The following is a 114,972-nucleotide window of genomic DNA, read 5'->3' on the forward strand; positions in this document are numbered from 1 at the left end:
GCCCGGGGGGGGGGGGGGGGCCCCGCCGGGCGGGGGGGGGGGGGGGGCGGCCCCGGGGGGGGGGGGGGGGGGGGGGGGGGGGGGGGGGGGGGGGGGGGGGGCCCCCCCCCCCCCCCCACCACTCACGGCCGGTGTCCTTCCTCGGCGCGTTGCCGCCGGAGGTGCTCCCGCTCCGCGTCGCCCTCGGGTTCCTGGTCCAGCCCTTGGTGGATCATGTCCACCTTCTCCTCGGGCAGGTGCGGCGCGAGCAACGGCACGGCCGGGTCCACGATCGCCTCCACGACCACCGGCCGGTCGGCGTGGAACGCCTCGTGCCACGCCTCGTCCACCTGCTCGGGTGCGTCGACCCGGATGCCGCGCAGCCCGAGCAGCTCGGCGTAGGCGGCGTAGGGGAAGTCCGGCACGCGCTGCGAGACGGCGAAGCGCGGGTCACCCTCCATCTCGCGCTGCTCCCAGGTGACCTCGTTGAGGTCGCGGTTGTGCAGTACCAGCACCACGAACCGGGGGTCGGCCCAGGTGCGCCACCGGTCGGCGACGGTGATCAGCTCCAGCAGGCCGTTCATCTGCATCGCGCCGTCACCCACCAGGGCGACGACCGGCCGGTCCGGCGCGTCCAGCTTCGCGGCCAGGCCGTAGGGCAGGGCGCAGCCCATCGACGCCAGGTAGCTGGAGGTGTGCGCGGGCGCGCCGACCGGCAGCGCCAGGTGGCGGGCGAACCAGTAGGTGGCCGAGCCGACGTCGACCGCCACGCGCACGTCGCGTGGCAGGTGCCCGGACAGGGCGTGCACCACCAGTTCCGGGTTGAGCGGGTCGGCGGGGGCCTGGGCGCGTTCCCCGGCGATCCGCCGCCACCGGGCCACGGAGGTGGCCACCCGCTGTTCCCACCGGCGGTCGGGGTTGCGGCGGAGCAGCGGCAGCAGCTCCCGCAGCGTCTCGGTGGCGTCACCCACCAGTGGGACTTCGACGGGGTACTTGCTGCCGACCACGCGCGCCTCGATGTCGATCTGCACGGCGCGCGCCTGGCCCGGCTCCGGGTAGAACTCGGTCCACGGGTCGTTGCTGCCCACGATGAGCAGCGTGTCGCAGCCGGACATCAACTCGGCCGAGGCGGTGGTGCCCAGGTGGCCCATGACCCCGGTGTGCCAGGTCGCGTCCTCGGAGAGCACCGGCTTCCCGACCAGCGACGCCGTCACTCCCGCGCCCAGCGCGTCGACCACCCGGGCGATCTCGTGCTCCACGCCGGCCGCGCCGCGCCCGACCAGCAGCGCGACCTTCCGGCCGGCGTTGAGCACGTCGGCGGCGCGGCGCAGGTCGTCGGTGCGCGGCAGCACCCGGGGCCGGGCCACGACGGCCGAGGAGGGCACCACGCCGTGGGTGTGCGGCAGTTCCTCCACCGCGTCGGCCCGCTGCACGTCGTGCGGCACGATCAGGCACGTCGGCACCCGTTCGGAGATCGCGGTGCGCATCGCGTTGTCCAGCAGGACCGGCAACTGCTCGGGCGAGGACACCGTTTGCAGGTACTGGCCGCAGACGTCCTTGAACAGCGAGTGCAGGTCCACTTCTTGCAGGTAGCCCGTCCCCAGCGCGGTGGACACGATCTGCCCGACGATCGCCACCACCGGCCGGCGGTCGAGCTTGGCGTCGTAGAGCCCGTTGAGCAGGTGGATCGCACCGGGTCCCTGGGTGGCCAGGCACACGCCGACCTGACCGGTGTACTTGGCGTGCCCGGTGGCCATGAACGCGGACATCTCCTCGTGCCGCGACGGCACGAACTCCGGATCGCCGCCGGCCCGGTGCAGGGCGGCCAGGATCGGGTCGATGCCGTCGCCCGCGTAGCCGAAAACCCTGGGCACGCCCCAGGTCCGCAGGCGTCGGACCAGTGCGTCCGCGACGGTGGCGCTCATGCGACGTCCAGGACGGTCTTGAGCCAGCCCTCTTCACGCCGGTCGAAGGTCTCGTAGGCCTCGACCGCGTCGACCGGCTGTTCGTGCCGGGTGATGAACGCGGTGGGGTCCACCACGCCGCCGACCACGAGGTCGAGCAGTTCGGGCAGGTAGCGGCGGTGGTTGCAGTTGCCCATCCGCAGGGTGAGGTTCTTGTTCATCGCCTCCCCGATGGGGAAGCCGCTGAAACCGGGTGGGTAGACGCCGATGATCCCGATGCTGCCCGCCTTGGCCACCGCCTGCACCGCCCACCGCAGGGCCTGGCTGGGCGAGTCGCCGGGTACCCACTGGTCCCCGTCGGGGTCGGCGTCGGGGGCGGCCTGCCGCCGTTCCCGCTCGAACTGGTCCGCCTGCTGTCCGGCCTGCTCGGCGGCGGGACCGGTCCTGGGGCGCTGGGCGTCCACGCCCACCGCTTCGATGACGCGGTCCACGCCGATGCCGCCGGTCAGTTCCTTGACCAGCGCGACGGGGTCCTCGTGGTTGAAGTCGACCGTCTCGGCGTTCTGCTCGCGCGCCTTGTCCAGCCGCGAGGCGATGCCGTCGACCACGAACACCCGCCCGGCACCCTGCCGCTTGGCCGAGGCGATCGCGAACTGCCCCACCGCACCCGCGCCCAGCACCAGGACGCTGTCGCCCTTGCCGACCTCGGCCAGCCGCGCGCCGAACCAGGCGGTGGGGAAGATGTCGGACAGCAGGATCGCCTGGTCGTCGCTGACCGCGTCGGGGATGCGCACCAGAGTCGTCATCGCGAACGGCACCCGCGCGTACTCCGCCTGCAACCCGTCCACCGGCCCGGTCGTCTCCGGCCCGCCGAAGAACGACGTGCCCGCCGACGGTCCGTTCGGGTTCGCCGTGTCGCACTGCGCGTAGTACCCCGCCCGGCAGTAGGAACAGGTGCCGCACCCGATCGTGGAGGTCACCACGACCCGGTCACCCGGGGTGAACCCACGTACGGCGGGCCCGACCTCCTCGACGACGCCGACCGCCTCGTGCCCGAGGACCGTGCCCTCGACCATGCCGGGCATCGTGCCGCGCACCAGGTGCAGGTCGGTACCGCAGATCGCGCTGCGCGTGATCCGCACGATCGCGTCGCTCGGTTCCAGGATCTTCGGGTCGGGCACCTCCTCCAACCGGATGTCCCCGGTCCCGTGCCACACCACAGCTTTCATGTCGTCTCCTCCGTCGCCGTCCCTGGACGGCTTCCCGCGCGATCGGCGGCGAAACGCCACCACCCCGGATGGAGGGCGGGATGGCACCCGCTTCGGGTAAACGCGAACTCCTTGGCCGTGATCACCTCGCCCCCGACTCCTGGAGGCCCTCGGCCGGGCGGCGCGGCGGGGCAGCAGGCCCTCGTCCTTGATGTGGCGGCGGATCTCGCGCACCAGCTCGATCAGCGGGTACGACGTTCGAACTCGCTGTGCCCGTTGGGCACTTCGGGATCTCCTCGCCGTGTGTGACGTGCACCTTCTCCCCCGGCGTGGGCGACCCTCTCGCGAACCTCCGTCAACTGATGGTGGCCAGCAGGTCCCGACACGCCTGTTCGCAGTTGCGGCACGCCTCGGCGCAGATGCGGCAGTGCTCGTGCATGTTCGCGTGGCCCTCGCACTCGGCCGCGCAGGACTTGCACACCGTCGCGCACGCCTCCAGCAGCGACCGGCTGATGTTGGCGTCGTAACCGGTGTGCCGCGACAGCACCCGTGCGGTAGTGGAGCAGATGTCGGCGCAGTCCAGGTCCGTGCGCACGCACTTGGTCAGCTCCGCCACCGAACTCTCGCTCAGGCAGGCGTCCGCGCACGCCGTGCACGCCTGGGCGCAGGCGATCAGCGCGTCGATCGTCGCGGCCAGCTTGCCGCGGTCCAGGTTGATCCCGGCTGGGTAGGCCTCCAGCATCGGCGTCGTCGTGGTGGTCAAGCGGATCACTCCTCGGCTCGTGGTGTCACCGGAGTTGAACGGGTCCGGCGTCGATCGGCACGCGGAACAGGTGGCACGGCTTGTGCCTGCGGTCCTGCCGCCCTGGTACTGGGGCTTGGCGGTGGAGCTGGTCGGCGGTGACGTAGAGGTAGCCGTCGACGACCGACACCGTGTCCGGCCACCCCGTGCGCGGCCGGTTCGTCGAGCACCTGCCGGGCGAGCTCGTCGGCGCTCGGCGGCTCGGGCGAGGACTTGGGGGAACAAGTCGGCGCGAGCGCGGTCAACGTCGTGGGAGCCATGCACAGGGCTTACCCACTCGACCCGACCCCAATCGGCGCACCGGAGTGCGGGGAGGGGTCGCCAGTCCGGCCTCGTGGAAAGCGAGCGCAGCCCGATGCCCGGGTTGTGCACGCCGTAACCGTCGGCGAAGAACAGTCGGTCGCCCAGCGGTACCAGGCTGATCGGGGGCGTTCATGTCGGCCGTGGCCGGTGACGCGATTCGGTGCGGCACGCGAGTGCGGGCAGCGGGCCGGCCGAGAGGTGAGCTGTGTCCTGGGGATCACCAACCGCACACACTCGTCCGGTACTGCCCGGTCAGTGGCCGGCGGTGAGTTCGCCGCTCAGCCTGCCGTGCAGGCGGGCGCTGGGCGGGTTGAGCCCGATGATCTCGACGGTTTTGCCGCGCTGGGCGTACTTGGTCTCGATGGCGTCCAGCGCGGCGACGGAGGAGGCGTCCCAGATGTGGGCCGCGCTCAGGTCGACGACGACGTGGGGTGGGTCGCCGGTGTAGTCGAACTGGCCGACGAGGTCGTTGGAGGAGGCGAAGAACAGCTCGCCGGTGACCCGGTAGACCACGGTGGTGCCGTCGGGGTCGGTGACGGCGGTGACCTCGGCGAGGTGGGCGACGCGCCTGGCGAAGACGACCATGGCGGTGACCGAGCCGACGACCACGCCGATGGCGAGGTTGTGGGTGGTCACCACGCAGACGACCGTGGTGAACATGACGACGATCTCTCCGAGCGGCATGCGGCGCAGTGTCCTGGGGGCGACGGAGTGCCAGTCGAACGTCGCGAACGACACCATGACCATGACGGCGACCAGCGCGGCCATCGGGATGTCGGAGACGATCGGCCCGAACACGATGCACAGCACCATCAGGAACGCGCCGGCCAGGAACGTCGACAGGCGGGTGCGGGCACCGGAGACCTTCACGTTGATCATGGTCTGGCCGATCATGGCGCAGCCGCCCATGCCGCCGAAGAAGCCGGTGACGATGTTGGCGATGCCCTGGCCGATGGACTCGCGGGTCTTGTTGGAGTGGGTGTCGGTGAGGTCGTCGACCAGCTTGGCGGTCATCAGCGACTCCATCAGCCCGACCAGCGCCATGGCGAAGGCGTAGGGGGCGATGACGGCGAGCGTGTCCAGGGTGAGCGGGACGTCCGGCAGGCCCGGCACCGGCAGCGAGGAGGGCAGCGCGCCCTTGTCGCCGACGGTCGGCACGGCGATCCCCGCACCGACCGTGATCAGGGTCAGCACCACGATCGAGACCAGCGGGGCGGGCACCGCGGTGGTGATCTTCGGGAAGAACACCATCAGCGCCAGGCCGCCGAGGATCAGCGGGTAGACCGCCCAGGGGACGTCGCGCAGCTCCGGCACCTGGGCCAGGAAGATCAGGACGGCGAGGGCGTTGACGAAGCCGACCATCACCGAGCGGGGGATGAAGCGCATCAGCCGGGCCACCCCGAGCGCGCCGAGCACGACCTGGAACACCCCGGCCAAGATGACGGCGGCGACGAGGTGACCCAGCCCGTGCTCGTGGTTGAGGGGGGCGATGACCAGGGCGACGGCACCGGTCGCGGCCGAGATCATGGCGCGGCGTCCGCCCACCACGGAGATCACCACGGCCATGGTGAACGAGGCGAACAGCCCCACGACCGGGTCGACGCCGGCGATGATCGAGAACGAGATCGCCTCGGGGATCAACGCCAGCGCGACGACCAGACCGGCCAGGATCTCGGTGCGCCAGACCTTGGGGTCGCGCAGCCAGTCGGGTGCGAGTGCGCGCAGGCGTCCGGACAGGGGCAGCGCGGAACCGGGAGAGGACAAGGAGGCAGGTACCTGTCGAGTGGGAGTCAGGTGGGCGCGGGTGGCGTCCGGGCTTGTGGCCGGAGGCCGGGTGCTTGTGGCCGGAGGCCGGGTGCTTGTGGCCGGAGGCCGGGTCTTACGGCGGACAGCCTGGGGCGTCCGGCGTCACGGGCTCGCGCACGCTCGTCTCCTGGGGGTAGTCGACTCCTGACCGGAGGCGACACCGACCCCGACACGGCGGCGCGGCGGCGGACGGCCACCCTCACCTCGGGCGACTCTACCCTGACGTTAGGGTAGATCTGCACGGCGTGTGTCGGACGTCCCGCCGGCGATGGGAGCAGGGACACCGCAGTGGGCGACGGGCACATGCAGATCGGCGAAGTCGCGGCGCGCACCGGGCTGTCCCTGCGCACCATCCGCCACTACGAGCAAACCGGCCTGGTCACGCCCTCCGCCCGGTCCCGGGGCGGCTTCCGCCTCTACACCGAAGCCGACGTCGCCCGCCTGACGGTCGTGCGCCGGATGAAACCGCTGGGCTTCACCCTGGAGCAGATGCGCGACCTGCTCGACGTCACCGACCGCCTCGACAGCGGCGGCGTGCTCGGAGCCGGGGAACGGGAAGCGCTGTTGGAACGCGTGCGCGGCTACGAGCAGGCCGCCGTCGAGCAGATCGACCGGCTGCGCGACCAACTGGACCGCGCCGAGGACTTCGCCGACACCCTGCGCGACCGCCTGACCCGCAGTGTCCCCACCGGGCAGTCCTGACGGTCGGCGGGTGCGCGGACGAAGATCCCGTTCCCGTCCAGACAGGCGTTAGACGCCGACCGGTCGCACGGTGGCCCGCCACAACAACGCCGACGTCACCACGGCCGGTACCGCCAGCCCGGTCAGCACGGCGAACGCCGGGACGTAGCCGCCCGCCGCGTGGGTCAGCACGACCACCAGGCCCGCCACGCCGAGGGCACCACCGACCCGCTGGACGATGTTGACCAGTGCGGTCGCGTCGCCGATCCGGCCCGGGTCCACCACGGCGTAGGCGGCGGTGGTGGCGGGCATCTGCGCCCACGCCAACCCCACGCCCCTGATCACCAGCACCGCGATGAGCACCGGGTCGGGAAGCCGACCCGGCAGCGTGAACGGCGCGGTCGAGACGACCAGCAGCACGGCTCCGGCCACCGCGACCGGACCCGGCCCCCGGCGGTCGGTCAGCACCCCGCCGACGTACAGCGCCACTGCGGTGCCCAACCCCATCGCCAGCAGCGCCGTCCCCGTCGCGACGCTGTCCCAACCCAACCCCAGGTGCAGGTACAGCGGCAGCACCAGCAGGCCCGCGTACGTGGCCGCACCGGTGAACCCGGTGGTGAGCGTCGCCGCGGCGAAACCGCGCACTCCGAGCAGCCGCAGGTCGATCAGCGGGGACGCGGTGCGCACCGCCCCCACCGCGAACACCGCGATCAGCACCACGCCCACGCCGACCGCGACCACGGCCGCAGCGGTGAACCCGCCGGCACCGAGGTCGGTGGCCGCGTAGAGCGCCAGCGGGAGCCCGACTCCCAGCAGCGCCAACCCCCGCCGGTCCAGCGCGCGATCGGGGTCCTTCTCCCCGCCGGGCACCAGACCACGGGCCAGGACCAGGGTGGCCAGTCCGATCGGGACGGTGAGCCAGAACAGCCAGCGCCACGACGCCACCTGCAACAGCAGTCCCCCGGCCGCCGGCCCCACGGCGGGCCCCAGCGCGAGCACCAGGCCGAGCACGCCGAACAGCCGCCCCAACTGGTCGCGGCCGGCGATGGACCCGATCACCGCCTGCCCGGCCGGCACCATCAGCCCGGCGGCCAGGCCCTGCGCCACCCGTGCGGCCACCAACGACTCCACCCCCGGCGACAGCGCGCACCACACCGACGCCACCGTGAACGCCGCCAAGGACACCGCCCACACCCGGCCGTGGCCGAACCGGGCACCCAGCCAGCCCGACGCCGGGAGCGACACCACCAACGCCACCAGGTACCCGGTGACGATCCACTGCACCACCGGCAGCGACGAACCCAGATCCGCCCGCACCGCCTCCACGGCGAGGTTGACCAGCGTCGAGTCGAGCATCCCCAGCAACGCGCCCACGCCGGTCACCGCCGCGACGGCCCACACCCGGCCCGGGATCGGCGTGGGCGGCGACGCACCCGCACGGCCTGCCACCGACTCGACACCCCCTCGGGATCACCGGACGACACGGGACCACCCGGTTTTCATAGTACCGTTGTACGATAAAACGGAGGAGGGCCGATGCCCAAACGCGTGGACCACGACCGACGCCGCGAGGAACTCGCCGGGGCCCTGGTGCGGTGCGCCCGCGTCCACGGCCTGCACGCGACCGGCTTCCGGGAGGTCGCCGCCGAAGCCGGCGTGTCGGTCAACCTCGTCCAGTACTACTTCCCCACCAAGCAACAACTCCTGCACGGCGGCCTGCTCCACCTGCGCGCCCGGATCAGCCGAAGGTTGAGCCACGCCCTGGCCGCGCTGCCCGAGCCGGCCGACCCCGTCGCGCAGGTCCGGGCAATCCTGGTCCACCTGATGCCCCATGACCAGGACAGCGCCGACCTCTACCGCGTCCACGCCGCCTACGCCGCACTCGCGCTCACCGATCCCGCCCTGGCCGCCCAACCCCACACCGCAGGTCCCGACGAGCTGCACCCGGTGCTCACCGACCTCGTCACCCGGGCAGGTCAGCAAGGCCGGACGGACCCCCGGCGTGACCCCCGGACGACGGCGACCACCCTGCTCGCCCTCGCCACCGGCCTGTCCGCCTACACCACCTCCGGCTACCACACCGCAGCCGACGCGGTGCGCGGTCTGGACGACCAGCTCGACCTCCTCTTCCCACCGGCCGACCCGTCGCCGGTCCGCAGGTCGGCACTCCGGGGGTGAAGGCGGTGCCGCACCGCACTAATCTGGCGGAATGGGGTGGAACCTGGGCGAGCTCGTCACGAAGTACGACGTACCGGGTGCGCAGGTCGCGGTGCTGGCCGACGGAGAGATCCAGGACGAGGCCGCCGGTGTGCTGAGTCTGCGCACGCGGGTCGAGGCCACGACCGACTCGGTGTTCAAGATCGGCTCGATCACCAAGATCTGGACGGCCACGCTGATCCAGCAACTGGTCGACGACGGCGTGCTGGACCTCGACCGCCCCGTCCGGGACCACCTGCCCGGCTTCCGGCTGAGCGACCCGGCCGCCACCGGGTCCCTGACCGCGCGCCACCTGCTCACCCACACCGGCGGTGTCGACGGCAACCACTTCACCGACACCGGCCGCAACGACGACGCGATCGAGAAGTTCGTCTCCACCCTCGCCGACGTGGACCAGCTCCTCCCGCCCGGCACCGTCTTCTCCTACTCCAACAGCGGGTACGTGGTGCTCGGCAGGCTGGTGGAGGTGTTGCGCGGCAAGCCCTTCAACAGCGTGCTCCGCGAACGCCTGGTGGCCCCGCTGGGCCTGCGCACCGCCGCTACCGACGTCTACGAAGCGATCCTGCACCGCGCGGCGGTCGGCCACGTGCAGACCGGCGGGGAGGTCGTCCCGGCGAAGGAGTGGGCGGTGTCCTACTACTCCACGCCGAGCGGCTCGCACCTCGCGATCAGCGCGCGCGAGCTGCTGGAGTTCGTCCGCCTGCACCTCACCGACCCCGCGCTGGTGGCGCTGCGCGAACCCCAGGTCGAACCCGTCCCGGACTTCGGCGGCGGCATCATCGGCTGGGGGCTCGGCTGGATGCTCTACCAGGACGGCGTCATCGGCCACACCGGTGTCGCCAAGGGGCAGAAGGCATTCCTGCGCATCGTCCCGTCGGCGGGGGTGGCGGTGGCCGTGCTGACCAACAGCACGGGCGGCGAGCCGCTGGCCCGCGAGCTCTTCGATTCAGTGCTCGGGGAGCTCGCCGGCGTCGAGACGGCACCCCTGCCCGTGCCGCCGGTGGACCCGACCGGGATCGACGCGGACCGCCTGTGCGGCACCTACCGCTCCACCTTGTACGACATCACCCTCACCAGCGAGCACGACCGGGCGTTCCTCCTCTACCGCGCGCGCAACGAGATCGCCGAGTCCTTCCTCGGCAAGCCCGAGGACCGCGTCGAGGTGGTCCGGCTCGGCGACAGCTCGATCATCACCGCCGAACCGAAGGCCGACGGCCACCAGGTCCTGTCCCTGGTCGGCTCCGACGAGCACGGCCGCGCCCGCTTCCTGCACAACGGTGCCGCCGCCTACCGGATCGCCTGACGGGTCCGCACCGCCGAGGTGCGCGTGGCCCGGGAACCGGCGAGACGACCGCCTCGCGGCGCTGTCGGTCGTTCGACCGACAGCGCGCGGGCGTGCCGGCGGATATCTTGCGGCCGACCCCCCACACCATCCAGAGGAGCACCATGACGACCACCCGACGCGTTCTCGCCGGACTGGCCACCGCAGGTCTGTTCATCTCCGTCCTCGGCACGGGTTCCGCCACCGCCGCGACCAAGGGCAAGATCTACATCTCCAACAACTGCGGCAAGGCGGTCTCCACCACCATCCACATCAACGGCCGGACCATCGCGGGAACCGGGGCCGCCCCGGCGGGCAGCTACTTCGGGTACCCGGTCGCCCCCGGCACCTACCAGGTCTACGTCCCCGCCGGCAACAAGACCGTGCGAATCCAGGACCTCAGCCCCAGGTCCCACTCGGCCATCGTCAAGGCCTGCTGACACCCACCGAGGGCACGATCAGGTGGTCGGTCGCACGGACGAGCCCGCCGCGATCACGACGGGCTGTCCGGGGGCTGGTCCGCCTCGGCCAGGCGGGCGTGGAGGCGTTCGCGGATCTGGTCCGGGGTGTAGGCGCGGCGGCGGCGTTCGGCGCGTGCGACCACCGCCCCGGTCGCGGCTACTCCGACGAACGCGGCCAGGCCGGCGAGCTTCCACCAACGCATGTGCCTAGGCTACTGCCCGTGGCGGGTATCCCCTTGAACGAGGCCCTCGACGCGACGCGGACCGGCGACGTGTGGGTGTTCCGCGGTCGCAGTGCCGCCGACCGGGCGATCCAGGCGTTGACCAACAGCCCGGTCAACCACGTCGGCATGTCGGTGGTGATCGACGACCTGCCGCCGCTGATGTGGCACGCGGAGCTGGGCCGCTCGCTGCCCGACCTGTGGTCCGGGCGGCAGCAGCGCGGCGCGCAGTTGCACGACCTGCGCGAAGCCGTCCTGACGTGGGCGCGGAAGTACGGGCAGCGCGCCTGGCTGCGCCAGCTCGACCACCCGGTCACCCGCGAGGCGGAAGACGCCGTCCTGCGCACGGTCGCGCGGATGAACGGCATGCCGTTCCCCTCCTCGGCCCGGCTCGCGTCGCGCTGGCTGCGTGGCCGCGTCCCCCTGCGCAAGCGGTCGGACGCGGCGCTGGAGACCGCGTACTGCGCCGAGGTCGTGGCGGTGACCTACCAGGCGATGGGGCTGCTGCCACCGGACCGCAGCCCGAACTGGTACGACCCCGGCCGCTTCTGGAGCGGCGACGACCTGGAGCTGCTCTCCGACGCCCGGCTCGGTGACGAGATCGCGGTCGAGATCCCGGCGGACTGAGCGGGATCACTTCTTCGCCGCCGGTTCACCGCCGCCCGCCGGTCGGTTGCTAGCGTGACGCGGTGTCTGAGCGAGAGCACACCGGGCGAATCCTCGACGGCCGGTTCGAGCTGCTGGAGAGGTTGGGCAGCGGCGGGATGGGGACGGTCTGGCGCGCCCTCGACCTGGGGTTGCACCGCGAGGTCGCCATCAAGGAGGTCCGGCCGGCCGACGCCGACCAGATCGAGGGCAACCCCACGATGGCCGCCCAGCTCCGGGAGCGGGTGTTGCGCGAGTCCCGCGCGCTCGCCCGGTTGCAGCACCCGAACGTCGTGTCGATCTACCAGATCATCGAGTCGCCCGATTCGCCGTACCCGTGGATCGTCATGGAGCTGGTTCGCGGCACGTCGTTGGACGCGCGGCTCAACGGCGGCGTGCTCACCCCGGCCGAGGCGGCCCGGGTGGGGCGCGACGTGCTCGCGGCGCTGCGCTCGGCCCACTCCGCCGGGGTGATGCACCGCGACGTCAAGCCGGGCAACGTGCTGCTGCGGACGGACGGCAGCGCCGTGCTGACCGACTTCGGCATCGCCGCCCTCCAGGGCTCGACCCAGCTCACCGCGACCGGCGACGTCATCGGGTCCCCGGAGTACATCGCCCCGGAGCGGCTGCGCGGCGACGAGACGCACACCGCGTCGGACTTCTGGTCGCTCGCGATGCTGCTGTACGTGGCCGTCGAGGGCAACCACCCGATGCGCCGCGCGACCACGATGGCGACCCTCGCCGCGGTGATGACCGAGCCGGTCCCGCCGCCGCGCCGGGCGGGAGCCCTCGCGCCCGCGCTGAACGCGGCCCTGCGCAGCGAACCGGCCGAGCGGCCGAGCGGCGAGGTGCTCGACCAGCTCTTCGCGGCGGCCGAGCGCGACCTGGCCCCGTTCACCGGTCCCCCCACCCCTGCCGGGTTCGCCGTGCCGGGTCCGGCGAGCGGTCCCCTGCCGCCGCTGCGGCACCCCCAGTGGCAGTCCGGACCGACACCGGCCCCGTTCGGCGAGCCACACTTCCACAGCCACCCGCAGTCCTACCCGATCCCGGCGACGCGCAGGCGCACGGGTGCCGTGGTGCTATCGCTGGCCGGGGTGGTGCTGGTCGCCGCGACCACGACGATAGTGCTCCGCATGTCCGGCGGGGACGACCAGGCGGGCTCCGGCACGGGTTCGACGACCACGACGGTGGCCACCCGGCCGAAGGTCGTCCTGCCCACCGGCCCGACCACCGGCACCGCGACCACCGGCACGGCGACCGGCAGCGCGACCGAAGTGGCACAGGACAACCTGCTCACGTCCGCCGGCGCGCGCAGGGCCGCCGGTGCGCTCGGCGAGGTGATGGGCGGCTCGAAGGTGTCGGACCTGACGCTGTGGCCGGAGCGCGCGACCGCGACCGCGCCGACCTCGGCGGTCGCGCACGGCTTCGACAACTTCGAGTACAAGGCGGGCAGGGCGAGCAGGCAGGGCCCGGACGGGGTGGACGCCGACCGCGCCGTGCTCGACCTGAACGAGGTCGACTGGGACGCCCTGCCCGCGCTGTTCGAGCGGGCGGACAAGGAGCTGGGCGTCCCGCAGCCGACCCTGCGCTACCTGATCGTGGACACCAGCATCATCGACGGGACCCCGTCGATGAAGGTGTTCCTGGGCGACGACTACGGCAGCGCGTTCCTCCAGGCGAACCTGAAGGGTGAGGTGCAGAAGACCTACCCGCGCGCGAAGTGATCCCCGGTCACGACCGGGCGGGCGGGCGGCGCACCGGTTCCGCGATGCCGAGCAGGTTGCCCTCGCTGTCGCGGAACCAGGCAGCGCGTTCGCCGCACCCCCTGCTCGGGTAGTTGCCTTCGACGTCCACGATCCCGTCCACCGCGCCGTCGTACTCCTCGAACACCACCCCGGGAGCGCGCAGGTCGGCGACCGCCGCTTCGACGTCGTCGACGGAGAAGCTCATCTGAGTGAACGACCCGTCGGCGGCCCCGGCCGAGGCGAACAGGCAGAAGCCCCCTTCCGCGCCCTCGTAGCGCAGGCCGCCGTCGCGCTCCTCGACCGGTGCGAGGCCGAGCTTCTCGGCGTACCAGCGGCGGGCCCGGGTCAGGTCACGGGTGGGAATCCGGGCTTCGATCCGCGCGTAGACCACCATCCTCGGATGCTAGCCGGGTCGGTGCGCCCGCGACCGGGTGCGCGCGTCCGGGACGGTGCGGGCGATCGGCGGGCGGAACAATGGCGGCGGGGGCTCGGCGTCGAGGGGGGTTCACGGCGTTGTCGGCGCGTGCGCTGCCGACCGCTGTCATGCGGGTGCGGGACGAGCACGGGCTGGTGGTGGGTGCCGGTTTCCTCATCGCCCCTGACCTGGTGTGCACGTGCGCGCACTTGCCGGCTGACGGGGTCGGGCGGACCGGCGGGCCGCAGCGACGGCGGATGGTGGCCGTCCTGCGGGACGCGAGCGACCCCGCGCCGGGTCTGACACTGGTCGACACCCACGACCTGGCCGCGCCGGCCGCACTTGGTCGCGGTCGTGGACGACCGCACCGCCATCACCTTGTACGCGGTGCTGCTCACCCGGTGGCACCTCGGCAGCGGGGCCCGGGTCACCGAGCCGCTCCCGGTGGGCGGCACCTCGCCGTGTCAGCGGAGCGCGACGATTTCGCGTCTCGGATGGGCCGAATGGGTTGTCCACTGGGCTGTTCGTACCCCTTGCCGTAGCGAACTGCGCGGATCGGCAGAAAGGGGGAGAGCCACGCCCGTTCGTCAGGTCGAGCTCGGCCGGGGTGATGGCTGGGCGCGCTGCCCGCGCGGCATCGCCGCCCTCCGGCTCGGCCGGGCCGGACGCGCGCTGGCCGAGCCGGCGCGCTGGGGCGCGGCGACCTCGGCGGCCGAGGTGCCCGGGTTCGCGCACCGCTCCCCCGGGCAGCGCCTGGATCTCCGGGCCGACCTGGCGGAACTGGTCGGCGCGGTACCGGACCGCGCGGAGCCCTCGCGCTCCACACCGGCGGCAGTCTGGGCACCACCGGCCGGGCGAAGCGAGAAACAATCGGAAATTCCACCGGAAGAGTTAACCCATTCGGGTTTGTCCCGCAATTCGGCGGATGATCGCCGACGTGCGCCGCGATGGTGATCCAACTTTCGCCTGATCACGCATTTCCTGCGTTGCGCGGCGCGCGAACAGCGCAGTACGCTCGGCGTTCGCACCCGGAGGTCCCTCGACGCCGAGGAGTTGCCCTGTCGTGTTCACATCCCCCGCCGGAGGTCCGGGCTTCGCCTTCGACCTGCCCGGAATAGAGTCCGCCATCGCCGAGTGGACCGATCTCGCCGAAAGCCTGGCAATGGAGAATTACCACTTCACGTCCCTGCGCGGGGTGACCGGACCGGGCGATGAATTCTCCAGTGCGGACCTGGCGGCGAAGGCGACCGACGCGCTGGGCTCGTTCCGGCGGCACCTCGCGGCGATGACGGACTTCACCCGGGGCTACGTCGCCGCGCTGACCGCCAGTCGCGACGAGTACGTGGCGAGGGACGACGACGCCCGCGCGACGTTCGGGCGACAGGACGTCCCGTGAGGCGCGCGATCGCCGCGCTGGTCGCCGTGGTGCTGGTCCTCCCTCTGGCGTCCTGCGCAGGGCCGGTCGAAGGCACCCCCAGAGCCCGTTCGGGGGGCACGACGCCCGCCAGCACCGAGCGGTCCGGGGCTCCGGTGGGCACCCGCGCGCCCAGGGTCGCCGAACCGCTGACGCCCGACCCCTACGTCGCCGACGCCTGCCGGGCCATCCCCGCGGAGCGGGCCGGTCCGCTGGACCTGGCGACACCCGGCCGGAAGGCCACCAACGCCGCGAGCTCCGGCTGCCTCTGGTTCACGACCGACCGGCAGTTCAGCGTCGCCGTCGGCTACATGACCGCGTTGGAAGCCGGGCTCTCCGAGATCTACGCGCAGCACGCGCGGAACCCGACGGTGTTCAAGTACTTCGAACCGACGGACGTCACCGGGTACCCGGCATTGTTCGCGGACAAGATAGACGAGCGCGAAAGAGGCGAATGCCTGCTCAACATCGGCGTGACGGACGATTTGTACATGTTCGTCGCGGCCAACCACCTGCCGCGCGGTAAGAACGTCTGCGAACTGGCCGCCCAGGTGGGGGCGGCGGTCGTCGCGACGATGAAAAAGGGGGCGTAGTGGTAGTACCGTTATTGGTGGCGCTGGCCGGCGGCGCGGTGGTGTCGGCGATGGCCCAGGTGCGCGCGGGGGATTTCGCGGCGGACGTCGGCGGCCGGTCGCTGACCGCCGAGCAGATTTACACGCGCATCACCGGCGGGCACGGCGTCGGTGACCTGGTCGCGGCGCAGGAGCTGACGGCCGCGCTGGAGACGAGCTACTCCGACCGGAGTGGTCGGCTCGGCGCGCTGGTCGCCAAGCTCGACGCGGCCTGGCGGGGCGGTGCGGCCGACGCGGCCACCTCCCACACCGCGCCGCTCGACCGGGCGTTCCAGGAGTCCCTGTCGTCGCTGCGGACCATCCGCGACTCGCTCCACGGCCAGATCGACTCGTTCTCCCGCATCCGCAACGCCGTCGAGGCGGTACCCGCCGAGCCGCCGCGCAGCGGGTTGGTGAACGACGTGAACCCGTTCACCACGGACACCGACCGGGCGATCGCCCAGTACAACGAGAAGGCCGCCGCCAACGTCGCCCACTACCAGGTCTACCACGAGGACAGCGTCGCCAACGGCAACCGGATGCCGACCCGGTACCCGCCGCTGCCGGTGGGCGTGCCGCCGATCCCGGTCGGCGATCCGGGCGGTACCGGGCACGTCGGCACGTCCTCCCCGGCCGACGTGACGACCAGGTCCGCCGCCACCCCGGGCGACCCGGGCGTCCCTCAGCACAGCACCCCGGGCACCGGCCAGGTCGCGCCACCGCCGGAGCCCCGGGGCGACGGGCACGTCGGCACGCCGGCCGCACCCGGCAGGGGGACGACGAACCCGAGCCTGGCCACTCCCGCGCGGCCTCCCGGATCGGGCGAGGCGAACCCCGCCACCCGGCACCCGGGCGCTCCCACCCCGGTCGCCGGCGTGGTTCCGCCCGGCACCGGCGGCCTCTCGGCGGCCCGGCCCGGGAGCACCACGGGACGCGGTGCCGGAAGTGGTGGCGGGAGCAGCGGTCGCGGTGCCGCCGGTGGCGCGGGCCGATCCGGCGGCGGTGTGGGTGGCGGTGTCGGTGGCGGCGTGGGCCGGGTCGGCGGCGGGTCGGGGCCGACCGGCGGGCGGCCGGATGCGGCCGACCAGCTCGGGCGCGGACCGTCGTCGGCTGCCGACCCGGCCCAGCCGGGCCGCCGGGGCGCGCTGCCGGTCGCGGGCGGGACCGGCGGGCTCGGGGGTGCGCCGTACGGGGTGCCGCCGACCGGGTCGCGCACCGACGACGACGTCGAGCACCGGAGCGTGCTGATCCGGCCCGATCCCGACGACCTGTTCGGGCTCCCGGACCCGGTGCCACCGGCTGTGATCGGCGAGGACGAGGAAGCCTGACGTGGCGACCGATCCCCTTGCCCTGCCCCTGTGGACCCTGCTCGCGCTGGTGCGCCGCCGGGGTGCCGAACCGCACCCCGTGTTCGCCGCCACCGTGTCGTGGTGCTCCGAGGAAGCGTTGCGGCAGCTCGACGTCGAGGCCGACGAGGTGTTGCGGCGGCTGGGGTTGTCCGACGGGCGGGTGCCGCACCGCCGCCTGGAGTCGGCGTTGCGCGCCTTGGACCGACCACTGCGCGAGTACTACGGCTGGATCGACACGACGGTCGACGGCTCGCCTCGGAGCTACTCCGTGCTCGCGGCGCGATGCGGCGAGGACGCCGTGGTGGCGGTGAACGACCCGGACAGCGCCGTGGTCGTGTTGGCCGCCGTTCGCGGCGAGGCGTTGGGGGACGAGTTCGCGGCGCAGCTCCCGCCGTACCGGACGACGCGGTCCGCGTCGATCAACGCGCCCTACCAGGAGCTCCTGCGGCCGTCCGCGCGGTCGCGGGACGCCGGCGCGCGGGCGATGAAAGCGTTGTTCGCGGCTCCCCGCACGGGTGCCGGCAACCTGTACTCCGCCGTCCGCACCCCCGGTGGCCGCAAGCGCATCGAGCACCCGGTCAACTACATCGACACCGACGAGGGGCGGTGGTTGACGTTGCTCGGCGGCAGCAGCGGCGACGGCGACGGCAGCGGCAACGGCAGCGGTCGGTGGGCCACGGCAACACCCGCGACGCCCGAGCTGATCACCCGGCGGTTGGCCGAGGCCGCCGACGCGCTCACGGCCGGTGGCGCGCCGGGCTTCTTCGTCTGATCCGCCCGACCCGTGGTGCTCCCCCGGTCGGCACGGCGGGAGTCGGCGATCTCGTGCACCGGGGCCCGGACAGCACCGGCGTGCTCGACGTCGTGGCCCGCCTGGTGGAGGAGCAGCCGAAGCGGTGGGCCGACCGCCGGTTGCGGGTGGCCACCCCCGTGCGCGGCCCGACGTAGAACCTGGCCGATCCTCCGGGTCTGGTGCGGCGGCTCGGGCGGTCGGGAGACTGGGCGGGATCGGGGTGGGGTGGTCCACCCGACCGGCGCGCCACCGCCGGGTGGTGCGGTCCCCCGGACCCGTCCTCCGCGCCCCGATCCGCGCACTCGCGAGCGACTCGGAGGAGAAGTGGCCGGCATGGTCGACACCCGTGGGCTGTACCTGGACCTGATGAAGCGCGTCCTGACCAACCTCGTCTACGAGGACGCGCCGATCAAGGTCTTCGACCTCGGGGACGGGGCCGCGCCGGAGTCGTCCCGCCTGCTCGGGCGGGACTGGCCGAGCGTCGCGCACACGATGATCGGCCTGAAGCGCCTGGACAACCTCCAGGAGTGCGTCGAGGCGGTGATCCGGGACGGCGTGCCGGGCGACCTCGTGGAGACCGGGGTGTGGCGCGGCGGCGCGTCGATCTTCATGCGCGCGGTGGTCCGGGCCCACGGCGACGCGGAGCGGCGGGTGTGGCTCGCCGACTCGTTCCAGGGGATGCCGACCGTGGGCGAGGACGGTCACGAAGGCGACCGCGCCATGGAGTTCCACCGGTACAACGACGTCCTGGCGGTGGACCTGGAGACGGTCCGGCGCAACTTCGAGCGGTACGGGTTGCTGGACTCGCAGGTGCGGTTCCTGCCGGGCTGGTTCGACGACACCCTGCCGACCGCGCCGATCGACCGGGTGGCGGTCCTGCGGCTGGACGGCGACCTGTTCGAGTCCACGACGGTCGCGTTGGAGAGCCTCTACCCGAAGCTGTCGCCCGGCGGTTTTCTCATCGTGGACGACTACGTCATCCCCGCGTGCGCGGAGGCCGTGCACGCCTACCGGGCGGCGCACGGGATCACCGAACCGGTGCAGGACATCGACGGCGGCGCGGTGTTCTGGCGGCGGAGCGGCTGACCCGCCCGCCGGGCCGCGTCAGCCTGCCGTCACACGACGCCGGGTCGCGCCCGTCGTCACGCCCAGTCCCAGGAGATGCCGTGCACACCCGGTCGGGGTTTCGCCTGGAACGAGTGGACGGACCGCTCCGGGTCGATCGGCAGGCGGCGTCGGTTCTCCGTCGGCGCGCCGGCTTTCGCCCGCCGGTACTCGTAGCACCGGGCGGGGACCGAGACGCGGTCGAAGAAGACCTGCAACAGGTAGCTGCTCGTGGCGGTGCGCATCAACCGCTCGTGGTGGTGGGACGGCACGTCGCTCTCGCCCATGCGCCAGTCGTACTCCACGACCGCCGTCTCGTTCTTGGCCAGCGCCCGGCCCAGGTGGATGTCGGCGGCGACGTACCCCGCCTCGTCGTCCGCGCGCAGCCCGGCCAGCGTGCCGCCGCGAACCACCAGGTCGTGCGGCATCACGTCGCCCTCGTCCACGCCGTGCACCACCAGGAACCGGTCGCACCCGTTGTTCACGCCGCGCAGCACCTGCCGGGTGGTGATCCCGCGCAACGACCGGCGCGCGTCGACGAAGCACTGCTCGGTGGTCGACAGCACGGCCACGTCGGGGTTGGGGTTGGCGAACTCCTCGCCCAGCACCGTCCGGGCGGGTGAGTCCTCGCCGTAGAGGGCGGCGAAGCTCAGGCCGCTGTCGCCGAGCCACCGGCCACGGGGTCTGCGGGGTTCGAGCACGTCGAACAGGGTGTTCTCGGGCAGGTCCAGGATCACTTCGAGCTCGTGCAGCGCGCGCAGCGACTTCGGTCGCTCCGGCCGGCTGCGGCCCTGCTGCCAGTAGCTCAGCGTGGCCAGGCTGATCTCGACGCCCCGGTCGGCGAGCCGCGCGCGAATCCGGTCGAGGGTGAGGTCCCGCCGGACGATCGCGGCGCGCAGGGCGTCGGCGAACTTCTCCTGGCTGAGCACCTGCTCGGGGCCGGGTCGTTCCTGGGGAGCTGCCATGACGAGCCATCATCGCCCAAATTGGTGAACGCCGATACCTCCTTTCGGGGGTATCGGCGTTCATATCGTCACTCTGAGGTTACCTAACGTTCAACGTCAACCCGTAGTAGGACAGGGCGTCACCGAGCGGCTGGAAGTACGACGACTTGCCGTTCTGCACTCCGCCGTTGAACGTGCACTGCTGGTTGGTGGGCCCGCCGGAGGTCATGCCCTGGGCCTGGTTGCCCGAGATGTAGGCACCGCCGCTGTCGCCGCCCATGGTGCAGACGGACGACTTGCCCAGACCGCGAACCACGGTCGAGGGACCGCCGTTCGGGTCGGTGTAGGTGACGGTCTGGTTGTAGCCGGTGATCGACCCGCAGGTCCAGCCGGTCGTGGCACCGGACTTGCAGACGGACGCGCCGACCGCGCCGCGCGAGCCGCCCTTGACGCTGATCAGGCCGGCCGCGCCCCAGGTGCCCACCTGGGTGGTGATCGAGTTCCCGGAGTCGATCTTCGCCACACCCATGTCGACGCTGTCGCGGCCCAGCGCGTAACGGGTGCTCGTGCCCTTGGCGAACCGGGTGCCGTCGTAGTGCAGCGTGGGCAGGTTCCCGACGCAGTGCCCGGCGGTGACCAGGTACTGGGTGCCGGCGCTGGTGCGCGCGCCGAACCCGACGGAGCAGTACCCCGAGCCGCCGTTGATCGTCATCTTGCTGCCGGGGTAGACCGCCGCCTGGGTGCTCAGCGGCTGCGCGACCTGCTCGACGCGGACCGCCGACCCGTGCTTGGCGGCCTCGGCGAGGAACGCCGACGCCAACGGCCTGTTCCGGTCGACGACCTGGATGGTGACGACGTCGGAGGCCACGTCGACGCCCCAGGAGGCGATCCCGGCGGGGGCCCGCTCGGCGGCGAGCCGGTCGAGGTCGGCTTGCACGGCGTTCAGGGCCTTCTCGCCGCGAGCGGGCGTGCGGACCGCCAACCCCGCCGAACGGACCTTCGCCGCGCCCGCCCGGTCGGCGTTCACGGTGAGCTTGCCGGACTGGTCGAAGTACGCGCCGTCGACGCGCACGCCGCCGGCCACCAGGTCGGCCAGCGTGCGCTGCTGGCCGGCCTCGCGGTCGAGCCGCTGGACGGCGGCGGTGTCGCTGACGCCCAGGGTGCGGGCCAGGGCGGCGACCATCTCGGGCTCGTAGTCGGATCCGGCGGCCGACGCCGTCGCACCACCCGCCAGCAGGGTCAGCGGGATCAGGCAGGACAGCGCGGCAGTGCCGAGCACTCGGTTTCGAGACACGATCTCACCCTTTCGCAACCGGGGCGGACCACCGCAGGGAGAAAACAAGCGCGCAAAACAAGTGCCCGCTGTGATCAATGGTCCGTCCCCGGCCGGTCGGATTCTTCCGACCGTGCCGACAACTCTGCCCCGACCAGCCCGACCAGGGCAATGACGTGCGTTCAACAGGCGGGCGGAGCCGACTTTGAAAAAGAGAAATCAATGCGCCGGGGGCGGTCACGACCGGGTGATGACGCCGACGGAAGAGTCGATTCGCACAACGCCGTCGATCGAGTCCGATCGAAGTCAACCGAAGTCGACCGAAGCCGATCGACGGGAAAAGCACTGTTTTCGGCGCACGTCGGGCAGAGCGCCGACTGTCTAGGCCGCCGTGCTCGACGACGAGATCGTCTCCCTCGGCCTGCACGTCGCCGGGCGACACGGCCTCGAAGGTCCGCCTGCCCGAACGCCGAGCGCGCCGGTGCTCAGCCCGGTTCGTCCTCCGCCACCGCGAGCGACGGGTGGTCGGCCCAGAGCAGGTGGCGCACGCGCGGCGGGGCGGTGGCCAGGTCGCGGGCGGTCTGCTCCACCTCCACCTCCGTGCCGGTGCCGCGTTCGAGGTGCTGGCGCAGGTGTTCCTGCCACGTGGCGACGGTGAAGGTCTCCAGGAACGCGTCCGGGTCCGCCGAGTCGCGGAACAGGCCCCACTGGGTCGCGCCGGTGCGCCTGCGGGACCGGCCGACCTTGCGCATCGCCTCCACGAAGCTCTCGGCGCGGGCGGAGTCCACCCGCCACTCCACGGTCACCAGCACCGGGCCGCGTTCGACGTCGGAGATCTCCGGCGGCGTGTCCCAGAGGCTCGCGGGCGAGGTGTCGAGCTCGCGTTCGGTCAGCGGCAGGGCGCTCGCCGCCACCGCCACCACCAGCACCAGCGCGACGGCCGGCACGACCAGGCCGCTCCGCACGCCCAGCACGCCGCCGACCGCGCCCCACGCCAGCGCGCCGACGGCCTGGCCGCCCATGAACACGAGGTTGTAGTAGGCCAGCGCGCGGGCCCGCGTCCACGCCGGGAGCAGCACCTGGGCGGTGGCGTTGAGCGTGGACAGCACCGCGATCCACCCCACCCCGGCCACCAGCATGGCGAGCACCGCGACCACGGTCGAGGAGGTCAGCCCGGCCACCGCCATGGCCACCGCGTACGCGCACGTGGCCAGGGTGATCAGCAGGTTCTTGCCGGTCCGCCGCAGCAGCCGGGGCACGACGAACGCCCCGCCGATCGCCCCGACGCCGACGCTGCCGAGCAACACGCCGTAGCCGCCCGCGTCCAACCCCAGGGGGCCCCGGGCGAGGGCGGGCAGCAGCGCCCACAACGCGCTGCCGAACACCACGAACAGCACGGACCGCACGAGCACGCGGCGGAACAGCGGCGCGCTGCGCACGTACCGCGCGCCCGTGCGCACGGCCGTCACCACGTGCTCCGCGCCCAACGGCCGGTGGTCCACGGGTCGCCGCCACCGCCACAGCACCAGCAGCACGCCGAGGAACGACAGGGTGTTGAACGCGAAAGCGGCCTCCGGCCCGGCCACCGCGATCAGCGCGCCGCCCAGCGCGGGCCCGATGGCCCGCCCGACGTTCATGTTCACGCCGTTGAGCAGCGCCGCCCGCGCGATCTCGTTCCGGGGCACCAGTTCGGGCTGGATGGCCTGGAACGACGGCATGGCGAGCGCCTGCCCCACGCCCATGAGCGCGATGAGCGCCAGCAACGACGCCGGCGTGGTCCCGCCCGCCGCCGTGAGGCCGGCCAGACCGGCCGCGCCGGCGAGCATCAACGACTGGCCGGCGAGCAGCACGTGCCGCCGGTCGAGGATGTCGCCCACCGCTCCGGACGGCACGACCAGCAGGAACACCGGCACGGTGGTGGCCGCCTGGACCAGCGCCACCGCCAGCGCGCCGCCGCCCAGGTCGCCCATCAGCCACTGCGCGCCCACGGTCTGCGCCCACGTGCCGATGTTGGAGGCGAACTGCGCCAGCCACAACGCGCGGTAGGCCCGCCGCCGCAACGGTGCCCACGCCGACTCGCCGCCCATGCGAGGCCCTCCGGTGGTTCGTGGCCGTCCTGCCGTGCCGGGTGGTGGAACACCTCGCGGGGCACTTCCACCCGGTGGTAACCGGGTGGGGGACGGCCTGGGTCGTCAGCGCTCGGCCAGGGCGGCTTCGAGCGAGGACACGACGGTCACCACGTGGTTGAGCGCCGTCGTCCACAGCAGACGGACCAGCTTGTGGTCCTCGGCGAGCACGACGACCAGTTCGCGGTCCGCCTCGTGCAGCCGGTGGTGGGCGTTGATCAGCGCGGACAGCCCGACCGAGGCCAGGAAACCGGCCTCGTCGAGGTCCACGACCAGCATCCGGGCCCCGATGTCGGCGGCCCGCGTCACGCCCTCGTCCAGCCCGTCTTGCAGGGCCTTCACCGTCTTCTGGTCGATGTCGCCACCGACCCGCACCCGGACCGCGCGGCCGTCGGCGACGGTGTCCACGCGCGCCCAGGGCGCGGCGTCGGTCGGCACCGCTGGAGCCTCGGCGTTCTGCACCGCAGCGGTGTCAGCGGTCGTTTCCGCTGCCGGTTCGCCGGCCTGCGCCGCGTCCGGTTCCGCCGCCGGTTCGGCGGTCTGCACCGCGTCGGGTTCGGCGGTCTGCACCGCGTCGGGTTCGGCGGTCTGCACCGCGTCGGGTTCGGCGGTCTGCACCGCGGACGTGTCCGCGGTGGGTGTTGTGGTCTCTTGCTCGGCGTTGTCGCCCACGATCGCTCCTGGTGACGTGTAACAGGTGGACGTGCTACGAAGGCATTGTCGTCGCGCCGCTCCGGTTCGCCGGTCGAGCGCGCGCGTCGGTGGCCACCGGTGTCGGTGGCCTCCCGGGGATCGGGCCTCTCACGGGATGCGCGGTGCGACTTCCCGCTTCCAGAACTCGAAGAACTCCTCCTGGGCGGGACCGATCTGCTGCACGTACACCTCGTCGTAGCCCGCCTCCACGAACGAGTGGACGCGGTCGAGGTAGCGCTCCGGGTCCGGGCCGGTGGGCACGGCGTCGGCCACCATCTCCCGGGTCACCAGGCTCGACGCCTGTTCGAAGTGCCGGGGCGTCGGCAGCACCTGGGCGAGTTCGCCGGGGAGCTGCTCGTTGGGCCACAGCCGCGTCGCGGTGTCGACGCCCTCGTCCCCGGTCGCGGCGTGGCAGACCTTGAACCCGCCCTGCACCGGTCCCGTGCCGCCGGCTGCGCGGTAGGTCGCGACCAGGCCGGCGTCCGGGATCGTGCTGCACAGCCCGTCGCCGATCCGCCCGGCGAGCTTCGCCGCCTTCGGGCCGAACGCCGAGACGTAGACCGGCACCGGCCGCTCCGGCACGGTGTAGAGGCGCGCGTTCTCGACGGTGTAGTGCTTGCCGTGGTGGTCCACCTCGTCGCCGGTGTGCAGGGCGCGGATGACCTCGACGGCCTCCTCCAGCATCTCCAGGCGCACCGGGGCGGGCGGCCACGGGTCGCCGAGGACGTGCTCGTTGAGCGCCTCGCCGGAGCCGACGCCGAGCACGAACCGGCCTTCGCACTGCACGGCGGCCGTGGCGGCGGCGTGCGCCACGATCGCCGGGTGGATGCGGGTGGTCGGGCAGGTGACCGCCGTGGTGATCGGCAGCCGCGTCGCCTCGGACAGCGCGCCGATCACCGACCACACGAACGGGCTCTGCCCCTGCTCGCCGTTCCACGGGTGGAAGTGGTCGGAGATCCACAGGCGCTCGAAGCCGGCCGCCTCCGCCCGCTCGGCTTGGCGGACCAGCTCGCGCGGCCCGAACTCCTCGCACGAGAGGAAGTACCCGATGCTGACCATGAGGGCCGGTTACCCGCGCGCCGCGCCGGTGAACCGTCTTCGACGGGCGGTCGACCGTCGGGGTGACCCCGGTCTCCCCGCCCGCGCCCGCTCAGCCGGGGATGGGGTTCTTCGCCAGCGCGACCGCCACGGCGTGCAGGTTCGCCGCCATCGTGCGGCCGGTCTCGGCGGACCACTCGTGCCCCTCGTCGGTGTCCGAGTAGTCCTCGCCCGGACCGGGGCCCTTGTTCCAGTACGTCCACGCCTGGCCGGGGATCGTGTAGCCGATGTCGCCGAGGCCGCCGGAGATCTCGCTGATCACGTGGTGCGCGCCGTCCTCGTTGCCGGTCACGACGACCCCGGCCACGCGGTTGTAGGCGACCGGCCGGTCCTGGTCGTCGGTCTCGGAGATCATCGCGTCCATCCGCTCCAGCACGCGCTGGGCGATCGAGGACGGGCGGCCGACCCACGTCGGCGTGGCGACGACGAGGATCTCGGCCCGCAGCAGCTCGTCGTGGATGCGGGGCCAGTCGTCGCCCTCGCCCAGGTCGGTCACCACGCCCGGCGGCACCGAGTGGTCGGCCAGCCGGAAGGTGCTCACCTCCACCTGCCGCGAGCGCAACTCGTCGATCACCACCTGCGCCAGCAGGCCCGTGTTGGACGGTTCCGGCGACTTCTTCAGCGTGCAGTTCAGCACCACGGCGCGCACGTGCCCCACCTCCTGTTGATCCTCGCGACCGGTTACCCCGCGCGGGTGCGACCAATCCCGGGATCGCCTGACCGGGTACCGTCCCGCGCTCGCGCGACGGGCGACCGCCGAGGATCGGGTTCCGGACCGGGCGACGGGGTACCCGGCGGCATGACCAAGGTCGATCTCCACATCCCCCGGCCACCGGACCGGGTATTCGAAGTGCTGGCCGACGGCTGGTCGTACGCGGGCTGGGTGGTGGGCGCGACGCACATCCGCGACGTGGACGGCGGGTGGCCCGGGGTGGGTACGCGCATCCGGCACAGCGTCGGTGCCTGGCCGCTCCAGATCGAGGACGAGACGGTCGTGCGGGCGGTCGAGGTGGGCAGGTCGCTGGAGCTGGACGCCAGGCTGTGGCCGGTGGGCAGCGCGTGGATCCGGCTGGACCTGGCACCGGCGGCCGACGGCGGCACCACGGTGACCATGCGCGAGAAGATCGTCAGCGGGCCGGGCAGCGTCCTGCCCGAGGCCGCCCAGGCGTTCTTCCTCGTCCCCCGCAACCGGGAGGCGCTCAAGCGCCTGGCCGACCTGGTGGTGCGCGGCGATCACCCGTAGACCGCCCGCAGGGCCGCGCCCACGACCGCCCGGTACGCGCCGCCGCCGTGGCCGTGCCGGGCGAGCGCCGCCCGAGCCGCGTTCGCGCCGCACGCCCCGTGCACCCCGCCTCCCGGGTGGGCCGACGCGCCCGCCAGGAACAGCCGGTCGACCGGGGTGTCCGCCCGGGACAGCCCGGGGGTCGGCCGGAACACGAGCTGCTGGTCGATGGCGGACGTGCCCGCGTTGATCGCACCGCCCACCACGTTGCGGTCGCGGCTCTCCAGCTCGGCCGGGCCGCTCACCGACCGGGCGATCACCAGGTCCCGGAAGCCCGGCGCGTGCCGCTCCACGACCTCCTCCAGCAGGTCCGCCCGCCGGCGCAGCCGGTCGGCCGACCACGCCTCGTCGCGCGGGACGTGGGTGTAGGCCCAGACCGCCTCGGTGCCCGCCGGCGACCGGGTGGGGTCGGCGGTGGTCATCTGGCCGAGCAGCAGGAACGGGGTGCGCGGCACCCGCCGGCAGGCGAGGTCGTTGGCGAAGTCCGCCAGGCCGTCGAGGTCCGCGCCGAGGTGGACGGTGCCCGCCCGGCGCGCGTCCTCGGACAGCCACGGGATCGGGCCGGACAGCGCCCAGTCGACCTTGATCGTGGCGTCGTCCCACCGGAAGCGGTCGAGGTCGGCCAGCAGCCGGGCGGGCAGGTGGTCGGGTCCCACGAGGTCGCGGTAGAGGGCCGGCGCGGGCACGTCGGCGAGCACCGCGCGGCGGGCCCGCACGAGTTCGCCGTGCGCGTCCCGCACCCCCAGCGCCCGGCCGTCGGCCACGATCACGCGGTCCACCGCCCGCCCGCACTCGATCCGGCCGCCGCGCGCGACCAGCCTGCGCACCAGCGCGCCGACCAGTTCGCCCGCACCGCCCCGGGGCACGGGGAAGCCGACGTCCTGGCCGAGCATGGCCAGCAGCCAGCCGAACACCGCGCCGCCCGCCTGGTCCGGCCCGAGGTCGGTGTGCAGGGCGTTGCCCGCCAGCAGGGCCTTCGCGCCGTCGCCCGCGAACCGCTCGTCGGCGTACGCGCGGGCGGGCTGGGTGAGCATCCGCGCGAACCGCAGCGCCTCGGGCGTGCCCAGCCCGCGCAGCAGCCGCAGACCCGGCCGGACCGGCGGGAACGGCCGGAGCACCACGTCCAGCAGGTCGTCGCGGATGCGCCGGTACGCCTCGAACTCCGCCCGCCACGCGGCGGCGTCGCCCGGGGCGAACGCGCCGACCGACTCGGCGGTCCGGTCCTGGTCGCGGGAGAGCAGCGCGGTCCGGCCGTCCGGGAAGACGTGGGCCAGCACCTCGGGGGCGTGCACCCAGGTCAGGCCGTGGTCGGCCAGGCCGAGCCCGCGCAGCACCGGCGAGGCCACGCCGAGCGGGTAGAAGGCGCTGAACAGGTCGTTGTGGAAGCCGGGCGCGGTGATCTCGGCCGTGCGCACGGCTCCACCGGGTGTATCGGCGGCCTCCAGGACCAGGACGCTCCAGCCCTCGTCCGCGAGCAGGTTCGCCGCCACCAGGCCGTTGGGTCCCGCTCCCACGACGACCGCGTCGTACTCGTTCACGGTGCCTCCCGGCGTCGGTCGAGGTGTGGTGATCTGTCGGGTCCGAGCCTGCCCGACCGGGCGACGGGTAGCGCGTCGAGCGGTGCGCGGGGCCCGTTTTCGATTGGCCGGCTACTCCGACCGGAGGTTTCATTGCTCCGAAGGGGTGACCGACACCACCTACCGAACTGGTCGGTATTCCGATCGGATCGGTAGGTCGAACCGTACCGTGGGAGCCATGGCACGATCACTGCGCCTCCAGGTCGACGAGCAGATCCTCGATCGCGCCGCCGGCCTGTTCGCCCGGCACGGGTTCACCAACACGTCGCTCAAGGTGCTCGCCGACGCCGTCGGGCTGTCGAAACCGGGGCTGCTGCACCACTACCCGAGCAAAGAAGCCCTGTTCGAAGCGACGGTCGAGTTCGGGCGCGCGCAGAGCTCGCGGGTGCTGGAGCGGACCGCGCACCTCCCCGCCGGCGTCGAGCGCGACCGGCTGGCGGTGGAGCTGCTGGTCGACTTCGCGCTCGCCCGGCCCGGCCTGATCGCCCTCGCGTCCCGCGCGATCAGCACGCTCGGCCCGGACACCGACCTCGACCCGCGCGACCGGGGCCTGGACGGCATCGACCGGCTGGTCTTCGCGGTCTTCGCGGTCGACCCCGACACCGCCGACACCGCGCGGCTGGTCCGGGTCGTCGGGATGCTCAGCGCCCTGGCCGTGCTCAGCCTGGCCGCCAACCACCGCGACTCGAACGCGGTGTGGCGGTCGCACATCATCACGACCTGCCTCGACGCGCTCGGCCACCACGCGCCGGGTCACGTCCTGTCCGACCGCTCCCAGGTGGAGGCCTGATCACCATGGCTCGTCTGCTCTACCGGCTCGGATACGGCGCTTACCGGCGTCGCCTCGTCGTCGTCCTGGTGTGGCTGGTGGTGCTGGTCGGCTCCGCCGTCGGCGCGCTCACGCTGGCCGGCGCGACCTCCACCACGTTCTCCATCCCGGGCCAGGAGTCCACCACCGCCCTGGACAAGATCGGCGAGCGGTTCGGCAGCGGCGGCGGCGCGACCGCCCGGGTGGTGATCGCTCCCCCTGCCGGTCAGCAGGTGGTCGCCCCGGAGAACGCGGCCAAGATCGCGGAGCTGGTCGGCCGGCTGGCCGCGCTGCCGGGCGTGACCTCGGCGAGCGACCCGCTCGACCCGAAGGCCCCGTCGGTCAACGGCGACCGGGACCTGGCCTACAGCACGGTCACCTACGAGGCCGAGGTCGGCGCGGTCACCGACGCGCAGCGCACCGAGCTCACCGACGTGGTGGCCGACGCCCGCGCGGGCGGCTGGACCGCCGAGGTCACCGGCGAGGCCGTGCAGGCCCCGCCGCACGTGGGCGGCGTCGTCGAGGTGGTCGGCGTGGTGATCGCCCTGGCGATCCTCGCCCTCACCTACGGCTCGCTGGTCATGGCCGGGATGAACCTGCTGACCGCCGCGATCGGCGTCGGCATCGGCACGCTGGGCATCACCATCACCACCGGCTTCCTGGAGCTGTCGTCCACGACCCCGATCCTGGCCGCCATGCTGGGCCTGGCCGTGGGCATCGACTACGCGCTGTTCATCATCAACCGCTACCGGCAGGAGCTGCGCCGGGGCCGGGACGTGGGCGACGCGATCGGCACGGCCGTGGGCACCGCCGGGTCGGCCGTCGTCACCGCCGGCCTCACCGTGGTCATCGCCCTGGCGGGCCTGGCCGTGGTCGGCATCCCGTTCCTGACCCAGATGGGCGTCGCCGCCGCCGCGACCATCGTGGTGGCCGTCCTCGTCGCCGTCACGCTGGTGCCCGCCGTGCTCGGCTACCTCGGCCGGCGCGCCCTGCCGCGCAAGCACCGCGAGACCGCCGCCCCCGAACGCGGCTTCTTCCGGGGCTGGGTCGGCACCGTCGTGCGGCGGCGGGTCGTGGCGCTGCTGCTGGCGGTGATCGGGCTGGGCGTGATCGCCGTGCCGGTGGCGTCCATGCAGACCACGCTGGTGCAGACCCCGCCCGCCGAGAGCACCCAGGCCCGCGCGCAGCAGTTGCTGGCCGACGGCTTCGGCGAGGGCTTCAACGGTCCGCTGCTGGTGCTGTTCGAGGGGTCCGGCGCGGTCCAGGCCGCCACCGAGGCCGCGCGGGAGTTCGCCGACGTCGAGGACGTGGACGTCGTCGCCCCGCCGGTGCCCGCACCGGACGGCGGTGCGGCCCTGCTCACCGTGATCCCGGAGTCCGGACCCACCAGCCAGGCCACCGAGCGCCTGGTCGACGAGTTGCGCGAGCGGCTGGCCGACACCCCCGGTGCCACCGCCTACGTCACCGGCGCGACCGCCGTCAGCGTCGACGTGGCCGTGGCGCTGGACGAGGCGCTGCCCGTCTACCTGGCGCTGGTCGTGGGGCTGGCGCTGATCCTGCTGGTGCTGGTGTTCCGGTCGCTGCCGGTGCCGCTGATCGGCGTGCTGGGCTTCCTGCTCACCATCGGGGCCTCGCTCGGCGCGACGGTCGCGGTCTTCCAGTGGGGCTGGCTGACCGCTGCGGTCAACCTGGACACCACCGGGCCGCTGATCAGCCTCACCCCGATCCTGGTCATCGGCATCCTGTTCGGCCTGGCCATGGACTACCAGATCTTCCTGGTCTCCCGGATGCACGAGGCGCACCACCGCGGGGCCGGGCCGCACGACGCGATCACCACCGGCTTCCGCCAGGCCGCGCCGGTCGTGGTGGCCGCCGCGCTGATCATGTTCTCGGTGTTCGCGGGCTTCGTCCCGTTCGGCGAGGCGACCATCAAGTCGATCGCCTTCGCCCTGGCCGTCGGCATCCTGGTGGACGCGTTCGTGGTGCGGATGGTGCTGGTGCCGGCGGCGCTGGCGCTGCTGGGCGAGAAGGCCTGGTGGCTGCCGAGGTGGCTGCGCTGGCTGCCCGAACTCGACGTGGAGGGCACGGCGCTGGAGGAGCACGTCCCCGACGGGGACCGGTCGTCGGTCGACGCCCGGGGCTGACCCCGATCCACCGGCCGACCGTGCCGTCCGGAGTGGACGGTCCGGTCGGCCGGGTTCGTCAACGGCAATAGCTTCGCGGACGATGACAAGCGTGGCGGACGTGGATAGCGTCGTGTCATGTCACGTCGCACGTCCAGCCGCCCGGCACCCCGCCCCCGACCGGGCGGCGCGGCGCGGGGGTCCGCCGGCCACCCGCCGCCCCGATCGCCGCGCCACCACCGGACGACCGGCGCGACCGGCGACCACGGGCACGGCGGCACCGACCACCACCGGACATGGACACCGGTCGCCGACGCGTGATCGTCCGGGTGCGCGAAAGTCGATTACCGGGCACGGCGGACCGCGCGGCGGTGCCGGCGCGGCGGTGCCCGTCCGGTGGTCCGCGGTGACCGGACCGGACCCGCTCCCGCTCGCGGTCGAGCTGCTCGGGCCGGTGCGCGCGTGGCGGGACGGCGTGGAGGTGGACGTCGGCGCGGCGCGGCGGCGCGCGGTGTTCGCGATGCTCGCGGTGTGCGCCGGCCGTGCGGTGTCGCGGGAGGACCTCATCGCCGGCGTGTGGGGCGACGCGCCGCCCGCGACCGCCGGAGCCGGGCTCTACAGCTACGTGTCCGGGCTGCGCCGGGCCCTCGAACCCCGGCGCTCCCGGGGGACCGCCGCCGGGATCATCGTCTCGACCGGCGGCGGCTACGCGCTGCGGATCGACCCGGCAGGGCTGGACGTGCACCGCTTCGACCGGCACCGGGAACGCGCCCACGCGCTCGCCGGCACCGACGTGCCCGGCGCGCTGGGCGAGCTGGCGCGGGCGCTGGCGCTGTGGCGGGGCGAGGCGCTGTCCGGTGTGCCGGGGCCGTTCGCCGAGGCGCAGCGGGCGCGGCTGGGCGAACTGCGGCTGGCCACCGTCGAGCGGCACGCCGAGCTGGCGCTGGCGGTCGGGCGCGGCGCGGACGTGGCCGTCGAGCTGGCCGCGCTGATCACCGAGCACCCGGTGCGCGAGGGGCTGCACGCGCTGCTGGTCACCGCGCTGCACCGGGACGGCAGGCAGGCCGAGGCGCTCCGGGCGTACCGGCACGCGCAGCGGGTCCTGGTGGACGAGATGGGCGTCGAGCCCGGTCCCGCGCTGCGCCGCGCGGGGCAGGAGGTGCTGGGCGAGCCCGCGCGGACCCGGCGGACCGCACCGCCCGACCCCGCGCGGATCGGGTTCGCCGGCCGGCACCGCGAACTGGCCCTGCTGCGCCGGGCGGTGGCCGAGGTGGCGGCGGGCCGGGGCGGGGCGGTGTGGCTCGACGGCGAGCCGGGCGCGGGCAAGTCCGCGCTGCTGGCCGTCGGGCTGGCGGGTGCGGCGGACGCCGGGTGCCGGGTGGCCTGGGCCACGGGTGACGAGCTCGCCGGGCGGCTGCCGCTGCGCGTGGTGCTCGACGCCCTAGACGTGGTCGCGCCCGACGCGCCGGGTGCGGGGTGGCCGGATGCCGCGGACCGGCTGGCCGAGCACCTGGCGGCGGTGTGCGCGGACGGTCCGCTGGTCCTCGTCGTGGACGGGGTGCAGTGGGCCGACGAGGCCAGCGTCCGGTTCTGGTCGCGCGTGGTGCCGCTGACCGCCGGGCTGCCGCTGCTGGTGGTCGCCGCCGCGCGGCCGGTGCCGCACCGGGTGGACGTGGCGCGGGCGCGGCGCGCGGTGGCCGAGGCCGGCGGCGCGGTGCTCGGGCTGGGCCCGCTGCCGGAGGACGACCTGGCGGCGCTGGTGACCGCGCTGGTCGGTGCGCCGCCGGGGCGGGACCTGCGGGCGCTGATCGGGCTGGCGGGCGGGAACCCGCGCTACGCCCGGGAACTGGTCGACGCGCTGCTGCGGGACGGCCTGGTGGAGTTCCGCGACGGGCTCGCCGAGGCCGACGGGGGCTGCGGGCCGACGATGCCGCCGTCGCTGGTGCCCGCGCTGACCGCGTGGCTGGGCTTCCTGTCGCCGGCGGCCACCGGCGTGCTGCGGTGGGCGGCGCTGCTGGGCGACGAGTTCTCCGTGGGCGACGTGGCCGCCGTGGCGGGCAAGCTGGTGTCGGACCTGGTCACCGCCGTCGACGAGGCCACCGAGGCGGGCCTGCTGGTCGACGTGGGCCCCCGGCTGGTGTTCCGGCACCCGCTGCTGCGGCACGCCCTCTACCAGGGGATGCCCGGCGCGGTGCGGACCGCGCTGCACCGCGAGGCGGCCCGGTCGCTCGCCGAGGCGGGCGGACCGGTGGAGGTGGTGGCCCGGCAACTGGCCGCGATCCCGGCCGACCCCTGGGCCGCGCGGTGGCTGGCCGCGCACGGGGACGTGCTGGCGGAACGCGCACCGCACCTGGCGGTCGGGCTGCTGCGGGCCGTGGTCGACCAGCCGGCGGTGGACCCGGAGCACCGGGCGCGGCAGGCCGCCCGGCTGGCCGACCTGCTGTTCCGGCTGGGCCGGCGACCGCACGCCGAGGCCGGGTACGTGGTGACCCGGTCCCGCGATCCCGTGCTGGTGACCGGGATGCGCTGGATGCTGCGCTACCTCCGGCACGCCGACGGCGACCCGGCGGCGGTGGACGTGCTCCAGGCGGACGTGCTCCGGGCGGACGTGTCCGACGAGGAGGTGCCGGTCGTGTGGCGGGCGCGGCTGGCGGCGCTGCTCGCGTCACCACCGCACGTCTCGGGGGATGCCGAGGAGGCGGCGCGGCTGGCGCTGCGCCTGGCCGAGGTCGCGGACGACGCCTTCGCCGCCGCGCACGCGTGGCGGGCGGCGTGGCTGGCCCGTGCCGACCGGCTGGCCTTCGCGGAGGCGCTGGAGTGCGCGGACCGGGGCCTGGCCGTCGTGGCGGGCCGGGCCGACCTGGCCGGCCGGCGGGCGGTGCTGCTCGCGGACCGGGCGACCTCGCTGCGGCACCTGGACCGGCTCGCCGACGCCGACGACGTCCTGCGCGCGGGCGGTGCGGGGGCCGGCACGTCGGAGGTGCTGCACGTCGCCGCCGCCGTGCAGGACTACTGGCGGGGCCGGTGGGAGGTGTGCCCGGACGAGCCGGGGCACGGGCTGCCGCTGCACGGGCTCGGCGCGCTGGTGACCGCCCGTCGCGGCCTGGTGGAGATCGCCCGGCGGCACCTCGACGCCGGCCGGGCCGCCGACGACGCCCCGGCCGGCGGGCGCGAATCAGGTGCCGGCTCCGAGTCAGCCGACAGGTTCGAGTCAGCCGACAGGTTCGAGTCGACTGCCGGGTTCGACTCGGCCGGCGGCTTCGACTCAGCCGACAGGTTCGACTCGGCAGGCGGGTTCGAGTCGGCGGCCGGAGCGCTGCTCGCGGAGGCCGCCGGGCACCCGGGCCGGGCGGTGGCGACGGCCCTGCCCCTGCTGGTCCTGCCCCGCGCCGTGCGCTACCCGTGGCTGCCGCTGGTCACCCGGCTCGCGCTGGCCGCCGGTCGGCGGGACCTCGCGGCGCGGGCCGTCGACACCGGCGCGCGGGATGCCGCCCTGGAGGGCGCACCGGGCGGGGTGGCGGTCGCGGCGGCGCGGTGTCGTGGGCTGGTCGACGGCGACCCGGAGCCGGCGCTGGCCGCCGCCGCGCGGTACCGGGAGGCCGGCCGGCCGGTCGAGCTGGCCGAGGCGCTGGAGGACGCGGGCGCGCTGCTGGCCGCGCGCGGCCACACCGCGCGGGCGCGGGCCGCGTCCGACGAGGCCGTGGTGGGCTACCGGCGGCTGGGTGCCGCGCTGGACGTCCGGCGGGTCCGCCGCCGGATCGGCGAACGGGAGGGTGGCACGGGATGACCGCGGCTGCGGGACAACCGCTGCGGGTCGCGCTGCTGGGACCGGTGCGGGCGTGGTCGGGCGGGCGCGAGGTCGTGCTCGGCTCGGCCCGCCAGCGCGGGGTGTTCGCCGTGCTGGCGTCCCGGCCGGGCAGCGCGGTGCGGCGCGACGAGCTGATCCGGGCCGTGTGGGGCGACGACGCGCCGGCGACCGCCGGCGGCAGCGTCTACACCTACGTTTCGGTGCTGCGCAAGGCTTTGGAGCCGGACCGGCCGCGCGGCACGCCGTCCCGGCTGCTGGAGTCGGCCGGGACCGGCTACCGACTCGTGCTCGACCCCGGCGCGTCCGACGTGGCCGAGTTCGAGGCGCTGCGGCAGCGGGCCCGGCGGGAGTTCGACAGCGGTGCCCCGGAGGCGGCGCTGCGGTCGCTGGACGAGGCGCTCGCGCTGTGGCGGGGCATCCCGCTGGCCGGGGTGGACGGTCCTTTCGCGCGGTCCCAGCGGTTGCGGCTCGGCGAGGCCCGGACCGCCGCCCGCGAGTTGTGGGCGGAAGCCGCGCTGGCCGCCGGGGCGCACCCGGAGGTGATCGCCGAGCTGGGTGCCCTGGTCACCGAGGAGCCGTTGCGGGAACGCGCGCGGGAGCTGCTGATGGCGGCCCTGCACCGGGCCGGGCGCGGTGCCGAGGCGCTGGAGGTGTTCCGCGAGGCCAGGCAGGTGCTGCGGGACGAGCTGCACGTGGAGCCGGGCCCCGGCCTGCGCGCCGCGCACGACCGGGTGCTGGGCGCGGAGCCGGTGCCGCCGCCGCCCCGGCGGGACGCCGCACCCGCGCCGGCCCGGTCGGACGGGCCCGCCGAACCGGTGCTGCTCGGGCGGGCGGCCGAGGTGGCGGTGGTGCACGGCCTGGTCGACGAGCTCGCCGCCGGGCGGGGCCGGGCGCTGTGGGTCGAGGGCGAGATGGGCATCGGCAAGTCGGCCCTGCTGGACGTGGTGCGGGCGCGGGCGGCGTCCGCCGGTGTGGAGGTGGCGCACGCCGTGGCCGACCAGTTCGGCACCCGGTTCCCGCTCCAGCCGGCCGTGGCCTGCCTGGGCGTCGACGTGGACTCGACCGATGCCCGGCGGGTGGAGACCGCGCTGGCGCTGCGCGACCGGCGGCCGGCCGCCGGGTCGGTCTTCGCCGCCGCCGACCCGACCGCGCAGGCCGTCGACCGGTTGGTGGCCCTGGTCGAGCAGCTCTGCGCGGACGGCCCGCTCGTGCTCGCCCTGGACGACCTCCAGTGGGCCGACGACGACAGCGTGGAGCTGTGGCGCAAGCTCGTCGTGGGCACCCGCCGGCTGCCGCTGCTGCTGATCGGCGCGGCGCGGCCGGTGCCCCGGCGGGACGGGGTGGCGCGGCTGCGCCGGGACGTGGAGTGCGGCGGCGGCGCGGTGCTCGACCTGACCCCGCTGACCGACGTCGCCGTGGCGGGCATCGTGGCCGGGCTGGTCGGCGGGGAGCCGGGTCCGGGGTTGCGCCGGATCGCCGCGTGGGCGGGCGGCAACCCCCTGTACGCGCGGGAGGTGGCCGACACGCTGGTGCGCGAGCACGCCGTGCGGTTCGACACCGGTCTGGCCGACGTCTCGCCGGACGTGCTGGACCGCGCGCCGCCGTCGCTGGTGTCGGCGGTGACCGACCGGCTGGACTTCCTGTCCGGGCCCACCCGGGAGGTGCTGCGGTTCGCGGCGCTGCTGGGCGGCGAGTTCGCCGTGGGCGACCTGTCGGTCGTGCTGGACCGGCCGGTGCCCGCGCTGCTGCCCGCGTTCACCGAGGCCATCGCGGCGGGCGTGCTGCGCGGCGCGGGGCCGCGCATGGCGTTCCGGCACCCGTTGATCCGGCAGGCGCTCTACGACGGCACGTCGGCCGCGGTGCGCACCGCCCTGCACCGGCAGGCCGCGCAGGCGCTCGCCGCCGCCGACGCGCCCGTCGAGCACGTGGCCGGCCAACTGCTCGCCACGTCCGACGAGATCGGCGCGTGGGCGGTCCCCTGGTTGCTGGCGCGGGCACCCGCGCTGGTGCACCGGGCACCGCTGGTGGCCGTCGACCTGCTCACCCGCTGCCTGCGGTCCGCCGACGAGCGCGACGACAGCCACCCGGTGCTGACCGCGCACCTGGGCAACGCGCTGTTCCGGATCGGGCACGACGCGCAGGCCGAGGAGCTGACCCGGCGCGCGCTGCCCCGCCTGCGCGACCCGGACCGGATCGCCGAGGCGCGCTGGACGCTGGCCTACGTGCCGTTCCGGGCGTCACGCCCGCAGGACGCGCTGGACGCGCTGGCCGAAGCGCTCGCCGACCCGGTGCTCGCCGACACCTGGCGGGCCCGGCTGCTGTCGCTGCTGGCGCTGGTGCAGCGGGCGGGCGTCGGCGACCTGGACGCGGCGGAGGCCAGCGCGCGGCAGGCCATCGAGGCGGGCAGGCGCGGCGGCGACCCGTTCGCCGTCGGGCAGGCGCTGGAGGTGCTGTGGCAGGTCGACGTGGTGCGCCGGGACTACGTGCGCGCCGTGGGCTACCTGGACCAGGCGTTGGACGTGGTGGGCGGCAACCAGGGCCTCACCGACCTGCGGCTGGTGCTGCTGGACAACCGGGTGTTCACCCTCCAGTGCCTGGACCGGCTGGACGAGGCGACCGAGTCGCTGCGGCTGGCGTTCGCCGCGGCCGGGCCGGGCACGCCGGTGGCGAGCCTGCACGTGGGCACCGCCGTGCACCGGTTCTGGCTGGGCGACTGGGACGACGCCGTGGCACGGCTGGAGCGCCTGCTCGACGACGACCCGGAGCTCACCGGGTTCGGGCTGCGCGAAGGCGGCCCGGTGCTGCTGCACGGGGTGGCCGCGCTGATCGCCGCGCACCGGGACGACGACACCCGGCTGCGCGCGCACCTGGCGGCCGGCGGCGAGATCCCCCTGGTGACCATCGCCTACCGGGAGAACTGCGACTTCCTGGTGGCGGCGCGGGCGACGTCCGCCGCCCGCGACGGCGACCCCGCGCGGGCGGTCGGACTGCTCGCCTCCATGTTGGACACCCGGCACGCCGTCCAGACGACGTTGCGGCACCAGTGGTTGCCCGAGCTGGTGCGCCTCGCGCTGCACGTCGGCGACCGGGAGACCGCGCGCGGCGCGGTCGAGGCGTGCGCGGACGAGGCGGACCGGGAGACGTCGGTCGCGCGGGCCGCCGCCGCCGCGCGGCGCTGCCGGTACCTGTTCGACGGCGACCCGGACGGGCTGCTGGCGGTGGCCGCGCACTACCGGTCGGTCGGCCGGGCCTACGAGCTGGCGCAGACCCTGGAGGACGGGGCGGTGCTGCTGGACCGGGCGGGCCGCGTCCGGGAGGGTGCCGACACCCGGGCGGAGGCGGTCTCGCTCTACCGCGGGCTCGGTGCCGCGTGGGACGTCCGGAGGATCAGCGCGGGTTCCGGGTGACCGGTGCGCCGTCGGTACCGGTCACCCGTCGGCGCACGACCGGCAGGCGGCGTCCTCCGGTGCCTCGTGGTCGTCGGCCGGGGCACCGATGACGCCGTCGTCCGACATCACCCACCCGGGCTCCGGGTGCTGGGGTCGGGCGTTCGGGCGGAGGAGGCGCACCACCCGCTCCACCGGCCGCGACCGGGTCTTGCCGGGGCGTGAGGTCATGGTCAGATCACCCCCTTCCGCAGGGCGTAGGCGACCGCGTGCGGGCGGTTGCGCAGGTTCAGCCTGGAGGTGATCCCGTAGAAGACGTTCTTGATCGTCCGCTCCGAGTAGGACAGCGTCGTCGCGATCTCGGCCGTGTCCAGCCCGTCGGCCATCAGGCGCAGCACCTCGACCTCGCGGCCGGTCAGCCTGCCGCGCTCCGACGACGGCGCGACCAGTTGGCGCTGCAAGCGCCGCACGTGGTCGAGCAGCTCGGCCACCATGGTCGGCGGCATGACCCCGCCGCCCGACGCGGCGGCCAGCACGCTGCGCAGCACCCGGTCCCCGGTCGCCCCCGCGCGCGGCAGGACCGCCACCACCCGGCACTCCACGGCGGTCATCACGTCCGCCTCGCCGATCTCGTCCAGCACCAGCACGACGGGCACCCCCGTGCTCGCGGCCGAGCGGCGCAGCCCGGCCACCACCTCCTCCGACAGCGCGCCGACCGCCGCCACCGCGACATCCGCACCGGCCCACCGGTCGACGCCCACCAGGGCGATCTCGGGCCGCGACCCGAGAAAACTGGTCAGACCGGCCAGGCTGAGATGATCCGCGGCCTGGACGACGACCCGAACTCGCTTCTCCACCACTGCCTCCCACGATTCCCGATTGCACCTCCGAGTGTGGGAGGCCCGGCTTCACGGGTTCTCAAAGGCGTCTAACGCGCTTCTTCAGACGCCTTCGACAACGGCGGGCAGAGACCGCTGATCAGCGACGATGATCAACGGCAGTGATCAGCGACGTGTCCCGGAACACCATCCGGGACGCCGCTCTGGGACGCCGCTCAGGGACGCCTGAAGAACTCGACCTCGCCGAGCGCGACGTGCCCGCCCCCGGTCAGCCCGGTCGCGGCGCGCACGGTCAGGCGGACCCGCACCACGTCGCCGATGCCGGTGTCGGTGCGCTGCGGGCCCGGCTTGTCGGCCAGGTTCACGGTCAGGGAGCGGGTGCCGCCGTCGGCGGTGGTGACGACCACGTCCAGCACCGCCGGCCGGGCTTGCGCGGCGAACCCCTCCGCCTCGGCCGACGCGCCCGCGTGCACCACCAGCGACAGCAGCCGGAACGGGGCGGCGAAGGTGAAGTCCATCCGGTCGCCGACCGCCGGCGCGCCCCAGTAGCGGTTGGACAAACCGTCGGCGGCGGCGGTGGCCGGGTGGCCGGGGACCTCGGCGCTCGCGGTGACGCCCGTGGGCGCGAGGGGAGCCGGGGTCGCGAGCCGGTCGCGCAGGTCTTCCCACAGTTCGAGCGCCTTGGGGTGGAAGAGCCACGCGGCGACGACGAGGGCGACGACCACCAGCAGCGCGGCCAGCCGGCGCAGCCACCGCGACCGGTCCCCGCGCCACCGCCACTTCCGGCGGCGGGCGGCCGGGCCGGCGGTCTCCCGGAGACCCAGCGGGGTGGCGCAGTGGCGGCAGAACCGCCGGCCCGGTGGGTTGGTGGTGCCGCAGGCCGGGCACGGCGGCCCGGCCACCGCGACGTCGGCGGCCGTGGTCGGCAGCGGTCGCTTCGCATCCGGTCGACCCGGCAGCACGGGCCCGAGGTACTCCGAAGCCCGCTGATCGCGCACCGCACCGGCCGGCCCGTCGCCGGCACGCGTCGGCGCACCGCCGGGAACACCTGCCGGCGCACCTGGTGCACCGCCCGGCACAGCACCCGCACCGCCTGCGGCACGTGTCGGTGCGCTGTCGGGTGCGCTGTCGGGTGCGCTGTCGGGTGCGCTGTCGGGTGCGCTGTCGGGTGCGCCGGGCGGCGCATCGCCGGTGCCGGCGGCCGGCGCGCTCCCCCGTGGACCGGTGGGCGGCTCCGACGGCACGGCCGCCGGCGCGGAGCGGTCGCGCGCGCCCCAGCCCAGGTAGTTGCCGCAGTTGCCGCAGAAGTCGTCGGACTCCCCGACCGCCGCACCGCACTGCGGGCACGACCGGGCGGTCACGGCTCGTCCCCGGGCAGCACCTCCACGGTGCACCGCACGTGCACCGGGCACACCGAGGACACCAGCGCCTCCACCGACGCCCGGTCCACCCCACCGGTCGACCGCACCCGCACCACCACCTCGTCCGCCCGTTCGCCGGGCAGGTCGGTGTCCGAGGTGGTCGACCAGGCGGCCCCCGGACCGTCGAGCACCTCGACCCGCACGCCCAGCGACACCTCCAGCAACGCGGCCAGGCCGTGCGCGGTGCCGCGCCGGCGGTGCAGCTCCACGGCCCGGCGCACCACCTCGCGGCGACGCGCGGCCGGCCACGCCGGGTCCAGGTCCGCCGCCACCCAGGACGACAGCCAGGCCAGGAAGTCCTCCGGCGCGAACGCCGGGTCGAGGTACGCCGCCTGGTTGTCCAAAGTGGACAGAATCGCCGACAGCACGGCGTCCAACCCGGCGGTGAAGCGCTGGGCGAGGTCGTCGACGGTGTAGAGCCCCGGCAGCATCGCGCCGAGCGGGTGCGTGCTCGGCAGCTCCGGGAGCGCGGCCCGGCTCACCGCGCACCCACCGCGACCTGGTGCTGGTGCGAGAACACCAGCGCGTTCGACGCCAGTTCCAGGTCCTCCACCGGCGCGCCGCGCACGCCGGTGAGCGGGTTGGCCGGGAACAGCCGGACCTCCTCCACCGACGCCACGCCCGCGACCCGTTGCAGCACCGCGAAAACCTCCCCGTACCGGACCGGTCGGCCGAACTCCCAGCCGGTGCCGTCGGGTCCGCCGCGCAGCGGGTTGAGGTACCGGTACAGCGCGTCCAGCGCCGCCTGGTGCACGAGACCGCCCTCCGCCGACGCCGTGACCAGCCGGGCCACCACCGTGATCCCCTGGTAGCGCGGCGGTTCCACGACCAGGCGCGCGCCCAGCAGGCGGCGTTCGTCGAGCCGCCCGGCCACCGCCGCCAGCACCTCCTCGGACGGCATGAGCTGCTCGATGCGCAGCCGGTCGCCCTCGTCGGCGACGGCGTCGGGCACCAGCAGCACCCGCGCACCGCCCACCTCGCCAACCACCGGCAGGCAGCGCACCCTGGCCAGCGACGGCACGGCCTGCCGGGCGATCAGCTCGTGGTCCCGGGCGGTGACCGCGCGGTCCCACACCCGCAACTGGTGCGGCACCCGGACCTTGGCCTCGTCCACCGTCTCGGCGTCCGCGCCGCCGCCCGCCGCCTCCCGGTTCTCCACGCCCGAGACGTACGGCTCCGAGCTGCGCAGCACCGAGATCGCGCCGCGCGCCACGTTGCCCGCCCGCCCGCCGCCGGTCCGGTAGCGCGGCACCAGGACCACCGCGCCCTTGGCGGGCACCGCGCCGTAGCGGCGCAGCGACCCGTCGGCCTCCCGCACGGCGGGCGCGAACCGGACCTCGCCGGCGGTCGCGTCGAGCACCACGTGCCGGTCGTCGGGCCCGGAGGAGCCGAAGTCCTCCACCACCGCCCAGTCGTCCCAGCCGACGCCGTCCGACACCCGCACCACCACCGGCCGGCCGTCGGTGAGCACCGGGGCGGTGGGCAGCCGGAAGCACTGGCCGGGCACGCCCGCCGACTCGCCGAGCACGGCGTCGTCCTCGACCTCGGCGTGCTCCACGGCCGTGGTGCCGCCGATGGTGAACGCCTCGGCCTCGCGGACGGTCGGCGACTCGCTGTAGAACGGCTGGCCGGGCAGCGGCTCGGTCACCCGGCAGCGCAGCCAGCCGGCCCGGTGGCCCGCTACCACGGACGCGGTGTGCCCGGCGGGGACGTGCAGCACGACCTCGCCGGGCCGGTTGAGGCCGCCGGTGGTGTCCTCGTCGGTGGCGCACCCGACCCAGTCGCGGCCGTCCCACGCCTCCCACACCAGCGGCGGCTGGCGCGGGTCGACGCCGACGCCCTCGACCTGGCTGTCCATCCGCAGCACCACCGCGCACCTCGGCACGGCCGTGGACAGCCCGAACAGGGTGGCGTCGCCGACCTCCGGCGGGGTGTGGAAGCACGCCACGTTCTTGCCCGACTCCAGGTCCCTGGTGCGGTCCACGTAGTCGCCACGCGCGGACGCGGTCACCAGCCGGGCCAACGACGACGGCACCACCGGCAGGTCTTCACCGGTGGCGAACACGACCGGCTCGTCGGTGTCACCGCCACCGGTGGCGACCTCGGTCCCGGCGGGCAGCAGGACGGTGTCCGGCTGCGGCGCGGACAGCCAGAACGTCACGTCGGCCCTGGCGGCGGTGGGCGGGAACAGCCGCACCCCCAGCAGGTCCAGGAACGCCAGGTAGTTCTTCTCCGGCACCCGGTTGAGCCGGTAGACGAGCTGGTCGACCATGTGCGCGAACGTCTCGATGAGGGTCACGCCGGGATCGGACACGTTGTGGTCCGTCCACTCCGGACAGCTCTGCCGGACGTACCGCTTGGCCTCGTCGACCAACTGCTGGAAGCGGCGGTCGTCCAGGTCGGGCGAGGGCAGCACCATCAGCTTCCACCGCCTTCCTCGGACGGGATCGTGTAGAACGGGAACACCAGGTTGCGCTGGTCGTTGGTGGCGCGGACGGTGTAGTGCACGTCGATGTAGAGCGTGCCGAGCTCGACGGCGTCGAACGCCACCACGACGTCGGTCGTCTCGATGCGCGGCTCCCACCGGTCCAGCGCGACGCGCACCTCACGGGCGATGTCGCCGGCCGTGGCGTGGTCCGCCGACGCGAACACGTGCTCGTGGATGCCGCAGCCGAACTCGGGGCGCATCGGGCGCTCGCCGGGCGCGGTGCCCAGGATCAGCCGGATCGCCTGCTGGATCTCCGGATCGCGCTCGACCATCCCGATCCCGCCGGTGGCCCCGACCCGCAGCGGGAAGCCCCAGCCCCGGCCGATGAAGTCGGCGCTCACCGCAGGCCCCCGATCAGCACGGTCTTCGCGCCCAGCACGACGGTGGCCTGGCAGACCGCGCGGTCCCCCACGACGGCCGCCGGCGCGCCGCCGATGAACACCGTCGGCGGCGGCGCGGGCCTGGGCAGCAGCACGTTCGACGGTCCCAGCAGCGGGTCGGGCACCTTGGGGCAGGTGTGCACGCTGCCGACGACCGCGGCGGGCACGCCTTCGATGAGCACGGTGACGACCGCGGCGGCCAGGCGCGGTGACACCGGGGGTGCCAGCGAACCGCCGTGCGAGGTCTTGTCCCCGGTCCGGGCAGCGAAGGGCATGACGACTCTCCTCGGGTAGTGGTGCGCTCAGTTGAGCTGGATGAAGCGGCCCTTGACCCGGACCACGCCGGTGCGGGCGTCGAGGGTGATGCCCGTGCCGTCGAGCACCAGCGAGCTCAGGACGCCGCGCCCGCCCGGTCCGCGCACGGTGAGCTCCAACCGGCCCCGGCGCTCGTCCACCTCGACCGCCAGCCGCTTGTCGCCGCTGGCCAACCGGACGCCGGAGGTGCGGGGCCCGTCCAGCAGCTCCAGCCGGTTGCCCTTGCGGGAGACCAGCGAGCGGCGGTTGACCTTGCCGCTGCGGCGGTCCACCAGCGGCTGGTCGTGCGGCGAGGGCGCGTCGACGCCGTTGTAGAGCCCGCCGATCACGTAGGGCCGGTCCAGGCTGCCCTGCTCGAAGCCCACCAGCACCTCGTCGTTGACGTCCGGGCTGAACACCCCGCCGCCGCCGACGCCGCCGAGCTGGACGGTGCGCACCCAGTCGGTGACGTACTTGCCGTCCAGCCACGGGAAGGTCAGCTTGACCCAGCCGCGCTGGCCGCCCTCCTCCTTGATGTCGGCGACGATCGCCGTCGCCAGCCCCGGCATCCGGGCCGGTGCCGGGTCGCCGGCGACCAGCCCGGCCAGCGAGCGGTCCGGCGTGGCGCTGACCACGACCGTGGTCCGGAAGCCCCGGTCGGGCTCCAGGACGTGGGTCACGCCCGTCGGGGTGTACCGGCCGGTGAACTTGCCCGCGTTGCCCAGGGCGATCGGCACGCCGGCGCGCAGCTTCGGGTTGCCCTCGGCGACCGCTTCGAACTCGACGAAGCCCGCGCTGATCGACGCCTCCAGGGAGCGCGCCGCGGACTCGGCCTCGGCCTGCGTCGCGTACGGGACGTCGGTCACCAGGGTCCGGTTCCTCGTCCGGAACGCCTTGGCCGCCACGGACGCCCGCAGACCGGGGACGGTGGTCGTGCTGGGCTTGTTCTCGCGGGTCGCGACCAGCGGCTTCTTGCGGGCCATGTCCCAGCCCCGCACCTGCACGCCGGCGGCCTGCTCGGCGCTGCTCAGCGCGGCCCGCAGCACCAGCAGGTTGCGGCCGAACTCCAGCACCAGCGGGTTGACCGCGGCGGAGGTCGTGGGCGGCGGTGCCCCGGCGGCGGGCCGGAGCTTGGTGAACTCCAGCCGCCCCCGGGCGTCGACCCGGACGACCGCGCCGTGCTCGCGGGCCAGCGTCTGGAGGAAGTCCCAGTCGGACACGCCGGGCTGGCTCAGGTGCTTGTAGGTGATCCGCGACGCCTCGACCTTGCCGACGGCCAGGCCCGCGTTCTTCGCGACCTTGGCCACGACGGCGGCGGCCGTCATGTTCTGGAACGCCTCCACCCGACGCCCCCGGAACAGCCGGTGCGCCTTGCTCATCGCCCGGACCACGGTGTACGCGCCGGTGCCGTCCACGACCATCTCCAGTGCGGTGACCTCGCCGCTGAACAACGACTCGCGACCTCGGGTGCCCGCCGACGCCACCGAGATCCGCAGCGGCGAGCCGATGGTGATCCCGGTCTTGGTCAGCAGTTCCCGGTCACCGTCGCGGTAGGTCAGCACGGCGGTGTCGGGCAGGCCGACGTTCTCGTCCACCACGCAACTGACCAGCTCGTCGTCCCACATCCCGTCCACCGGGCGGTTCGCGACGACCACCGGCGAGGCGGCGAACGAGCGGCCCCCGCCCTTCACCGGTGCCCCCGGCGGGGGGCGGGGCAGCGGGACAGCGTCATCGGAGCTCCTCCGGTTCCTGGTCGACGCCCGGGATGCCGGGCAGCAGCAGTTCCACGCCGGGTGCCAGCGCCAGCGGGTCGTCGATCCCGTTCGCCTCGGCGATCACCCGCCACACGCCGGGGTCGCCGTACTCCCGGAACGCGAGCTGCGGCAGGCTGTCGCCGGCGACCACGCGGTGCGCGCGGCGAACCTCGTGCGACCCGGAAGTCGGGTTTTGGCGCGGTGTGTCGACACCCGCCTCCTCGATCGACAGCGAGCAGGTCGCGCGCAGCGGTCGGCCGTCCACGTCGAACAGCGAGTAGTCGACCGACAGGCCGGACAGCACGCCGTCGAAGGAGACCGATTTCGCGGTGCCCCACTCGAAGCGGACCCACGGGCTGGCGGGTTTCTTCTTGCCGATGCTCTTCTTGGTGGGCACGCAGGCCACCATCAGCTTCTCCACGCCCGTCTCGACGGAGTTGTCGTGGGTGGCGGTCGCGTCGAGGAAGACCTCCACGCTGAGCGTGCGGGGTCCGCTGCCGACGAACTCGGGCAGCGAGGCCTGGCCCGCCATCCGCGAGGGTTGGCGACGCCACTCCACGGACTTCTGGAGCGCGAGCGTGCCGGGGTTGAACTGGAACGCGACGGTGGACAGCTTCGCCCCCGGCTTCGCGCCGAGCTCCGCGGGCGGTTCCATGATCACCAGACGCGCCTTGACCAGGCTCGCCCCGGGTTTGCGTGCCACGACGTGGTCTCCCTCCGGGTCAGGACGCCTCAAGCCCCTCGTGGGAGAACTCCAGGGTCTCCACGGCGGCTTGGGACTGGCTCGGGTCGAAGGACGGGCCCTGCCACCGGATCGGGAGGACGCCCAGCACCTGCCAGCGCACGATCGGCGTCAGGTCGGGGGCCAGCGCGACGATCTCGCCGTCCTTGCGCCGGGCCCGCTGGACGACCTCGCCGAACCACTTGAGCACCTTGGCCGAGTCGGCGGTGACCGGCCGGGTCATGGTGATGTTGGACCAGGTGATCCGCGACGGGAGCTGCCAGGTGAACCCGTTGTTGCCGCCCTCGGCGTACTGCTCCACCTCGACCTGCGCGCCCAGGCCCTCGCAGGTGTGGAAGGAGCCCAGGTCGTTGCCCGCCACGGACAGGTGGAAGAAGACGCTGCTGGCGAAGACGTCGTCGGTCATCGGTGTTTCTCCTGTCGGGTCAGCGGCGTCGGTCGTGCAACCAGCCGGACCGCTCCCGGCCGCTGCGCAGCTCGGCGCGCAGCATCCGGGCGATCGGCTCGATCAGCTTGTGGGCCAGGCTGTCCACCTCGGCAGGCTTGAGGTCCGCGATCAACTGCCGCGCGGACTCCGCACCGCCGGCGGAACCGCCCGAACCGCCGCGCTCCCGGCCGTTCGGGGACGGCACGGGACCGCGCGATCCGGGAGCCCGGGTGTCCCGGGAAGTCCCGCCGGCCGGGGTGGCCGGGGTGGTCGTGGCGTGACTTGAGGCGGGATCGGTGGTGGGGCGGGACGGGGGATCGGGCGCGGTGGTGCTCGATGAACTCGCGTGGGCGGCGTCGCGGGCAGGCCCCAGCCGCTGCACGGTCGGGTTCAGGCCGGCCCGCTGCACGGTCGGGTTCGAAACGGCCCGCTGCACGGTCGGGTTGGTGAGGCTGAAGCCCTGCGGTACAGAGGGTTGCGCGTTCTGCCCGCCCGCTCGGTCCGGCACGACGGCCCGGCTCACCGGAAGCACCCCACCGCTGTGCCGCCCGAGTCCACTGCTCGGCGTCGGCACCACGATGTTGTGCGGTGCCACCCCGCTGCTTCGCCTCGACGTGCCGGTGCCCTGCGGTGCCGATTGCGCGGGCCTGAAAACCGGTGGGGCCGAAGGCATTGCGGCCTGGAGTGCGCTGCGGCCCAGCCCTGGCGCTATGTCCTGCCGCACGACAGGCCGCGCCGAACCACTCGCCGTCGGCGCGGTTCTTGTAGCGGTGTTTCTCGTCGGGGTGTTTCTCGTCGGTGCGCTTGTGGTTGGTGTGCTTGTCGTTGGTGCGCCTGTCGTTGGAGTGCGCTGGATCGCGTGGTCCGTCGCACGGGACGCGGTACCTCCTCGGGCAGGTGCGGGGGTCTCCGACTCGTGCCGGGCAGACGACCATCGCGGCCGGACCACCGGACGTGACCGTGGAGCGGCCGGTGCGTTCTCCTCCACGCGCAGCCGGGGAGCCAGCGGCCGGTTTCCCAGCGGCGGCACCATGTCCCTGATCTTGAGCGAACCGGTGGACGGTGCGGTGGCAGACGAGCTAGGCGGATTCGCCGGTGCGTCCCTGGTCCTCTCATGGCTGTGCGGCAGAGGCGCAGTGGCGAGGTGCCACTTCGGCGAGAGTCGGACCACGGGGACCGCCCGTTGCACCACAGGTGTTGTGACGCCCGCACTGCGCTGGGCGGCTGCCGGTTCGATGGCTTTGCTCGGGGCGACAACAGGTCCGGATTTCGCGGTAGCGGGTACAGCGGCGAGTTGAGGACCGAGCCTTGCCCGACCGGGTCCAGGACTAGGAGCAGGGCCAGGACTAGGGACAGGAGCAGGAGTCGGCCGGTCGCGCAGCGGCACGGCGTTGACGGGCATCCGTTGCAGCGGCGCGCCCAGCATCGGCGCACCCAGCGTAGGTGCAGAGCGCTTCGGTGTAGTGGGATTCGGTGTAGTGGGATTCGGTGTAGTGGGATTTGTTGCGTGCGGCGTTTTGGCTGGCTGCGGCGCGGAAGCCACTCCGGTAGCCGAAAGACGCTGGACGGCGGGCTTTTCCGCCCGATCGGCCGTGATCACACCCCTCGTGGCGATCACGGTGTCGGACGCCCCCGCACTCCCGACCGTGGCAGGCGAACCGGTCTCGACTACCGGAACCCGCCGGACCGGGAGGGTCGGACGGACCGACGTCGTCAAGGGTGGCCCCAGCGGCACGAGCTGGACCGGCAACGAACCACCTGCCGACGCACGCCCTCCGCTCGCGCCACTGACCGCTGCACGCGTGGCGGGTATCGCCTGCGGACCGAGAACGGGCGCGGACGCGCTTCGTGAGCCGGCGGGTGCGGCGGGCGCGGCGGGTGGAGCGGGTGTGGCGGCAACCTCCGGGGGTGTCGGGGCAGCGGCACCTTCCGGTTTTCCCGCCACCACAGACCTCGACACCGGCAATGGGGAATCCCCGCCCGAGCTCTGAGGCCCACGCGCCGGAGCTGCTCGCACCACAGGTGCCGCCGGAACTGCCGGCACCGCAGGCACGACTGGCATCACAGGCACCGCCGGCGTCACAGGCATGGCAGGCACAGCAGGCACGGCCGAATCCGCCGGGGTCGCCGATTCCGCCGGAACCGCAGGCTCTACCGAGGTCGGTGATCCGGTCGGCACCACCGGCTTGGAGTCGGGTCGTGACGGCGGTACGCCCGGCTTCTCCCCCGTTGGACCGGCCGACTTCCGCTGGACGACGGATCGGGCCACCGCCAGGGCGGGACGGGACCGGGCGGAACGCGACCTCGCCGCATCCGCCCGGCCGGTTGCCTCCACCGCGCCGGTCACCTTCGCGTCGGCCACTTCTGCCGTCCCGGCCACCTTCGCCGCGCCGGCCACCTGCGCCGCGCCGGCTACTTCCGCCGCGCCGGTCAACTGCGCCGTTACCACCGGTCCCGCCGTGCGCGCACTTCCTGCCGGTCCTGCCGGTCCCGCCTGGCCGGCCGGTTTCACCGGCTGCGCCGACTGCGCCGATTGCGCCGGTCCCTCCGGAGCCGGGCCGTCACCCCACCACGACACCACCGGCAGGACTCCACCGGTGAGCGGGTAGCCGGGGCGCGCGGCGCGTTGCACCGCTACCCCGTGCATCACCCCCGCCGGGGCCGTCGGGCTGAGCGCGTGTCCCAGGCCGGTGCCGAAGGTGTGGTCCTGCCACGAGGTCAGCCCGTCCCGGAACCGCACGCCGTCGCCGACCGTCCCGCCGTCCTGCCTGATCACGCCCGCCGGCGGCGGCACCGCGCGCCAGCCGCCGTCCCACGCCGGGCGTTCGACGGCACCGCCCGACGGCTCGGCCGGGTCGACCGCCCGCGCCACGGGCGGACCGGCCGACCGTCCTCGCAACCTGTCCCACCAGCGCACGGTTCACCTCCCCTCGTTGACCCTCGTGTTGATCCGCGCGATCTCGTCCACCCAGCGCCGGCGCTCGTGGTGCTCCAGGTCGAGGATCTCCTCGCGCGGCCAGTGGAAGTGGTAGGCCACGTACGCGACCTCCTCCAGCAGCCGTTCGGCCGCGTACGTCACGATTCCCCCAGGCGACCACCGGCGAGGTCCACCTCGAACGCCGTGCCGCACGACGGGCAGGAGACCCCGGCCCGGGTGTGGCCCTCGCTGTTGACCCGCCGGTAGAAGTCCTGGAGGAACGCGATGTCGGTCGCGTACATCTGCTCCACCACGCCGGGGTGGATCTCCGTGACGGTGCCCAGTTCCGTGATCACCTGGCTGAGCAGCACGACGCTGAGGTAGCCCGGGTTCTCCTTGACCCGCAGGTCGATCTGCGGGCGCAGCTCGTCGCGCGCGGTGGCCAGGCGCATCCTGCCGTTGCGGTGCACGACGCCGGCGGGGTCGACGTACCCGCGCGGCAGTTCGAAGTCGAACACCGTGTGCAGCGCACCGGACGGCGTCTCCGGGCCGCGTTCGGGTTTGCGGCTCTCGTCGACCAGCTCGTCGAGCTGGTCGAGGGCGATCGTCCGACGCCTCATTCGACCGTGATCTCCTCGAACACGAGGGTCACCTTCTCAGTCGCGGCGGTGGACTCGCCGGCCTTGAGCGACGGGCCCTCCCACTTGCTGGCCCACGCGTTGGTCAACTGCATCCGCCGGACCGTGTTGCCCTCGGAGTCCTTGACCTCGATGGTGACGTTCTGCCGGGCGGCGGTGACCGCGCCCTTCTCCAGCGTCTCCTTGAGCCACTTGGTGAACTCGGAGCTCTGGTCGAGACCCCGGGTGAGGGTGACCTCGCCGCCCTTCTGGGCCCCGGGCTGCTTGCGGATCAGCGGTTTGCCGGTGGAGGTGACCTGGAAGACGTCGACCACGTCCTCCTCCACGCTCAGCCCGCTGATCTCCTGGAGGGACTCGACCATGAAACCGCCGAGCTGCACGCCGAAGATGTGCGTGGAGAGAGCATCGCCTTCTGCCATGGCTGTGGACGCCTTTCTGGTTCCCGTGCCCCGGTGGGGCGGTGGCTCATTCGCTGACCAGGCTCGTGCTGTCGGAGAACTGCGACAGGCGGAAGACCACGAACTCGGCGGGCTTCACCGGTGCCACGCCGATCTCGCACACCACCTGGCCCAGGTCGATGGACTCCTGCGGGTTGTTCTCCCGGTCGCACTTGACGTAGAACGCCTCGGCCGGGGTGCGCCCGAACAGCGCGCCCTGCCGCCACTGCTCGGTGAGGAACGCGGTGATGTTGCGCCGGATGCTGGACCACAGCCGGTCGTCGTTGGGCTCGAAGACGACCCACTGGGTGCCGAGGAGGATGGACTCCTCCAGGTAGTTGAACAGCCGGCGCACGTTGAGGTAGCGCCAGGCCGGGTCGGAGGACAGCGTGCGGGCTCCCCAGATCCGGATGCCGCGACCGGGGAAGGCGCGCACGCAGTTGACGCCGATCGGGTTCAACAGGTCCTGCTCGCTCTTGCTCAGCGCGGTCTCCAGGTCGACCGCGCCCCGGATCACCTCGTTGGCCGGTGCCTTGTGCACGCCGCGCTCGACGTCGCTGCGCGCCCACACGCCCGCGATGTGACCGGACGGCGGCACCATGATGTTGCGCCCGGCCGCCGGGTCGAACACCTTGATCCACGGGTAGTACAGGGTGGCGTAGCGGGAGTCGTAGCCGGCCTCGTCCTGCCGCCACCCGCGCACCCGCTGCGCGGACAGGCCGGGCGGGGTGTCCAGCACGGCGACGCGGTCGCCCATCTGCTCGCAGTGCGAGATCATGGCCAGTTGGACGGTTTTGACGCCTTCGAGGTCGAGCATGCCGCGCTGGTAGGCGGCCATCAGGTCGGGGGCGGCGACCATGGTGATCTCGTCGACGCTCTCCAGGCCGCCGAACCCGGTGCGGGCCTCCGGGTCGCCCAGGTACTCCTGCGCGTCGACCACGGTGGGCAGCGCCCCGTCGTCCGCCGTCGCGGCGGCGGTGGGCAGCGACACGGTCTGCTTGTCCGGTCGGGCGAGCGCGCCGCTGGGCTGCTCGGTGATCCCGATCAGCTTGGAGCGCTCGGAGACCTGGGTGGCGACGTAGTTCTTGGCGTTCTTCCGGGTGGAGACGTCGTAGCTCTCCACGACCCGACCGCCCTGGCGGACCAGCAGCTTGAACCGGTCGTCGGCCGGGTTCTCGCCGTCGGCGTCGGCCACCTCGACGGTGACCTCGCCGTCCGCGCCGGGCAGCGCGGCGATCCGCAGTCCGCCGAGCTGCACCGGGGTCGGCGCGGGCACGGGGGTTTCCGCTCCCTCCGGCGGACCTCCGACGCGCACCACGTACGCCGCGCCGCCGCCGTTGGCGAAGTAGCCGTAGACCGCGTGCGGCAGGTATGCGCCTTCGGTGAAGCCGCCGAAGTTCTGCACGTACTGGTTCCAGTTCGCGACCAGGGTCGCCCGGTGGAACGGGCCCCGTTCGCTGAAGCCGATGAAGGCGGCCACGGCGGTGCCGACGCCCTCGATGGGCCGCGCCCCGGACTGGACCTCCTCCACGTACACGCCGGGTGAGAGGTACTGCGGCATGGTCACTCCTGTCTGGTGTGCGCTGATCCGCTTCCGTGGCACCAGCTTCCCGTGCGCGGGAGGTGGTCGGGGAGGTCCGTGGACCCTCCGCCGGGGGCAGGCCGCTGCCCTTTGGGGCACTGGGCTTACTATCCACAAAGGACAGACGGGGCGGGCGTCACCGGGGTGCGGCGAGCCACGGGCCGAATTCGTTCTCCAGCACCAGCCTGCCGAGCTTGCGGTACTCCTGGTGCACGGCGGCGACGACGTCGGCCATCACCAGCGGCCGGTCGGCGGCGGCGGCCAGGTACGCGGCGGTCACCACGCACGACCGGATCGACCCGCCCGCCAGTTCGAAGCGCTCCGCGCAGAACGCCAGGTCGAGGTCGCCGCCCCGGGGCAGGGCGGTGCCCAGGCACCGGTCCCACAACGCCCGCCGCTGCGCCGCGTCCGGCACCGGGAACTCCGCGATGACGTCGATCCGCCGGGTGAAGGCCTCGTCCACGTTCGACCGCAGGTTCGTGGTCAGCACGGCGATCCCGTCGAAGGACTCGATGCGCTGCAACAGGTACGCGGATTCGAGGTTGGCGTACCGGTCCCGCGCGTCCTTGACCTCCGACCGCTTGCCGAAGACCGCGTCCGCCTCGTCGAACAGCAGCACCCCGTGCACGCCGGCCGCCTCGGTGAAGATCCGCTCCAGGTTCTTCTCCGTCTCGCCGACGTACTTGTCGACCACCGTCGACAGGTCCACCACGTACAGGTCCATGCCGAGCTCGGCCGCGACGACCTCGGCGGACATCGTCTTGCCGGTGCCGGACTCGCCGGCGAACAGCGCCACCACGCCGTGCCCGCGCCCGCCGCCGGGGCGCATCCGCCACTGGCCGAGCACCCGTTCGCGGTGCCGGGCCCGCAGGACGAGTTCGGCGAGCTGCCGCCGGGTCGGTTCGGGCAGCACCAGGTCGTCCCAGCCGACGGACGGCACGATCCGGCGGGCCAGCCGGTCCAGCCCGGCCCCGTTCTGCGCCCGCACACCGGCCCGCAGGTGCTCCGGCGCGACCGGGCGGCCGTCCAGCACCGCCAGCCGGCTCGCGACCGACACCGCCCGCTCCACCTCCTCCGCGCCGAGCCGGTAGCCGTCGACGGACGTCAGCAGGGCCGGGACCGGCGGGGTGCCGGTCTCCTCGGTCAGCGCCCGCGCCCACCGGTCCGACCGGTCGGCGGCCGAGGGCGGCACCGGCACCGAGACGACGGGTCGGCCGGCCCAGTGCGGGTCCCAGTGCCGCCCGCCGTGCAGGACCAGCGGCACATCCCCCACCAGCGCCACCAGCTCGCGCAGCAGCCGGGCGCGCTCGGGCACCAGCCGCTCGACCGGGCCCAGCACCAGGCCCGCACCGCGCAGCCGCGCTTCCCGCACGACCGCGCCGAGGTCGGGCCGGTCCCGGTCGGCGAGGTCGACCGCGTTCAGCACCACCGCGTGCCGGCCGGCGGCGGCCAGCGCGCCCGCCGCCACCCGGCCGCCGTCGCCGGTGTCGCCGGTGTCGCGCAGGTGGACCGCACCGATCCCGGAGCGCAGCGCCGCGCCCACCCGGCGGGTGAACCCGTCCTCGGACGCGCCCGCCACGACGCGGACCAGGCCGGCCACCGCGGGGTCGGGTGCGTCGTCGCCGAGCAGGTGGGCCACCACCCGGTCGGGCACGCGCAGCACCCGGGACAGCGCGGGCGATTCCGGTTCCCGCACCTCGACCGCGCCGCCGGCGACGAGCGGGGACCCGGCGGCGAGCCGGAACCGGTCCGGACCCGCAGAGGGCAGCCCGCACAGCTCCAGCGCCAGGCCGACGGTCGCGCGCCGGCGGGTGACGTCGTCGTGGAGGTAGCCGAAGAGGCGCTCGAACCGGCTGTCGACGTCCGGGGCCAGGGCGATCAGCAGGAACTCGACGTCGAGCCGGTCGAGGTGGAAGTTCCGGGCGAGGTCGAGCAGCCGGGGGCGGGCGGTGCCGCCGGGGTGGGGTTCGTCCGGCAGGGGGGCCAGGGGCGCGCGGGGCGCGTCGAGCGTGCGCCGGACCGCCTCCGGGGTCAGGTAGAGACCCCGGAACGGGTCCTGCGGCGTCGGGTCGTCGACCAGCCGGGCCTCCACCGCGCGCCGCACCCGCCGTTCGACCGCGGCCAGCCTGTCCCACAGGTAGACCTGGTCCGCGTCGTCGTCGGCGGGGACGCGGTCGACGGCGGTGCGGTCAGCGGGAGCGGCGGCGTGGTCACCGGGGGCGGGGGCGCGGGTCGCGTCGGTGGTCATCGGATCGGCTCGCCGCGACGACGTCGGTCCGCCGGTGTCGGGCGGGACCTGGACACCGAGAAGCCCGCGCCCTCCGCTGCGGTGGGGCCGTCGTAGCGGAGGCGGCGCGGCACGGGGTCCACGCCCTCGGTGGTCCGCAGCACCACGCCCTCGGTCACCCTCGGCCCGGTCGGCGTCCACTCGCCGGCCAGCGGCGCGGTGATCCGCAGGGTGATGGCGGGCTTGAGCTCGCCGCCCAGCGCGGACCACACGTCGGGTGCCGCCCGGCCCTCCGGGGCCGGGCCGGCGACCTGCATCCCCACCGACAGGCCGAGTTCGGCCAGCGACCCGGTCAGCCACTCCGGCGCGAGCCGCTCGGCGCGCACGAGGCACGCCAACGCCTCCGACAGCAGCCGGTGTTCGTCCTGCGGCCGGTTCGTCCACGCGGTCACCAGGTACGACAGGTCGAACCAGCGCGCGGGTCCGCGCCACCCCAGCAGCTCGCCGGCGTCGTCGTGCACCTCGGTCGCGCCCGCGGTGCGCCGGGTCAGGTCTTCCCGGATGTCGTACAGGAACACGTTGACGGCTGGTGCGTTGCGGCGTGCCGTCCACTGCGTGGTGGGTGCCTCGAACGCCAGGTCGCCCCGGCTGCCGGGCACCCCGGCGGCGTCCAGCAGCCGGCGGATGCCCTCGTCGACCTCGTGGATCACGGGTGCCTCCTCGTCGTCGCGATCACCTGCGCCGCACCATGTCCGGCGGCCCGACGGAGCCCGCGACGACGAGGAACGGCGTGGTGGCGGGGCGGAACCCGGCCCCGGTCGCGGTGATGGTGCGCGGTCCGGTCCCGTCCTTGGGCAGGATCAGCAACTGCGCGGTGAAACCGCCGTCCGGGCGCGGGACGGTCGCGGCGGCGGCGGCCGTGATGCCGGGCGACCAGGTGAGCCGCACCGGCGTGCCGGGCGGGAAGTCCAGGCCCCGCACCGAGGTGACGAAGCCGGGTTCGCCGATCGGCGGCACGGCCACGATGCGGGGCAGCAGCACCCGCATCGGCGCGGTGGCGGTGTTGTCGCCGGGGTCCGCGTCCGTGCCGCTGGTGCGCAGGACACCGCCGACGGTGGTCTCCAGCGGGGCGTCCGGCGCGAAGACCACCTGCACCACCAGCTCGCCGCCGGGCGTCAGGTCGGGCAGCGCGCACCCCGCCGCCGCGCACCCCGGCGGCAGGACCGCCGGGATTCCGCGCGGCAGGGCGAGGTCCAGCCGCAGGCCGGTGGCCGGCGCGGCGCTGCCGTTGCGGACGGTGTAGGTGGCCGTGGCGCGCCCGCCCACGTAGGACGGATTGGGCTGCACCACCACGGTCAGGCCGGGACCGGCAAGAGGTGGTGGCGGTGGTGGGGGCGGCGGGGGTGGTGGGGGCGTGGTCGACGGCGTGGGCGGGGTGGTCGTCCGGTCGCGCACCGGGATGTCGGTCCGCGCCGAGTTGTCCGCCGGCCGGACGTCGAGCACCTCGCCCGCGACCGACCACGTCACCCGCGACCGGCCGGGCACCAGCCCCACCAGCTCCACGACGACCCGGACGTCCGCCCCGCCCTCCAGCGCGCCCAGCTCGCACCGCGGCGCGGCGGCGTCGCAGGAGCCCCGGTCCGGGCGCACGAGGTCCACCCGCACGCCGGCGGGCACCGAGGCGGTCAGCACGGTGCCCGGCGACGTCGCCGGACCCCGGTTGGTCACCGTCACGGTCACCGTCGTCGACTCCCCCGTCGGCACGTCCGGCACGGCGGGCGGGGCCTGCACCGCGAGGTCCGCCGACGGCTGCCAGGTGGGCTCCTTCTGCCGGCCGGGCAGGTCGCGGGTGATCCGGTCGAGACCGCCGGTACCGTCGAGCACCGCCAACTCCTCCGGTGACGCGGCGGCCCCCTGCCGCCGGGTGGTCAGCACGAGCCGGTCGCCGCCCGGCGCGTGGGCGGCGTCGCGGGGCTGGAACGGCCCGGACGGCGGCGCGGTCACCGGCGTCGAGCACGGCCGGCCACCGGCCGGGAGCACGACCCGGCAGTCGCCGTCCGGCACCGGGACCTCGACCAGCCCGTCGAACTCCCGGTTGAACACCAGGGCGCGGCCGTCCGGGCGGAACGCGGCGCTGTCGTCGGTCACCTCGCAGTCGAACCCGCACACCGCCGCCGACACGTCGCGCTGCCCGTCCAGGGTGCCGGCCCGCGCGGTCCACACGTGGTTGTCGCGCACCTCCACGCCGTCGGGCCGGTTGTGGACCACGCCCCGGGTGAACGCGAGGGTCCGGCCGTCCGGGGACCAGGCGGGCTGGGTGTCCTCGCGGTCGGCGACCTCGGGGGGCGGGCGCAGCCGGCCGACCACCGCGCCCGTCGCCGCGTCGACCACGACGACGTGCGCGCTCCCGCCGGGTCCCGGCCGCACCCCGCCCGGCGACCGCCGGGCGAAGGCGATGAGGCGGCCGTCCGGCGACCACGCCGGGTCGAACTCCCAGTCGGTGCCCTGCCGGTCGGCCACCGGCAGCCGGCGCGGATCGCCGCCGTCGGCGTCCACCAGCCACAGCCGCTGCGCGCGCACGCCGTCGACGTCCTCGAAGCGGGTCACCACGATCCGCCGGCCGTCCGGCGAGTAGCCCTGCCGCTGGGTCCACGGGTCGTACCCCGCGCGCGGCCGGAACAGCCGGTTCGGGTCCTCGTCGACGCCGGGGTCCTCGCGCAGGACCTCCAGGCCGAGGTCGCGCGGGTCCGCGCCGTCCGGCCGGACGTCCTGGAGGGTGGCGGTGTTGCGGGTGGCGGCGGTGGTGCGCGACACCAGCAGCGCGGGCCCGCCGACCTCCGACCACGCGGGCGAGGACACCCGCCGGTCCTCGGCCAGCAGCAGGCCGGGCGCGGCCGTGACGGGGAGCCCGGTCCCGGTGTCGACCTGGTAGACCTTCTCCACCTCGGGGTCCGCCGGGCAGGAGCACGTCTGGTCGAAGCTGAGGAACAGCAGCCCGGTCCCGTCCGGTTTCCACACCGGCCAGTGGCCGCGCCACCCGGCCTGGTCGCCGCCGAGCACCGGGACGCCGGCCCGGGTGCCGCCGAGCACCCGCAGCCGGGGTTGCCCGCCGGCGGTGAGCGTGTAGGCGATCCGGTCGCCGCGCGGGTTCCAGGCGGGTTCCCCGGCCGCGCCGTCGGGTTCCTCGGTCAGGCGCACCACGGGACCGCCCGCCACCGGCCGCCGGTAGATCTCCGGTTCGCCGTCGCGGTCCGCGGCGAACGCGACCTGCGCGCCGTCCGGGGAGAACGTCGGCCACGTCTCGTCGCCGGGGTCGTCGGTCAGCCGCCGCTCGCCGGTCCCGTCGACGCCGACCAACCACAGGTCGCGCCGACCGCCCTCGGCCGAGTCGAAGACCACGGTCCGCAGGTCCGGTGAGAGCTGCGGGTGCCCGGCGTCGCGGCCCGCGGTGAGCTTGCGGACCGCGCCCGCCCGGTCGCGCAGGTAGACCTGCGGTCGCCGCTCGTCGCGCCGGCTGGTGAACACCACCAGGTCGCCGCGCGCCGACACGTGGTCGTCGAAGTGCGCGGGGCCGCGCGCCCACGGCTCGCTGACCGCCGGGCGGTCGGGCACCGGGTCGGCGACGACGCCGATGCCGCGGTGGCCGGTGCCCGCGAACGCGATGCGCCCGGTGGAGCGCGGGTCGCCCGGCTGCGCCGCCGCCGGGGCGGGCGCGGTGGCGACCCGCAGGACCACCACCACCCCGCACAGCGCGACCACGGCGGTGAGCGCGGCGACCGCTCGGTCCTTCGCCTTGGTGGACAAGGTCACAACACCTCCGGTGGCGGGCTTCGCGGACGAGCCTGGTGGCGGGCGGCGGGCCGGCGTGAGGCCCGCGCGGGCAGGGTTCGGGCGGTGGCCGGGACGTTCGGGCAACCCGGCCGGGGGTCAGATCAGGCCGTGCCGCATCACGTAGCCCACGGCGTGGGCGCGGTTGCGCAGGTTGAGCCGGGTGCTCACCTCGTGCAGGACGTTCTTCACCGTCCGCTCCGAAAAGGACGTCCTGGTCGCGATCTCGTTGGTGTCCAGACCTTCCGCGACCAGCCGCAGCATGTCCGCCTCGCGGGGGGTGAGGGTGGACAGCGTGGGCGCGTTGGGGTCCAGGACGGTGCGCTGCAACCGGCCGACGTGGTCCAGCAGCACGCCCAGCAGGTCACCGGGCAGCACCGCTTCGCCCTTCGCCAGCGCCAGCACCGTCGCGACCAGGCGGTCCTGGTCGGCTTCCGCGCGCCGCACGACGGCCGACACCCCGCAGTCCACGGTGATCCGCAACGAGTCCTGGTCGAAGCGGCTCGACACCACGCCGGTGCGGGCGGTGGAGGAGCGGCGCAGCCGGCGCAGCAGCCGGGACGCCGCGTCGTCCACCTCGTCCACCACCACGAGCGCCACGGCCGCGCGGTGCTCCTCGCCGGCGGTCAGCACCTCCACCTCGGGCCGCTGCCGGAGCTGGTAGGTGGTCCCGGCGCGCAGCACCGGGTCCTCGGCGTAGACGGCGACCGGGATTCTCGTCGTCATGCGGGCCCCCTTCGGGAAACCGGGCCGGGCCGGCCCTGGTGCGCCCATCGTGGTCCGCCGGCTCGGCCGGGGGCAGCCGCGCGGGTGAGGTGGTGCACCGGTGTGCCCCGGCGGTGCCCTTTTCTCCCTGCCGGGCGGCGGTCCGGCGTCCCTACCGTTGCGAGTCGTGACCGCAACGACGGAATTCGGTCTCCCCACGGTGGTCGTGACGCCCGGCCAGGAGACCAGCACGACGATGACGGTGCGCAACGACAGCGACATCGTCGAGGCGTACGAGTTCGAGGTGGTCGGCGAGTGCGCGCCGTGGACCGGTGTCGAGCCGGCGCGCCTGTCGCTGTACCCCGGGACTTCCGGCCAGGTGACCGTCCTGCTGCGCCCGCCGCGCTCCTCGGCGGTGCGCGCCGGGGAGCTGCCCCTGGGCGTGCGGGTGCTGCCCGCCGAACGGCCCGGGTCGGTGGTGGTGTCCGAGACGACGGTGGTCGTCGAGCCGTTCGCCGAGCAGCGCGCGGAACTGGTCCCCGAACGCCGCCGGGCGTGGCGCAGCGCCCGCTACCACGTGGAGCTGCACAACGCGGGCAACGCGCCGGCGGTCGTGGCGCTGAGCGCGCCGGAGGCCGACGACCGGCTGACGCACACGGTCCCGTCGAAGCCGGTGACCGTGGCACCCGGCGACCGCGCCGAGCTGGAGTTGCGGGTGCGGGTCGGCGAGGTCCTGTGGTTCGGCAAGCCCGAGTCCTGGCCGCTGCGGCTGGAGGTCACGGCCGTTACCGGCGAGGACAGCGCCCGCCACGAGCCGGAGGGGGAGCTGATCCAGCTACCGGTGTTCCCCCGGTGGCTGCTGGCCGTGCTCGCCGCCCTGCTGGCGCTGCTGCTGCTGTGGCTGCTGCTGGTGCGCCCCGCCGTGCGCAGCGCCGCGCGGGAGGCGGCCGACGACCGGGCGCGGGAGATCGCCCAGTCGGTCGACGCCCAGCCGCCCGCCGACCGGCCCGGCGGGCAGGAGCCCGGCCAGGACGGCGACGGCCAGGGCCAGCAACCGGGCCAGCAGCCGGGCCAGGGGCAGCAGCCCGGTCAGGGCCGGCCGGGCACGCCGGTCGGCGGCGGGCACCAGAGGTCCGAGACGATCGAGGTGCGCACCGCCGGCGGCGCGCAGGGCGCGGGCGAGCACACCGTGCCCACCGGCAAGGTCTTCCGGATCACCGACCTCGTGGTGGGCAACCACCAGGGCGACGAGGGCGTGCTCACCCTCGCGTTCGGCGACCGGACCATCACGTCGATCGCCCTGGAGACCTTCCGCAACCAGGACTACCACTGGGTGACGCCCGTGGACGTGCCCGAGGGCACGTCGGTCACCGCGACGGTGTCCTGCACCAGGCCCGGCACGCCCGCCAGCGGGCAGCAGGCCCCGGACTGCTTCCAGGTGGTCAACGTCAGCGGTGTGCTCGAAGACCTGCCGGACGACAACTGAGCCGCGCCGGCACCGGGCGGGGAGTGCCCGGCCGGTGCCGGCGCGCGCGGCTCAGCCCGGGACCGCGTTGCGCGCCACCACGTCGGCGAAGAACCGGCCGCTGTCCTTGACCGTCCGCCGCTGCGTGTCGAAGTCGACGTGCACCAGCCCGAACCGCTGCGTGTAGCCGAAGGACCACTCGAAGTTGTCCAGCAGCGACCAGGCCAGGTACCCGCGCACGTCGGCACCGCGCTCGATGGCCGCGTGCACGGCGCGCAGGTGGTCGGCCAGGTACCGGGTCCGCCGCGCGTCCCGCACCCGCCCGTCCGGGTCCACCACGTCGGTGAACGCCGACCCGTTCTCCGAGACCACCAGCGGCACGCCGGCGTACTCCCCCAGCCACACCAGCAGTTCGGTCAGCGATTCCGGGTGCTGCTCCCAGCCCATCGACGTCAGGGGTCCGCGCGGCGGCAGCACGTCCACGCCGCGCAGCCCGGGGAACGCGCAGTTGCTGGGGATGTCGGGGTCGGACAGCGGCACGACGCGGCTCGGCGCGTAGTAGTTGACCCCGATCCAGTCCACCGGCGCGGCGACGGCGGCCAGGTCGCCGTCCAGGATCGCCGGCTCCAGCGCGTCCAGGTGCGCCACGTCGGCGAGCACGTCGGCCGGATAACCCCGGCCCAGCACCGGGTCCAGGAAGAACCGGTTGTGCAGCCCGTCGAACCGGCGGGTGGCGTCGCGGTGCGCGTCGTCGTCCGCGTCGGCCAGGGCGGGTGAGAGGTTGAGCACGAACGACACCCGCACCTCCGGCCCGCCGAGCTCGCGCAGCGCGCGGGTGGCCGCCCCGTGCGCCAGGAGGTGGTGGTGCGCCGCGACGAGTGCCCCACCGGCGTCGCGCTGGCCCGGCGCGTGCACGCCGGTGCCGTAGCCCAGGAACGCCGAGCAGAGCGGTTCGTTGAGCGTCGTCCAGTCCGCCACCCGGTCGCCCAGCCGCCCGTGGACCGCGCGGGCGTAGTCGGCGAAGCGCGCGGCGATGTCGCGGTTGCGCCAGCCGCCCACGTCCTGCAACGCCTGCGGCAGGTCCCAGTGGTAGAGCGTGACCAGCGGGCGGATGCCGCGGTCGAGCAGGTCGTCGACCAGCCGGTCGTAGAAGGCCAGGCCGCGCGGCTCCACGGTCCGCCCGTCCGGCATCACGCGCGGCCACGCGGTGGAGAACCGGTAGGCGGGCATCCCCAGTTCGCCCAGCAGCGCCACGTCCTCCCGGTGGCGGCGGTAGTGGTCGCAGGCGGGGTCGCCGCCCGCGCCGCCCAGCACCGCGCCCGGCACCTCGGCGAAGGTGTCCCAGATGGACGGTCCGCGACCGTCCGCGCGCACCGACCCCTCGATCTGGTAGGCCGCCGTCGCGGCACCCCACAGGAAGTCCGACGGGAAGACTTTTTCCACCTACCACCTCACGGAGTGACCCGGCCCCCGCAGGAGGCCGGTGACCAGTTTCCTCGCCAGCAGGGCGAAGAGCACGACGACCGGCACCGTGCCGAGCACGGCACCGGTCAGCACGAGGGGGTAGTCGGTGTAGTAGCCGCCCGCCAACGTGGACAGCGCGACCTGCACCGTGGGCGACTCGACCGGGTCGAGCACCACCAGCGGCCAGAAGAAGTCGTTCCAGGCGGCCAGGAACGTCAGCATGGCCAGCACCAGCACGTGCGAGCGCAGCGCGGGGAGCACCACGTGCCAGTAGACGAGCGGCAGCGGGCAGCCGTCCACCCGCGCCGCGTCGACCAGCTCCCGGGGCACCGCCTCCCGGCACGCCTGGCGCATCCAGAACACGCCGAACGCGCTCACCAGTCCCGGCACCACCACCGCCTCCAGCCGCCCGACCCAGCCCAGCGCGCCGACCAGCTCGAACAGCGGCACCACGCCGAGCTGCGCGGGCACCATCACCGACCCGAGCACGAGCCCGAACAGCCCGCGCCGGCCCCGGAAGCGCAGGTGGGCGAACGCGAAACCGGCCAGCGTGGACAGCAGCACGGTCGACGCGGTGACGGTGCCCGCCACGATCGCCGAGTTGGCCAGCGCGGCCCCGAAGTCGACCGCCTCGAACACCTCGCCGAGGTTGCGCCCCAGCTCGCCGCCCGGCAGCAGCGGCGGCACCCGGGCGGACATGGCGGCGTTGTCGTGCGACGCCACGACGACCGACCAGTACAGCGGGAACAGCGAGCCGATCAGCAGCGCGGCCAGGGCGAGGGTCCGGAGCACGCCTCAACCCCGCCCGACGAGCCGGCGCACCAGCACGGCGTTGACCGCCGCGAACACCGCGCACAGCACGAACAGCACCCACGAGATGGTCGCCGCGTAACCGGCGTCGAAGCGCTCGAACCCGTTCTCGTACAGGTACATCACCAGGGTCTGGAACTGCCGGTCGTTGCCGCCGGCACTGGTGCCGCCGAACAGCCGGGGCTCGGCGAAGAGCTGGAGCCCGCCGATCGCCGACACCACCACCGTGAACAGCAGCGTGGGCCGGATGCCGGGCAGGGTCACCGACCGGAACGCGCGCGCCGGGGACGCGCCGTCGAGCGCCGCCGCCTCGTACAGCTCCCGGGGAACGGTCCGCATGGCCGCCAGGTAGAGCAGCGCGTTGTAGCCGGTCCACCGCCAGATCACCATGATCGCGACGCCGAGGTGGGCCGACCACGCGTGCGCCCGCCAGTCGAACGGGTCGACGCCGAACCACGACAGCACCCACGTCGCGAACCCCTGGTCACGGCCCAGGAGCTGGGTGAACACCAGGGCCACCGCCACCACCGGGACGACGTGGGGCAGCAGCACGACCGCGTGCCAGGTGGTCCGCGCGCGCAGCGGCCGGTCCAGCAGCGCCGCGATGCCCAGCGCCGCCGCCAACTGCGGCACGGTCGACACGACGAAGATGCTCGCGGTGTTGGCCAGCGCGTTGTAGAAGTGCGGGTCGGTGAACAGGTCCGCGTAGTTGGCCAGGCCGGTGAACCGGACCGGGCCGGTGAGCAGGTCCCAGCGGTGCAACGACATCCACGCCGTGCGCAGCAACGGGTACAGGCCGAAGACGGCGAAGAGCACGAAGAACGGTGCCACGAAGAGGTACGGCGTGATCCGGCGGTCCAGGCGGGTGGGCACGGCCGCTACCGGAGGGCGTCGCGGGCTTCGCGCACGGCCTGCTCCCACGCCTGCCCGACGTCCTGCGCGCCCTCTTCCACGCGCCCGAGCGCCCGGCCGAACACCGGGCGGACGTCGGCGTCGCGGACACCCCGGTAGTTGGGCCGCACGGTGTCCGACGAGGCGGCGAACAGCCTGCCCAGCGGCGCGTCGCCGAAGTACGGGTCCTCGTGCTCCAGCACCACCGGGTCGCGGTACACCTCGGGCTGGCTGGGCAGGATGCCGTCGGTCACGAACAGCCTGCGCTGCTGCTCGGGCGCGGTGAGCCACTCGGCCAGCTCGTAGGACTCGCGCTGGTGCGCGCCCTGCGCGGGCACGGTCAGGTAGGAGCCGCCCCAGTTCCCGCCGCCGCCCGGCACGGCGGTGATGTCCCACTTGCCGGTCCCGCCGGGTCCGCCCGCCTCCTTGATCTGGGCGAGCATCCACGCCGGGCAGGTGATGGTGGCGACGCCGCCCTGGCTGACCGCGACGTTCCACGGCTGCGTGAACGGGGCGACCTTCGCCGTGCGCCCCTTGGCACCGAGCGCGCCGGCGATGTCGAACGCCCGCTTCACGTTGGGGTTGGTGGCGGCGATGAACGAGTCGTCGGCCTTGGCGAAGTAGTTCTCCTCCGCCTGGTTGATCACCGCCGTGTAGACGGTGCCCGCGGAGTCCGCGAACCGGGCGTCGGGGACGCGCTGCGCGAAGAGGTCCGCGACGGCGGCGTAGTCCTCCCACGTCGGCCACAGGGCGGCGACCCGCTCCCGGTCGACGGGCAGGCCCGCGCGCTCGAACAGGTCGCGCCGGTAGCACATGGCCAGCCCGCCCATGTCGGTCCCGAGGCCGACCACGACCTTCCCGTCGTCGGAGACGCCCTGCGCCCACTTCCAGGGCACCCACCGGTCGCGCAGCCGGTCCGCGCCGAACGCGGCCAGGTCGGCGAACCGGTCGGCGGACTGGCGCAGCCGGGGCATGTACTGCTCCTCGACGGCGACCACGTCGGCGGCCCCGTTCCCGACCGCCAGCGCGGTGATCAGGCCCTTGTGGTGGGCTTCGTAGTCGGCGACGCGGCCGACCACCTCCACCCCGGGGTGCGTCCGCTCGTACTCCTCGAACAGCGGCCCGTAGCCGAACTCGCCGAACGTGGCCACGGTGAGCCGCAGCCCGCCGTCACCGCCGGCGCACCCGGCGACGACCAGGGTCAACGCCGTGACCAGCCACAGTAATCGGTACGACCGCCGCATCGGGTCCCCTCCGCTGTCGGATGCCCCATCGTCCTCTCGCCGGCGGCGGGCGCGGACGTGCCGCGACGGCGTCTGCCCCGCCGTGCCGCGATGGTTGCCCGAAAGGGCAACTCACCGGGCGCGGGCGCGGCGGTTCCACTCGTCCAGCAGCAGGTCGATCCACGCGGCCAGCAGCCCGGCGGTGGCCGCGTCGCCGTGGTCGACGGCCGTGCGGTGCTCGGCGCGGGCGGCGGTCAGCTCGCCGACCAGGTCGAGCGCGCGCAGCTCCGGGCCGGTCACCCGCGCCCCGACGCGATCCGGAACGCCTCGACGTACTTGGGCAGCTCCACCAGCGCCTGCTCCCACGAGCCGGCGGCGATCTGCCCGGCGAACACCGCGTCGACCGCGAAGCGGTCCACGTCGGGCCCCAGGTCGTGGTCGGCGGCCTGGCGCAGCCGCCGCGACAGCTCCGCGCGGCGCACCCGGCAGCGGACCACGTCCATGGTGCGCTCCAGTTCGGCGATGGCCGGATCGGCCTGGTCCGGCGTCATCACCAACCGCCCCTCCCGGGCCAGGTGCAGCAGCAGGTCGCCGACGTACCTCTCGCCGGCGGCGGCGCGCGGTTCACGGTCCGCGCTCCCCCGGGATCGCATCTCCACCGCACCTCCGCACGGGACCAGGACGTGCCCCGAGCCCACCACGCGATCGCCGTGACGCCAAGGACCGGCGGCGGGTTCTGCCCGTCCGTACTCCCCCGCTGCCTGGTCACCGGGAATCCCCTGCGCCGGACGGGTGGTCACCGGGACCGCCGCGCACCGGGGGTGTTGGATGGTCCGGGGCTGGATTGCGGGGGTGCGGGTGTCGACCACGTCTGCCGACGGGTTGCGGGTGAGCGTGCTCGGGCCGGTGCGCGCCTGGGCGGGCGACGCCGAGCTGGCGCTGGGGCACGCCCGGCAGCGCGCGGTGTTCGCGGTGCTGACGGCCAGGGCGAACCTGGCGGTGTCGCGGCACGAGCTGGTCGACGCCGTCTGGGGCGTCGAGCCGCCCGCCGGCGTCGTGGGCAGCCTGCACACCTACGTGTCCGGGCTGCGCCGCGTGCTCGGGGCGCACCGGGCGGCGCTGGACTCGCGGAGCGCCGGGTACACGCTGCGGCTGGCGGACGGCGCGGTGGACACCGGGGTGTTCGACCGGGCGCGCGAGGAGGGCGGGCGGCTGCTGGCGGCGGGGCGCTGGGCGCGGGCCCGGGACGTGCTCGGCGGCGCGCTGGGGCTGTGGCACGGGGCCGCCTACGCCGGGGTGCCCGGACCGTTCGCGGAGCTGGAGCGGCACCGCCTGGCCGAGCTGAGGCTGGCGGTGGCCGAGCAGCACGCCCGCGCGCGGTTGGAGCTGGGCGAGCACGCCGAGGTGGTCGCGGACCTGACCGGCCTGGTGGCCGAGCACCCCCGGCACGAGTCGTTGCGCGAGCTGGTGATGCTGGCGCTGCACCGCGCCGGCCGGCGGGCCGAGGCGCTGGAGGTCTTCCGGGACGTGCGCCGCGCGCTGGTGTCGGGGCCGGGCGTCGAACCGGGTCCGGCGCTGCGCGAGCTGCACCGGGAGATCCTGGCCGGCACGCCGACGCCGGCGCGCGCGCTGTTCTCCGTGCCGCCCCGGGTCGCGCGGGCGCTGCGCGAGCCGGGCGCGCTGGTCGGGCGGGACGAGGAGGCGGCGTTGCTGCGCGACCTGGTGTCCGACGTGCTGGCCGGGCGCGGGACCGCCGTGTGGGTCGAGGGGGAAGCGGGCATCGGGAAGTCCGCGCTGCTCGCCTCGGCGCTGGCGGACGCCGGCGCGCGGGGCTGCCAGGTGGCCTGGGCCGCCGCCGACGAGCTGAGCCGGCGCGACCCGCTGCGCGTGGTCGTGGACTGCCTGGCCGTGCGGCCGGACTCGCCGGACCCGCGCCGGGCGGAGCTGGCGGCGCTGCTGCGCGCCGACCCGGGCGGGACCGATCCGGTCCCGGTCGCGGTGGACCTGCTGGAGGCCCTGGTGGACCGGGCCTGCGCGACCGCGCCGCTGCTGCTGGTGGTCGACGACCTGCACTGGGCGGACGACGCCAGCGTGCTGCTGTGGCACCGGCTCGCCGCCGCGACCCGGCAGCTACCGCTGCTGCTGGTGGCCGCGAGCCGGGCCGATCCCGGCCGGCGGGAGCTGGCCCAGGTGCGCCGGGGCGTCGAGGCGCGCAACGGGCACGTCCTGGCGCTGGGCCCCCTGCCGCAGGCGGGCGCGGAGGCGCTGCTGGCCCGCGTCGTGGGCGCGCCTCCCGGTGACCGGTTGCGCGAGCTGGCGCGGCGCGCGGCGGGCAACCCGCTCTACCTGACCGAGGTCGCCCACGCGCTGGTGCGCGGGTCCGGGCTGCGGGTGGAGGGCGGGGTCGCCGACGTCGTCCCCGGTGCGGCCGGTGAGCTGCCCCGGTCGCTGCTGGCCGTCGTGGAGCGCTCGCTGGACGTGCTGTCCGACGGCACGCGCGAGGTGCTGCGGCTCGCGGCGCTGCTGGGCGTGCAGTTCCGGGTGGCCGAGCTGACGGCGGTGACCGGGCGGTCGCCGCTGGAGCTGGTGGGCGCGCTGGACGAGGCGGTGGCGGCGGCCGTGGTCGTCGAGGCGGGCGACGACCTGGCGTTCCGGCACCCCTACCTGCGGCAGGCGTTGCACGAGGCCGTGCCGGGGTCGGTGCGGGCGGCGCTGCACCGGCACGCCGCCGAGGCGTTGGCCGGGATGGGCGTGCCGGTCGAGCGGATCGCCGGGCACCTGGCGGCCGAGGAGATCCCGGTGGACGCCTGGGTGGTGCGCTGGCTGGCCGACCACCACGGCGCGGTCGCCGCCCGCGCGCCCGCGATCGCCGCCGAGCTGCTGCGCCGGGCGGTGGACACCGACGTGCCGACCGCCGCGCAGCGGGCGGGCCTGCTCACCGCCCTGGTGCGGGTGCTGTTCCGGATGGGCCGCTCCCCGGAGGCGGCCGCGGACCGGGCGCTGGCGCTGGTCACCGACCCGGCGCAGGCCGCCGAGCTGCGCCACGTGCGCGCGGCGGTGCGGCACCGGCGCGGCGACACCGCGACCGCGGTCGCCGAGCTGCGCGCGGCGCTGGACGTGCCGGGCGTGCCGGAGGTGTGGCGCTTCCGGCACGTGGCGCTGCTGGCCGACTTCCGGCGCGGCGACCTGGCGGACCTCGACCGGGCGCAGCGCTCGGCCGAGCGGGCGCGCGCGGAGGCCGCCGGCGAGCCGCACCCGGCCGCGCAGGCGTCCCAGACGTTGTGGCTGGTGCACTCGATCCGCCGAGACCACGAGCGGGCGCTGCGCCACGTGGACGACGCGCTGGCCGCCGTCGGCGAGCGCACCGACCTGGCCGAGCTGCGGATCGACCTGCTGGACAACCGGGTGTTCAGCCTCCAGAACCTCGACCGCCTGGCCGAGGCGGAACAGGCGGTGCGCACGGCGCGCGCCGTCGCCGTCCGCCACCACCTGCCGAGCGGCCTCCAGGTGACGGCGGCCGTGCACCACCACTGGACCGGCCGGTGGGACGAGGCGCTGGCCGAGCTGGAGACGGTCACCGAGGACGGGCCCGGCATCACCTACTTCGGCCTGCGCGAGCCCGGTCCGGCCGCGCTGCTGCTGCACGGCGTGGCGGCGCTGATCGCCGGGCACCGCGACGACCGGGCCGCCGCCGCCGCGCACCTGGCCGCGACCGACCTGCCGGTGACCGTCGCGGAGCGGGAGAACTGCGACTTCCACCTCGTGGCGGCGGCGCTGGCGGCGGAGCAGCGCGGTGCCCTGGACGAGGCCGTCGCCCGGCTGGAACCCGTGCTGCGGCCGGACTACGCGCGGATCATGCTGCGCCACCAGTGGCTGCCGTACGCGACCCGGCTGGCGCTCGGCGCGGGCGACCGGGCCACCGCGCGGGAGGCGCTGGCCGTGTGCGAGCGGGAGGCCGCCCGGGAGGTGCTGCCCGCCCGCGCGTCCGCCGCCGCCGCGCACTGCCGGAGCCTGGTGACCGGCGACCCGGAGCCGGTGCTGACCGCCGCCGCCCACTACCGCGAGGTGGGCCGGGTGGTGGAGTGCGCGGCGGCGCTGGAGGACGCCGGCGTGCTGCTGGCCGCCGCCGACCGCGCGGACGAGGCGTCGGCCGCGTTCGCCGAGGCGGTGGAGCTGTTCGGCGCGCTGGCGGCGCGCTGGGACGTGCTGCGCGCGGAGAACCGCCGCCGGGCCGCCGGGGTCCGGCGCACCGGGCCGGACGACCGCGCGCCGGCGAGGACGGGGTGGGCGGCGTTGTCGCCGCTGGAGGTCCGCATCGCCCGGCTGGTGGCGGCCGGTCTGTCCAACCCGGACATCGCGGAGGAGCTGGCCCTGCCCCGGCGGACCGTGCGGTCGCACGTGTCGAGGCTGGCGGCCAAGCTGCGCACGGACTCGCGGGCGGGGGTCGCCGAGCACGTCCGGGCGAACAAGCCGACCTGTCCCTGACCCGGGGCGGGGCTCCGGCGGGGTGGTCAGAGGAGGTGGAAGTTCCGGTAGTGGTCGTCGGTGTACCAGGCGGCACCGGTCTCGTGGTCGACCACGATCCGGTGGGCGTCGCGGCCCTTCCCGCAGGGCCTCGGGTAGACGTCGAACTCGCGGTAGGAGCCCCTGTCCTCGGCCGGCAACTGCCCGTCCCGGTTGCCGTAGGTCCCGCCGCCGGTGAAGCACTCCTCGCCGGGCAGGACGTTGGTGACGCGGCGCGGCGGCAGACCTTCCGCCTCCCAGTACTCGAAGGCCTCGCGGGCGTCCGCGCAGCTCGCCATCCCGCAGGAGTCGAACACCGCCGCCGACGCAGGGGCGGCGGACAACCCCGTCGTCACGGCGAAGACCAGGGCCACCGCGGACAACACGCGACTGGTCGGGCGAGCGGACATCGACACCTCCGGGGATCGGGACGAACCGCGCCCATCGTTCGGGAGACCCGCCGTTCCCGCAGCCCGACCGGCCGCACCCCACTCCTCCAGGTGACGTCGCGGCGCGCGGTCACCGGCGCACGGCACGGCGGGGGCCGCGTCGCCCGCCGCCGGTTCCGGCGCGGTACGGCCGTCTACCCTGGGAGGGGACCCGTGCCCGGCAGAGGGAGCAGACGATGACCACGCCCCAGGGCGACGACCCGACCGTGGTGGACGCCGAGATCGTCGACGCACCCACCTCCACCCCGGCCCACGTCGGGCCGCCCGCCTTCACCCCGGACTACTCCGCCGACGGCGTGCCCAGCTTCGACTACGTCCGCGACCGGATCGAGCGGCGCGCCCACACCGCGCCCGCCGAGGTCGAACTGGCCGGTCTCGGCGGCACCGGCCCCGACGTCGAGGCGTTGGACGCCCAGCGGACCGCCCGCGACGAGGCCGCCCGCGCCAAGCTCGACGAGATCCGCCGCGCCATGGGCAAGGGCTGAACGGGGTCCACTGCGGACCGCACCGCCCACCACCGCACCGCCCACCACTGCACCGCACCGCCCACCACCGCGCACCCGTCGCGGCGCGGCGACCCGGCCGCCGATGAGCAGCGTCCACCGGCCGGTCAGGTCGGTGCGCGCCGAGCGGTGTTCTCCGCCGCGCGGGTCGGGCGCGGCCCGCGCAACGGTGGACCGGGCGGCGGGCTTTGTGGTGACAAGACTTCGGTACCACCGCAGAGACTGTCCCGCGCGCGCTCGGCAGGCTGGTGACGTTCACCGCACCGCGGTGCGGAGACCGGCGCAGTCGACGTCTGGAGACCGAATGCCGAAGCGATCACCGCGCAACACCACCGAATCCCTGCTGCACGCGGCGGGTGGCGCGCCCGAGGACGTCGGGCGGCTGATCGACGAGCTCTCGCTGGAGAAGGTTGCGCCCGCCGTCCTCGACGAGCTGCTCGCGCGCGTCGCCCCGCCCGCCGAGGTCACCGTGGACCTGCTGCTGGAGCTGCACCGCGCCGGCGAGTCCGTGGCGCACACGCTGTCGTTCACCGGCGGCCGGCTGTCGGCGCGACCCGGCCGCGAGGGCGAGCCGGGCGCGCGAATCCGTTACGAGGCGGCGGATCTGGTCACCGCGCTCTACGGTCCGGCGGCGCGGCGCGGCGGGATCACCCGGCAGGTCGAATCGTTGCTGCGGCTGCCCGGCCGAGGGGCCAGGGAGGACACCTACGAGCTGTTCCTGGCCCAGCGCGCCTACGCCGAGGCCATCCACTCGGTGATCGCCGCCGTCTCCGCGACACCGCCGGACCTGAGCGAGCTGTCGGTCCGCTTCGGTTCGGACAAGTGGGGTTTCCTGCACTGGTTCACCGAGCACTACGCCGCGCACTTCCGGCACCTGGTCGACGAGCCGATCCGGTTGCTGGAGATCGGGATCGGCGGGTACGACGACCCGGAGGCGGGCGGCGGGTCGCTGCGGGTGTGGCAGCGGTACTTCCGGCGCGGGCTGGTGGTCGGGCTGGACCTCTACGAGAAGACCGTGCGCGGACCCCGCATCCAGACCGTGCGCGGCGACCAGGGCGACCGCGCGGTGCTGGCCGACCTGGCCGAGCGGGTCGGGCCGTTCGACGTGGTGATCGACGACGGCAGCCACGTCAACAGCCACGTGCTGACCTCGTTCGAGGCGCTGTTCCCGCACGTGCGCGACGGCGGCCTGTACGTGATCGAGGACTTCCACACCACCTACTGGCCCGGTTTCGGCGGCGCGGTGCCGGGCCCGGACGCGGCGGGCACGGTCATGGGCAGGCTCAAGGAGCTGCTCGACGGGCTGCACCACCCGGAGTTCGAGGACCCGGCCACCTACCGTCCGTCCTCGACGGACCTGGCGATCTCCGCGATCCACTTCTACCGCAACCTGGTCTTCATCGAGAAGGGCCTGAACACGGAGGGCGCGCCGCCGTCGTGGATGCCGCGCGAACCCGTGTGACCGGAGCCCCCGACCCCGAGGAGGAGCGGTGACGACCGCAGCCGGCCGCGCGATCCCGCCCGGCGACCCGCGCTACGAGGACCTGGCGCTGCGCCGCCGCAACGAGCGGTTCGCGCACCGACCGGACTACTTCCGGGTGGCCCGGTCCACCCCGGAGGTGGTGGCGGCGGTGGAGGAGGCGGTCGCGGCGGGCCGGCGCTTGTCGGTGCGCAGCGGCGGGCACTCGATGGAGAACTCGGTCGGCGAGGAGCGCGGGGTCATCCTCGACCTGGCGTCGATGACCGGCATCGGCTACGACCCGGCGCACCGCGCGTTCGCCGTGGAGCCCGGCGCGACGCTCGGCGAGATCTACCGGCAGCTCTACCTGGGCTGGGGTGTCACGATCCCCGGCGGGTGGGGGCACACGGTGTGCGCGGGCGGGCACATCCAGGGCGGCGGCTACGGCGTGCTGTCGCGCCGGTTCGGGTCGGTGGTCGACCACCTCGACGCGGTCGAGGTGGTCGTGGTGGGTGCGGACGGGCGGGCCCGCGCGGTGCGGGCCTCGCGCGACCCGGCCGACCCGAACCACGACCTGTGGTGGGCGCACACCGGTGGCGGGGGCGGGAACTTCGGCGTGGTCACGCGCTACTGGCTGCGCTCCCCCGGCGCGGTCGGCGACGACCCGTCGGCGCTGCTGCCGCACCCGCCCGCCCGGCTGATCGCCGGGATCACCCGGTGGCCGTGGCGGGACCTGCCCCGCGAGTCGTTCCGGCGGCTGGTGCGCGGCTACGGCGAGTGGCACGAGCGGCACAGCGCGCCGGACTCGCCGTACGCGGCGCTGGCGGGCCGGCTCACGATCTCCCGCCGCCGGTCGGCGGACGGCCCGGACGACGTCGTCGTGGCGGGCCTGCTGGACGCGGACCTGCCGGACGCGCGCGGCCTGCTGGACGCGTTCTTCGGCGAGGTGTGCGGCGGGCTCGGCGGGACCCGGCTGACCGACGGTCCCCGGCCGTGGCTGTACACGATGGTGCCGCCCGTGGTCGACGCCGACAGCCAACGCGCCGCCGAGCACGACCGCTACAAGGGCAAAGCCGGGTACCTGCGCCGCGGTCTCACCCCGGCTCAGGTCGACACCGCCTACGACCACCTGACGACCCCCGACGACCGGATGGAGTTCGGCGCGCTGTGGCTGATGTCCTACGGCGGCCGGGTGAACACCGTGGCTCCCGGGGACACCGCGCTGGCGCAACGGGATTCGGTGCTCAAGGCGGTCTACACGGCCACCTGGCGGGACGACGCGGACGACGCGGCGTGCCTGGACTGGATCCGCCGGTTCTACCGGGACGTCTACGCCGACACCGGCGGCGTCCCGGTGCCCGGCGAGGTCAGCGACGGCGCGTACATCAACTACCCCGACACCGACCTCGCCGACCCGGCGTGGAACACCTCGGGCGTGCCGTGGCACACCCTGTACTACAAGGGGAACTACCCCCGGTTGCAGCGGGTCAAGGAGGCGTGGGACCCGCTCGACGTGTTCCGTCACACCCTGTCGGTCCGCCCCGGGGGCTGACGGGCCAGGCCGGGCAGGATCGCCGCCACCGCCTCCGGTGAGGGCATCGTCGCGATCTCGGCGGCGATCCGCTCGGCCGCGAGCCGCACCGACACCCCGGTCAGCAGCCGGTCGGCGGCGGCGGCGACCGCCGACGCGGACACCTGGTGGGGCAGCAGCCGTTCCGCCGCGCCGGCCGCCAGCAGCGCTCCGGCGTTGACGAACTGGTCGGCCGCGCGCGGCAGCACCAGTTGCGGTACCGCCGCGCCCAGCGCGGCGAGCGTGGTGCCGGCCCCGGCGTGGTGCACGGCCAGGTCGAGGTGCGGCAGCAGCCGCGCCTGCGGCACCCACTGTTCGAGCAGCACGTTGGCCGCCACCGGACCGATGTCCGCCACGGCCAGCTTCGGCCCGGTGGCGACCAGCACGTCGGCGTCCAGTGTGGACAGTCCGTCGATCGCGGCGCGGAGCACGCCGTGACCGTCGTCCGCGCCGGCCTCGGTGCCGAGCGTGAGGTACACCAGCGGTCGCCGGCGGTCGGCCAGCCGCAACCGGGGTGGTGCCGCGCCCGGTGGGGCGAAGGCCACCGGGCGCAGCACGATCCGGTCGGCGTGCGCGACGAAGTCGGGGTCCTGCATCGACGGCGGGTAGACGTCGAGGTAGGTGTGCCCGAGCGGGGTGCGCGCCCCGGCGGGCGGCGCGACCCCGGCCTCGGCGGCGAACTCCCCCACCCGCGCCACGTACTCGGGGGTGAGCGCGGTCAGGTCGCGGTGGCCGAGGCCGTGCGCCACCGCCGGTACCCCCGCCCGGCCGGCCGCCGCGCCCGCGCCCACGCACACCGCGTCGTAGACCACCAGGTCCGGCCGGAACCGGGCCAGCACGGGCTCGAGGTCGGCCAGGAAGCGGCGCGGCAGCACCGAGCCGAACACCTCGGCGACGTGCACCGCGATCTGGTCGGGCGAGAGCTCGCCGCGCCGCACGCGCTCGCCGAAGTCCCCGCCGCCGACCCGCTCGAACGCCTCGGGCAGCGTCGGGCCGACCCGGACGGGCTCCAGACCGGTGCGGGCCAGCACGGGGTGCAGCGCGCCGCCGGTGGCGTAGCCGACGCGGTGGCCCGCGCGGACGGCGGCCACCGCCAGCGGCACGAGCGGGAAGACGTGGCCGTGGTGGGCCAGGCTCGCGAAGAGCAGTCGCATGTCACCCCCACCCGGGTTCGCGTCCGGCGGCGCTCACGTGGTCACCGGGCCGCGTCGATGTGCCAGCTCCGGGCCCGTTCGTACTGCTCGTAGAGCCGGGCGAAGGTGCCGCCCGCCGCGCGCAGCCGCTCCGGCGCGCCGGTCTCGGTGACCCGGCCGTCCTCCAGCGCGACGACCCGGTCGGCGGTGGCCAGGGTGGCCGGCCGGTGGGCGATCACGATCACCGTGCGGGTCGGGTCCCCGGTCAGCGCGGCGATGGCGTCGCCGACCGCGCCCTCGTTCTCCGGGTCGAGCGCGGACGCGGCCTCGTCCACCAGCACGATCGGGGACTTCTTGAGGAACGCGCGCGCGATCGACACGCGCTGCCGCTCACCGCCGGACAGTTGCGCACCGGCTTCGCCGACGCGGGTCTGCCAGCCGTCGGGCAGCCGCTCGACCACCTCGTCGAGCCGGGCCTCCCGCGCGGCGGCGGCGAGTTCCGCCGCCGTGGCCCCGGGGCGGGCGATGCGGAGGTTCTCCTCGATCGTGGTGTCGAACAGGTACACGTCCTGGAACACGATGGCGATCGCGTCCATCAGCGTCGCCGGGTCGAGGTCGCGGACGTCGACACCGCCGATCCGGACGCTGCCCGCGTCGACGTCGAAGAACCGGCCGATCAGCCGGGTGACCGTGGTCTTGCCCGACCCGGACGGCCCGACCAGCGCCGTGGTGGTGCCCGGCGGGCACTGGAACGACACGCCCGCCAGCGCGGGCCGCTGCCCGTCGCCGTAGGCGTAGGTGACGTCGGAGAACTCGATGCCGCCGTGCTCCAGCTCGCGCACCGGGTGCTCGCCCGGCGGCAGCGGCGCGGTGCGCAGCACGTCCTCGACCCGCCGCGCGAGGTAGTCCATCGCGCCCAGGCCCGACGCGTGGTCGATCATCCCGCCGAGCGGTTCGAGGAACCGGACGGCCAGCACCAGCAGCGCGATCGTGTCGGCCGGCGGCAGGGACCCGGCGAGCAGGAACCGGACGCCCAGCACCAGCACGGCGACGAACCCGGCCATCACCACGCCCGCGTAGGACAGGTCCGGGAACAGCATCCGGCGCAGGCCGCGCCGGTAGCGGAAGCGGTGGTCGTCCAGCGCTTCGCGCATCCGCGCCTCGCCCGCGCCGCCGGGGCCCGCCGCGCGCAGCACGGGCTGGATGCGGCCGAACTCGATGGCCCGCGAGGCCACCTCGTTCGCGGCGACCTCCATGTCGTCGGAGACCTCGGCGACGACCCGCTTGGACCTGCCGAGCGCGAGCACCGCGACCGGCAGGGTGGCCAGCAGCAGCAGGGCCAGCCGCCAGTCCACGAAGAACACCACGCCCACGATCGTGGTGGGCACGAGCAGGCCGCTGATCGCGGGCGCGCCGACGGTCACGGTCAACTGGGACAGCACACCGGTCACGTTGGTGACGGTGCGGACGAACTGGCCCTTGCGGTCGGCGCTGAACCAACCCAGCGGGAGCGTGGTGACGTGCCGCATGAGGCGTTGCCGCAGCAGCACGGCGAGCTTCATCGCGGCGGAGTACCCGACCGGTTCGGCGTAGACGCTGAGCACCGCGTAGCCGACCAGGCCGACCGCGCCGACCACCAGCCACGGCGTGGCCGCCGCGAAGTCGGGTTCGGGGCGGAGCACGGCGCGCAGGATCGGCACCAGCAGGCCGAGCAGGAGTCCTTGCAGCACCGCCAGGACCGCGGTGAGCAGCGAGGTGCGGACGAGCAGGCCGGTGGTGGGCCACAGCCGGAGGAGCCGGCGGATCATGCTGAGTCTCCGTTCTGCTGGGCCTGCCACATGCGGGTGTACCGGCCGTCGCGGGCCAGCAGCTCGCGGTGGGTGCCGGATTCGACCAGCCGGCCGCCGTCCAGCACGAGGATCTGGTCCGCGCCGGCGATGGTGTGCAGCCGGTGGGCGATCACGATCAGGGTCTTGCCGGAGACGAGTTCGGCCAGGGCGTCCTGCACGGCGGTCTCGCTGTCCGGGTCCAGCGACGCGGTGGCCTCGTCGAGCACCACGATCGGCGCGTCGGCCAGGATCGCGCGGGCGATGGTGAGCCGCTGCCGCTCGCCGCCGGACAGGCCCGCGCCGGAGCCCTCCAGCACGGTGTCGTAGCCCTGCGGGAGCCGTTCCACGACGTGGTGGACCTGGGCCGCCTTGGCGGCCTGGCGGACCTCCTCGGGCGTGGCACCCGGCCGGCCGATCCGGATGTTCTCGGTGACCGTGTCGCGCAGCAGCGCGACGTCCTGGAACACCAGCGCCATCGAGGAGAGCAGCCGCTCGGAGGAGATGTCGCGGATGTCCACGCCGCCGATGCTGATCGAGCCGCCGGTGACGTCGTAGAACCGGGGCACGAGGCTGGCCAGCGTGGTCTTGCCCGCGCCGGACGGCCCGACGACGGCGGTCACGGTGCCCGGTTCGCACACCGCGCTGACGCCGGAGAGCGCCTCGGTCGTGCCGCCGTAGGAGAAGGACACGTCGGCGAACTCCAGGCGGTTGCCCAGCGGGGTGCGCGGGGTGGTCGCCTCGGGCAGCGGCGCGCGGGACAGCAGGCCCGCGATGTGGCCGGCCGCCCGCCGGGCGACGCGGATGCCCTGGCCGCCGTGCACCAGGGGGTTGAGCGAGGTCGGCAGGCCCACGCCGACGGCCAGGAACGGCAGCAGCTCGGCGGGGCCGAGCCCGCCGGCCGCGACGAACGCCAGGCCGGCCGCCATGACCACGCCCAGGATCGTCATCTCCGAGCCCAGGACGCGGCTGATCGCCGAGCTGGTGCGCACCTCCGACACCCAGTCCCGGTAGGCCGCGGTGTGCTCGTCCAGCGCCTCGGCGAACCGGGCGAGCACCCGGCCCTCGGTGCCGCCGAAGGTCTTGACCACGCCGATGCCGTCCACGTACTCCACGGTGGCGGCGCTGATCCGGCCCTCGGCGACGATCAGCCGGGTCATCTGCGGCCCGGTCGAGCGCATGGCGAGCCGGTAGCTGAGGATGCCGAGCGCGGGCACCGCGATGGTCACCAGCGCCATCCGCCAGTCCACCGAGAACAGGTAGCCGACGCCGACGGCGACCGCGCCCGCCGCGCCGGTCATGGAGCCCAGCGCGTGCGCGAAGAGCTCGTGCATCTCCTCCAGGTCGTCGGTCATCGCCCGCTTGACCCGGCCGGAGCCGGCGGCGCGGAACCAGCCCAGCGGCAGCACGCCGAGCCGCTTCACGATGCGGTGCCGCAGGGCGTTCAGCATGTCCGCGTCGGCGTTGTGGCCGACGTGGGTGGACAAGCCGAGCAGGACGAGCCGGAGCAGCGCGCAGGCCGCGCCGGCGACGACCCACGTCCAGATCGTGCCGCTGACCGCCTGGACCCCGGCCGGCGAGGCGAAGGCCGCGCGCGCGATCTCGGCGATGGCGACGAACGGCACCATGCCGGCCGCGCCGGCCACCCCGGAGAGCAGCGCGCAGGTGATCAACTGGGCGTGGACCGGGCGCAGCATCCGGGCGGTCTCGCCGAGGGGCAGCATCCGGGCGGACGGCGCGGGTTCGGCCGGTGCCCCGTGTCCGTGCCCGTGCCCGTGTCCCGGCCCGTGCACGTGCGGTGGGGACCCGGTGTCGATGGCGGTCATGGACCTCCTCATTCCGATCACGTTCAGTGGCCGCCAACCCCTTGTTGCGTCAACGGGTTAGGTTAGGCTAAGCTTGCAGCCTCAAGTCGCCTTGATGTCAAATGGTGTGCATGGACGAGACTTCGGTGCGCATCGGCGAAGCCGCCGCCCTCTACGGCCTGGCCCCGTCGACCCTGCGGTGGTGGGAGAAGCAGGGCGTGCTGGCCCCGCCCGACCGCGACGGCGGCCGGCGGCTCTACCGGGATCACGACCTGCGCCGGATCGGGCTGGCCTACCTGTGCTGCGTGACCGGCGGGATGCTGCTGGACGACGCGGCCGTGGTCGCCTCCGGCAGCGGCGACCTGCACACCTGGCAGGGGGCGGTCCGGGAGCAGGTGGCCAGGTTGCAGCGGCGGATGGGCGAGCTCCAGGCGGCGCACGACTACCTGCGCAGCCTCCTGCGGTGCACCGACGACGATCTGGCCCAGTGCCGGTACCTCGACGGGGAACTCGTGTCCCGCACGCCGCGCGGTCGTGCGGAAGACCAGGACCTCGTCGCGGCGGCCCGCGCGGCGATCGGGATCGCACCGGGGGAATCGTCACCGGTGCGTGATGAAAACCGGCCCGCGCCGTTCGACGAAACCCCGGCGGTGTGCGAGGCGTGCGCTCTGCCCGTGGTCCGCCACACCCGGGGGCGGCCTCGCAAGTACTGCTCGCACGCCTGCCAACAACGCGCCTACCGCCGTCGCAAGCGCCACGTCGCGCGGCACGCACCGCTCAACTGAGGTTCTACAACCCGGCCCGTGGGGCAGCGGCCGATCTCGGCGAAGTCCCGGCGGAACTCACGTGCCCGGCGCGAACCGGACCGGCACAAAGCCCGCCGCCCGAAGAGCACCGGCCATTGTGGACGGTCGGCCGCCGGGCGGCGGATTTGCTTGACGACCGATAATCAATATTCACTGAATTGATCGTGACGATGAAGACCGGGCTCACCGCCGGTGAGCGGACCTGCCCCGGACACGGCGAAGGCGGCGCGGATTCCGGTGTCGTACCGGTGATCCGCGCCGCCTTCGGCCGGGTTCAGTCCTGGACCTCGCCGCCCAGCGCGCGGGGAAGGGTGCGTTCGGTCTCGGTGGCCAGCTTGTCCAGCGCGAGTCGGGCGAGGGGTGCGCCGAACCGGGCCAGGCCGTGGAACTCCACGTGCGCCCGGTAACCGATCTCGCTGGTGCCGGGAGTCGGTCCGGGTGCGATGGTGATGTCGTCGGTGGAGGTCGCGGTGCGGTTCGCGCCGACGAACTGGAGGTGGTCGGGGTCGTCGCGGGTCAGCTCGTAGACCAGCTCCACCCGGCGGCCGAGGAACTTCGAGGTGTTGTCCCAGCGGGAACCGATCTTGACCGGGCCGGGTTCCAGCGGCGTGCAGGACACCGTGCCCGGGTCCCACTCCTCGGCGTGGGCGAAGTCGCGCAGGTACTCGTGCACCGCCTCGGGTGGCGTGCGGACGAGGAACTTCCGGGACACCTCCACGCCACCGCGATCGGTCCGCGCGGACAGCGCGCCGGACGCGGCGTCGATCCGCAGCGCCTCGACCCGTTGCGCCTGCGCCTCGGCCCGTTCCAGGAGGCGCTCGTAGGTGTCGGAGTCCGGCAGGGTGCGCAACGCCCGCCACAGCGCGGCCTTGCCCTCGATGCCCAGCCGCAGCCCCTCCAGCTCGACCAGGTCGCTCAGCGGCGAGCGGGTGACCAGCGCGCCGTTCGGCTTCAGCCGGCCCACCAGCTCGCCGAGCCGGCCGATCGCGACCTTGTGCCCCCGCACGGGAACACCGCGCTCCTTCATGATCCGCAGCAGCGCGACGCGGTCCTCCGCGATCGACCGGGCCAGGCCGCGCAGCTCGGGGTGCGTGCGGGCCACCCGGCGGGCGAGTTCGACGGTCGCCGACGCGCCCACCAGGTGGTCGTTGAGGTAGACCCCCAGGTAGGTGCTCGTGCCCGGGGTCTTCTCGCCGGGGTGACCCTCGCGGGCGGTGGTGCCGCCGGGGACCGGGCTGTCGTGGTCGACCACTCGTGTGCCTCCTCCAGGTCTCGCCAGGGCTCGGGCCCGGCCCGCGCGGTGCGGTCCGGGCGACGTCCGCGTGCGGTTGACCGGCACGACCCGCCTCGGGGCCGCCGCCGGTTCCGGCCGGGGATGCGCCCGCGTTCGCGGGCGGCCTGGCCACCGGGTACCCGGAACGCGCCGAGGTCACCCCTCGGCGGCGCACCGGTTCGCGTTCGGGCCGGCGGGTCACCTCCGGCGCGTCGGAGCTGTGCGGGTGCTTCGGCGCGGCCTCGCACGAGACCGGTCCGGCAGGCCGCCGGCGTCGAACGCGATCCGGTGCCAGCGCGGCGGGTCGAACCCCGACGAGCGTGGTGCGCCCCCGGTGGTCCCGCTCCCGCCTGCCGGCGACCCTGTCACCGTCCACTGTGGACAGAGCGTGGGCGTCGGCCGGGTGCGGGGCGTTGCCGGCGGGCCGCGACGAGCCGGCGTTGTTCGCCCACTGGCCGATCACGCGGTGGGCGCGCCGGGTCCGATCACCGCCCCGGCGCGAGCAGGCCGACCGGGTTGACCTGCCACCGGCCCGCGTGTTCCACCGCCGTGAACCGCACCCGCGCTCCCCCGTCGTCGGACACCTCGACGGTCCGGTCCCGCACCTCGACCCGCCACGGCCCGTCGTGCGGCAGCTCGGCCTGGCCCGCCAGGAACTCGGCGACCGCGCCGGCGTCCTCGGACACCGGACCGCCCACCAGCGCCTCGATGGCCTCCGCGTCCCGCGCGTTGAGGGCCTCCTCCAGCGACCGGGCCAGCTCCGGGCCGTCGGCCGCGCCCGGTCGCGGCTGGTCGGCGATCGACGTGACGACGACCAGCAGCCACGCCACCCCGACGACGACCAGCGCGAGGCGCAGCACCCTCGTGACGGGATGGCTCTCCGGTCGTGACGGGTCGGACACCCGGGCACCTCCTCGACGTGCCCGACCGCACGTCCGGTCCGGCCGACCCGACTGTAGATCGCGGACGGTCGACCGGGCGAGTCCCGGGGCGCGTCCGCCGGGCGGCACCCCGCGCGCCGCGATTACCGTGGGTGGCTGGTCGGGACGGGGGCTGCTCATGGTGAGGCTGGACCGCTTGGTGAACGTGCTGGGCGGCTACGGGGTGCGGTTGAGCTGCTGCCCCGTGCCGCGCTCGGCCGAGTTGCGCAGCGTGGCGGTGCACGACCCGGCCGACGGGCGGCCCGCGTCGGGTGACGTGTTCCTCGCGGTGGGCGCGGCCTCGGTGACCGAGGCGGTGGCGTGGGGCGCGGCGGCCCGCGCGTCGGTCGTGCTGGTGCGCACCGACGACCGGCAGGCCGCCGTGGTCGGCGAGGCGCAGGGCGTGGCGGTGCTGGTGGTCGACCCCGCCGTCTCGTGGAGCGAGCTGGCCGGCGTGGTCTACGGCCTGGTGCTGGAGGGCCGGGAGACCGAGTCCGGGCGCGGCCCGACGGACCTGTTCGCGCTGGCGGACAGCCTGGCGGCGGCGGTCGGCGGCGCGGTGACCATCGAGGACCGCCGGTCGCGGGTGCTGGCCTACTCCAGCCTCCAGCAGCACGCCGACCCGGCGCGCTCGGCGACGATCCTCGGCCGCCGGACCCCGGAGCCGCTGCGGCAGTTGTTCGACGCCCAGGGGGTCGTGGCGCACCTGGCGTCGTCGGACGAGCCGCTGTTCGTCCCCCCGGACCCGGCGCACGGCCTGTCCGGCCGGATGGTGGTGGCGGTGCGGGCCGGGCGCGAGGCGCTGGGGTCGGTGTGGGCGACGTGCCCGGAGCCGCTGACGGGGGTGCGGCGCACCGCGCTCGCGGACGGCGCGCGCACGGTCGCGCTGCACCTGCTGCGCTCGCGGGCGAGCGCGGACCTGGAGCGCCAGGTGGAATCCGACCTGGTGAGCCAACTGCTGGAGGGCACGGTGGACGCCGCGACCGTGGTCAGCAGGCTCGGTCTGCCGCCGGGTCCGCTGCGGGTGATCGCGGTCCGCGCGCACGTCGCCGACGAGCGGCACGCCGCGCTGCTGCTGGCGTTCGAGCGGGCCACCACCGGGTTCGGCTGGTCCCGGCCGGGCCGCAGCGCGCTCGCGGGCACCTCGCTCTACACCGTGCTGCCGGGCGAGCAGGCGTCCCCGGCGCGGGAGTGGGTGGCCGCGCTGCGCTCGGCGTTGCCCGCGCAGGTCACCGTGTGGGCCGGGATCGGCGGCACGGCGCGGGCCGTCGACCTGCCCGCCGCGCGCCGCGAGGCCGACGAGTGCCTGGCCCTGCACGAGTCGCGCACCCCGGACGACCCGCCGCCCGCCTACGACGAGTCGTGGGACGACATCCTGCTCCAGCGGCTGCGGGCGGCGGCGAAAGCGGGCCGGACGCCCGCGCGCGGCCCGGTGGCCGAGCTGCGCCGGCACGACGTCGAGCACGGCACCCGGTACACCGCGACGCTGCGGGCGTGGCTGGCCGCGCAGGGCGATCCGGCCGAGGCGGGCGTTCGGCTGGGCGTGCACCAGAACACCGTGCGCAACCGGTTGCGGAAGATGGCCGGCGTGGCGGGCCTGGACCTCGACGACGCCCGCAAGCGGCTCGCGCTGATCATCGCGCTGGCTGCCGAAGACGACCCCGTTGTGCGGAACGGACAAGAACCCGACCCCGAGGTGTAGGGAACGGACAGCACCCCACCCGACCGGTCGGTCCATCCTGGTGTCCGGAGCGGGTTACCGGAGTCCTGGAGGTGGTCATGGTCGGGCGCATCGACGGCGGGCCGAGGTCGGCCGTCGTGGTCGGGGCGGGTGTCGTGGGCCTGTCCACCGCGTGGTTCCTCCAGGAGCGCGGCGTCGAGGTGACGATCGTGGACCGCACCGGGATCGCGGCGGGCGCGTCCTGGGGCAACGCCGGGTGGCTCGCGCCGGGCCTGGCGATCCCGCTCAACGAGCCGTCCGTGCTGCGCTACGGCCTGCGGTCGCTGCTCAGCCCGACCGCGCCGCTGCACGTGCCGCTGACCGCCGACCCCGCGCTGTGGGGGTTCCTGGCCCGGTTCGCGGCGCACTGCCGCTGGTCGTCGTGGAACCGGGCGGTGCGGGCCAACCTGCCGCTCAACGACGAGTGCGCCGAGGCGTTCGACGTGCTCACCGCGAACGGCGTGACCGCGCCCGTCGTCGACGCGCCGATCACCGCCGGGTTCCAGACGGCCCGCCAGGCGCAGGGCCTGCTGCGCGAGCTGCGGCGGATGGCCGGGCAGGGCCAGCCGGTCGACCACGCCGTGCTGTCGGCGGACGAGCTGCGCGAGCAGGTTCCGCTGGCGTCCCCGGCGTTGACGGCGGGCGTGCGCGTGGACGGCCAGCGGTACGTCGACCCCGGCGGGTTCGTGCAGGCGTTGGCCCGCTCGGTGGTGGCTCGCGGTGCGGACGTCCGGCTGTTCGAGGTGGCCAGCGTCCGCCCGTACAGCCAGGGCGTCACGGTCCACCCGCGCTACGGCGAGGCCGTGGCCGCCGACGTCGCCGTGGTGGCGACCGGTGCGTGGCTGTCGAAGCTGGCGCGCGGCTGGGGCGTGAAGGTGCCGGTGCGGGCGGGTCGCGGGTACTCGTTCACGGTGCCCGTGGAGCACGAGGTGCCGGGTCCGGTCTACCTGCCGGACGTCCGGGTGGCGTGCACGCCGTACCAGGGCGGGCTGCGGGTCGCGGGCACCATGGAGTTCCGCGATCCGGACGCGCCGGGCGTGACCGCCCGCGTGGACGCGGTCGTCGCGTCGGCCCGGCCGCTGCTGCGCGGGGTCCGGTGGGACGAGCGGACCGACGTGTGGGTGGGGCCGCGTCCGGTGACCCCGGACGGGCGGCCGGTGATCGGCGCGGTCCGCGCGCCGAACGTCTACGTCGCGGGCGGGCACGGCATGTGGGGCCTCGCGCACGGCCCGGTCACCGGGCGGTTGCTGGCCGAGCAGGTCACCACCGGCAAGACGCCGGACGCCCTGCGCGAGTTCGACCCGCTGCGGTGACCGCCGTGGACACCACCCGCACCGGATTCACCGGTGGGCTGACCCCGGACGAGCGCGCCGAGCTGACGTGGCTGCGCTCGGAGAACACCTTCCTGCGGGCCCAGCGCGACGTGCTGGTGCGCATCGCCACGGGCTACGCCCACGACATGGACGCGCTGCTGCGGCGGCGCGGGCCGATGTCCCGCTGACCACTCCCCCATGTCCGTGGGGGTCGGAGCCGACAGATCACCCGGCGACCACGGACCCCACCGCCGTCAGGGCGGGCCCCCCGGCCGCCCTGACGGCGCACTTCCCGGAGCACACCATGACCGACTGGCTGACCCCCGAGACCCACGCCCGGCTGCGCGCCGAACTGGCCGAGCTGCTCGCCCTGCCCGCGCCGCGCGCCGACGACGACCTGGTCACGACGACCCGGCGGCAGCGGGAGGTCCGGATTCGCGAGGTCCGCGACCTGCTGGCGCGCGCGGTGGTCGGCGAGGACCCGCCGGACGACGGCGTCGCCGAGCCGGGCATGGTGCTGACCGTGCGCTACGACGACACCGGCGAGGTGGAGACGTTCGTGCTGGGCGTGCGCGACGCCGGGCACGGCGAGGTCGAGGTCTACTCCCCCGGCTCGCCGCTGGGGACGGCGCTGGACGGCGCGCGGCGCGGCGAGCAGCGCACGTACGTGGTGCCGAACGGCGCGACCGTGCGGGTGACGCTGGTCGACGCGGTCCCCTACAGCCGCCGGGTCACCTCCGCCGACGCCCGCTGACCCGGCCGGGCCACCTCCGCCGACCCGGCGGCCGGGTCACGCCCGCTTCCGCCAGCGCCCGCCGAACTCGCCGGGCGCGGGGGGCGGGCCGGGCAGGTCCGGGCCGTCGGTGCGGGCGAGGCCCGCGACCATCATCGCCAGCACCCGGCGGCGCAGCTCGGCGGTCCGCCCCTCGTCCGGCAGGCGGATCGCGGCGCAGCCCTCCAGCACCAGACCGATGTCCTGCACGACGACGTCGGCCCGCAACCGCCCGCCGGCGCGCGCGCGTTCCACGATCTCGTCGGCGAGCCGGCCGGCGCGTTCCGCGTCCGCGCCCAGCTCGGGGGTCGGGGTGAACGTGCCGGCCAGGTGCACGGTCAGCGAGTGCACGTCGGCGTCGACCACCCCGGCCAGGAAGCCGGTGAGCGCGACCCAGCCGTCCGGTTCCGCCAGCGCCGCCTCGGCCTCCGCGAGGTAGCGGCGCAGCCCGTCGTGGCAGAGCGTGCGCAGCAGCTCGTCCTTGCTCGGGTACCGGCGGTAGAGGGCGCTGATCCCGACGCCCGCGCGCTTGGCGACGTCGGCGATCGGCGACCTCGGGTCCTTGAGGAACACCTCGCGCGCGGCGGTGAGGATGGCCTCGTCGTTGTGCGCGGCCTGCTGGCGGCGGCCGGAGAGGCCGGCTTCGGTCGGTGACGGCATGGTGACCAGAATAGCACTGGAACGGATCGTTCCGCTCCGCTATGGTGAAACGGAACAGAACATTCCGTTCTAAAGGAGCCCCGATGACCAGCGCTGCCATCCGCCCGTTCCGCGTCGACGTCCCGCAGACCGACCTGGACGACCTGCACCGCCGGCTCGACGCGACGCGGTGGCCGGACGAGCTGCCGGGGGTCGCGGACGCGTACGGCGTGCCGAGCAGCCGGGTGCGGCGGCTCGCCGAGCGCTGGCGCTCCGGGTTCGACTGGCGCGCGCTGGAGGCCCGCTTGAACGCCCACCCGCAGTTCGTGACCGAGATCGAGGGCGAGGACGTCCACTTCCTGCACGTCCGCTCGTCCCGGGCGGACGCCACCCCGCTGGTGCTCACCCACGGCTGGCCCGGTTCGGTGGTCGAGTACCTGGACGTGATCGGTCCGCTCACCGAACCGGCCGACGACGGCCCGGCGTTCCACCTGGTGATCCCGTCGCTGCCGGGCTTCGGCTTCTCGGGTCCGACGCGCGGCGCCGGCTGGGGCACCCACCGCACCGCCCGCGCGTGGGTCGAGCTGATGGCCCGGCTGGGCTACCGGCGCTACGGCGCGGTCGGCAACGACGGCGGCTCGATGGTGTCCCCCGAGGTCGGCCGGCTCGACCCGGACGGCGTGATCGGCGTGCACGTCACCCAGCTCTTCTCGTTCCCCTCCGGCGACCCGGCCGAGTTCGAGGGCCTGGGCGAAGCCGACCTGGCCGCCCTGAAGCACCTGGAGTGGTTCTACGCCAACAAGTTCTCCTTCAACGCGCTGCACAGCCAGCAGCCGCAGACGCTGGCGTTCGCGCTCGCCGACTCGCCGGTGGGCCTGCTCGGCTGGAATGCGCAGCTATTCGGTGAATCGCTCGACGACGACTTCGTGCTGGCGAACGTGGCGATCTACTGGCTGACCCGCACCGGCGGTTCCGCGATCCGGTTCTACTACGAGGACGCCCACCACACCGACCGCCCGACCGGGCCGACCACGACACCGACCGCGCTGGCCGGGTTCGCCGGGGACTTCCAGTCGATCCGCCGGTTCGCCGAGCGCGACCACGCCGCCATCGTGCGCTGGAACTCCTACGGCACCGACGAGGACGGCAGCGCCAACGACGCGGCGGGCCACTACGCCGCGCACGAGGCGACCGACGTCCTGGTCGGTGACATCCGGGCGTTCTACGCCGAACTGGGCTGACCTCGACCGGCGGCGGGCGTCGGTATCGTGCGGCGGGTGATCACGATCGTGCCGCCCGGTGTCCTGGTCCAGCCCGAGGACGGGCGGCCGGCCCTGGCGTGGTCGTTCCCGGACGGGGTGCGGGCGGTGTCGACGGCGGTGGTCGGCGGCGGGGTCGGGCCGTGCCGCTGGGTGGTCAACGTCGAGGTGGACGACCAGTACCACCGCGACCCCGTGGCGCACGTCACCGCGCTGGCCGGGTCGTGGGGGCTGACCGGCCCGGGGTCGGGGCTGGTGACGGCGGCGGTGGTGGTGGCGGAGTTCGCGACGGGCGTGGACGAAGGCGTCGAGTGCGTCGCCACGGTCGGTCTCAGCCACCCGGTGGTCGCGGCGTCCGCCGCCGGGACCGGGCCTTGGACGCCGGGGACGCCGGGGACGATCAACACCGTGTGCTGGGTGCCGGTCGGGCTGGACGAGGGCGCGCTGGTCAACACGGTGGTCACGGCGACCGAGGCGAAAGCGCAGGCGTTGGCCGACGCGGGCGTGCGCGGCACGGGGACGCCGAGCGACGCGATCGTGGTGTGCTGCCCGGAGGGAGGCGGGGAGCCTTACGGCGGCCCACGGTCGCGGTGGGGGCAGCGGGTGGCGAACGCCGTCTACCGGGCGACCGGGGACGGCGCGCGGCGGTGGTTGGCGAAGAACGGCGTCACGGCGTGATCGAACCGCCGATGCCGGGGCGACCACCGGGGGTCGTGAACCGCAGAGGGTGACGGAGACGGACGGACCGTGGACCGGGCACTGCCGTACGGAGCGGACACGACCGGCACGTTCGGGCTCGGCCCGCACCACGGGCAACTGGCCATTCCGCCCGGCCCGCGAGGGACCGTCGGTGTGGACGAGCGGGTCAGCGGCGGATCAGGCCGCGTGCGGTGGCGGTGGCCACGGCGGCGGTGCGGGAGTCGACGCCCAGCTTCGCGTAGATGTGCACCAGGTGGGACTTCACGGTGGCCAGGGTGAGGTCCAGCCGCTCGGCGACGGCGTGGTTGGACAGCCCCTCGGCGACCAGGGTCAGCACCTCGGCCTCGCGCCGGGTCAGCGCCGTCCCGGGCGTGCGCAGGCGGTTCACCAGGCGGTCGGCGACGGTCGGGGCCAGGGTGGTGCGACCGGCGGCGGCCGTGCGCACGGCGGCGGCCAGCTCCTCCGGCGGGGCGTCCTTGAGCAGGTAGCCGGTCGCGCCCGCCTCGATCGCGGGCAGCGTGTCGGCGTCGGTGTCGTAGGTCGTGACGACCAGGACGCGGGGCGCGTCCGGCCGGGCGCTGATCGCGGCGGTGGCCTGGGAGCCGTTCATGCCCGCGCCGAATTGGAGGTCCATCAGCACGACGTCCACGTCCAGTTCCGCCGCCAGCGCCACGGCCTGCTCGGCGGTCGCCGCCTCGGCCACCACGACCAGGTCCGGTTCGGTCTCCAGCACGGCGCGCAGACCCGCCCGGACCACCGGGTGGTCGTCGGCCAGCAGCAGGCGGATCGGGGTCACGGGCGGGCCTTCCGAGGTCAGGGGCGGGTCTTGCGGGGTCTCGGATGGGTCTTCCGGGCGCACGAGCGGGTCCTTCGAACTCACGGGTGGGCCTCCGGGGTCGGGAGCCGGGCGCGCAGGGTGGTGCCGCGCCCCGGTGCCGAGTCGACGGTGAGCGTGCCGCCGAGCGAGCGCACCCGGGCCGCCGTCGCGGCCAGCCCGAACCCGCCCGAGGCCGGGTCGGGTTCGGGCGGTGCCGCCGGGTCGAAGCCGTCGCCGTCGTCGGCGACCTCCAGCACCACCTCGCCGGCGCGGTAGTCGAGGGTGACCTCCGCCGTGGTGGCGTTGGCGTGGCGGACCGCGTTGGCCAGCGCCGACTGCGCGATCCGCAGCAGCGCCACGTCGTGCGCGGTGGGCAGCGGCACCGGTCGGCCGGCCAGGTGGAAGCGGGTGGTCGGGGTGCCGGTGGCGGCGCACAGGCGGGCCAGCGCGCCGGCGGGCGTGGTGCCGTCGAGGGCGGGCGGGCTGAGCGCGGCCACGAAGCGGCGGGCCTCGGCGAGGTTGTCCACGGCCGCGTGCCGGGCCCGGACGACGTGGCGGGCGGCGTCCTCGGGGCGGTCGGGCAGGATGCGCTCGGCGGCGCGCAGCAGGAGCTGGATGCTGGACAGGCCCTGCGCGAGCGTGTCGTGGATCTCGCGGGCCAGCCGCTCCCGTTCGGCGAGCACGCCGGCGGTGTGCTGGGCCTCGGCCAGGTCGGCGCGGGTGGCGGTGAGCTCCTCGATCAGCCGCCGGCGTTGCTCGCTCTCCCGGTAGAGCACCCGGTAGCCCCAGCCGACGGCGACCGCGACCGCCGCGCCGAGCACCGGTCCGATCACGACGGCCGGGGTGAGGCCCTGGTGCAGGCCGAACGCGGTGACGGCGGCGAGCGCGGTCGCGGCGACGGCCGGCACGCCCGCGCGGCGCGGCAGCAGGTGGAGTTGGAGGAAGTACAGCGGGAACGCCACCCACACCGCGTCGGCGGTCAGCACGAGCAGCGCCACCCACACCGCGCACACGGCGGCGAGCCACCACCCGGCCGACCGGCGCGAGCGGCCGACCCCCGGGACCACCACGCCCGCCGCGTAGACGACGGCCAGCAGCGCCGCGACCACCACCGGTCCGGGTGCGGTCGCCCGGACGGCGGCCAACGTGACGAGGCCGACGACCAGCAGGTGCAGGCACCAGGCCAGCGCGACGCGGGTGTTGTCCATGAGCACCGCCCAGGGTAGGCGAGGTCCCGGGGACCGGCATCAACCGAAAGTTCGACCTCCGCGACCTCCTCGCGACGCGCGGAGTCCGATCCCGCGCGCGATGCCGCGCACCCCCCTGCCGGGCGATGGTGGGAGCACGTCACCGGTGTTCGAGGAGAGGGCGGGATGTTCGTCGGCTGGAGAGACCTCAGGTTCGCCAAGGGGCGCTTCGCGCTCATGGGGGCCGTCATCGTGCTCCTCACCCTGCTGGTGGGGTTGCTGTCCGGGTTGACCGCCGGGTTGGGCAGGCAGAACGTGTCGGGGATCGAGGAGCTGCCGGCGGACCTGATCGCGTTCGGCGCGCCGGAGTCGGGTCCGGAGTCGGGTCCGGAGTCGTCGAGCGCGGAGTCGGTGCCGGCGGTGTCGTTCGCGGACTCCACCGTGACCGAGGAGCAGGTGCGCCGGTGGGCGGCGACGCCGGGCGTGCGGACGGCCGAACCGCTGGGCGTGGCCACGACGAAGGCGTCGGGCGCGCGGAACGCGGCGGTGACCGTGTTCGGGGTCCGGCCCGGGTCGGGGTTGGCACCGGTGGGCGACGACCGCTCGGTCCTGCTGTCCACGGGCGCGGCCGACGCGCTGGGCGCGGGTGCCGGCGACGCGGTCACCCTGGCGGGCCGCACGCTGGTGGTGACCGCCGTGCGCGGGGACTCCTGGTACAGCCACACCCCCGTGGTCTGGGCCACTGTGGACACCTGGCGGCTCGCCGCGCCACCCGACGCCCAGGCCGCCACGGTGATCGCCCTGACCACCACCTCGACCGCCCCGGACCTCACCTCGACCGACGCCGCACTCGGCACGCACACCGTGCCGACCGGCGACGCCCTGGCCGGGATCGGCTCGTACGCGTCGGAGAACGGGTCGCTCCAACTGATGCGCGGGTTCCTGTTCGCCATCTCGGCGCTGGTGATCGGCGCGTTCTTCACCGTGTGGACGATCCAGCGCAGCGGTGACGTCGCGGTGCTGAAGGCCCTCGGCGCGTCCACGGCGGGGCTGCTGCGCGACGCGCTCGGCCAGGCGGTGGTCGTGCTGGCGGGCGGCACGCTGATCGGCACCGGCCTCGCGGTCGCGGCGGGCGCGGCCCTGGCCGGGTCGGCCGTGCCGTTCCTGCTGACCCCCGCGACGGTGCTGCTGCCGGCGGCGGTGACCGTGCTGCTCGGCGCGGCCGGCGCGGCACTGGCCGTGCGCCGGATCACCTCCGTGGACCCGTTGACCGCCCTGGGAGCGACCCGATGAGCCTCGTCCTGCGCGACATCACCCTCACCTACCCGGACGGCGACGGCCGGCTGACCGCGCTCGACCGGGTCGGCCTCGACGTGCCGGCCGGCACCCTGACCGCCGTGGTGGGCCCGTCCGGCTCCGGCAAGTCCAGCCTGCTGGCCGTCGCCGCCACCCTCGTCACGCCGGACGCGGGCACGGTCACCGTCGACGGCGTCACCACCACCGGCCTGGGCCGGGGCGAGCTGGCGGCGCTGCGCCGGCGCGCGATCGGCACGGTGTTCCAACAGCCCAACCTGCTCCCGTCGCTGACCGCCGCCGAGCAGCTCCAGGTGATGGCCCACCTCGACGGCCGGTCCCCCGGCGCGGCGCGACCGCGCGCGGTCGAGCTGCTGGACGCGGTCGGGATGGCGGACCTGGCCGGCCGCCGCCCGCACCAGTTGTCCGGCGGCCAGCGCCAGCGGGTGAACATCGCCCGCGCTCTGATGAACCGGCCGACCGTGCTGCTGGTGGACGAGCCGACCAGCGCGCTCGACCACGAGCGTGGCGCGGCGGTGATCGACCTGATCACGCGCCTCACCCACCGCCAGGCGACGGCCACCGTCCTGGTGACCCACGACCGGGCGCACCTGTCCGCCGTGGACCGCGTGGTGGAGGTCCGGGACGGCCGACTCGTCGACCAGGTCGACGGCTCACCGGCGGAAGGGCCGGCTGCCTCGTCGGGAAGCGCGCGCCGCGTTGGGTCGACCCGGTGAGCCCGTCGGACACCCGGCGCTGGACGCGAGCGACCAGTGGCTGACCTTCAGCACGCGGGTCGGCGCGGCGGGCACCGACGCGGGCCTGCCGAAGCTCGTGCAGGTCCCGGCGCGGCGGCCCCGACCTCCCGAGGTCAGCGCTCCGGCGGCGGCGCGACCACGATCGGCCACGCCTCCTCGGCGAGGGCGTCCTCCAGCGACTCGTCCGGGCCGAGCGCGAACACCGCCGCGCCCGCGCCCGCCCGCGCGAAGACCCGGGGGTCGACCCGGGTCTCCACCCGCAGCACCACCACCGCGTCCGGGTCGGCCGCCGACCGGACCGGGAACAGCCCGGGGTCGACGTCGACCTGCTTGAGCGCGGCCGGGTGGGCGACGACGGCGACGGTGAGCCGGTCACCGGCGAGCGAGGTCTCCGCCCAACCGTCGGTCTGGGAGAGGTACAGGACGCCGTCACCCTCGTAGCAGTAGCTCGACAGGCTGTTGACGGCCCGCTCGCCGAGCGGACCGCCGGGGTCGACGATGACGACCACGACGGGCCTGTCCGGCTGCTCCGGGTCGATCCCGGGACGCACCTGGATCCGAGCCACTGACGACCTCCCCCTCCGGCGGAAAACGGGGTCAGTACAGCACCTCGCGCGGCCGGGCCGCCCAGCGGTCCGGCCGGTGACCACCTGTCACCACCCCCTGCGCGTGACCCACCGGATCGAGTGAGATCGCGCCCTGTGGAGGGACGAGGGGCCGAAATCCGCGCGGCACGCCGGTCCGGCCGGAAACGCTGAGGTCGCACACGGACCGAGAAGGGGTGTTCTGCGATGGTGGCACGGGAACTGGTCGCGGCGGCGGGCGTGACCGCAGTGGTGGCGGCGGTGATGACCGCTGGTCTGGTCACGGCTCCGGCCGCGTCGGCGGCACAGGGCGTGCTGAAGGTGGGGCAGCAGGAGTACCGCGACCCGAGCGGCTGCTACCCCAACACCACGACCCCGCTGATGGTCGAGAACCGCACCGACCGGATCGTGGTCGTCTTCCACGACTCGCACTGCGCCGGTGAGCGCATCGGGTGGATCGCGCCGGGCGGCTTCGTGGTGAGCGAGTTCGGCGGGAGCGTGCACGTCCGCTGACGGCCGGAGCGTCCGCCGACCGGCCCCGCGCCGACCGCCTCGGCGAGCCCGGGGCCGCTCAGTCGAGCACGGCCTCCGACCAGCGGGCCAGGATCTCGGCGGCGGTCTGCTCGGGGGTCTGGTACGAGGTGTCCAGCCACAGGCCCAGGCGCGGGGTCTCCTCGCGCAGCACCCGGTCCAGGGCGCGCACCGTCCACTCGTCGTACGCCCGCTTGGCCCGGCCCCGCTCGCGCACGGCGATCGCGGCCGGTGTCGGCGCGAGCACGACGACCAGCAGCGGGCGGTTGCGGATGCGGTCGACCAGGTAGGGCAGGAACTCGCCGAGCACCACGTCCTGCACCACGGCGGTGAAGCCCGCCTCGAAGTACCCGTCCGCCGTGGCGGCGGCCAGGTCGTGCCGCAACCTCAACTGCCGCAGCGCTTCCCCGGACGGGTCGGGGCCCATCTCCTCGCGCCCGCCGACGACCATGCGCCGGTACACGTCACCGCGGACGTGCGCCGAGCGGGGCAGCGACTCGGCCAGGAGCTGGGCGACCGTGGACTTGCCGGCCGCCTGGATGCCCGTGACGAGCACGACGGCCCGCTCCCCCGTGTCCGCCATCCCCCGATGATCTCCGGTCGGGGCGGACCGCGCGACCCGTTTTCCGGCGCGGCCCACCCCGTCCGGCGTCACTCCTCGCCGCCGCCGTCGTCCTCGAAGAAGTCCTCGGCGACCTCGCCGAGGACCATCCCGCCGACCACGCCGGCCGCCGCGCCCGCGACGACGCCGCCCATGCCCGGACCGCGCCGCCCGTGGTGCCCGTGCTGGTCGTAGCCGTGCTGGTCGTAGCCGTGCTGCTGGTAGCCCTGCTGGTGGCCGAACGCGGAGTGGCCGCCGCGCTCGACGATCTGCGCGAGCCACCCGGTGATCGCCGAGGCCCAGTCGGTGCGCAGGGCGTCCTGGTGGGAGGCGTGGAAGCGGCCGAACGAGTCGCCGCCCGAGCTGAACGCGCCGCCGCGCTTGTCCGCCTCCAGCACCACGACCAGCTCGTGCGGACTGGTGACGAAGGTGAGCTCGACCTGGTTGAGCCGACCCGCGTACTGGGCCGGCGGGAAGAATTCGATCTCCTGGTAGAAGCCCAGTTCCTGGTGCACGCCGTGGATCCGGCCGGCCTCCACGTCCGCGCCGCGGAACTGGAAGCCGAGCTGCCCGAACGCGTCCAGCACGCGGTCCTGCGACGGCAGCGGCGACACCACGACCGGGTCGAGGTCGCCCTTGTCCGGCGCGCCCGCGATGACCAGCTCGGTGCGCAGGCCGACCGTCATGCCGGGGAGCTGGTGCCCGCCGACGGCGGTGATCGGGGTCTCCCACGGGATCGGGACCTGGAACGGCACGGTGAGCGGCTGGTTGGCCGCGACCCGGACGCCGTGGGCCACCGGGACCCGCAGGAACTCCGACTTGCCCGCGAACTCGTGGTCGCCGTGCTCGACCTCGACCCTGGTCACCAGGGAGAGCACGATCTGGTCGACGACGACGTCACCGCTGCCGCCCTGGATGCGCACCTGGCCGGTGATCACCTGGCCGGGCGTGGCGTGCGGCGAGTCGAGCACGGTGTCGACGGACGGGCCGCCGACGCCGAAGGCGCTGAGCATCCGCTTGAACATGGGAAGACTTCCTCCGGGGACTGGGTTGCGAAGCCGCTGGTCCCGCGAGCGCCCGGCCGACGGCGACAGCCGTACCGGTCGGCGCGTCGGGGCACACGTCACACTAGCACGTGCCGCTGTACGGTTCACCGGACGTACCCGGATGGCCGCACCGCGTGAGGTCCGGCGGCTTCCCCGCCGTGCGGCCCGGTCGACCGGCGTGCCTACTGTGGGCCGGTGACCAGCATCCAGGAACGCCTGTACCCGGACCTCCCGTGCTTCGGCTGCGGCCACGCCAACGCCGACGGGCTGAAGCTGCGCAGTTACCCCGGCGACGACGGCGTGGTGACCGCGACGTTCACGCCGTGGCCCGCGCACGACAACGGTCTCGGCTACCTCAACGGCGGCATCATCTGCACGGTGCTGGACTGCCACAGCGCCGCCGCCGTCATGCGGGAGGCCGACGCGCGGGGGTGGCGACCGCTGGGCGACGCCGCCCTGTCCTACGTGACGGCCGGGCTGGACGTCCGCTATCTGCGGCCGTCGCCGCTGCACGAGCCGGTGGAGCTGCGGGCCGTGGTCACCGAGGCGTCCGAGGCGCGGATGACCGTCGACGTGTCCCTGGTGTGGGACGGCAAGATCCGCGCCGAGGCGAGCGCCCTGTGGAAGCGCTGGCGGCCCCGCCCCTGACCCGGCGGCTCAGGTGGCGGGCCGCCAGCCGAGCGCGGGGCCCAGGGCGGTGGCGATGTCGGTCAGGATCTGGACGTAGTCGGCGTGCTCGAACGTGAACGGCAGGGCGAACGCCACCTCGTCCACCTCGCGGAACGCCGCGTGGGCGTGCAGCCGGCCGGCGATCTCCGAGGAGTGCCCGACCAGGTCCGGCGCGAACAGCAACCGCGCCGGCCCCTGCGGGGACGCGGTGCGGGGCAGGCGTTCGCGCGCGTAGTCGTGGTACTTCGCCTTCTGCTCCGCGCTCGCCGTGTCGGTCGGGATCACCACCAGGCCCTGGGAGACGCGGGCCTTCCCGCCGTCCGGGTGGTGCGCGCGGAACGTGCGGATCTGGGAGAGCTGGATCTCCTCGAACCCCGCGTCGCCCTCGGCCTTCACCACGCTGCTGGTCAGGTAGTTCACCCGGTTCTCGCCGGCCCACCGCGCCGAGGCGGTGCTCCCGCCGCCGTACCACATCCGCTCCGCCAGCCCCTCGGCGTGGGGCTGCACCCGGTCGGAGAACACCTCGATGCCCTCGGTGCCGCTGAAGTCCGTCGCGCGCTCGCCGCGCACGAAGCCCAGCAGCCGCCGGACCCGGTCGTGGCCGAAGTCCTGCCGGTCGGCGGTGTCCGGGTAGAGCGCCTCCCGGACCCGGTCGAGGTGCGCCGGCGGGCCGGCGCTGACGCCCGGGTTCAGCCGGCCGCCGGAGAGCAGGTCGACCGTCGCCAGGTCCTCGGCCAGGCGCAGCGGGTTCTCCCAGCCGACCGGGATGACGGCGGTGCCCAGGTGGATGCGGCTGGTCCGCTGGGACGCCGCCGCCAGGACCGCGACGGGGGACGAGATGCCGTGCTGGAGGTGCCGGTGCCGCACCCACGCGCTGTCGAAGCCCAGGTCCTCGCCGAACCGGATGATCTCCAGCGTGGACTCGTGGCCGGGGCGCGGGTCCCGGGGGTCGAACAGCCCGATGGTGAGGAAACCCAGCTTCCGCAGCGGTTCGTCGGGCAGCGGCACGGCACTCCTCCAGCGGTCCGCGGCGCGGGTCCGGTGACCGCGCGCCGACGTGCCCGATCCTCCCAGCCGGTGCCGCGCGCCGGTCGGGAGTTCCACCAGGTGGGCGGTTCCCGGTTCAGCCCGCGAGCCACTCCCGCCGGCGTCCGCCGGCAGCGCGGGGATCGGCTCGACGCCGAGACCGGGCTTGATGTCGACCACCTGGCACGCGCCCGGACTGATCGCGTCGGCGGCGGGCAGGCCGTTCAGCGCGGGCACCGGGTAGCGGCGCAGCACGTCCAGCACGCCCTCCAGGTACTCCGACGACGCGGTGACGTCCCAGCCGACCAGCAGCCGGTCGGAGGCGTCGCCGCCGCGCCCGCCGCCGGCGAGGTCGGCGTCGGCCACGGTGGGCAGCCGCTCCCGGCTGCCCACCGGCCAGATCGTGTCGTGGTGGCCGAGCACGAGCACGCGGCGCGGCCCGTGACCCGGCCGCCACCGCACGCGCGGGACGCCGTCGCGGGTGACGACCTCGCCGCGCACCCCGAAGTACGCCGCGCCGATCGTCGCCACCAGCCGCAGCGCGTGGTCGATCAGCGGCTTCAGCCGATCGCGGGCGGCGTCCCGGCAGTTCCCCGGTCGACGCGCTTGAACAGCCGGAACATGTACAGGTAGTCGTCCTCCCCGTCCACCACGTGGGTGAACTCGGTCAGCGCGCCCTCCATGTCCACGATGAACCGGCCCTTGCCGGACGGCGTGACCTCCCGGCGCGGCTCGGGCGCGTCGGTGATGTCGGGGACCTTGGTCTCCAGGTCCATGAAGTACCGGCCGTCGTCGTCGCGGGTCAGCGTCTGGCGCATCGCGACCGTCTCGTACACGCCGAGCAGGTCGTCGATGTCCGCGCCCTCCGCCACGACGGGCTTGGGCGCGGTGAGGCCGAGGTCGGCCCCGATCAGCGCCTGCAACTCGTCGACCAGGCCCAGTCCCCGGTCGGCGTTGGTCAGCACGCAGATCGCCACGCCGAGCTCGGGGAACGTGGTCAGCCGCGCGACCTGCCCGATGGTGTGGCCGCCGTGCTGCGACGCGGTCACCGGGTCGCCGCCGGCGCGGTCCCAGTCGGTCAGGAGCCAGCCCAGCCCCCAGCCCTGGTCCACTGTGGACACTGACGACAGGTCGACCTGCCGGGTGCGCATGGACCGCGCGGACTCGGCGGACAGCACCCGCTCGCCGTTGAGGCCGAGGCCGTCGCGCAGGTGCATCGCGCCGAACCGGAGCAGGGCGTCCGCCGTGCCGGTGATCAGGCCGGCGGGCCCGACCGAGCGCGGCAGCATCCACACCTTGGCGGGCACGACCTGGTGGTCGGCGTCCCGGTCGGGGTTGTCCTGGTGCCCCACGGCGGTGCGGAACAGCGGCGCGTCCTTGGCCCGGGTGATCACCCGGGTCAACCCCAGCGGCTCGCGGATGTGCTTCGCGACCGCCTCGTCCCACGTCGTGCCGCGCAGCACCTCGACGATCCGCCCGGCCAGCACGAACCCGGCGTTGCAGTAGCTCAGCGGGCCGTCCGGCCGGGTGTAGGGGTGCGTGTCGGCGAGCGCGGCCACGTACTTCTCGACGCAGTCGTCGCCGTCGCCGGTGTCCAGGAAGATGTCGCCGTCGATGCCGCTGGTGTGCGTGACGAGCTGCCGGACGGTGACCTTCGGAGCGTGCTCGGGGTCGGCCAGCCGGAAGTCCGGCAGGATCTCCACGACCGGCGTGTCCAGGGTCAGCAGGCCCTCGTCCACGAGCTGCATGACCAGCGTCGTGGTCCACACCTTGCTGATCGAGCCGTACTGGAAGAGCGTGTCCTCGGTGACGGTCACGCCGGTGTCCAGGCTGGTGACCCCCGAGACGAGGACCCGGATGTCGGCGTTGCCCTCGGCGTCGAGTTGCAGCACGCCGACCTGGACGCCCGGCACGTGGTGCTCGGTGGCGAGGACGTCCAGGCGTTCCTGCCACTCGGCGGACGCGAGGAGTTCGGTGTTCATCAGTGCCCTCTCGGTGGGGGTTCGGGAGACGCGGAGCCGGGTCGGGAGTTCGGGCGGGTGGACCACGGGCGGCGGACACACCTCCGGCTCGCCGGACGTGAACGACAGCGCCTCCCCGCCGTCGCCGCCGGTGAGGACGTCCGCCACCGACTTGACGTCGGTCGCCTGGACGAGCGCCTGGCGCACGGCGGTGGGCCGGGTGGTGGCGTCGCCGACCACGGTCAGCTCGTACGGTCCGGTGCCGTTGGACTTCGCGGTGAGCGGGGTGCCAGCCGCGCGCTTGACGCCCTCGCGGACGGTGAACGTCGTGGCGGTGGTGGAGATCTCCCCCTTCTCGGCCGGCCACGGCCGGGCCTCGCCGTCCTGGTCGAAGGTCACCAGAAGTTCTTCCTGTTGTAGCCGAACGCGATGACCTGGCGGCTGGAGTTTCGGCGGTGCGGTGCGGGAACAGCGCGCCGTCGACCACGGGGGCACCGGAGCCGCCGGGAGAGTCCCCGGACGAGCCGCACCAGGTGGCGCGCCAACGGGTGCCGAACCGCGTCGGGGCCCGCTCCCCCGGTGGGGCGTCGAGGGTCGGGGTGGCCATGCGGCCATCCTGCTTGTGCGACCCGGATCGCTTCGCCGGACGATCCGACCGGACTTCCCCGGCCGACTGGGGGAATCCGACAAGACCGGCGCTCAACCGGTGCGCCGGAACAGCCGCCCGGCGAACACGTGGTCGACACCGTCGTGGGTGAGCAGCGCGAACTCCCGGGTCGCCCCGTTGAGCTCGAACTCGAAGCGGTCGCGCGCCAACGGGGTCACCGCGCACGGCGCGGGGCCGCCGCCGGACGCCTTGTCGGTGATCCGCAGGACCAGTCCGCCCTCCTGCACCGTCAGCGCGCAGCGCAGGGAGGGGGTCTCGTAGACGCCCGCCACGGCGGCGAGGTCGACCTGGGCCGCCTCCGGGTCCGCCGCCGGCCGGGGCCGGGTGAGGCCCAGGTCCGCGCCGACCAGGTCCACCAGCTCGTCGGTCAGCGCCGGTCCGTACTCGGAGTTGGTCAGCACGCACACCGCCACGCCCAGCTCCGGGAACGAGTGCAGCGCGGCGAGCTGGCCGCTGGTGCTGCCGTTGTGCTCCACGGCCACCGCCGCGCCCCAGTCCGACAGCGTCCAGCCCAGCCCCCACCCGATCCGGGTGGACAGCAGCCCGGACAGGTCGACCTGCACCGAGCGCATCAGCCGGGCCGACTCGGCGGACAGCACCCGCTCGCCGTTGAGCCCGACGCCGTCGCGCAGGTGGGCGGCGGTGAACCGGAGCAGGTCCGCCGAGTCGCCGGTGATCAGCCCGGCCGGGCCGAGCGAGCGGGGTAGCTGCCAGTTCGGCGTGGGCATCAGCTCGCCGGTCTCCGGGTGGCGCAGGTGGCCGATCGCGGTGCGGAACAGCGGCGCGTCCCTGGTCAGCGTGATCACCCGGGACAGCTCCAGCGGCGCGCAGATCCGCTCGGCCAGCACCGCGTTCCACGTCGTGCCGCGCAGCACCTCGACGATCCGCCCGGCGACGCAGAACCCGGAGTTGCTGTAGCTCAGCGGCCCGCCCGCGCCGGTCACGGCCGCCGCGTCGGCGAGCGAGGCGACGTAGCCCTCCAGGCAGCCGTCGTCGTCCCCGGTGTCGGTGAACAGGTCGCCGTCGATGCCGCTGGTGTGGGTGAGCAGGTGCCGGACGGTGATCGCCGGGCCGTGCTCCGGGTCGGCCAGCCGGAAGTCCGGCAGGACGTCCACGACCTTCGCGTCCAGCGTGAGCAGGCCCTCGTCGACGAGTTGGAGCACCAGCGTGGTGATCCACACCTTGGTGATCGAGCCGTAGTGGAACAGGGTGTGCGGGGTGACCTCGACGCCGGTGGCCAGCCCGGCGAGCCCGGCGGCCAGCACCCGCACCCCGCCGTCCGGCGTCAGCAGGCCCACCTGGAACCCGGGCACCCGGTGGCGGGCCGCGAGGTCGTCCAGCCGGGCCTGCCACCGGTCGCCGGCGAGCAGGTCGGGGTCCACGTCCACCATGCGGGGTTCCTCTCGGGCGAGGGCGGCCGACCGGGGTGCCGGCCTCCCGTGAGCGGGGTCATCGGGGGGGATCGCACCACCACGACCCCGGCACCGGACGGCGTGCCGGTCGTGGACGTCGCGGGCCTGCTGCTCGGCTACGCGCCGGTCTGCACCCACGTGCGGGAACTGGTCGGGGCCAACCCGGACACGCCGGTGGACGGGTCCTCCGAGGTGGTCCGGGCGGCGGTCGAGACCGGCGCGGCGATGCACCACCGCCACGTCGACAACACGTCCCGGCGGCACGTGGGCCGGGTGCTCCGCCTGCTGGAGAAGACCCGTGCCGAGGGGTCGCGGGTCACCGTGGAGGTCTGCCCGTACGGCGCGGGCGGCACCGGCATCGGCGCGTTCTTCCTCGCGTCCGAACGGCTGGCCGCGTGGGACCTCGTGCCCAGGGACCTCGTACCCAGCGACCTCGTGCCCAGCGACATCGTGCTGGTGGCGACCGGCGAGCGGGTCGCCGACCTCGGCCGGCTGCGGGAGCTGCGGGAGGCCGTCCCCGGCGCGCTGTGCGTGGTGTCCTTCGTGGACGAGGAGAACCCCGCCGACGCGGCGGTGCCGCACCGCGCGCCGGCGTTCCCGGACGCGATCGTGGCCGGCGACGCGATGCCGATCCGGTGGCCGGACGGCACCCGCGACTGTCGCGAGTGGCCGTTGCCGCCGCTGGGCCGCACCCACCCGCGCACGGCGGGGACGTTCGCCAAGTCGTTGCGCCTGATGGTCCGCGAGACCGGCGCGTGGACGTGGTCGGAGGCGTTCCGGCGGTGCTCCTGGCTGCCCGCCCGGGTGCTCGACCCGATCGCGCCGGGCGCGGCGGCCAAGGGCCACCTCGGCGTGGGCGCGGACGTCGTGGTGCGCGACGGGGGCGTCCGGGTCGCCGCCCTCCCGGGCCGCCCGCCGCGCGGCGAGCCCGCGCAGCACGCGCGCGGGCGGCGTTCCGGTCGGTGGACCGGAACGCCGCCCGCCGCCGTCAGCGGACGTGGACGCTCCGGCCCTCGGCGGTGGCGCGGTCGTCGCCCACCCCGTCCGGTCGGATGACCTGCACGACGTCGCCTTCGCAGTCGCGGTCGTCGTAGACGAACACCTTCTGGTCCGTCCAGTTCCGGATCTCCTCGTGGCCGTAGAGGTCGTAGCAGCCCCGGGGGTCCTCGACGGCCTCGCCGGAGAGCAGGAGCACGCCCTCGGCGGCCGAGGCCGGCACGGCGGTGATCGTCAGGGCGAGGGCTCCGGTGGCCGCCAGGACACCGATCCGGGCGGTGAGACGTCGAGTCATGTGGTGCCATCCCTCATTCTGCTGGGCGGTGGACCGGTCCACCGTGGACCACGACCACCGCCCCCGGCGGGTCAGCACGCCGGGAAGACACCCGACCGGATGGGCTGAACACGGAGCGTAGGGCGGCTACCCGGGGTCGACGGCCGGGGTGGTCGAGTCGACGCCCTTGATCCGGCCCGCGCGGAACGCCTCCACGAACAGCCGGTGGTCCTCGCGGGTGGTCTCGGCGTAGCGCAGGCCGAAGTCCACCACGGACTCGACGAAATCGTCCTCCCGCTCCCCGATCACGTGCGCGATCGCCTCCTCCACCTGGAAGTCGACCAGGGTCTGGTCGGAGTCCGAGTCCGACACGCAGTGCATCTTGGCGGTCGCCCGCCCGAGGTGCTCCAGCACCGGCAGCATGTCCGCCGGCTCGGTCAGGTCCGACCAGTCCAGGTCGGACTCGTACGGCGACAGCTCGGCCACCACGTACCCGACGCCGTCGATGCCGGTGTACCCCAGCCACGGGTCGGCGTGCGCCTGCAACGCCCGCTGCGACACCGCCGTGCGGTGGCCGTGGTGGGTGAAGTACTCGCGGATGCGCTCGTCGGGCACGATCCGGCTGGGCGCGGCCACGTTCGCCTGCTTCATGGACAGCACCACGTCGTTCTCCAGCGCCTGGGTGCGGCCCTCCACGAGCACGTTGTACGCGGACAGCCCGGCCGACCCGATGCCGAAGCCGAAGCGCCCCACCACGTCCTTCACCGCGTAGCTCAGGCTGCTGGAGGCCCGCTTGCCGCTCGGGATGGTGTCGAGGTACGCCTCGAACGCCGCCAGGACCCGCGCGCGCTCGGCGTCGTCCAGCTCGCGGATGCCCTCGCGGTCGCGGCGGAACCGGCGCTCGTAGTCGACCACCACGGTCTTCTCGTCGAGCAGCTCGACGCGGGTCGCCAGCCGGGCGCGCAGCAGCACCTGGCGCAGCACGCCGTCCGTGCTGTCCAGGCGCAGGCTGAACAGCTCGTCACCGGGGTGCTCGGCGAACGCCCGCACCTGCCGGACGTACGCGGCGACGTAGGCGCGCACGAGTTCGGCGATCGTGCGGTCGGGCAGCGCCTTGCGCCAGCCGAGCAGCGCCAGGCTCGCCGCGAACCGCCGGACGTCCCAGGTGAAGGACCCGAGGTAGGCCTCGTCGAAGTCGTTGACGTCGAACACCAGCGCGCCCGCCGCGTCCATGTAGGTGCCGAAGTTCTGGGCGTGCAGGTCGCCCTGGATCCACACCCGGCCGGTGCGCTCGTCGGCCCACTCGTCGGGCTCCTCCCGCATGTCGGCGTAGAACAGGCAGGCGCTGCCCCGGTAGAAGGCGAACGGCTCGGCCGCCATCTTGCGGAACTTGTGCCGGAACGCGGCCGGATCGGCCGCCATCAGGTCCGCGAACGCGTCCTGGAGAACGGCCACGATGCGGTCGCCGCGGTCAGTCACGACGGTGCTCCTCTCGACGGCCGGACGGTAGTCCACGCGGGGCCGCTCCGGCACCTGCCCGCGCACCCGTTCGCCGACCGTTCGGCGGGCCGCCCGCCGCACTCCGCTCCCCCGACCGGCCCCACCGGGGTTCGCACGTCCGGTTCATCCCGAATTCGACCGGCGTTCACCCCTCCGGCTACCCCCGGGAAGAACCCGCCGTGGACAGGAGGCACCCGTTGAGCGAGACCGCCGACCCGCACCCCGCAGAGCCGTTAGCCGACCACCCCGCAGCGCCGCCGGCCGACCGCCACCCCGCACACACGTACTCCGCAGACCCGCACTCCGCAGACCCCGCAGACGACGACCTCGCCGTCGTGGACAACCGCCTGATCGACCGCTACCCCGCCGTCCCCGCCGAGCTGATCCGCCGCCTGCGCCGCGAGGAGTCGAACCGCCTGGCGGGCGCGCGGATCACCTCGTTCCTGGCCGTCCTGGTCGAACGCGCCACCCGGCAGCGGCTGGCCGATCCGGGCTGAGCGGGACGCGGCCACCCGGTCGGTGCCGGGTGGCCGCCCCGGGTCCGGGCTCAGTCGATGTCGTAGGCGAGGTTCGGGCGCAACCAGCGCTCGACCTCCGCGACCGTGCTGCCCAACCGCTTCGCGTAGTCCACGACCTGGTCGCGCCCGATCCGCCCGACGCTGAAGTACCGCGACGCCGGGTTCGCGAAGATCAGCCCGCTGACCGCCGCCGCCGGCGTCATCGCGAACGACTCGGTCAGCGCCAGCCCGGCCCGCTCCGCGTCGAGCAGGTCGAACAGCGGCTGCTTGAGGCTGTGGTCCGGGCTCGCCGGGTAGCCCATGGCGGGCCGGATGCCGCGGAACCGCTCCGCGTGCAGGTCCGCCAGCGCGGGCTCCGAACCGGGCTCGAACCACATCCGCCGCGCCTCCAGGTGGATGTGCTCGGCGAACGCCTCGGCCAGCCGGTCGGCCAGCGCCTTGGTCATGATCGACCGGTAGTCGTCCTGCTCGGCCTCGTACTTCGCGGCCAGCACCTCCGCGCCGTGCACGGCCACCGCGAACGCGCCCAGGTGGTCGCCCTCGGGCGCGACGTAGTCCGCCAGGCTCCGGTTGGGGCGGCTCTGCGGCTTCGTCGTCTGCTGGCGCAGCATCGGCAGCCGCACCCGGTCGTCGACCAGCAGGTCGTCGCCGTCGGAGCGGGTCGGCCAGAAGCCGAGCAGCCCGCGCGCCTGGAACCCCCCGGTCGCCAGGATCTCGTCCAGCAGGGCGTTGCCGTCGTCGAACAGCTCGCGGGCCACCGGCTCGTCCAGGATCGCCGGGTACTTCCCCTTGACCTCCCAGGCCAGGAAGAAGAACTGCCAGTCGATCATCGCCCGCAGCACGCCCAGGTCCGGCTCGAACAGCCGCACGCCGGTGAACTCCGGCACCGGCAGGTCGGTGAAGTCGACGACCTCGCGGTTCTCCCGGGCCTTCTGGAAGGTCAGCAGCGGGACGCTGCGGCGCTCCTCGTGCTGCTTGCGCAACCGGTCCTGCTCGATGTGGTTGCGCGCGGTGAGCCCCTCGGCCCGGTCGGAGTCGAGCAGCTCGGAGACCACGCCGACCACCCGCGAGGCGTCCTGGACGTGCACGGTCGCGCCCTCGTAGGCGGGGGCGACGCGGACCGCGGTGTGCTGGCGGGACGTCGTCGCGCCACCGATCAGCAGCGGCAGCTTCACGCCCCGGCGCTGCATGTCCGAGGCCACCGCGACCATCTCGTCCAGCGACGGCGTGATCAGCCCGGACAGGCCGATCGCGTCCGCGCCCTCGGCCACCGCCGTGTCGATGATGACCGACGACGGCACCATCACGCCGAGGTCGATCACCTCGTAGTTGTTGCAGCCCAGGACCACGCCGACGATGTTCTTGCCGATGTCGTGGACGTCGCCCTTCACCGTGGCCATGACGATCTTGCCGGGACCGCGCCGGGCGTCGACCCGGCCCTCCAGCCGGGCCTTCTCCTTCTCCGCCTCCATGTAGGGCTCCAGGTAGGCCACCGAGCGCTTCATCACCCGCGCGCTCTTGACCACCTGCGGCAGGAACATCTTGCCCGCGCCGAACAGGTCGCCGACCACCTTCATGCCGTCCATCAGCGGACCCTCGATGACCTCCAGGGGCCGGGCGCACTTCTGCCGGGCCTCCTCGGTGTCGTCCTCGATGTAGTCCACGATGCCGTGCACCAGGGCGTGCGACAGCCGCTGCTCGACCGACGCCTCCCGCCACGACAGGTCCGCGACCCGCTTGGTGCCCGCGCCCTTGACCGTCTCGGCGTGCGCGACCAGCCGGTCGGTGGCGTCCGGGCGGCGGTCGAACAGGACGTCTTCGACCAGTTCCAGCAGGTCCTTCGGGATGTCCTCGTAGACGGCGAGCTGACCCGCGTTCACGATGCCCATGTCCAGGCCCGCGCGCACCGCGTGCAGCAGGAACGACGAGTGCATCGCCTCGCGGATGATGTCGTTGCCCCGGAAGGAGAACGACAGGTTCGAGATGCCGCCGCTGATCCGGACGCCCGGACACTTCTCCTTGATCAGCGGCAGGGCGTCGATGAACGCCTTGGCGTAGCCGTCGTGCTCGGCGATGCCGGTCGCCACGGCCAGCACGTTCGGGTCGAAGATGATGTCCTCGGGCGGGAACCCGACCTCGTCCACCAGCAGCCGGTAGGCCCGCGAGCAGATCGAGACCTTGCGCTCGGTGGTGTCGGCCTGGCCCTGCTCGTCGAACGCCATGACCACGACGCCCGCGCCGTGGTCGCGGATGGCGCGGGCCTGCGCCAGGAAGGGCTCCTCGCCCTCCTTGAGGCTGATCGAGTTGACCACGCCCTTGCCCTGCACGCACTTCAGCCCGGCTTCGAGCACGCTCCACCGGGAACTGTCGATCATGATCGGGATGCGCGCGACCTCGGGTTCGGTGGCGATGAGGTTGAGGAAGGTCGTCATCGCCTCCTCGCTGTCGAGCAGGTCGGCGTCCATGTTGACGTCCAGCAGGTTCGCCCCGCCGCGCACCTGCTCCAGCGCGACGGCCACCGCGCCCTGGTGGTCGTCGCCCTCGATCAGCCGGCGGAACCGCTTGGAACCGGTCACGTTGGTGCGCTCGCCGATCATCACGAATCCGGTGTCCGGACCGATCGTGAACGGCTCCAGGCCGCTGAACGAGGTGGCCCGGACCGGTCCGGCCGGCTCCCGGCCGGGCGCGAGGCCCTTGACCGCCTCGGCGATGCGGGCGATGTGCGCGGGGGTGGTGCCGCAGCACCCGCCGACCACGTTCACGATGCCGGAGCCGGCGAACTCGCCGAGCAGCTCGGCGGTCTCGTCCGGCGTCTGGTCGTAGCCGCCGAACGCGTTGGGCAGGCCCGCGTTGGGGTGGGCCGCGGTGTAGGTGGGGGCGATCCGGGCGAGCTCGGCGACGTGCGGGCGCATCTCGGCCGCGCCCAGCGCGCAGTTCACGCCCACCACGAGCGGGTCGGCGTGCTCGATGGACCGCCAGAACGCCTCGACGGTCTGCCCGGACAGCGTCCGGCCGCTGAGGTCGACGATGGTGACCGAGACCCACACCGGCAGGTGCGGCGCGACCTCGCGGGCGGCAGACAGGGCGGCCTTGGCGTTGAGGGTGTCGAAGATGGTCTCGATCAGCAGCAGGTCGACGCCGCCCTCGTCCAGCGCCGCGATCTGCTCCGCGTAAGACGCCTTGACCTGGTCGAACGTCACCGCGCGGTACGCCGGGTCCTCGACCCGGGGCGACAGCGACAGGGTGACGTTGAGCGGGCCGACCGAGCCCGCGACGAACCGGTCGCCGAACTCGTCGGCCGCCTGCCGGGCCAGCTTCGCGCCCGCCACGTTCATCTCGCGGACCAGCGACTCCAGCCCGTAGTCGGCCTGGCCGATGCCGGTCGCGGTGAAGGTGTTGGTGGTGGTGATGTCCGCGCCCGCCGCCAGGTACTGCCGGTGGACGTCCAGGACCACGTCGGGGCGGGTGATGTTGAGCAGGTCGGGGTCGCCGGTGACGTCCTTGTGGTGGCCGTCGAGGAAGTCGCCCCGGTAGTCCTCGGGGGTCAGGCCGGCCCCCTGGAGCATCGTCCCCCACGCGCCGTCGAGCACGGCCACGCGCTGGTCCATGAGCTGCCGCAGGGCGTCGATCTTCGCCGTTCCAGTCATCCGGACACCTCCCATTGACATGGAAGGCGCCCTTGTCCGGTGGTGACCGGGGCGAGCGTGGCGGATTCCCATCCGTTGCAGCGCCTCTCGCTCCCAGGGTCCCCATCATACCCAAAGATCAACTTCTCACCGCCCGCACCGGCCGCCGGGTTCCACCATGTGGACCGATCGCGCCACGTCGCGCCCACCTCGACCAACACCGCCGACACCGCCCCGACCGGGGGCGACGGCACCGCCGACCCCTGGCCGACACCCCGCCCCGGACGTACCCGGCGTGAAAATTTCCGGCGAACGGCGTCACCTCGCGGAAAAACGGAGATCGACCGCCGTCGAGGTCGGATGAAGTGCTGTTCCCCGCCTGCGGTCACCCGATGGTGTCCTGTTGGTCGATCGCCCAGCCGTCGCCGACGCGGACCAGGGTGTAGACGTTCAGCTCGGACGTGCTGGTTCCGTCGCGGTAGAGGTACGTCACGCGCGCGGTGACCCGGTCCCCCTCCACCCGCACCTCGGAGAGCGGCGCGGACCGCATCCGCGACCAGAACGCCTGGTACGCCGCCAGGCTCGGGGCACGGACGGCCTTGAACCGGTCGGTCAGCCGCCCGTAGGCGGTCGTCAGGTCGCCGGGCAGCAACGCGTAGTAGTCGGTCAGCGCCTGGTCCGGCCCGGCCTGCTGGGGCGGGACGGTGGTGGTGGTGGGCGGTGCGGTCGTGGTCTGCCCGGTCGGCTGACCGCTGGTCGCACCGGTGGGCGGGTCCTGCGGCGAACCGGTCGGCTCCGGCCCGGTCTGGTCCCCGCCGGTCTGCCCCTGGTCGGCGGGCGGCACGGGAGCCGTGGTCGTCGTGGTGTCGCCGGCCCCCTGGTCGGGTAGCTGTCCGAACCTGGTGAACACCACCACCAGCAGCACCCCGAGCACCACCACGAGGCCGGCGGCGATCAACGCCATCCGCCGCCTGCCCCGGTCGGGGTCCTCCTCCGGGGCCGCTGTCCCCGACGCGGGCTCCACCGGCTCCACCGGCTTGGTCGGCTCGGACGTGGTCGCGGCGGGCACGGGCTCCGGAGACGCCGGGGGGACGTCCTCGACCGGAGCCGCTGTCGCGGGCGGCGGGACGGGCGGCGGGACGGGCGCTGCCGGGAGGTCGACCGCCGGCTCGTCCCGGACGGTCTCGGCCGCCGCGTCGGTCACCGCCTCGACGGACAGCTCGGTGGCCGCCTCGGCGGCGGTGTCGTCGGGCGTCCCGGTCGGCGTCCCGGTCGGCGTCTTGGCGGGCGGGTCGGCGGGCGGGTCCGGGGGAGCGTCGGCCGGCGTTCCGACGACCGGGCGTTCGATGGGCGAGCTCTCGGCGGACGCGCTGCCGGCTGGCGGGTCGAGCACCGGCAGCACGATCCGGGTCGCGGCGGCGAAGGGCAGCGCCTCGGCCAGCACGGTGGCCGGCTCGGCGGACCCCTCGGCGAGCATCCGCACCGCCTCGGCCATGGTGGGCCGGTTCTCCGGGTCCGGGTCGAGCAGCCGGGTGAGGACCGGTTCCAGCGGTCCGGCGTTCTCCGGCGGCGCGTACTTGCCCTCGGCGGCCCGGTGCAGCAGCAGGATCGGGTTGCCGTCCAGCCCGAACGGCGGCGTGCCCTCCAGCGCCGCGTACAGCGTCGCGCCGACCCCGAACACGTCGGACGGGAAGCCCGGCTCCGCACCCAGCGCGACCTCCGGCGCGAGGTAGGCGGGCGTGCCGACGAGCATCCCGGACGCGGTGAGCGTGCCCTCGCCGGCGACCCGCGAGGTGCCGAAGTCGGTCACCTTGACCGTGCCGAACTCGGTCACCAGCACGTTGCCGGGCTTGACGTCGCGGTGGATCACCCCGGCGTCGTGCGCGGAGGAGAGGCCGGCCGCGAGCTGCTGCCCGATCCGGCGCACCTCGTCGAACGGCAGCGTGCCCCGGTCCGCCAGCACCGTCGCCAGGCTGCGGGACGGCAGGTACTCCATGACCAGCCACGGCCGGCCGTCGTCCTCGACCACGTCGTAGAGCGCGATCACGTTGGCGTGCTGGAGCCGCGCCGCGATCCGGCCCTCGCGCACCACCCGTTTGGCCGAGTCCGCGTCGAAACCGCTGCGGTTCAGCAGTTCCTTGACCGCCACGATCCGCCGCAGGCGGGTGTCCTCGGCCCGCCACACGACACCCATGCCACCCGCGCCGATCCGGGCCGTCAGCCGGTACCGGCCCGCGATGGTGCGCTCCTCCACCACAGCTCCCATTCCCACGGTGCGCGTCGGGTACCGATGACCCGATCCAGCGACCCACGAACGTGTGTACCCGACCACGATGCCGGCCCGGTGTCACGCGATCGGCGAGCACCCGGTGGTGTGTCGCGCCGGGCTGCCCCGGCCGGGTCACCCGGAAACCCCGCGAAAATGCGTTCTTGATATCGAAAAATGGACCGTGGTTAGCCTTACCTAATCATTCCCGTGTTGCGACCCGGTAATGCCGGTGGCAATGTTCGGGACACCGAACCGGCATGAGGAGCAACCATGACCACCACCGAAATGCCCGAGGTCAGCTCGTGCACCGTCGCGGGCTGTTCGTACAACCACGACGGTTGCCACGCCTTCGCGATCACGGTCAGCGGCATGAACGGCACGGCGGACTGCGGCACCTTCGTCCCACTGTCCACCAAGGGCGGCCTGCCCAAGGTCGTCGCCCAGGTCGGAGCGTGTTCGCGCACCGACTGCACGTACAACGCCAACCTGGAGTGCACCGCCTCGGGCGTGCGGATCGGACCGGGTCAGGGCGACCACGCGGCGAACTGCCTGACCTACACCCACGCCTGACCCGCGCACGCGCGGAAAGGCCGGATCGCGGGGGCGCACCACCGCCCTCGCGATTCAGCGGGGACCCGGGAGATCACTCCCGAGCACCCGGCGATCACCACTCCGGCGCGTTTTCCCAGCGGGCCGCGCCGGCTTTGCGCGCCACCTCCCGCGCCTGCCGGGAATGCGTCGCGGCGTCGTCCGGCCGGCCCAGCGCGCCGGCCAGTCGGCCGAGCAGCCCGGCCACCGGGCCGAGCGTGAGCAACCCGCTGCCCGCCCCGGCCAGCTCGCCGGCCGCCGGCCGCAGCGCGGTGTAGACCTCGCCCATCAGGTCGCGGTCGCCGAGCCCGAGCGCGACCACCCCGGTCAGCCACGTCCGCGCCTCGTAGAGCAGGTCGCGCGGCGAGTCCCGCACGGCGGCGCGCGCCTCGGCGGGCCGGCCCGCGTCGAGCAGGCCGAGCGCGAGCGCCCACGGCCGGTAGGGGCCCCAGTCCTCGGCGAGGTCGACCCGGACCGGACTGCCCGCCTGGATTCCGTGGCACAGCAGGGCGAACGGCCGGATGCCCGCCTCCAGCCCGGCCATCCCGGTGCCGTCCAGCCGGTCGGCGGCGGCGCGGTACGCGGCCCGCGCGTCGGCGTCGCGACCGGCGACGGACGCGCGCAGCGCGGCGTACCACCCGGTGAAGACGCCGACCAGCGGCAGCTCGTGGTGCTCGGCGAGGCGGTCGACGGCCGCCGCGTGCTCGTCGGCCGCGGTGAACTCGCCGAGCGCCGAGTGCGCTTGCAGCAGCACGAGGTGGGCCAGCACCTCGAACGCCACCAGACCGTGCCGGGTGGACACCGCGAGCAGGTCGCGCCCGACCCGGACGCGCTCGGGGGCGAGGCCCGCGCGGGTGAAGGACTGCATGAACCGGCCGTTGAGCGCGAACGCGAGCAGCGCCGGGTCGTCCAGCCAGCGGGCGATCCCCTCGGCCTCGCGGGCCGCCTCCCCGCCACGGCCGCCGGCCGCGCCGCGCAGTTCCAGCGCGAGGGTGGCGAGCAGCCGGGCGCGCTCGGCGAGCCGGTCCGGGGCGAGCGCGGCCAGCGTCCGCTCGGCGACCGCCACCACCTGGTCGGCCAGCTCCTGGTCGTCGTTGCCGGTCCAGATCGCGGGCACGTCGAACGACCCGAGCACGGCGGCGGTCAGCTCCGGGTCGTCGATCTCCTCGGCGGCGGTCAACGCCTCGGCCCGCAGCCGGCGGGCGGCGGCCAGCTCCCCCGTCACGGCCAGCGCCCGCACGTGCCCCATCACCACGGCCAACCGCGCCCGGGTGCCCCGCGTCGGTGAACTGCCGTGGGACGTGCCTGCGGCACCCCGCGCCGGGTGGCCGGGAGACCCCGCCGAACCCGGGCCGCGCTGGGCGCGGTCGTGCGCGGCGAGGGCGTCCCGCCACCACCGGACGGCCTCGTGCGGCGCGAACCGGCGTTCGGCGCGTTCGGCCGCCGCACGGGCGTAGTGCGCCGCTTTCTCCGCCGTGGCTCGGCTTTCCGCGCGCACGTAGTGGTGCGCGATGGTCTCCACGTCGTCGGCCCGGTCCCGGGTCACGGCCTCCGCGACGGCGGCGTGCCAGCGCGAGCGGCGCGACGCGGGGATGTCGGCGTACAGCGTGTCGCGCACCAGGTCGTGCGAGAACCGCACCACGTCCGGCCCGCGTTCGGTGAGGAAACCCGACGCCCGCGCGGATTCCACCGCGTCGAGCACCACGTCTTCCGCGCCCACCAGCGCGACCAGCACGTCCAGGTCCACGTCACGGCCGAGCACGGCCGCCTGGCGCAGCACCTGCCGGTGCTCCGGCGGCAGCCCGCCCACCCGGCGGCGGATGACGTCCCGCACGCCCCGGGGCACGGCGGAGAGCACCTCGACGCCCTCGTCGGCCAGGAGCCGGGCCAGTTCGCGGGCGAAAAACGGGTTCCCGCCGCTGCGCCGGTGGATCGCGCGGGCGGTGACGTCGTCCACGTCCCGCCGGGCCGTCGCCCGCACCAGCCGGGCCAGGTCCGGCTCGGGCAGCCCGCCCAGGTGCACCCGGGCCGGTTCGGCGCGGGCGAGCCGGGCCAGCGCCTCGCCCAGCGGACCGGAGACCTCCGTGCTCCGGTAGGTGCCGACCACCAGCACGGGCAGCTCGACCGGCTCGGCGACCAGGGACGTCAGCAGCGCGAGCACGTCCTCCCCCGCCCAGTGCAGGTCGTCCACCACGAGCAGCAGCGGGCCGGGCGCGGCGGACAGGTGCTCGACCAGCGCGCGCCGCCGGTCCGGCCCGGCGTGGTCGGGCAGCAGCCGGCCGCCGCCCTGCTCCCGGTGCCGGCTCCACCACGCGGTCCAGCCGGCCAGCCGGGCGGCGAGCTCCTCGACCAGCGCGGTCTTGCCCGCGCCCGCCTCGCCGGACACCAGCACCACCCCGAGCCGCCGCCGCGCGCCGACCTCGCCGGCCGCGTCGAGCGACCGGGCGAGCTCGGCATCCCGCCCGAACAGCGAGCGCCCGGACGGCGCGACCGGGTGCGGCGCGACCGGGCCGGCCAGGTGCGGCGCGTGCGCCAGGATGTCGGCCTCCAGCCGGCGCAGGCCGGGACCGGGGTCGACGCCGAGGTCGTCGGCCAGCGCCCGCTTGGCCCGGCGCAGCGCGGCCAGCGCGTCGGCCTGCCGCCCGGACCGGTAGAGCGCGAGCGCCAGCAGCCGCCACGCGCTCTCCCGCCAGGGCAGCCCGGCGAGGTGGGCGGCCAGGTCGGCCACCGCCTCGGCGGGCCGGCCCAGCGCCAGCACCGCCTCGGCCCGCCGCTCCACGGCGAGCAGGCGCAGTTCGTCCAGCCGGGACACCTCGCCGCGCGCCCACGGCTCGTCGGCGAACTCCGGGTAGGCCGGTCCCCGCCACAGCGCCAGCCCGGCTTCGGCGGACGCGAGCGCGGCGGCCGGGTCGCCGGCCGCGAGCCGGTCGCGCGACTCGTGCACGGCGGCCTCGAAGCGCGTCGCGTCCACCGCGCCGGTGGCCAGGGCGTAGCCGGGCGCGGCGGTCACCAGCAGGCGGGGCGGGGTGCGGGCGGGCCGGTCGGGTTCCAGCGCGCGGCGCAGCGTGAACACGAAGCTCTGCACCGCGCCGACCGCGCCGGCGGGCGGGTCCGGCCACAGGTCGTCGACCAGCCGGGACACCGGCACGACCCGGCCCTTCGCGACCAGCAGCCGGGCCAGCACCGCCCGGTGCCGGGGCCCCTTGAGGTCGACCGGGCCGCCGGGGCCGCTCGCGGACAGCGGGCCGAGCACCCCAAACTCCATCACCCGGTCAGCCTAGCCGGACCGATATCACCGCTGGTCAGCGGCGTGTGACGTGGTTGCTGACCGGTTGCTGACCGGTGCCGGACACGCTGGGGTCACCGACCGAGAGGAACCGCCGATGACCTTCGCCGGATTCGACCAGCAGCGCGTCACCGTCGCCGACGGGGTGCGGCTCCACGTGACCGCCGGCGGGTCGGGGAGCCCGGTCGTGCTGCTGCACGGCTTCCCCCAGACCCACCTGATGTGGCGGCACGTGGCCGCCGACCTGGCCGCCGACCACACCGTGATCTGCCCGGACCTGCGCGGCTACGGCGACAGCGACCGGCCCGCCGACACCGGCCGGACCTACGCCAAGCGCACCATGGCCGCCGACGTGGTGGCCGTGGCCCGCGCGTTCGGCTTCGACCGGTTCGCGCTGGCCGGCCACGACCGGGGCGCGCTCGTCGCGATCCGCGCCGGCCTGGACCACCCGGCGGCGGTCACCCACCTGGCGTCGCTGGACGTGCTGCCCACCCTGGACGCGTGGGAGGTGATGCGAGGCCGCTCGGCGGCCGTCGGTTTCCACCTGTACCTGCTGGCGCAGGCCCCGGACCTGCCCGAACGGCTCATCGCCGGCGCGCCGGACGCGTTCTTCGGGCACTTCCTGGACACCTGGGCGACCCGACCCGAGGCGCTCGCCGACGTGCGCGAGGCGTACCTGGCCGCGTCGCGCGCGGCGATCCCGTCGATCGTGGCGGACTACCGGGCGTCGGCCGGCGTGGACGTGGCCGACGACGAGGAGGACCGGCGCACCGGCAACCGGCTGCGGATGCCGGTGACGGTGCTCCAGCAGGACTGGGGCGCGGCGCTGGGGTTCGACGCGGCGGGCCGGTGGCGGGCGTGGGCCGACGACCTGGTGCACGAGACCGTCACGTGCGGGCACTTCATGGCCGAGGAGGCACCGGCCGAGGTCGTGCGGGCCCTGCGCACCCTGCTGGCCCGCTGACCCGCTGACCCGCGGGCGGAGCACGCGGTCGATCCGGTGGTCGAGGACGGCGCGGGCGGCAGAGGTCCGCGTCCACCCGGTCGTCGCCGGTGCCGCGCGGTGGCGACGAGCCCGGCGCTCCTCGTGGTCCACCGCCTTCGGCACGAGCCGCCCTCCCCTGCTCACGCGGGCGCGTCGCCCCTCTCCCTCCAATCCCCATTACGGTGCCGATGCGGTGAAACGGCTGCGGAGGGGGAAACGCCGTGAAGTACGACGTCCTTCAGGTCGTGGGCATGACACTGCTGTTCATCAGTGGGCAGGGCGCGCTCCAGCTGCTGGTCGGCCGGGGCGGTGGCCTGCTGGACTGGTTGCCCGGCGGGTTCGCGGCGCACCTGGCCGCCTTCCTGGTCGTCGGCGTGCTGGGCGCGCTGCTCGCGAGGTGGTCCCACCGCAGGGCCAAGGCGCTCGGCCGGCGCGGGAACGGGTAGGTCGGTGGCCCGGGTGCGCACCCGGGCCACCGGCTCCCCTCCGCTCAGCCCACCGGGGCGGGCACCTTCGGCCGGGACGTGCCGGCGACCGGCGCGGTCGCCGGCGGGGTGCCCCGGAACCCGCGCAGCCGCAGGCTGTTCGACACCACGAACACCGACGAGAACGCCATCGCCGCACCCGCGATCATCGGGTTCAGCAGGCCCGCCGCCGCCAGCGGCAGCGCCGCCACGTTGTAGGCGAACGCCCAGAACAGGTTGCTCTTGATCGTGGCCAGCGTGCGCCGCGACAGCCGGATCGCGTCCACCGCCGCCATCAGGTCGCCCCGGACCAGCGTCAGGTCGCTCGCCTCGATCGCCGCGTCGGTCCCGGTGCCCATGGCCAGGCCGAGGTCCGCCCTGGCCAGCGCCGCCGCGTCGTTCACGCCGTCGCCCACCATCGCGACGACCTTGCCGTCGGCCTGGAGCCGGGCCACCACCTCCGCCTTGTCCTGCGGCAGCACCTCGGCGAACACCTCGTCGACGCCCACCTCGGCGGCCACCGCGCGGGCCGCGGCCTCGTTGTCACCGGTCAGCAGGACCGGGGTGAGGCCCAGGTCGCGCAACCTCCGGATCGCCTCGGCGGACGTGGGCCGCACCGCGTCGGCGACCACGAGG

Annotated in this window: 100 protein-coding genes and 1 pseudogene (1 of these 101 only partly in view); 40 read left to right on the plus strand and 61 right to left on the minus strand. The window is 74.6% G+C overall.

What is annotated here, in order from left to right:
- Positions 1-122 precede the first annotated feature (122 nt).
- The 5 genes from AB0G01_RS19755 to AB0G01_RS19775 all read right to left on the minus strand — a co-directional run bounded on the left by AB0G01_RS19755 (position 123) and on the right by AB0G01_RS19775 (position 5,960).
- The gene (locus tag AB0G01_RS19755) at positions 123-1,904 is read right to left on the minus strand and encodes a thiamine pyrophosphate-requiring protein (protein WP_360947411.1); all 1,782 of its coding nucleotides are present in this window, start codon (positions 1,902-1,904) and stop codon (positions 123-125) included.
- Positions 1,901-3,112 carry a zinc-dependent alcohol dehydrogenase gene (locus AB0G01_RS19760; protein WP_360947413.1) on the minus strand — a complete coding sequence of 404 codons (1,212 nt, stop codon included), beginning with the start codon at positions 3,110-3,112 and terminating at the stop codon, positions 1,901-1,903. Before AB0G01_RS19760 ends, AB0G01_RS19755 begins: the two co-directional genes overlap by 4 nt.
- A 334-nt stretch (positions 3,113-3,446) precedes the next feature.
- Positions 3,447-3,854 carry a four-helix bundle copper-binding protein gene (locus AB0G01_RS19765; protein WP_360947415.1) on the minus strand — a complete coding sequence of 136 codons (408 nt, stop codon included), beginning with the start codon at positions 3,852-3,854 and terminating at the stop codon, positions 3,447-3,449.
- Between the two features lie 25 nt (positions 3,855-3,879).
- On the minus strand, positions 3,880-4,023 hold the full coding sequence (locus AB0G01_RS19770; RefSeq protein ID WP_360947417.1) for a hypothetical protein: 144 nt from the start codon (positions 4,021-4,023) through the stop codon (positions 3,880-3,882).
- Positions 4,024-4,448: 425 nt separating this feature from the next.
- Complete coding sequence (locus tag AB0G01_RS19775; protein ID WP_360947419.1) at positions 4,449-5,960, minus strand: SulP family inorganic anion transporter; 1,512 nt, start codon at positions 5,958-5,960, stop codon at positions 4,449-4,451.
- 345 nt (positions 5,961-6,305) lie between these two features.
- Between AB0G01_RS19775 and AB0G01_RS19780 the strand changes: the two genes are divergently transcribed.
- Positions 6,306-6,704 carry a MerR family transcriptional regulator gene (locus tag AB0G01_RS19780; RefSeq protein WP_360948128.1) on the plus strand — a complete coding sequence of 133 codons (399 nt, stop codon included), beginning with the start codon at positions 6,306-6,308 and terminating at the stop codon, positions 6,702-6,704.
- A 48-nt stretch (positions 6,705-6,752) separates the two neighbouring features.
- Here AB0G01_RS19780 and AB0G01_RS19785 read toward each other — a convergent pair whose 3' ends face one another.
- Positions 6,753-8,132, minus strand: coding sequence for a DHA2 family efflux MFS transporter permease subunit (locus tag AB0G01_RS19785; RefSeq protein WP_360947421.1), 1,380 nt, complete (start codon positions 8,130-8,132; stop codon positions 6,753-6,755).
- Between the two features lie 87 nt (positions 8,133-8,219).
- Here AB0G01_RS19785 and AB0G01_RS19790 point away from each other — a divergent pair, with 87 nt between their 5' ends.
- From AB0G01_RS19790 to AB0G01_RS19800, 3 genes are all read left to right on the plus strand, one after another.
- Complete coding sequence (locus AB0G01_RS19790) at positions 8,220-8,861, plus strand: TetR/AcrR family transcriptional regulator (protein ID WP_360947423.1); 642 nt, start codon at positions 8,220-8,222, stop codon at positions 8,859-8,861.
- 31 nt (positions 8,862-8,892) lie between these two features.
- Positions 8,893-10,203 (plus strand): serine hydrolase domain-containing protein, encoded by a 1,311-nt coding sequence (locus AB0G01_RS19795; protein WP_360947425.1) that lies wholly within the window; start codon positions 8,893-8,895, stop codon positions 10,201-10,203.
- Positions 10,204-10,346: 143 nt separating this feature from the next.
- Positions 10,347-10,661, plus strand: coding sequence for a hypothetical protein (locus tag AB0G01_RS19800; RefSeq protein WP_360947427.1), 315 nt, complete (start codon positions 10,347-10,349; stop codon positions 10,659-10,661).
- Between the two features lie 53 nt (positions 10,662-10,714).
- Here AB0G01_RS19800 and AB0G01_RS19805 read toward each other — a convergent pair whose 3' ends face one another.
- Positions 10,715-10,885 carry a hypothetical protein gene (locus AB0G01_RS19805; RefSeq protein WP_360947429.1) on the minus strand — a complete coding sequence of 57 codons (171 nt, stop codon included), beginning with the start codon at positions 10,883-10,885 and terminating at the stop codon, positions 10,715-10,717.
- Positions 10,886-10,903: 18 nt separating this feature from the next.
- Between AB0G01_RS19805 and AB0G01_RS19810 the strand changes: the two genes are divergently transcribed.
- A complete protein-coding gene (locus AB0G01_RS19810) occupies positions 10,904-11,530 on the plus strand; it encodes a hypothetical protein (protein WP_360947431.1) in 627 nt (208 codons plus the stop codon).
- Positions 11,531-11,592: 62 nt separating this feature from the next.
- On the plus strand, positions 11,593-13,272 hold the full coding sequence (locus tag AB0G01_RS19815; RefSeq protein ID WP_360947433.1) for a serine/threonine-protein kinase: 1,680 nt from the start codon (positions 11,593-11,595) through the stop codon (positions 13,270-13,272).
- A gap of 7 nt (positions 13,273-13,279) precedes the next feature.
- Here the strand turns inward: AB0G01_RS19815 and AB0G01_RS19820 are convergent, their stop codons facing one another.
- Entirely contained in the window at positions 13,280-13,687 is a 408-nt protein-coding gene (locus AB0G01_RS19820) for a VOC family protein (RefSeq protein WP_360947435.1), read from the minus strand.
- A gap of 375 nt (positions 13,688-14,062) precedes the next feature.
- Between AB0G01_RS19820 and AB0G01_RS19825 the strand changes: the two genes are divergently transcribed.
- The 7 genes from AB0G01_RS19825 to AB0G01_RS19855 all read left to right on the plus strand — a co-directional run bounded on the left by AB0G01_RS19825 (position 14,063) and on the right by AB0G01_RS19855 (position 18,961).
- On the plus strand, positions 14,063-14,662 hold the full coding sequence (locus AB0G01_RS19825) for a hypothetical protein (protein WP_360947437.1): 600 nt from the start codon (positions 14,063-14,065) through the stop codon (positions 14,660-14,662).
- A gap of 109 nt (positions 14,663-14,771) precedes the next feature.
- Positions 14,772-15,104 (plus strand): hypothetical protein, encoded by a 333-nt coding sequence (locus AB0G01_RS19830; protein ID WP_360947439.1) that lies wholly within the window; start codon positions 14,772-14,774, stop codon positions 15,102-15,104.
- Positions 15,101-15,715 carry a DUF3558 domain-containing protein gene (locus AB0G01_RS19835; RefSeq protein ID WP_360947441.1) on the plus strand — a complete coding sequence of 205 codons (615 nt, stop codon included), beginning with the start codon at positions 15,101-15,103 and terminating at the stop codon, positions 15,713-15,715. The genes AB0G01_RS19830 and AB0G01_RS19835 overlap by 4 nt, the downstream gene beginning before the upstream one ends.
- Positions 15,715-17,061 carry a hypothetical protein gene (locus tag AB0G01_RS19840; RefSeq protein ID WP_360947443.1) on the plus strand — a complete coding sequence of 449 codons (1,347 nt, stop codon included), beginning with the start codon at positions 15,715-15,717 and terminating at the stop codon, positions 17,059-17,061. The genes AB0G01_RS19835 and AB0G01_RS19840 overlap by 1 nt, the downstream gene beginning before the upstream one ends.
- Before the next feature lies 1 nt (position 17,062).
- Entirely contained in the window at positions 17,063-17,854 is a 792-nt protein-coding gene (locus AB0G01_RS19845) for an ESX secretion-associated protein EspG (RefSeq protein WP_360947445.1), read from the plus strand.
- Between the two features lie 53 nt (positions 17,855-17,907).
- Entirely contained in the window at positions 17,908-18,030 is a 123-nt protein-coding gene (locus AB0G01_RS19850) for a hypothetical protein (protein ID WP_360947447.1), read from the plus strand.
- A gap of 178 nt (positions 18,031-18,208) precedes the next feature.
- Positions 18,209-18,961: a TylF/MycF family methyltransferase gene (locus tag AB0G01_RS19855; RefSeq protein WP_360947449.1), complete on the plus strand. Its 753-nt coding sequence runs from the start codon at positions 18,209-18,211 to the stop codon at positions 18,959-18,961.
- Between the two features lie 56 nt (positions 18,962-19,017).
- Here the strand turns inward: AB0G01_RS19855 and AB0G01_RS19860 are convergent, their stop codons facing one another.
- From AB0G01_RS19860 to AB0G01_RS19885, 6 genes are all read right to left on the minus strand, one after another.
- Entirely contained in the window at positions 19,018-19,944 is a 927-nt protein-coding gene (locus tag AB0G01_RS19860; RefSeq protein WP_360947451.1) for a hypothetical protein, read from the minus strand.
- A gap of 79 nt (positions 19,945-20,023) precedes the next feature.
- Entirely contained in the window at positions 20,024-21,217 is a 1,194-nt protein-coding gene (locus tag AB0G01_RS19865; protein ID WP_360947453.1) for a S1 family peptidase, read from the minus strand.
- Between the two features lie 464 nt (positions 21,218-21,681).
- Positions 21,682-23,283, minus strand: coding sequence for an MFS transporter (locus AB0G01_RS19870; protein ID WP_360947455.1), 1,602 nt, complete (start codon positions 23,281-23,283; stop codon positions 21,682-21,684).
- Positions 23,284-23,388: 105 nt separating this feature from the next.
- Positions 23,389-23,994, minus strand: a complete 606-nt coding sequence (locus AB0G01_RS19875; RefSeq protein WP_360947457.1) for an STAS domain-containing protein — start codon at positions 23,992-23,994, stop codon at positions 23,389-23,391.
- 129 nt (positions 23,995-24,123) lie between these two features.
- Complete coding sequence (locus tag AB0G01_RS19880) at positions 24,124-25,074, minus strand: TIGR03557 family F420-dependent LLM class oxidoreductase (protein WP_360947459.1); 951 nt, start codon at positions 25,072-25,074, stop codon at positions 24,124-24,126.
- A 91-nt stretch (positions 25,075-25,165) separates the two neighbouring features.
- A complete protein-coding gene (locus AB0G01_RS19885; RefSeq protein WP_360947461.1) occupies positions 25,166-25,762 on the minus strand; it encodes an NAD(P)H-dependent oxidoreductase in 597 nt (198 codons plus the stop codon).
- Positions 25,763-25,912: 150 nt separating this feature from the next.
- Here AB0G01_RS19885 and AB0G01_RS19890 point away from each other — a divergent pair, with 150 nt between their 5' ends.
- Positions 25,913-26,356 (plus strand): SRPBCC family protein, encoded by a 444-nt coding sequence (locus AB0G01_RS19890; RefSeq protein ID WP_360947463.1) that lies wholly within the window; start codon positions 25,913-25,915, stop codon positions 26,354-26,356.
- On the opposite strand, the gene AB0G01_RS19895 is transcribed toward AB0G01_RS19890, so the two are convergent.
- Positions 26,347-27,933, minus strand: a complete 1,587-nt coding sequence (locus AB0G01_RS19895; RefSeq protein WP_360947465.1) for an NAD(P)/FAD-dependent oxidoreductase — start codon at positions 27,931-27,933, stop codon at positions 26,347-26,349. The two genes, AB0G01_RS19890 and AB0G01_RS19895, sit on opposite strands and share 10 nt — an antisense overlap.
- A 217-nt stretch (positions 27,934-28,150) precedes the next feature.
- On the opposite strand from AB0G01_RS19895, the gene AB0G01_RS19900 reads away from it, so the two are divergent.
- The 5 genes from AB0G01_RS19900 to AB0G01_RS19920 all read left to right on the plus strand — a co-directional run bounded on the left by AB0G01_RS19900 (position 28,151) and on the right by AB0G01_RS19920 (position 38,118).
- A complete protein-coding gene (locus AB0G01_RS19900; protein ID WP_360947467.1) occupies positions 28,151-28,762 on the plus strand; it encodes a helix-turn-helix domain-containing protein in 612 nt (203 codons plus the stop codon).
- Positions 28,763-28,767: 5 nt separating this feature from the next.
- Positions 28,768-30,924 (plus strand): MMPL family transporter, encoded by a 2,157-nt coding sequence (locus AB0G01_RS19905; protein ID WP_360947469.1) that lies wholly within the window; start codon positions 28,768-28,770, stop codon positions 30,922-30,924.
- Between the two features lie 117 nt (positions 30,925-31,041).
- Complete coding sequence (locus AB0G01_RS19910) at positions 31,042-31,224, plus strand: hypothetical protein (RefSeq protein ID WP_360947471.1); 183 nt, start codon at positions 31,042-31,044, stop codon at positions 31,222-31,224.
- An 85-nt stretch (positions 31,225-31,309) separates the two neighbouring features.
- The gene (locus tag AB0G01_RS19915) at positions 31,310-34,690 is read left to right on the plus strand and encodes a BTAD domain-containing putative transcriptional regulator (protein WP_360947473.1); all 3,381 of its coding nucleotides are present in this window, start codon (positions 31,310-31,312) and stop codon (positions 34,688-34,690) included.
- Positions 34,687-38,118 carry a BTAD domain-containing putative transcriptional regulator gene (locus tag AB0G01_RS19920; protein ID WP_360947475.1) on the plus strand — a complete coding sequence of 1,144 codons (3,432 nt, stop codon included), beginning with the start codon at positions 34,687-34,689 and terminating at the stop codon, positions 38,116-38,118. The genes AB0G01_RS19915 and AB0G01_RS19920 overlap by 4 nt, the downstream gene beginning before the upstream one ends.
- A 21-nt stretch (positions 38,119-38,139) precedes the next feature.
- Here AB0G01_RS19920 and AB0G01_RS19925 read toward each other — a convergent pair whose 3' ends face one another.
- From AB0G01_RS19925 to AB0G01_RS20015, 19 genes are all read right to left on the minus strand, one after another.
- Positions 38,140-38,328 (minus strand): hypothetical protein, encoded by a 189-nt coding sequence (locus AB0G01_RS19925; protein ID WP_360947477.1) that lies wholly within the window; start codon positions 38,326-38,328, stop codon positions 38,140-38,142.
- 2 nt (positions 38,329-38,330) lie between these two features.
- The gene (locus AB0G01_RS19930) at positions 38,331-38,954 is read right to left on the minus strand and encodes a response regulator transcription factor (protein WP_360947479.1); all 624 of its coding nucleotides are present in this window, start codon (positions 38,952-38,954) and stop codon (positions 38,331-38,333) included.
- A 197-nt stretch (positions 38,955-39,151) separates the two neighbouring features.
- Positions 39,152-40,297 carry a zinc-ribbon domain-containing protein gene (locus AB0G01_RS19935; protein WP_360947481.1) on the minus strand — a complete coding sequence of 382 codons (1,146 nt, stop codon included), beginning with the start codon at positions 40,295-40,297 and terminating at the stop codon, positions 39,152-39,154.
- Positions 40,294-40,839 (minus strand): phage tail protein, encoded by a 546-nt coding sequence (locus AB0G01_RS19940; RefSeq protein WP_360947483.1) that lies wholly within the window; start codon positions 40,837-40,839, stop codon positions 40,294-40,296. The genes AB0G01_RS19935 and AB0G01_RS19940 overlap by 4 nt, the downstream gene beginning before the upstream one ends.
- A complete protein-coding gene (locus AB0G01_RS19945) occupies positions 40,836-42,776 on the minus strand; it encodes a putative baseplate assembly protein (RefSeq protein ID WP_360947485.1) in 1,941 nt (646 codons plus the stop codon). Before AB0G01_RS19945 ends, AB0G01_RS19940 begins: the two co-directional genes overlap by 4 nt.
- Positions 42,776-43,186 carry a GPW/gp25 family protein gene (locus AB0G01_RS19950; protein WP_360947487.1) on the minus strand — a complete coding sequence of 137 codons (411 nt, stop codon included), beginning with the start codon at positions 43,184-43,186 and terminating at the stop codon, positions 42,776-42,778. Before AB0G01_RS19950 ends, AB0G01_RS19945 begins: the two co-directional genes overlap by 1 nt.
- Complete coding sequence (locus AB0G01_RS19955; protein WP_360947489.1) at positions 43,183-43,500, minus strand: PAAR domain-containing protein; 318 nt, start codon at positions 43,498-43,500, stop codon at positions 43,183-43,185. The genes AB0G01_RS19950 and AB0G01_RS19955 overlap by 4 nt, the downstream gene beginning before the upstream one ends.
- 27 nt (positions 43,501-43,527) lie before the next feature.
- Positions 43,528-45,210 (minus strand): VgrG-related protein, encoded by a 1,683-nt coding sequence (locus AB0G01_RS19960; protein WP_360947491.1) that lies wholly within the window; start codon positions 45,208-45,210, stop codon positions 43,528-43,530.
- Between the two features lie 37 nt (positions 45,211-45,247).
- On the minus strand, positions 45,248-45,976 hold the full coding sequence (locus AB0G01_RS19965) for a peptidase M23 (RefSeq protein WP_360947493.1): 729 nt from the start codon (positions 45,974-45,976) through the stop codon (positions 45,248-45,250).
- A gap of 19 nt (positions 45,977-45,995) precedes the next feature.
- Positions 45,996-46,421 carry a phage tail protein gene (locus AB0G01_RS19970; protein ID WP_360947495.1) on the minus strand — a complete coding sequence of 142 codons (426 nt, stop codon included), beginning with the start codon at positions 46,419-46,421 and terminating at the stop codon, positions 45,996-45,998.
- 19 nt (positions 46,422-46,440) lie between these two features.
- A complete protein-coding gene (locus AB0G01_RS19975; RefSeq protein ID WP_360947497.1) occupies positions 46,441-46,965 on the minus strand; it encodes a hypothetical protein in 525 nt (174 codons plus the stop codon).
- Between the two features lie 2,397 nt (positions 46,966-49,362).
- On the minus strand, positions 49,363-49,521 hold the full coding sequence (locus tag AB0G01_RS19980; protein WP_360947499.1) for a DUF6760 family protein: 159 nt from the start codon (positions 49,519-49,521) through the stop codon (positions 49,363-49,365).
- Positions 49,518-49,979 (minus strand): hypothetical protein, encoded by a 462-nt coding sequence (locus AB0G01_RS19985; protein ID WP_360947501.1) that lies wholly within the window; start codon positions 49,977-49,979, stop codon positions 49,518-49,520. Before AB0G01_RS19985 ends, AB0G01_RS19980 begins: the two co-directional genes overlap by 4 nt.
- Positions 49,976-50,416 (minus strand): phage tail protein, encoded by a 441-nt coding sequence (locus tag AB0G01_RS19990; protein WP_360947503.1) that lies wholly within the window; start codon positions 50,414-50,416, stop codon positions 49,976-49,978. Before AB0G01_RS19990 ends, AB0G01_RS19985 begins: the two co-directional genes overlap by 4 nt.
- 46 nt (positions 50,417-50,462) lie before the next feature.
- Positions 50,463-51,995 carry a phage tail sheath family protein gene (locus AB0G01_RS19995; RefSeq protein WP_360947505.1) on the minus strand — a complete coding sequence of 511 codons (1,533 nt, stop codon included), beginning with the start codon at positions 51,993-51,995 and terminating at the stop codon, positions 50,463-50,465.
- A gap of 157 nt (positions 51,996-52,152) precedes the next feature.
- On the minus strand, positions 52,153-54,264 hold the full coding sequence (locus AB0G01_RS20000) for an ATP-binding protein (protein WP_360947507.1): 2,112 nt from the start codon (positions 54,262-54,264) through the stop codon (positions 52,153-52,155).
- Positions 54,261-54,953 carry a DUF4255 domain-containing protein gene (locus AB0G01_RS20005; protein ID WP_360947509.1) on the minus strand — a complete coding sequence of 231 codons (693 nt, stop codon included), beginning with the start codon at positions 54,951-54,953 and terminating at the stop codon, positions 54,261-54,263. Before AB0G01_RS20005 ends, AB0G01_RS20000 begins: the two co-directional genes overlap by 4 nt.
- Before the next feature lie 22 nt (positions 54,954-54,975).
- On the minus strand, positions 54,976-58,047 hold the full coding sequence (locus AB0G01_RS20010) for a hypothetical protein (RefSeq protein ID WP_360947511.1): 3,072 nt from the start codon (positions 58,045-58,047) through the stop codon (positions 54,976-54,978).
- Positions 58,048-58,170: 123 nt separating this feature from the next.
- Positions 58,171-58,797 (minus strand): response regulator transcription factor, encoded by a 627-nt coding sequence (locus AB0G01_RS20015; protein WP_360947513.1) that lies wholly within the window; start codon positions 58,795-58,797, stop codon positions 58,171-58,173.
- 166 nt (positions 58,798-58,963) lie between these two features.
- On the opposite strand from AB0G01_RS20015, the gene AB0G01_RS20020 reads away from it, so the two are divergent.
- Complete coding sequence (locus AB0G01_RS20020) at positions 58,964-60,262, plus strand: hydrolytic protein (protein WP_360947515.1); 1,299 nt, start codon at positions 58,964-58,966, stop codon at positions 60,260-60,262.
- 51 nt (positions 60,263-60,313) lie between these two features.
- On the opposite strand, the gene AB0G01_RS20025 is transcribed toward AB0G01_RS20020, so the two are convergent.
- The 6 genes from AB0G01_RS20025 to AB0G01_RS20050 form a co-directional block, all read right to left on the minus strand.
- Positions 60,314-61,684: a GH1 family beta-glucosidase gene (locus tag AB0G01_RS20025; protein WP_360947517.1), complete on the minus strand. Its 1,371-nt coding sequence runs from the start codon at positions 61,682-61,684 to the stop codon at positions 60,314-60,316.
- Positions 61,685-62,497 carry a carbohydrate ABC transporter permease gene (locus AB0G01_RS20030; protein ID WP_360947519.1) on the minus strand — a complete coding sequence of 271 codons (813 nt, stop codon included), beginning with the start codon at positions 62,495-62,497 and terminating at the stop codon, positions 61,685-61,687. It lies immediately after the preceding gene.
- Between the two features lie 3 nt (positions 62,498-62,500).
- Entirely contained in the window at positions 62,501-63,388 is an 888-nt protein-coding gene (locus tag AB0G01_RS20035) for a sugar ABC transporter permease (RefSeq protein WP_360947521.1), read from the minus strand.
- 5 nt (positions 63,389-63,393) lie between these two features.
- Positions 63,394-64,650 carry an ABC transporter substrate-binding protein gene (locus AB0G01_RS20040; protein WP_360947523.1) on the minus strand — a complete coding sequence of 419 codons (1,257 nt, stop codon included), beginning with the start codon at positions 64,648-64,650 and terminating at the stop codon, positions 63,394-63,396.
- Between the two features lie 111 nt (positions 64,651-64,761).
- Complete coding sequence (locus tag AB0G01_RS20045) at positions 64,762-64,929, minus strand: hypothetical protein (protein ID WP_360947525.1); 168 nt, start codon at positions 64,927-64,929, stop codon at positions 64,762-64,764.
- Positions 64,926-65,282: a hypothetical protein gene (locus tag AB0G01_RS20050; RefSeq protein WP_360947527.1), complete on the minus strand. Its 357-nt coding sequence runs from the start codon at positions 65,280-65,282 to the stop codon at positions 64,926-64,928. The genes AB0G01_RS20045 and AB0G01_RS20050 overlap by 4 nt, the downstream gene beginning before the upstream one ends.
- 175 nt (positions 65,283-65,457) lie before the next feature.
- Between AB0G01_RS20050 and AB0G01_RS20055 the strand changes: the two genes are divergently transcribed.
- Complete coding sequence (locus tag AB0G01_RS20055; RefSeq protein WP_360947529.1) at positions 65,458-69,114, plus strand: BTAD domain-containing putative transcriptional regulator; 3,657 nt, start codon at positions 65,458-65,460, stop codon at positions 69,112-69,114.
- A 26-nt stretch (positions 69,115-69,140) separates the two neighbouring features.
- Here the strand turns inward: AB0G01_RS20055 and AB0G01_RS20060 are convergent, their stop codons facing one another.
- On the minus strand, positions 69,141-69,542 hold the full coding sequence (locus AB0G01_RS20060) for a ribonuclease domain-containing protein (protein ID WP_360947531.1): 402 nt from the start codon (positions 69,540-69,542) through the stop codon (positions 69,141-69,143).
- Between the two features lie 215 nt (positions 69,543-69,757).
- Between AB0G01_RS20060 and AB0G01_RS20065 the strand changes: the two genes are divergently transcribed.
- From AB0G01_RS20065 to AB0G01_RS20075, 3 genes are all read left to right on the plus strand, one after another.
- A complete protein-coding gene (locus tag AB0G01_RS20065) occupies positions 69,758-70,066 on the plus strand; it encodes a hypothetical protein (RefSeq protein WP_360947533.1) in 309 nt (102 codons plus the stop codon).
- 322 nt (positions 70,067-70,388) lie between these two features.
- On the plus strand, positions 70,389-71,546 hold the full coding sequence (locus AB0G01_RS20070) for a class I SAM-dependent methyltransferase (RefSeq protein ID WP_360947535.1): 1,158 nt from the start codon (positions 70,389-70,391) through the stop codon (positions 71,544-71,546).
- A gap of 28 nt (positions 71,547-71,574) precedes the next feature.
- Entirely contained in the window at positions 71,575-73,095 is a 1,521-nt protein-coding gene (locus tag AB0G01_RS20075) for an FAD-binding protein (RefSeq protein ID WP_360947537.1), read from the plus strand.
- Here the strand turns inward: AB0G01_RS20075 and AB0G01_RS20080 are convergent.
- From AB0G01_RS20080 to AB0G01_RS20090, 3 genes are read right to left on the minus strand one after another with little or no spacing between them, the layout of a single operon-like run.
- Positions 73,065-74,267, minus strand: coding sequence for a glycosyltransferase (locus AB0G01_RS20080; protein WP_360947539.1), 1,203 nt, complete (start codon positions 74,265-74,267; stop codon positions 73,065-73,067). The genes AB0G01_RS20075 and AB0G01_RS20080 overlap by 31 nt on opposite strands.
- Before the next feature lie 41 nt (positions 74,268-74,308).
- Positions 74,309-76,054, minus strand: a complete 1,746-nt coding sequence (locus AB0G01_RS20085) for an ABC transporter ATP-binding protein (RefSeq protein WP_360947541.1) — start codon at positions 76,052-76,054, stop codon at positions 74,309-74,311.
- Positions 76,051-77,898 carry an ABC transporter ATP-binding protein gene (locus AB0G01_RS20090; protein ID WP_360947543.1) on the minus strand — a complete coding sequence of 616 codons (1,848 nt, stop codon included), beginning with the start codon at positions 77,896-77,898 and terminating at the stop codon, positions 76,051-76,053. Before AB0G01_RS20090 ends, AB0G01_RS20085 begins: the two co-directional genes overlap by 4 nt.
- A 110-nt stretch (positions 77,899-78,008) precedes the next feature.
- On the opposite strand from AB0G01_RS20090, the gene AB0G01_RS20095 reads away from it, so the two are divergent.
- A complete protein-coding gene (locus AB0G01_RS20095; protein ID WP_360947545.1) occupies positions 78,009-78,662 on the plus strand; it encodes a MerR family transcriptional regulator in 654 nt (217 codons plus the stop codon).
- 295 nt (positions 78,663-78,957) lie between these two features.
- Here the strand turns inward: AB0G01_RS20095 and AB0G01_RS20100 are convergent, their stop codons facing one another.
- Together AB0G01_RS20100 and AB0G01_RS20105 are read right to left on the minus strand one after the other, a co-directional pair.
- Positions 78,958-79,935 (minus strand): SRPBCC family protein, encoded by a 978-nt coding sequence (locus AB0G01_RS20100; RefSeq protein WP_360947547.1) that lies wholly within the window; start codon positions 79,933-79,935, stop codon positions 78,958-78,960.
- 506 nt (positions 79,936-80,441) lie between these two features.
- Positions 80,442-80,858, minus strand: coding sequence for a hypothetical protein (locus tag AB0G01_RS20105; protein WP_360947549.1), 417 nt, complete (start codon positions 80,856-80,858; stop codon positions 80,442-80,444).
- A gap of 157 nt (positions 80,859-81,015) precedes the next feature.
- Here AB0G01_RS20105 and AB0G01_RS20110 point away from each other — a divergent pair, with 157 nt between their 5' ends.
- The 4 genes from AB0G01_RS20110 to AB0G01_RS20125 all read left to right on the plus strand — a co-directional run bounded on the left by AB0G01_RS20110 (position 81,016) and on the right by AB0G01_RS20125 (position 84,663).
- Entirely contained in the window at positions 81,016-82,578 is a 1,563-nt protein-coding gene (locus AB0G01_RS20110; RefSeq protein ID WP_360947551.1) for a helix-turn-helix domain-containing protein, read from the plus strand.
- 77 nt (positions 82,579-82,655) lie between these two features.
- Positions 82,656-83,909 carry an FAD-dependent oxidoreductase gene (locus tag AB0G01_RS20115; protein WP_360947553.1) on the plus strand — a complete coding sequence of 418 codons (1,254 nt, stop codon included), beginning with the start codon at positions 82,656-82,658 and terminating at the stop codon, positions 83,907-83,909.
- Positions 83,910-83,914: 5 nt separating this feature from the next.
- Positions 83,915-84,097, plus strand: coding sequence for a hypothetical protein (locus AB0G01_RS20120; RefSeq protein ID WP_360947555.1), 183 nt, complete (start codon positions 83,915-83,917; stop codon positions 84,095-84,097).
- Between the two features lie 116 nt (positions 84,098-84,213).
- Positions 84,214-84,663 carry a GreA/GreB family elongation factor gene (locus tag AB0G01_RS20125; RefSeq protein ID WP_360947557.1) on the plus strand — a complete coding sequence of 150 codons (450 nt, stop codon included), beginning with the start codon at positions 84,214-84,216 and terminating at the stop codon, positions 84,661-84,663.
- Positions 84,664-84,699: 36 nt separating this feature from the next.
- On the opposite strand, the gene AB0G01_RS20130 is transcribed toward AB0G01_RS20125, so the two are convergent.
- Entirely contained in the window at positions 84,700-85,341 is a 642-nt protein-coding gene (locus AB0G01_RS20130) for a helix-turn-helix domain-containing protein (RefSeq protein ID WP_360947559.1), read from the minus strand.
- Positions 85,342-85,424: 83 nt separating this feature from the next.
- Here AB0G01_RS20130 and AB0G01_RS20135 point away from each other — a divergent pair, with 83 nt between their 5' ends.
- Complete coding sequence (locus AB0G01_RS20135) at positions 85,425-86,561, plus strand: epoxide hydrolase (RefSeq protein ID WP_360947561.1); 1,137 nt, start codon at positions 85,425-85,427, stop codon at positions 86,559-86,561.
- 36 nt (positions 86,562-86,597) lie between these two features.
- Positions 86,598-87,257 carry an adenosylcobinamide amidohydrolase gene (locus tag AB0G01_RS20140; protein ID WP_360947563.1) on the plus strand — a complete coding sequence of 220 codons (660 nt, stop codon included), beginning with the start codon at positions 86,598-86,600 and terminating at the stop codon, positions 87,255-87,257.
- Positions 87,258-87,444: 187 nt separating this feature from the next.
- Here AB0G01_RS20140 and AB0G01_RS20145 read toward each other — a convergent pair whose 3' ends face one another.
- Entirely contained in the window at positions 87,445-88,074 is a 630-nt protein-coding gene (locus AB0G01_RS20145; protein WP_360947565.1) for a response regulator transcription factor, read from the minus strand.
- Between the two features lie 80 nt (positions 88,075-88,154).
- Positions 88,155-89,303, minus strand: a complete 1,149-nt coding sequence (locus tag AB0G01_RS20150; RefSeq protein ID WP_360947567.1) for a sensor histidine kinase — start codon at positions 89,301-89,303, stop codon at positions 88,155-88,157.
- Between the two features lie 165 nt (positions 89,304-89,468).
- On the opposite strand from AB0G01_RS20150, the gene AB0G01_RS20155 reads away from it, so the two are divergent.
- Both AB0G01_RS20155 and AB0G01_RS20160 read left to right on the plus strand, forming a co-directional pair.
- Positions 89,469-90,575 carry an ABC transporter permease gene (locus AB0G01_RS20155; protein WP_360947569.1) on the plus strand — a complete coding sequence of 369 codons (1,107 nt, stop codon included), beginning with the start codon at positions 89,469-89,471 and terminating at the stop codon, positions 90,573-90,575.
- On the plus strand, positions 90,572-91,312 hold the full coding sequence (locus AB0G01_RS20160) for an ABC transporter ATP-binding protein (protein ID WP_360947571.1): 741 nt from the start codon (positions 90,572-90,574) through the stop codon (positions 91,310-91,312). The genes AB0G01_RS20155 and AB0G01_RS20160 overlap by 4 nt, the downstream gene beginning before the upstream one ends.
- 134 nt (positions 91,313-91,446) lie before the next feature.
- On the opposite strand, the gene AB0G01_RS20165 is transcribed toward AB0G01_RS20160, so the two are convergent.
- On the minus strand, positions 91,447-91,899 hold the full coding sequence (locus tag AB0G01_RS20165) for a hypothetical protein (protein WP_360947573.1): 453 nt from the start codon (positions 91,897-91,899) through the stop codon (positions 91,447-91,449).
- A 225-nt stretch (positions 91,900-92,124) separates the two neighbouring features.
- On the opposite strand from AB0G01_RS20165, the gene AB0G01_RS20170 reads away from it, so the two are divergent.
- Positions 92,125-92,430: a hypothetical protein gene (locus AB0G01_RS20170; RefSeq protein WP_360947575.1), complete on the plus strand. Its 306-nt coding sequence runs from the start codon at positions 92,125-92,127 to the stop codon at positions 92,428-92,430.
- 58 nt (positions 92,431-92,488) lie between these two features.
- Here the strand turns inward: AB0G01_RS20170 and AB0G01_RS20175 are convergent, their stop codons facing one another.
- Both AB0G01_RS20175 and AB0G01_RS20180 read right to left on the minus strand, forming a co-directional pair.
- Positions 92,489-93,031, minus strand: coding sequence for an AAA family ATPase (locus AB0G01_RS20175; protein WP_360947577.1), 543 nt, complete (start codon positions 93,029-93,031; stop codon positions 92,489-92,491).
- Positions 93,032-93,099: 68 nt separating this feature from the next.
- Positions 93,100-94,074, minus strand: coding sequence for a sporulation protein (locus tag AB0G01_RS20180; protein ID WP_360947579.1), 975 nt, complete (start codon positions 94,072-94,074; stop codon positions 93,100-93,102).
- Positions 94,075-94,290: 216 nt separating this feature from the next.
- On the opposite strand from AB0G01_RS20180, the gene AB0G01_RS20185 reads away from it, so the two are divergent.
- Positions 94,291-94,743 (plus strand): PaaI family thioesterase, encoded by a 453-nt coding sequence (locus AB0G01_RS20185; protein ID WP_360947580.1) that lies wholly within the window; start codon positions 94,291-94,293, stop codon positions 94,741-94,743.
- Positions 94,744-94,752: 9 nt separating this feature from the next.
- Here AB0G01_RS20185 and AB0G01_RS20190 read toward each other — a convergent pair whose 3' ends face one another.
- From AB0G01_RS20190 to AB0G01_RS20200, 3 genes are all read right to left on the minus strand, one after another.
- Positions 94,753-95,772, minus strand: coding sequence for an LLM class flavin-dependent oxidoreductase (locus AB0G01_RS20190; protein ID WP_360948130.1), 1,020 nt, complete (start codon positions 95,770-95,772; stop codon positions 94,753-94,755).
- A 578-nt stretch (positions 95,773-96,350) separates the two neighbouring features.
- Entirely contained in the window at positions 96,351-98,150 is a 1,800-nt protein-coding gene (locus tag AB0G01_RS20195; RefSeq protein WP_360947582.1) for a serine hydrolase, read from the minus strand.
- Positions 98,151-98,450: 300 nt separating this feature from the next.
- Entirely contained in the window at positions 98,451-99,809 is a 1,359-nt protein-coding gene (locus AB0G01_RS20200) for a serine hydrolase domain-containing protein (protein WP_360947584.1), read from the minus strand.
- Positions 99,810-99,950: 141 nt separating this feature from the next.
- Between AB0G01_RS20200 and AB0G01_RS20205 the strand changes: the two are divergent.
- Positions 99,951-100,886, plus strand: a pseudogene (locus AB0G01_RS20205) (hypothetical protein); the annotation flags it as partial.
- On the opposite strand, the gene AB0G01_RS20210 reads toward AB0G01_RS20205, so the two are convergent.
- Positions 100,819-101,121: a hypothetical protein gene (locus AB0G01_RS20210; RefSeq protein ID WP_360947586.1), complete on the minus strand. Its 303-nt coding sequence runs from the start codon at positions 101,119-101,121 to the stop codon at positions 100,819-100,821. The pseudogene AB0G01_RS20205 and the gene AB0G01_RS20210 sit on opposite strands and share 68 nt — an antisense overlap.
- Positions 101,122-101,247: 126 nt before the next feature.
- Positions 101,248-102,522 carry a DUF2252 domain-containing protein gene (locus AB0G01_RS20215; protein WP_360948132.1) on the minus strand — a complete coding sequence of 425 codons (1,275 nt, stop codon included), beginning with the start codon at positions 102,520-102,522 and terminating at the stop codon, positions 101,248-101,250.
- 275 nt (positions 102,523-102,797) lie between these two features.
- Here AB0G01_RS20215 and AB0G01_RS20220 point away from each other — a divergent pair, with 275 nt between their 5' ends.
- On the plus strand, positions 102,798-103,097 hold the full coding sequence (locus tag AB0G01_RS20220; protein WP_360947588.1) for a three-helix bundle dimerization domain-containing protein: 300 nt from the start codon (positions 102,798-102,800) through the stop codon (positions 103,095-103,097).
- 50 nt (positions 103,098-103,147) lie between these two features.
- On the opposite strand, the gene metH is transcribed toward AB0G01_RS20220, so the two are convergent.
- Together metH and AB0G01_RS20230 are read right to left on the minus strand one after the other, a co-directional pair.
- Positions 103,148-106,765 carry a methionine synthase gene (metH, locus tag AB0G01_RS20225; protein WP_360947590.1) on the minus strand — a complete coding sequence of 1,206 codons (3,618 nt, stop codon included), beginning with the start codon at positions 106,763-106,765 and terminating at the stop codon, positions 103,148-103,150.
- Positions 106,766-107,129: 364 nt separating this feature from the next.
- Complete coding sequence (locus AB0G01_RS20230; protein ID WP_360947592.1) at positions 107,130-109,010, minus strand: protein kinase; 1,881 nt, start codon at positions 109,008-109,010, stop codon at positions 107,130-107,132.
- A 273-nt stretch (positions 109,011-109,283) separates the two neighbouring features.
- Here AB0G01_RS20230 and AB0G01_RS20235 point away from each other — a divergent pair, with 273 nt between their 5' ends.
- On the plus strand, positions 109,284-109,583 hold the full coding sequence (locus tag AB0G01_RS20235; protein ID WP_360947594.1) for a DUF1540 domain-containing protein: 300 nt from the start codon (positions 109,284-109,286) through the stop codon (positions 109,581-109,583).
- A 94-nt stretch (positions 109,584-109,677) separates the two neighbouring features.
- Here the strand turns inward: AB0G01_RS20235 and AB0G01_RS20240 are convergent, their stop codons facing one another.
- Positions 109,678-112,866: a BTAD domain-containing putative transcriptional regulator gene (locus AB0G01_RS20240; protein ID WP_360948134.1), complete on the minus strand. Its 3,189-nt coding sequence runs from the start codon at positions 112,864-112,866 to the stop codon at positions 109,678-109,680.
- Positions 112,867-112,984: 118 nt separating this feature from the next.
- Here AB0G01_RS20240 and AB0G01_RS20245 point away from each other — a divergent pair, with 118 nt between their 5' ends.
- A complete protein-coding gene (locus AB0G01_RS20245) occupies positions 112,985-113,851 on the plus strand; it encodes an alpha/beta hydrolase (protein ID WP_360947596.1) in 867 nt (288 codons plus the stop codon).
- A gap of 242 nt (positions 113,852-114,093) precedes the next feature.
- Positions 114,094-114,318, plus strand: a complete 225-nt coding sequence (locus AB0G01_RS20250; protein WP_360947598.1) for a hypothetical protein — start codon at positions 114,094-114,096, stop codon at positions 114,316-114,318.
- Between the two features lie 44 nt (positions 114,319-114,362).
- Here the strand turns inward: AB0G01_RS20250 and AB0G01_RS20255 are convergent, their stop codons facing one another.
- Positions 114,363-114,972, minus strand: the end of a protein-coding gene (locus AB0G01_RS20255) for a heavy metal translocating P-type ATPase (RefSeq protein WP_360948136.1). Its footprint extends 1,631 nt past the window's final position; 610 of the gene's 2,241 nt are visible here — the last part of the coding sequence; its start codon lies off the right edge, out of view — the gene reads right to left on this strand; its stop codon occupies positions 114,363-114,365.

Source organism: Actinosynnema sp. NPDC023587 (assembly GCF_040640215.1).
Taxonomy (GTDB): Bacteria; Actinomycetota; Actinomycetes; order Mycobacteriales; family Pseudonocardiaceae; genus Actinosynnema.

Excerpts from the sequence above, each read along its gene's own strand:
- AB0G01_RS20110 (WP_360947551.1), top strand. The coding sequence starts at position 81,016 with ATGGTGAGGCTGGACCGCTTGGTGAACGTGCTGGGCGGCTACGGGGTG.
- AB0G01_RS19925 (WP_360947477.1), bottom strand. The coding sequence starts at position 38,328 with ATGACCTCACGCCCCGGCAAGACCCGGTCGCGGCCGGTGGAGCGGGTG.
- AB0G01_RS19955 (WP_360947489.1), bottom strand. The coding sequence starts at position 43,500 with ATGCCCTTCGCTGCCCGGACCGGGGACAAGACCTCGCACGGCGGTTCG.
- AB0G01_RS20200 (WP_360947584.1), bottom strand. The coding sequence starts at position 99,809 with ATGGTGGACGTGGACCCCGACCTGCTCGCCGGCGACCGGTGGCAGGCC.
- AB0G01_RS19855 (WP_360947449.1), top strand. The coding sequence starts at position 18,209 with ATGGTCGACACCCGTGGGCTGTACCTGGACCTGATGAAGCGCGTCCTG.
- AB0G01_RS20050 (WP_360947527.1), bottom strand. The coding sequence starts at position 65,282 with ATGCGATCCCGGGGGAGCGCGGACCGTGAACCGCGCGCCGCCGCCGGC.
- AB0G01_RS19995 (WP_360947505.1), bottom strand. The coding sequence starts at position 51,995 with ATGCCGCAGTACCTCTCACCCGGCGTGTACGTGGAGGAGGTCCAGTCC.
- AB0G01_RS19805 (WP_360947429.1), bottom strand. The coding sequence starts at position 10,885 with ATGCGTTGGTGGAAGCTCGCCGGCCTGGCCGCGTTCGTCGGAGTAGCC.
- AB0G01_RS19900 (WP_360947467.1), top strand. The coding sequence starts at position 28,151 with ATGGCACGATCACTGCGCCTCCAGGTCGACGAGCAGATCCTCGATCGC.
- AB0G01_RS20160 (WP_360947571.1), top strand. The coding sequence starts at position 90,572 with ATGAGCCTCGTCCTGCGCGACATCACCCTCACCTACCCGGACGGCGAC.
- AB0G01_RS19990 (WP_360947503.1), bottom strand. The coding sequence starts at position 50,416 with ATGGCAGAAGGCGATGCTCTCTCCACGCACATCTTCGGCGTGCAGCTC.
- AB0G01_RS20015 (WP_360947513.1), bottom strand. The coding sequence starts at position 58,797 with ATGACGACGAGAATCCCGGTCGCCGTCTACGCCGAGGACCCGGTGCTG.
- AB0G01_RS19780 (WP_360948128.1), top strand. The coding sequence starts at position 6,306 with ATGCAGATCGGCGAAGTCGCGGCGCGCACCGGGCTGTCCCTGCGCACC.
- AB0G01_RS19880 (WP_360947459.1), bottom strand. The coding sequence starts at position 25,074 with ATGGTCAGCATCGGGTACTTCCTCTCGTGCGAGGAGTTCGGGCCGCGC.
- AB0G01_RS20040 (WP_360947523.1), bottom strand. The coding sequence starts at position 64,650 with ATGCGGCGGTCGTACCGATTACTGTGGCTGGTCACGGCGTTGACCCTG.
- AB0G01_RS20180 (WP_360947579.1), bottom strand. The coding sequence starts at position 94,074 with ATGTTCAAGCGGATGCTCAGCGCCTTCGGCGTCGGCGGCCCGTCCGTC.
- AB0G01_RS19970 (WP_360947495.1), bottom strand. The coding sequence starts at position 46,421 with ATGACCGACGACGTCTTCGCCAGCAGCGTCTTCTTCCACCTGTCCGTG.
- AB0G01_RS20175 (WP_360947577.1), bottom strand. The coding sequence starts at position 93,031 with ATGGCGGACACGGGGGAGCGGGCCGTCGTGCTCGTCACGGGCATCCAG.
- AB0G01_RS20125 (WP_360947557.1), top strand. The coding sequence starts at position 84,214 with ATGACCGACTGGCTGACCCCCGAGACCCACGCCCGGCTGCGCGCCGAA.
- AB0G01_RS20055 (WP_360947529.1), top strand. The coding sequence starts at position 65,458 with ATGGTCCGGGGCTGGATTGCGGGGGTGCGGGTGTCGACCACGTCTGCC.
- AB0G01_RS20070 (WP_360947535.1), top strand. The coding sequence starts at position 70,389 with ATGCCGAAGCGATCACCGCGCAACACCACCGAATCCCTGCTGCACGCG.
- AB0G01_RS20170 (WP_360947575.1), top strand. The coding sequence starts at position 92,125 with ATGGTGGCACGGGAACTGGTCGCGGCGGCGGGCGTGACCGCAGTGGTG.
- AB0G01_RS19790 (WP_360947423.1), top strand. The coding sequence starts at position 8,220 with ATGCCCAAACGCGTGGACCACGACCGACGCCGCGAGGAACTCGCCGGG.
- AB0G01_RS19945 (WP_360947485.1), bottom strand. The coding sequence starts at position 42,776 with ATGGTGCTGCCCTCGCCCGACCTGGACGACCGCCGCTTCCAGCAGTTG.
- AB0G01_RS20090 (WP_360947543.1), bottom strand. The coding sequence starts at position 77,898 with ATGACCGCCATCGACACCGGGTCCCCACCGCACGTGCACGGGCCGGGA.
- AB0G01_RS20115 (WP_360947553.1), top strand. The coding sequence starts at position 82,656 with ATGGTCGGGCGCATCGACGGCGGGCCGAGGTCGGCCGTCGTGGTCGGG.
- AB0G01_RS20210 (WP_360947586.1), bottom strand. The coding sequence starts at position 101,121 with ATGACTCGACGTCTCACCGCCCGGATCGGTGTCCTGGCGGCCACCGGA.
- AB0G01_RS20155 (WP_360947569.1), top strand. The coding sequence starts at position 89,469 with ATGTTCGTCGGCTGGAGAGACCTCAGGTTCGCCAAGGGGCGCTTCGCG.
- AB0G01_RS20150 (WP_360947567.1), bottom strand. The coding sequence starts at position 89,303 with ATGGACAACACCCGCGTCGCGCTGGCCTGGTGCCTGCACCTGCTGGTC.
- AB0G01_RS19890 (WP_360947463.1), top strand. The coding sequence starts at position 25,913 with ATGACCAAGGTCGATCTCCACATCCCCCGGCCACCGGACCGGGTATTC.
- AB0G01_RS19755 (WP_360947411.1), bottom strand. The coding sequence starts at position 1,904 with ATGAGCGCCACCGTCGCGGACGCACTGGTCCGACGCCTGCGGACCTGG.
- AB0G01_RS19795 (WP_360947425.1), top strand. The coding sequence starts at position 8,893 with ATGGGGTGGAACCTGGGCGAGCTCGTCACGAAGTACGACGTACCGGGT.
- AB0G01_RS20080 (WP_360947539.1), bottom strand. The coding sequence starts at position 74,267 with ATGCGACTGCTCTTCGCGAGCCTGGCCCACCACGGCCACGTCTTCCCG.
- AB0G01_RS20065 (WP_360947533.1), top strand. The coding sequence starts at position 69,758 with ATGACCACGCCCCAGGGCGACGACCCGACCGTGGTGGACGCCGAGATC.
- AB0G01_RS20000 (WP_360947507.1), bottom strand. The coding sequence starts at position 54,264 with ATGACCACCGACGCGACCCGCGCCCCCGCCCCCGGTGACCACGCCGCC.
- AB0G01_RS20130 (WP_360947559.1), bottom strand. The coding sequence starts at position 85,341 with ATGCCGTCACCGACCGAAGCCGGCCTCTCCGGCCGCCGCCAGCAGGCC.
- AB0G01_RS20060 (WP_360947531.1), bottom strand. The coding sequence starts at position 69,542 with ATGTCCGCTCGCCCGACCAGTCGCGTGTTGTCCGCGGTGGCCCTGGTC.
- AB0G01_RS20215 (WP_360948132.1), bottom strand. The coding sequence starts at position 102,522 with ATGGCGGCCGATCCGGCCGCGTTCCGGCACAAGTTCCGCAAGATGGCG.
- AB0G01_RS19985 (WP_360947501.1), bottom strand. The coding sequence starts at position 49,979 with ATGAGGCGTCGGACGATCGCCCTCGACCAGCTCGACGAGCTGGTCGAC.
- AB0G01_RS19760 (WP_360947413.1), bottom strand. The coding sequence starts at position 3,112 with ATGAAAGCTGTGGTGTGGCACGGGACCGGGGACATCCGGTTGGAGGAG.
- AB0G01_RS20095 (WP_360947545.1), top strand. The coding sequence starts at position 78,009 with ATGGACGAGACTTCGGTGCGCATCGGCGAAGCCGCCGCCCTCTACGGC.
- metH (WP_360947590.1), bottom strand. The coding sequence starts at position 106,765 with ATGACTGGAACGGCGAAGATCGACGCCCTGCGGCAGCTCATGGACCAG.
- AB0G01_RS20240 (WP_360948134.1), bottom strand. The coding sequence starts at position 112,866 with ATGGAGTTTGGGGTGCTCGGCCCGCTGTCCGCGAGCGGCCCCGGCGGC.
- AB0G01_RS20235 (WP_360947594.1), top strand. The coding sequence starts at position 109,284 with ATGACCACCACCGAAATGCCCGAGGTCAGCTCGTGCACCGTCGCGGGC.
- AB0G01_RS19860 (WP_360947451.1), bottom strand. The coding sequence starts at position 19,944 with ATGGCAGCTCCCCAGGAACGACCCGGCCCCGAGCAGGTGCTCAGCCAG.
- AB0G01_RS20085 (WP_360947541.1), bottom strand. The coding sequence starts at position 76,054 with ATGATCCGCCGGCTCCTCCGGCTGTGGCCCACCACCGGCCTGCTCGTC.
- AB0G01_RS19905 (WP_360947469.1), top strand. The coding sequence starts at position 28,768 with ATGGCTCGTCTGCTCTACCGGCTCGGATACGGCGCTTACCGGCGTCGC.
- AB0G01_RS19870 (WP_360947455.1), bottom strand. The coding sequence starts at position 23,283 with ATGGGCGGCGAGTCGGCGTGGGCACCGTTGCGGCGGCGGGCCTACCGC.
- AB0G01_RS20135 (WP_360947561.1), top strand. The coding sequence starts at position 85,425 with ATGACCAGCGCTGCCATCCGCCCGTTCCGCGTCGACGTCCCGCAGACC.
- AB0G01_RS20245 (WP_360947596.1), top strand. The coding sequence starts at position 112,985 with ATGACCTTCGCCGGATTCGACCAGCAGCGCGTCACCGTCGCCGACGGG.
- AB0G01_RS19820 (WP_360947435.1), bottom strand. The coding sequence starts at position 13,687 with ATGGTGGTCTACGCGCGGATCGAAGCCCGGATTCCCACCCGTGACCTG.
- AB0G01_RS19910 (WP_360947471.1), top strand. The coding sequence starts at position 31,042 with ATGTCACGTCGCACGTCCAGCCGCCCGGCACCCCGCCCCCGACCGGGC.
- AB0G01_RS19800 (WP_360947427.1), top strand. The coding sequence starts at position 10,347 with ATGACGACCACCCGACGCGTTCTCGCCGGACTGGCCACCGCAGGTCTG.
- AB0G01_RS19920 (WP_360947475.1), top strand. The coding sequence starts at position 34,687 with ATGACCGCGGCTGCGGGACAACCGCTGCGGGTCGCGCTGCTGGGACCG.
- AB0G01_RS20230 (WP_360947592.1), bottom strand. The coding sequence starts at position 109,010 with ATGGGAGCTGTGGTGGAGGAGCGCACCATCGCGGGCCGGTACCGGCTG.